A 115343-nucleotide genomic window follows, 5' to 3' on the forward strand; every position below is an offset into this window, starting at 1 on the left:
GAAAAATTGACCGAAAAGCATTACCCGTGTCAGAAGAAGTTGATATATCGGGTGAGTATGTAGCGCCTACAAGTGAGCTGGAAAGAATATTAGTTGAAATTTGGAGTGAAATATTAGACATACCTATTACCCAGATAAGCACTAATGCTAACTTTTTTGAACTTGGAGGCCATTCTTTATTAATTATGAAGTTGATCACGAATCTTAACAAACTAGGTTATGAGTGTCAGGCACAAGCTATATTCAAGGCTATAAATTTACAGGCAATGGGTCGGCATCTAGAGTCGTCTACAAAATCGCAGTGTGAGTTCATTGTTCCTGATTATGTAATACCTAAAAATGTGGCAAGAATTACATCAGATATGCTACCTTTGATTGAGCTTGAGCAAAATAAACTTGATGAAATAATGGAAAAAGTATCTGGTGGTATTGCAAATGTTCAAGACATTTATCCATTGGCGCCACTGCAAGAGGGTGTGTTATTTATTCATACGATGAATGAACAACATGACCCTTATATTAGTACTATGGCTTTTGAGCTTTCAAATGAACAATTAGTGAAAAAATTATGTGAAAATCTTAATTTTATGATAGAACGACACGATGTTTTGAGAACGGCCATCTTATGGCGTGGTCGTCAACAAGCGTTACAATTAGTTCAGCGACACGCTCAGTTACCTGTAATTAAATTAGATTTGCGTGGCCCAGATTTAAAAACTGCTTTTGAAAATTATGTTACACAAGGGCCTCATGGATTTGATTTGGAAACGGCACCTTTGATCCAACTCGCCATTACTGAGGCGGATGAGCAGGGACATTACTTTGCATTACTAAAGTTTCATCATTTGATCACCGATCATGTCTCACTCGATATCCTTATGTCAGAATTAAGCGCGTCAGATACTGCATCGTTACCGAAACCACTGCCTTATCGTGAATTTATTGCACGTTCAATACATCAGACCGCGAATCTAAATGTGGCAGAATTCTTTACTGAAACACTCGGGGATGTTGATACGCCTACCTTGCCTTTTGAACTTGCTAAAGTGCTCGGGGATGGGAATGACATTACGCAATACAGTACCGAATTAACAGAGTCACAATCGCAACAAATTCGTACCTTATCAAAGCAGCATCAATGCAGTCCAGCGGTACTCTTTCATCTAGTGTGGGCTAAAGTTCTGAGTACCTGTTGTGGTCGTGATGATGTGGTATTTGGCACTGTCATGTCGGGTCGTATGAATGGTATGCCTGGCATAGAGCGTATGATGGGAATGCTAATAAATACCTTGCCTTTAAGACTGAAACTACATGATATTAAAGTGTCTGAAGCCATGAACATGGTGAATAATGCGCTTCAGGCACTGCTGCCTTATGAGCAAGTCTCATTGGCTGAAGCACAAAGTCATAGTGGGATAGAGGGTAATACGCCGCTGTTTAGCGCAATACTAAATTACCGTCATACCGCGCAAGACAAAGTAGACAGTACATCAGAAGTAGAAGAAGGAAATGCGACTTTACTCAGTACACGAGAGCGCACGAACTACCCGTTTGAACTTTCGGTTAATGATCGGGGGGAGGGAGATAGCTTTACACTTGATTTTCAGATTGACCGCAGTGTTGCAGCAGAGCAAATAGCCGCTTATGTACACACAACATTGGAGAGTGTGGTATCAGCGCTATTAAATGATGGAAGTCATACAATAAACACCTTACAAGTGCTACCAAAGATGGAATTAGAGCAGCAATTAGAGCAGTATCAAGCAGTGGAAGCCACGTATCCAAAAGCAGCTTGTATACATGAAGTTTTTGAACAAAGAGTGATAGAAACACCGGATGCTATTGCGTTGGTATGCGAAGAGCAGAGATTGAGTTATCGCGAAGTTAATGCAAGCGCCAATCAACTAGCACATTACCTGAGAGAGGCATATCAAGTAGATGCGAATACCTTAGTTGGATTATGTCTAGGGCGTTCAGTAGATATGTTGGTCGGTACGTTAGCGATTTTAAAAGCCGGAGGGGCTTACGTGCCATTGGACTCAAATTATCCTCAGTCACGTTTAGCATACATGTTAGAAGACACAGAGGTCACAGTGGTGTTGACTGAGCAGAGATTAGCGGAAGTATTAGCCTTTAGTCAAGTGCCATTGGTGTGTGTTGATAGCCTAGATATGGAATTGAAAGAACACAGTTGTGAAAATCTACCCAGAGCGATAGGGCAAACATCAGAGTCACTGGCTTATGTGATTTATACATCAGGTTCAACAGGTAAACCAAAAGGAGTGATGACACCACATAGGGCGGTAAATCGTTTAGTTCATACACCAAATTTTATGGAGTTAGATAGTAATACCGTATTTTTACAATGCGCTAACATTGCCTTTGATGCAGCGACATTGGAAATATGGGGACCGTTATTAAATGGCGGACGTTGTGTCTTGTACCCAGACGACTTTATTACTATTGAGCGATTAAATACGGTGATAACAGAGCAAAATGTCACCGCATTGTGGCTGACATCGGGGTTATTTACCGAATGGAGTAAAGGATGCCAGCCGAGTTTAGGATTGAAATATGTATTAGCAGGGGGTGACGTATTGAATCCTCAAGCGGTACAAACAGTGCAAGAAGCGTTACCAAGGGTTCAGATTATTAATGGTTATGGGCCGACAGAAAACACCACATTTACTTGTTGTTATCCTATCCCACGAGGTAGGGACTTATCAAAGGGAGTACCAATAGGATTAGGAGTGCAAGGAGACACAGTACTAATCTTATCAGCGCAGGGTAGTTTAATCCCAGCAGGGGGCATTGGTGAATTGTGTGTTGGAGGAGATGGCTTAGCATTAGGGTATCTGAATCAGCCGGAGATGACAGATAGTCGCTTTATAAGGAACCCTTATAGTGACGATTTAGGTTGCAAAGGAAAGGTGTATAAGACAGGCGATTTGGTGCGTTATGGCAAGGATGGGTTAATAGAGTATGTTGGGCGTGTTGACGATCAAATAAAAATCCGTGGGTTTAGAGTTGAACCTGGAGAAGTACAGCGACAGCTAGAGATTTTAGATGGCGTTGCACGCTCTTTAGTTATAGTGACGTCACAGGAAGAGCTTGGTAAGAAGTTGATCGCTTATGTTGAGTTAAAAGAAAGTGTTGATGAAAAAGATGAGCATACGAAAGCATTGAGTTTAAGTTCTGCTTTATCGGCTAAACTTCCTAGCTATATGGTTCCCGTAACATTTGTTTTTGTCTGCCAATGGCCTTTAACAGTCAATGGTAAGGTGGATAAAAAGGCATTACCAATACCTAGTTTGAATAATGTAAAAAACGACTATCTTGCTCCAAATAGTGAGATTGAATGTGCTCTTGTCGAAATTGTCGCGCGATTGGTTGGTTTGCCTTTTGAAAAAATAAGCATGTCGGACAATTTTTTTGATTTAGGTGGTCATTCATTAATGCTTATGAGGTTGCTAAGTGAGATAAAAGATAAATGGTATGTTCAATTGAATATTAGTGAAATGTTTGACTGTCAATATTTATCTGAACTTGCAGAACTATTGCTTTTAAAAACAAAGTTATTAGAGGCGTTTGATACTACTGACGTGGAAGATAGTGAAGAAGTCATAGAAATTTAAAGTGGCTAAAAGTAGCCTTTATATAACTAATCCGGTTAAGAAGTTAACTAGAGGTTTTTGAAGGTAAACTTTCAGTTGTATGTTTTATTTTCAAATAAAATAGTGCCTGTTATATGGTTAATTCCTATAGGTATGTATATAAAGACATAAAGATCAAGCATGTGCTACCGAAATATTGTTATTAAAGACAAATTTCATTTTGTATAGGCTTGATCGTGAGTTATTCACTGAAATTTGACTCACTTTTATGTAACTTATTTGTTTAAAAAAATTCAATCTAATATAACAAGATTTCTTTAGTACAAGGATATCATTCAGTGTTGAAGTTAATTTTATAGTGGTCTTATTTAAGAAAATTTATTTTTACTACTACTTGATACTGAATTAACTGGATTGAAATAAGTGGGTACAATTTTTAACAATTACAAACTTTTTTGTCTAACAAAGCTATGCTAATATTTTTGTATATATTCAGTTAAGACGGAAGTTTTTAAAGGTTATTATTATATTTTTATATTCGTATTCAAATAGTTAAGATTAAAATGGAAATCAATGGAGTTTATTATGAACAATGGAATTAGTAAGGAGATTGTGATGAGTAAAAGTAATAAAAAAATTGGTATAGTGATAGCCCTAGCAGCCGCATTAAGTGGATGTGGTGAAACTTCTGATGAGCTTGATGACAAATTAACACATAATGCAAAAATAACATTTATTAATTCACTGAATTATATGGCTGATTTCTATCTTGATAAGAGGAGTATAAGCACAGGTTATAGTGGTCTATTTGATAATGATAATGCAGTATCTCGTGACGTACCATTTAATGAAGTTGGAATTACTTACGGCTATAGTTACAAAGTAATTAATAATATGATTAATTTAGGTGTTAGAGACAGCATAAATGGTAATAATGAAGAGCGGATAACCACTACCTTGAGTAACGGGGATAATCTATGGGTTATTGCGTGGAAAGATTCGAATGACAGTACACTTTCTGTTATTAGTAAAAAGAAGAGTAATAACGCGGATGTATTTAATGTTCGTTTGTTTGCTAATGGTAATTATAACGTTTCAGTAGCTAATAGTAATGTATTGACCACTGAAAAAGGAAAAGTAACCGAATACCTAAAAATAAGCGATTGTGCAGAAGGGCTTAAAGTCGCAGACAAAGCAATTGATTTGTGTTCGGGGGATTTCGGTGCATCTTATTTACTGGTTGTTGATGCTAACGGAAAATTGGTTATGGCTGAAGAATAACTCTCTAAAATAATTAAATTACAGTAGCTAATTTTTTAGTTACTGACCGATTACAACAGTTCAGTTACCATCATGACAGGACTGTTGTAATAAAATAAATATTTACAGGTTCTATATTGATTTATTTGCGCGTGAGGTAGTTGGTTGGGCGATGTCATTATCACCAGATACTAATTTAACCTAAGCGGTAACTAATACGTTGATATCTATGTTAGTTAAATTAAGATGTGGCTTATTTTCTTTCAAACAATAAGCCATCAATCCAGCCGCTATATTCAACATAAAACAGTTCATATTCCGGTGTGTCTCGATTGTAAAGCGCTTTAAAAGCATTGCTCAATCTCATAATGACATCGCTTTTGCCTTCATATTTTGCGAACCGTCGTAATGAGCTTTACCCCTTTATCGAGTAAACCAGCTTCTAAGGGTTTACTAAATACCCTTTATCACCACCCAACTTATCGTTTAGACGACTCGCTAATTCACGCACCGACATTACCTGTTGTCACTACATTATAAAATAGTTGTTAAAGTCTGAATATGGTTTTAATTTATATTGCAGTGGAAGTATATTTATCGTCTGTCTTGCTATTTGAAATAGATATATTTTCCGAATCTATGATTGTATTAGCTACAAGTGAAACATATTCAAGAACATCAGGAAGGTTTTGATTGATAAAGAAGTGATCTCCGGATAACTGAATTAGTTCTGACTTCTGTTCAGATAGTTCATCCCAAGCGGCAGCTTGTTTAAGTTCTATACCAAAATCGTTTTTTCCATGTAATATTGATATCGGGAATGGCATAAGATTTCTATTTGCTCGATAGTTATCAGCAATTTTGAAATCAGCCCTCAGTAAAGGTGTTAACAAATTCATAAGCTCTAGATTTTTCAATATTTCAGTTGGTGTACCATTAAGCTTTTCTAGTTCTTTAATAAATTCATCTTGAGGAAGATCATAAATCTGATTTTTATCACAAGGTAAATGAGGAGCTCTACTGCCTGATGCAATAAAATGTTCTGGTAAAGGTAATCTGGCAGACTTTAATTGACATGTCAGTTCATAAGCAACTCTACTCCCCAGACTATGACCAAATAAAATATAACGGGTACTAGTTATATATGAACTTTGCAGCATTAATTCATCAATGAGATCGCTCATATTATCATGAGGGGTTTCTCCCATTCTAGAACCTCGACCTGGAGGTTGAACAAAAACTAATTCTATTTCGTCGCTAAAATGCTTAAGCCAAGGCATATAAGTCGTTGAAGAGCCTCCGGCAAAAGGGAAACAAAAAATACGAAGTTTCGGAGATGCAATGCGAATAGGAATAATAAAAATATTATTAGACATAAGTAGCCTTAAGTTAAAGTCCTTTTTATTTAAAATAACTAAAAGCCAGATATTTGTAAACACTTAAGTTGATATTGATTCGGATCGGCTTCTTGCTCTAAATTGACAAGCGAGTGGGTAGTATAATCATATAAAAAGTCCTTACTTCTTAGCACAACTATGGCAGCGTTGAATCGCAGGGTCGATTAACAAACTTTCGCTGTTAATTTTTTCTTCGCAGTCGCAACAGTACCCATATTGACCAATCTCTATTTGACTTACTGCCGCTTCAAGTTTAGTCATGCGACTAATTAAAAGCGCGTACTCAGGCCCTAGTTTTTCTGCTGCACAGTCAAGCCATTCATTACTAGCTGTTTTATTTAAAACAAGCATTAAATTTTTATGTACGGGATAGGTTGATTTAGCAAGCATAGCTAGTATGTTGGATTTTACTTGCGCTATTTCATTGTTTAGCATTTTTTGATGATGCATTATCAGTACAACCTTTTAAATTAGCTTTACGTAATACTGATATTATCGAATAGGTTTACCTAAGCGTTTTGATTTGAATCAAGTTGCGGTGCTTTGGCGTATTTATTTAATACGCTTGCCACATCCTCTTTACTTTTTAAACGCCTGATTTCATCAAATAGATCGATGGCTTGTGGGTATTGGCGTTTTAGGTAACCAAGCCATTGTTTGGTACGAGATGCGAAATATTTTTCATCTTTTGCAGGGTCTTGATGAATAGCAGAGTGGATCAAATGATAAATAATATGTTCCCACTGAAGGCCATCGTATTGTTCGTTATTTACATGTGCTTTAATTTTTCTTGCCAAATCTGGGTGCGAAAGGGCGCCGCGGCCAAGCATCAGATCGCTACAACCACTTCGCTTTTGGCAAAGCATTGCGTCTTCAACCTGCCAAATTTCACCATTGGCAACAACGGCAATATTTTTATCATTGATTATTGGTGGAATTTTTTCCCAATAAGCAGGCGGATTGTAACCATCGCGTTTAGTACGAGCATGTATCGCAATGCTGTTTGCTCCGGCACTCACGACTGCATCAACAATTTCTTGGCTGTTGCTGTCGTCATCAAATCCTAAGCGAATTTTTGCACTGACTTCATGCTCATCATCTACTGCATCTCGGACCGCTTTAATAATGGTGTACATATGGTCGGGATCTTTGAGTAGCACAGCACCGCCTCGACTACGATTAACTGTTTTTGCAGGGCAACCAAAGTTAAGATCGACGCCATGAGACCCTAAAGTAATTGCCTTCACCGCATTTTCGGCTAGAGGGTTTGCTTCTTGGCCAAGTAATTGAATACGAACAGGTGTTCCAGCTCGGGTAAAACCATTATTATGTAGTTCAGGACAATAGCGGTGAAAAACTTTGTCAGGTAAGCAGGTTTCAACCACTCTTACAAACTCGGTAACACACAAATCGAATCCGCCAATGTCAGTGAGTAATTGACGCATTTTAAAATCAACAACACCTTCCATAGGCGCTAAAACAAGTTTCATAAGGTGATTAATTTTGAGAAAAACCGGACGCATAGTTTACCTGTAAATCACACATTGATAAATCTGTAATTACCAACCATATTTAATGTGGTGATTGCAAAAGTAAAAATTTTTGAAAAGAAATGAAAGTTTTTATTCTTGTGCGGGTCTACTTAAGCATACAAGCAATTTAAAAATACATTTTTATTGCTGAGATTTACAATCCTTGATTAAAGAGAGTCATAAAATGAATACAGTTAAAAAAAATACAATCGCGTTAACTTTAGGTGCAGTAGTTGTTGGCTCTGCAAGTTTTGTATCTGCTGATGTACAAGCTAACCCATTTGAGTTTCAACAACTGGTGACAGGCTACCAACTAGATGCTGCTGAAGGTAAGTGCGGTGAAGGTAAATGTGGCGGCGACGCAAAAGGTAAAAAAGAAGGCAAATGCGGCGAAGGTAAATGCGGTGGCGACGCTAAAAAAGCTAAAAAAGAAGGTAAGTGCGGCGAAGGTAAATGTGGTGGCGACGCAAAAGGTAAAAAAGAAGGCAAGTGCGGCGAAGGTAAATGTGGCGGCGACGCAAAAGGTAAAAAAGAAGGCAAATGCGGCGAAGGTAAATGCGGTGGCGACGCTAAAAAAACTAAAAAAGAAGGTAAGTGCGGCGAAGGTAAGTGTGGTGGCCGTTAATATCTTATTCTAAATAAGTTATCCTAAAAGGGCCTTAAGGCCCTTTTTTGTTAAGTTAGAGGTAGTTATGACACAAACTAAAAATACAGCACTTGGAATGGTGGGGCTTGGCCTTCGACGAGAAATGCTTGATGAACTGCTTGAACACGTACCTAAGCAAGTCAATTTTTTAGAAGTTGCGCCAGAGAATTGGCTAAAACTAGGCGGGCGCTTTAAAAAACAATTTAAAACATTAACTGATGCAAATAATTTCGTATGTCATGGATTGTCACTGTCTATTGGCTCACCCGAGCCACTGGATGTTGAATTTGTTAAATCTTTAAAAGTTTTTTTTAAAGAGCACAATATAAAAATTTTTAGTGAGCATTTAAGTTACTGCTCTGGAACGGGTCATATGTATGATTTAATGCCTATTCCGTTTACACAAGATGCAATAGCACATGTTGTCCCTCGTATAAAACAAGTACAAGATATACTTGAGCAACAAATTGCGATAGAAAATGTTTCTTACTATGGCGCTCCTGGGCAGCAATTATCAGAGCTTGAATTTACGAATACCATTCTAGAACAAGCTGACTGTAAGCTTTTACTCGACGTAAACAATATTTATGTGAATTCGATTAATCATGGCTATAACGCACAAGCGTTTTTAACGGGCTTACCTTCTGAACGTATTGCTTACGGACACGTTGCAGGGCATTACAATGAGGCCGATGACTTAATCGTTGATACACATGGCGCAGATGTGGTTGATCCTGTTTGGGAATTACTTGATAAAGCGTACGAAGTACATGGCGTATTTCCAACCTTGCTTGAACGTGATTTTAATATTCCTACTATGAATGTGTTGGTTAAAGAGTTAGATATAATTCATAAGCTGCAAGCTAAATACCTTAATTTAACTGTTTCAAAACAACGAGCTTAATATAAGCCTTTATAAATATTGAAAAGAGTGCCTGACTATGAGCTTTATTGAAGTACAAAACGAATTTATGGCGCATATTCGCGAACCTAAAAAAAATAACAAGCCCAGTGATATTGAAGATAGACGCATGGCTATTTATCGCGACCTGTTTTTTAATAATATTGAAGGCTTTGTTTCATCAGGTTTTCCAGTATTAAAAACCTTATATACCGATACACAATGGCAGGCCCTCGTACGCCAGTTTTTTAGTGAGTATGATTGTCACTCGCCGTACTTTTTAGATATAGCAGGGGAGTTTATAAATTACTTATCAAGTGATTATAAAATGAAAAAACACGACCCCGTGTTTATGCTAGAACTTGCACATTATGAATGGGTAGAGCTTGATGTATCTATCGCACACGAAGATGAGCAAGCGCTAAAATTACAAAAAACAGCAATAACCTCCTCTGCTTTATATTTATCGGGGCTGGCAAGGAATTTAAGTTATCAATTTCCAGTTCAAAATATCAGCAATCACTTTAAACCAGAAGCGCCATCAGCGCAGCCTAATTATTTTGTTGTATATAGAGATGAAGATGATGATGTACAATTTTTAGCAACAAATGCGATGACGGCTTTGTTACTGTCAATTATAGAGGCAAGTGATGGCGCGACATTTAACGACGTTTGCCAACAGGTATTAGCTCACGCACCACAATTTAATGCAGAACAAATTGCTCAAGGTGCATTAGTTACCCTCAATGCAATGGTTGAACGCGGTGTCATTGTGACAAAAAATCAAGATTAAGGTCTTTATTGATAATTTTACATCGTTTATTATGGCGGCCTTATTTGCCGTGCTTAATAAAAGGTTGTACCAATGTCAGATGATAAAGACTTTAAAGATCCGTTCAATGCTACTTATTTTCTAGCATTTTTAGCTGTATTTGCAGGGATTGGTTGTTTAAATGCAATTTTAGGTTGGATCACTAGCTTAACTTAAAATACATAGCGTTAATTAAGGCTGTTATTTACTGCAGCCTTGAACCACTTTTATTAATCTTTCCCTCTAAACTCTTAAAACCTCTTTTATAATAACGCCAAACTCGCAATTAAAGGTTAGTTAAGGTTATAATCACCTGCTTTGTAATATAAACCATTGAGCAGTTAAAATTATGACTCAAGTAACACCAGCAATTATCAAAAACAGCATCACTACAATTGCTGATTATCCAAAAGCGGGCATTATGTTTCGCGATGTAACCACTTTAATGGCTAATCCAGAAGCCTTTAAAGCCACTATTGACGCTTTTATCGCTGAATATAAAGATCAAGGTTTTACGAAAATAATTGGCACAGAATCACGAGGCTTTATTTTTGGTGCACCGTTATCTTACGCGCTAGGCATTCCTTTTATTCCTGTACGTAAACCAGGTAAATTACCACGTGAAGTTATTCGTCAAGACTACTTGCTAGAATACGGTGAAGATACGTTAGAGCTTCATGTCGATGCGATTGTACCTGGCGATAAAGTATTATTAGTGGATGACTTGTTAGCAACAGGTGGCACAATCGAAGCCACAGCTAAATTAGTTCAAAAACTAGGTGGCGAAGCGACAGATGCTGCATTTGTTGTATCACTACCAGAACTGGGTGGCGAGCAACGCATCAAAAAAATGGGTATTAAAATCCTAAAATTGGTTGAATTCGAAGGCGAGTAATCGATGAGTTATCAGGTTCTAGCGAGAAAATGGCGTCCTCAAACCTTTCATGAATTGGTTGGGCAGTCTCATGTTAAGCAAGCGCTTGTAAATGCGCTTACACAAAATAGACTGCATCACGCTTATTTATTCACTGGAACCCGCGGTGTAGGTAAAACCACCATTGCACGTATTTTTGCGAAAAGCTTAAATTGCGATGAAGGTATATCTGCAAATCCATGTGGCCAATGTAGCAGCTGCTTAGATATAGAAGCAGGGCGTTACATTGACTTACTCGAAATAGATGCAGCTTCTCGTACCAAAGTAGAAGACACCCGCGAAATACTTGATAACGTTCAATATGCGCCAACGCGTGGACGTTATAAAGTATACCTGATCGATGAAGTTCACATGCTCTCAAAGCACAGCTTTAATGCGCTTTTAAAAACGCTTGAAGAGCCACCAGAGCATGTGAAATTTTTATTAGCGACGACCGATCCACAAAAATTACCTGTCACTATTTTATCTCGCTGTTTGCAATTTAACTTAAATGCGTTATCGCAAAGTGAAATTAAAACACAGCTTGAACACGTACTTACTCAAGAACAGCTCAGCTATGATAATGATGCACTTAGTATTATTGCAAAAGCCGCTGACGGCAGTATGCGTGATGCACTGAGCTTAACCGATCAAGCGATTGCGCAAACAAATGGTGATATTAATAATCAAGCAGTACAAACAATGCTTGGTTTGATGGATACACATTACAGCCAAAGCTTATTAGCTGCATTACTTGCCCAAGATGGCACAGCTTTAATGAGCGAAATTGCACATGTCGCGAGCAGAAATCCAAATTATATTGCCTTACTTGATGATTTAATTGCGCTCACACATTTAACTCAACTCACTCAATTAGTGCCACAGGCAGCAGAGCTTGATGAAACGAATGCTGATTACATAACGCACGTTGCGCAGCACACAAGTCCACAACAAATACAAATTTTTTACCAATTACTTTTAAATGGTAAAAAAGATTTACAATGGGCACCAGAACCTCGTTTAGGTTTTGAAATGCTTATGCTGAGGTTGCTTGCATTTGAGCCAGTTGCTGCAAACAATCAAGCGCCAACGGCTGACCCAGTACAAAACAAACCAAGTAAAGCGAATGCGTTACGCGATATATTAAATAAAAATAAACCAGCGCAAAGTAATACACAGCCTGTTTTGCAAGATCAAAATACAGCCCTAGTCAGTAATACCGAACAACATAAAACGGTTGAACCTGAAAAACAGCCACAAGCGAACACCAAACTGGCTACTGGTAATGTAGTTGATAACCAGATACGAGTCTCAGATCCGAATAAGTCAGCGCCACTTCAAACTGATTCAATACATAGTGAACACGTAGATCAACAAGTGCCGGGCCATTCGACTGAAGTAATCACTGACGTTCAAACACAACGTCAAAGTGAAGATGAAGCGTACATGCAACACAGTGATGTAGAGCAAACGTTAGCGGCGCAGTTTGATGATGTAATGAGCAGTGCGGTTGATCAAGGGTTTAATCCACAAAACACGATCCCTGATAATCAACATAGTCATTTGCCAGAGCACTCAACAGATATTGAGCAAAACATTCCTGAGCCGCAATCAGACTTACAAAACCAGCAGCAACAAGCTGAGAATGCTTCGATTGTTGAACGTGAGGCAAAAGCGCAATCCGCTATTGCGCGCATATTGCGTGATCGTAATATATCAGGCTCAGGAAAGCTTTCTGGGACAAACTTAAATACGGCAAAGGCAAGTTCATCAAACGTATCTAACAGCACTGTTACTAGCAGTAATCATAATGTTGGTGAAGCATCAAAAGATAAAAATACAGTGGCTCAGACAAATGAGCAGTTAAATAACGCGGTATCAATAACGACTGACTCAGTATATGCACAGTCAGACAATCCGCCGCCTTGGGCTACTGATACAGCAGGTGAGAATGAAAAAAAGTCACAGCTCCTAGTAACAGGGAGCCACATACCGGCTGATAATCAAGGTGCTGCAAAGCCTGAAAAGATCGATTTTAAAACTAAGCATCAAACAATTACTGAAAACTTAGCACCAGAGCTGCTTGAGCAAATAAACCCTCAAAAGGCACCTGAAGTTGCAGCAGAAGAAGTAAGTATTCCAGTACCTGACGATTTTCATAGCCCAATTAGTGAAATTAGATTTGCGCATCAACAAGATGAGTGGGCCTATTTAATAAAACGTATGGGATTGGGTGGTCGAATGCGCCAATTTGCATTGCATTCAATCTTTACCAAGCAAGGTAATAGTTTACATATAGACGTTGATGAATCACAAAAGCATTTAGATACACCTATGCTTCGCCAACGACTAGATGCGGCACTGTCGAGTATTTATGAGCATAACGTGTCATTAAGTATTAATTTTGCTAAAGGGGTGATCGACTCTCCTTATCTTATCCAGCAAAAAATTGATGCAGGTCGTCATCAACAAGCAATCGATGTGATCACATCTGACGAAAACATAGTACAATTCCAGCAGGTATTTAGCGCCGAAATTGATGAAAATAGTATTCAGGCATTGTAATTACTTACAATCGCCCTTATGTTCATGTTAATTAATGTATTAAAAGAAAGAGAGAAAGCTATGTTTAAAGGTGGAATGGGCAACATGATGAAGCAGGCGCAGCAAATGCAAGATCGCATGCAAAAAGCCCAAGAAGAAATTGCCACACTAGAAGTTGTTGGTGAAGCTGGTGCTGGTCTAGTTAAAGTAACTATGCTTGGTAATCACAATGTTCGTCGTGTTCAGCTTGATGAGAGCTTAATGGAAGACGACAAAGACATGATTGAAGACTTACTTGCTGCTGCGTGTAATGATGCTGTCCGCCGTGTTGCAGAAGAAACACAAGAGCGCATGGGTAAAGTAACTGGCGGTATGCAATTACCACCAGGTATGAAAATGCCGTTTTAAGTAAATAATGCAACTTTCAGATAGTTTAAATCAGCTTATTGAGGCATTGCGCTGCCAACCAGGCATTGGCCCAAAGTCAGCGCAACGTATTGCTTTTCACTTGCTAGAGCGCGACCGAAAAGGGGGCACTCAGCTTGGTAATGCATTGACTAAAGCAATGACAGCCGTAGGGCATTGTCAGTCTTGTCGTACTTTTTGCGAACAAGCTCAATGCGATATTTGTTTAAGCACAAAGCGTCAAGACAGCGGGATATTATGCGTTGTTGAATCGCCTACGGATGTGCTTGCCATCGAGCAAACTGGCCAATATTTAGGTTTGTACTTTGTACTCATGGGTCATTTATCGCCTATAGATGGCATAGGTCCTAAAGAAATTGGCTTAGACGTTTTAGAGCAAAAACTTGCTCTGGGCGGTATTAATGAGGTGATTTTAGCGACTAATCCTACCGTTGAAGGTGAAACTACAGCGCATTATATTGCGCAGCTTTGTCATAAGTATAAAGTAGGTGCTTCGCGCATTGCTCATGGCATTCCTGTGGGAGGTGAACTTGATTTAGTGGACGGCAGAACGCTTATGCATGCTTTTAGCGGCAGGCGTGCTGTTACTCAAGACTAACTCAAAGTTACTATTTGAAACATATTATAAAAGCCTACATGATTAAATTATGTAGGCTTTTTTGTTTTTAAGGTAAGCTTAGAAGCAGTGTAATATGTTTTGAGCTATGTCTCTAATTAGTAAGGAATACAATGAAGAATAATCAATCCTATCAAAGCGGATTACTGAGTAGTAAGCGTTTTTTACCGCTTTTTATTACGCAGTTTTTCTCAGCGATAAACGATAATGTGTATAAGCAATCGGTGCTTATTTTATTGATATTTCAGGCCGCAACGCTTGCTGATGGGGCATTGTATTCAAATATTGCTGCGGGGCTATTTATTCTACCTTTCTTTTTATTTTCAGGGATGGCAGGACAGCTCGCAGAAAAAACAGAAAAGTCTAAGCTCATTAGAATCGTAAAGTTGTTTGAAATTCCTATTATGATTGTAGGTGCTGTCTCAATTTTAACGCAATACGTGTGGCTTATGTTAGCCACAGTATTTTTAATGGGTGTGCAAAGTACGTTTTTTGGGCCATTAAAATACTCTATTTTACCTCAGCACGTTGCACCTAGCGAATTAACAAAAGCGAATGCCTTGGTTGAGTCGGGCACGTTCGTAGCAATACTGATCGGTACAATTTTTGGCACCTACTACATTACTCAATCGCTAGGTCCTACGGCTATAAGTATTGCGGTATTAGTGCTGGCTGTTATGGGTTATGTAAGCAGTCGTTTTATACCCGTTAGTGAGGCGAACGAGCCGAACTTAAAATTTACCTATAATATATTTTCATCCACAAAAAACGTATTTACAGCACTTAATTCGCAAACAGAATCGGTTGGTAAGTCAGTGCTTGGGATCAGTTGGTTTTGGTTAATTGGCGCCATCATTTTAACGTCCCTACCAAATTATGTAAAACACGTAATGGGCGGCGATGAATTGGTGGTAACCAGTGCACTGGTTGTATTTTCATTGAGTATTGCTATTGGTTCATTACTGTGTGAAAAGTTATCTCGCTCTCGTATTGAGCTAGGCATTGTGCCCTTTGGCGCTATTTTAATTACCTTGTTTTTATATTTACTGAGCCAAGAGCCCGCTATCAGTACCTATACACCTCAACATACTGAATTATTAACGCTCGCACAGGTATTAAAAACAGGCGATATGGTGTGGCATTTCATATGGATGGCAGGCATAGGCATTGGCGCCGGTTTTTACACTGTACCGCTATATGCGCTTATTCAACAACGGACTGAAGAAGCGAGTCGATCACGAGTTATAGCGGCTAACAATGTATTAAATGCCTTGTTTATGGTGGGCAGTGCTGTTTTAAGTATTGTCACGTTGTCTGTTTTTCAGTGGAGTATTTCAGAGCTATTGCTGTTACTTGCGGGGCTAAATTTACTTATTTCTGTTTATATTTATACCAAAGTACCTGAATTCTTTTTACGCTTTGTTATTTATATTTTGGCCATTTGTATGTACCGCGTAAGAACAAAAGGCGAAGCTAACATTCCTAATGAAGGTGCCGCTGTTATTGTGTGCAACCACGTCAGTTTTGTTGATTGGATGTTTATTTTGGCAGCGTCACCAAGGCCTATTCGGTTTATGGTATTTGCGCCTATTTATTATTCGCCAGCTCTACATTGGTTATTTAAAATGGCTAAAGCTATTCCCATTGATAGTGAAAAAACGAACCCAGAGGCGTTTAAAAAAGCGTTTGATGAAGTGGCTTCTGCGCTTGAAAAAGGCGAGCTTGTTGGTATTTTCCCCGAAGGGAAGCTGACTAGTGACGGCTCAATCGATATTTTCCGTCGTGGAATAGAGCGTATTATTGCACGCTCTCCTGTGCCCGTTGTCCCTGTGCATTTAGGGGGCTTGTGGGGGAGTATGTTTAGCCGTAAAGCTAAGTGGCAATTACCGCGATTAAAATGGTCTTTGGTGTCGGTTGCAGTAGGTGGCCCGATTGCAGCTGACAAAGTAGTAGCAGACGATTTACGTGAGCATGTTTTAGCTTTGAAAGCGCTTCACTCTAAAGGTGTTGATTAATTTAATGACTAGCCCAATATTAGATACACCTTCAGAACCACATATTATTGTTGATGATTTTGTAGCGCCTAAATGCGCTGGGTTTATTGAAATATTATATCAAGATGACGATATTTTACTGATCAATAAACCCAGTGGGTTATTGAGTTTGTCGGGCAAAAATCCGCTTAATTGGGATTCAGTGCATTATCGTTTAGTGAATGGCCAAAAAGGGTTAACAGCCGCTTTTTCTGAGGCTAAGTTACCGCATCGTTTAGATTTGGGTACATCGGGCATTATGATTGTTGGATTAAACGCCGAAGCATCAAAGCATCTTAATAAACAGTTTCAGGCACGCACTATTCAAAAGCGTTATGTAGCGATGCTAGAGGGTAGCTTGGCTGTTAGTGAGGGACAAATAACTGCGCCAATAGCAAAAGATAGGCTGCTCTTTCCGCGAGTTAAAATTTGCCAAGCAACAGGTAAAACAGCAATAAGTGAATATAAAGTGCTTGAGAGACTAAAGCACCCGTGCAGAACCTTAGTGCAATTTACGCCTGTTACTGGACGTACCCATCAATTGAGAATACACAGCCAGTTTATAGGTCATCCTATTTTAGGCTGTGATTTATATAAAAGTGAGCAAAGTGAACACATGGCAGGGCGCTTACAATTACATGCCAGCGATTTATATTTTGAGCACCCAACAAGCGGTGAAAAAATACATATTAATTGTCCGCATCCGTTTTAAATAATTTTACTGTTCTTTGTTTTCGTTTTACCTTTTTTAAATTTTTCCCTTGAAGTTCTAACACCTCACCCCATATTAAGTGCATAACGCAGACACTTTGCAAATTGGAGATATATAAATGACTACAGCACAAAAAGAAACATTAGGCTTTCAAACAGAAGTAAAACAATTATTAAACTTAATGATTCACTCTCTTTATTCTAATAAAGAAATCTTTTTACGTGAGCTTGTGTCAAATTCATCAGACGCAGCAGACAAGTTACGCTTTTTAGCGCTATCTCAGGGCGATCTTTATCAAGGTGACGCTGATTTACGTGTGCGTATTAGCGCAAATAAAGAAGCAAATACAATTACCATTTCTGATAATGGTATTGGTATGACACGCGATGAAGTAATTAGCTCATTGGGTACAATTGCAAAGTCGGGTACTGCTGAGTTTTTCAAAAACTTAACAGGGGATCAAAGTAAAGATTCACAGCTGATTGGCCAATTTGGTGTTGGTTTTTACTCAGCATTTATAGTTGCCGATTTAGTAACTGTTCGTACACGTAAAGCGGGTGAAACAACGGCGTACGAGTGGGAATCTCAAGGTGAAGGCGAATACACACTTCAAGAAATTGAAAAAGAAGGCCGTGGTACCGACATTATTTTACATCTTCGTGATGAAGAAAAAGAATTTGCTGACGATTACCGCTTACGTGGCATTGTTACTAAATACTCAGACCATATTTCAACACCTGTACAAATGTTTAAAGCAGAAGTACCAGAGTCTGAAGGCGAAGACGGCGAAAAAATTCCAGCAGTACCAGGTGAGTGGGAAAGCATTAACCGTGCAACTGCATTGTGGACGCGTGATAAGTCAGAGCTTTCTGATGAAGAATACAAAGAGTTTTACAAGCACGTAAGCCACGACTGGGAAGATCCACTTAGTTGGGCGCATAATAAGGTAGAAGGTAAAACGGAATACACCAGCCTTTTATACATCCCTAAAAAAGCACCTTTCGATTTATGGAACCGTGAACGTCAAAGTGGCTTAAAGCTTTACGTACAACGTGTATTTGTAATGGATGATGCTGAGCAGTTTATGCCAAGCTACCTTCGCTTTGTAAAAGGTTTACTAGATTCAAACGATTTACCGCTAAACGTATCGCGTGAAATTCTACAAGACAACAAAGTAACGCAAGCTATTCGTAAAGGGTGTACATCGCGCATTATTAAAATGCTTGAGCGTATGGCTAAAAACAAAGCTGACGATTACCAAGTATTTTGGAATGAGTTTGGCCAAGTAATGAAAGAAGGCCCAGCTGAAGATGCGGCAAATAAAGAAGCCGTATGTAAGCTACTACGCTTTTCGTCTACGCATACTGATTCAGAAACGCAAGATGTGTCGCTTGAGCAATACGTTGAGCGCATGAACGAAGGCCAAGACAAAATTTACTATGTAGTAGCTGATACATTTACTTCTGCGAAAAATTCTCCTCATTTAGAGATTTTCCGCAAAAAAGGCATTGAAGTATTACTACTAAGTGACCGTGTTGACGAGTGGATGATGAGCCACTTAACTGAATTTGCTGATAAGCAATTACAGTCAATCACACGTGGTGATCTAGATTTAGGTAAGCTTGACGACGAAGAAACTAAAAAAGCACAAGAAGAGTCTGAAAAAGAGATGGCTGGGCTTGTTGAACGCATTAAAACAGCACTCGGTGACGACGTTAAAGAAGTGCGCTTTACGCACCGTCTAACAGATTCTCCAGCATGTGTTGTAAGCGACGACAACGACATGAGCTCACAAATGCAAAAGCTAATGGAGTCTGTGGGCCAAGCAGCACCAGAAGCAAAACCTGTGTTTGAGCTAAATCCAGATCACCAACTTGTTAAGCATTTAAATGACGAGCAAGACGAAGATAAGTTTGCACAGTGGTCACATGTTTTATTAGACCAAGCATTACTTGCAGAGCGCGGTACACTTAAAGATCCAACCGGATTTGTTACTCGCTTAAACAAACTGATGCTAGAACTAAGCAAGTAATCAGTTAACTATTTATTTAGTTAATAAAAGTATAAATTATATACTTTAAATAAAAGGGAACGTGTGTTCCCTTTTTTAATGCGCTGTAAATGCATCAACAACTCATCAATTAGTATAAGTTACTTGAGTATCGGCGGCGCTTGTGGAAGAATTCAGGCTTTAAAATAAATATCCATACTAGGGGACAATAATATGCGCATTATTCTTTTGGGCGCGCCGGGTGCAGGTAAAGGTACTCAAGCTCAGTTTTTAATGGACAAATACGGTATTCCACAAATCTCTACTGGCGATATGTTACGTGCAGCAATTAAAGAAGGCACACCATTAGGCTTAGAAGCAAAAAAAGTGATGGATGCTGGTCAACTAATTTCTGACGATATTATTATTGGTTTAGTAAAAGAGCGTATTACTAAAGCTGATTGTGAGAAAGGCTTTTTACTTGATGGCTTCCCACGCACAATTCCTCAAGCCGATGCAATGAAAGAAAATGGCGTAGTGGTTGATCACGTTATTGAATTTGACGTAGCTGATGAAGTGATTGTTGAACGTATGGGCGGACGTCGTGTTCACCCTGGTTCTGGTCGTGTTTACCACATTGTTTATAATCCACCAAAAGTGGAAGGTAAAGACAACGAAACTGGGGATGACTTAATTGTTCGTGCTGACGATACTGAAGAAACAGTACGTAAACGTTTAGGTATTTACCACGAACAAACGATGCCATTAGTTGATTATTACCAAGCAGAAGCGGCTGCTGGTAACACTCAATACCATAAACTAGATGGTACACAAGCTGTTGAAGCGGTTAGTTCACAACTTGGTGAGCTTTTAGGTTAGATTTAAAAGCATAATAAAAAACCGCCAATTGGCGGTTTTTTGTTTTAAAGCTATTTAGCATTGCTTAATCGGCATTACAGCGTTTTAAGTTTTTCGAGTACGCTATTGTACTCAGGTTCAGTTGAAAGACTGCTAACCAATTGTTTATAAATGATGTTATGACTTCTATCTAAAATAAGTACAGAGCGTGTTAATAACCCCATATCTTTGATAATCAATCCGTATTTTTGGCCGAAATCGCGCCAAACAGAATCAGATAGTGCTGTTATTTTATCTATGTTTTCTGTTTTACAAAATCGCTTTTGCGCAAAAGGTAAATCTGCACTAATAGTTAACATAGCAACGGCTGGAAATTGCGCGGCTACTTTTTCGTTAAAATGTCTTGTTTGCAGGCTACAAATGCCGGTATCAAGGCTTGGCACCACACTAATTAAAATAGCTTGGTCTTTATAATCGTCGAGTGTTACAGGGGTGAAATTTCCATCCACTACTTTAAAATTAGGTGCTGTGTCGCCAACAGATACACCTTTACCAAGTAATGTGACAGGTTTACCTTGGGCAGATACCTTTCCCGCATCTAGTTTGTTTTCTAATATAGGGGTTGCATTTGTGAAGGAGCTAAAAATACTAAGGATAAAAAATAATGCACGAAACATAGGTAATTCTCTTTTAAATTAACCAAATAAACTACAGTGTATTATACTGCTAATTGCTAACCAAGGAATTATATACTGGTAAAACATTTAAACTGAAATAAAATTAAAATGTTTTAATTGCAAGGTAATACCAAACTGCATAAATCTTTGATCAATTTAACGAATTAAATTGCACTGTAACGTCGTTAAAAATTTTTTATTTAGAACAACTAGATACAAAAATTTTTGCCTAGTTCTAGCGTAATTTTCTTAACGTTAAATAGACCCCATATATAAGCAGATTGGTATAATTAGTAGAAAAGAATTGGATATAAATTTAGCAGTTAAGAAATAGAGAGATTATATGTCAACATCGGTACTAATATGTGATGATTCAAAATTAGCAAGGCGTCAATTAGCACGATCTTTGCCAGATGATTGGGATATCAAAGTTGAGTTTGCGATTAATGGTGTTGACTGCATTAAGCAAATAGAATTAATTCAACCTGAAATCCTTTTTCTCGATTTAAATATGCCAGAAATGGATGGCTATGAAGTTTTAATAGCCATGAAAGAGCAAGGGCTTAATATATTAACCGTGGTCGTGTCTGGCGATATTCAGCCAAGCGCGCATCAACGAGTGATTGAGCTTGGTGCAATTGATTTCATTCAAAAGCCTTGCTCGGCAGAAAAGCTAGCCGAGATTATAGAGCATCATGGCATTAAAGATAAAGCCATGCGCGAACGCCTTTCTCATTCATTAGGAGAACAAGTAGACCCTGATGTTCGTGATATATATCAAGAGCTAACTAATGTTGCAATGGGTCAAGCGGGTGATTTACTTGCACGTCTTCTCAATGTATTCGTTAAGTTGCCTATTCCCAACGTTAATATATTAGAGGTAAGCGAGTTAGATATGGCGCTGCGCTCTATTGACAACAATGCCTCTACTTCGGGTGTTTGCCAAGGGTTTATAGGTGGTGGCGTATCCGGTGAAGCATTATTGTTATTAAATGACTCCAGCTTTAAAGAAATCGCCTCTTTAATGAATTACGATGGTGAACTTAACGACAAAGTTGAACTTGAGTTACTTATGGATATAAGTAATATCCTCATTGGGGCAATTTTAACAGGCCTTTCAAAACAACTCGATATGTCATTTAGCCAAGGGCACCCTATAGTTCTTGGTCAGCACCGAGATGTCTCTGAGTTGGTAAAAGCTAATAAGTCACGCTGGCAGCGCACACTTGCTATTGAGATTAGCTACGGCATAGAAAATCACGATATAAATTGTGATCTTATGCTGCTATTTACTGAAGATTCACTTAAAACTTTGAAGTTCAAAGTTGCTTACCTATTAGAAGACTAAGTTATGGCCGCTGATTTAGATATGAATGAGATCCATTGGTTAATGGATATGTTTAACACCGTTGATGTAGGCCTTGTGGTGCTCGATAGAGATTATAAGGTATGCGTATGGAATGGTTTTATGGAAAACCATTCAGGATTGTTACCAAGTGCGGTAAAGCACAAAGATTTATTTGATTTATTTCCAGCAATTGACGAAAAATGGTTTAGAAGTAAGTCAGAATCAGTATTTGTATTAAAAAATCGCTCATTTACTATTTGGGAGCAGCAGCCTTATATATTTCGCTTTAAAAATTATCGCCCAATAACAGGCAAAGCTGAATACATGTATCAAAATGCGACATTTATACCGCTGACCAATATAAGAGCAGAGGTGAGTCACATTTGTATTATTCTTTATGATGTTACGGATATTGCAGTAAATAAAAAAGAATTAGAAGATTTGAACAAAAAGCTTGAGCAAATGAGTCAAGTTGATAATTTAACACAGTTAACAAACCGAGGTCATTGGGAGGATTTGTTAAAGCAAGAATACCTGCGTACAAAACGCAACGAAGGCTGTAGCGCTTTATTGATGTTTGATATTGATCACTTTAAAAAAGTGAATGACAAATATGGACACAGTGGTGGGGATGAGGCTTTGCGCCATATTGCTAAGCTATTGCGCTCAGCACTGCGTGAAACGGATATAGCAGGGCGCTACGGTGGTGAAGAGTTTGTAGTAACCTTGCTTGATACAGATAAAGAAGGCTCAGTTGTATTTGCTGAACGTTTAAGGCAATTGATTGAATCATCTCCTGCTTTACATAAAAATCTCGAGATTAGGATGACGGTAAGTATTGGTTTGGCATGTTTTAATCATGAATTTAAGGATCATGAACGTTGGATTGAGGCGGCAGATAAAGCACTTTATTCTTCAAAAGAGGGTGGCCGTAATAGAGTAACTTCTTTCGATGATATAAAAAATGACCTCTAAGTGTCATTTTTTATATCAATTAATTGTTATTTCAATGAGGTGCTAAAATAAGTAAGTCAATTTTTAGTAAACGCCTTATTTTTTGCTGTTTTTGCTATAAGTTTTGCCTATTCTATTGAGCTGGTCAGTACGAGGAGTTTTTTATGATCCATTATATTCACTCTGTTGTGTGACGAGAGTCATCTATTGGGCATTGACTAATAGTTGATACTTCACCAGAGTATGACTCCTGTTCGAGTTTTACTTTAAAGCCCCACAGTCTGTAAAGGTGTTTTAGTACCTCCTCGTGTGAGTTTGCTAAAGGGACGCTGTTATGTGGGATGTAACGTAACGTAAGCGATCTATCGCCTCTAATATCAACATCATACACTTGAATGTTCGGCTCATGATTACTCAAATTATACTGCGCTGAGAGTGCTTCTCTAACGACTTGATAGCCATTGTCGTTATGTATTGCACCAACTTCTAAGTGTGGGTTATTTGCATGATCGACGATAGTAAATAATTTAAAATCGCGTATTAATTTGGGCGATAGGAATTGGCTAATAAAACTCTCATCCTTAAAGTTTTCCATTGCAAAGTGCAGGGTATCTAGCCAGTTACTACCTGCATACTCAGGAAACCAGCGTTTATCTTCTTCAGTTGGGTGTTCACATATTCTGCGAATATCAACCATCATATTAAAACCCAAAGCATATGGGTTAATGCCTGAATAATACTTGCTGTTATAAGGGGGCTGGTACACTACATTAGTATGGCTTTGTAAAAACTCTAACATGAATGAGTCAGTCAGCTTACCCTCATCATATAAATGATTAAGGATAGTATAGTGCCAAAATGTAGCCCAACCTTCGTTCATAACCTGAGTTTGTTTTTGCGGATAAAAGTATTGTGAAATTTTACGTACAATACGTATAATTTCACGTTGCCAAGAATCGAGTAATGGGGCGTTTTTTTCAATAAAATATAAAATATTTTCTTGTGGTTCTTCTGGAAAGTGGCGTGTTTTCTTTTTTGTTTCTTGTTGTTGTTCAGGAATGGTTCGCCATAACTCGTTTACCTGCGATTGTAGGTATTCTTCTCGTTCATGTTGACGTTTTTGTTCTTCAAATAGCGATATTTGTTGTGGGCGCTTATAGCGATCAACACCATAATTCATGAGTGCATGGCAAGAGTCCAATAAGGTTTCTACTTGAGTTATACCGTGTTTTTCCTCGCAGCGACTTATGTAATTTTTAGCGAATAAAAGATAGTCTATTATTGAGCTTGCATCAGTCCATGTTTTAAATAAATAATTACCTTTGAAAAATGAATTATGCCCATAACAGGCATGCGCCATTACAAGCGCTTGCATAGGAAGCGTATTTTCTTCCATTAAGTACGCAATACAAGGGTCTGAATTGATCACTATTTCGTAAGCGAGACCCATTTGTCCGCGCTTATAGTTTTGCTCTGTTTGTATGAATTTTTTACCATACGACCAGTGGCTATATCCTATAGGCATGCCAACGCTCGAGTAAGCATCCATCATTTGCTCGGCTGTGATCACTTCAATTTGATTAGGGTAAGTATCTAATTTGTAGTGGGCTGCAACGCGAGCTATCTCACCTTGGTACTCATTTAATAAATCAAAGGTCCAATCTGGGCCATCACTCATTCGTTTGTCGTTCATAGTGCACCTCGCTTTAGGCTATGCAGGGCCTTGCTGTTGACGACCTTTTTTGAATAGCTTTCTAAATATAGGATAAATGTCTTCTACTTCTTTAATATGCTGTATAGCGAAATTGCTATGGCTGTGTGTTATGTCTTCATATTCGCGCCATAAGCTTTGATGGGCACGTGTGGTAATTTCTATATAAGCAAAATACCGTACTGCATCTAAAAGTTTATTACGTAAAATCTGCCCACATTGCGGCGTATCGTCAGCCCAATTATCGCCATCAGAGGCCTGCGCTGCGTATACATTCCACTCATCCGCGTGGTAGCGCTTTTTAATTATTTCGTCCATTAACTTAAGGGCGCTTGAAACAATCGTACCGCCCGTTTCTTGAGAGTAGAAAAACTCCTGCTCATCTACTTCTTTTGCTTGTGTGTGATGGCGAATATAAACCACTTCAATGTCTTTGTAACTTCGTGTTAAAAATTGATAAAGCAAGATGTAAAAGCGTTTTGCCATATCTTTTGTCGCCTGATCCATTGAGCCAGACACATCCATAATACAAAACATCACTGCTTTGCTGGTGGGGTGAGGGCGTTTTTCATAATTACGAAAGCGTAAATCGTAATTATCAATAAACGGGACTGATTTAATTTGTACTTTTAATGTCTCAATTTCTTTTTTTAGTAAGGCGATTGCAGCTTTATCGCTGTGAGACTCAACAAGAAGCATAGCTAGTTGCGCTTCAAGCTCAACTAAGCGACGTTTTTTACCCGCACTCATGGCAACACGACGTGCAAGTGAGCCTTGTAGTGAACGAACTATATCGATATTACTTGGCATTCCATCGCTACAAAATCCAGCGCGATGGGTTTTCATTTGCACTAATTTATCGAGTTGATTTTCTTGCAAGTTAGGTAATTCTAGGTCTTCAAATAGCAAGTCAAGGTATTCATCTTTTGATATAGAGAACACAAACTCGTCTTGCCCTTCGCCTGTATCACTTGCTTCGCCTTCTCCAGCGCCGCCACCTTGTCCGCCTTTTGGGCGTTCAATTTTATCACCCGTAGAAAACTGATCGTTACCAGGGTGAATCTGCTCTCTATTTCCTCCTTTTCCCTGATGAAATGTGGGCTCGCTGATATCTCGCTGTGGAATAGAAATACTCTCACCAGAGCTAGAATCAGTAACGCTGCGTTTGTTTATAGCATCCGATACAGCTTCTTTAATTTGCTTTTTATAGCGCCTAATAAAGCGCTGACGATTAAGCGTGCTTTTATTTTTGCCGTTTAAACGCCTATCTATAAAGTGCGCCATAATGACCTCCTAAAAACTACGACTATGAAGGCTATTGCGACTTTCTAACCCGTAAATACCACTCAGATAGCAAGCGTACTTGTTTCTGTGTGTAGCCTTTTTCGACCATGCGATTAACAAAGTCTTCGTGTTTTTGCTGATCCTCAGCTGATGTTTTGGCGTTAAACGAAATAACAGGGAGTAAATCTTCGGTATTAGAAAACATTTTTTTCTCAATTACCGTACGTAGTTTTTCGTAGCTGGTCCATAGCGGATTCTTGCCATTATTATGGGCACGGGCACGCAGTACAAAATTAACTATCTCATTACGAAAATCTTTCGGGTTAGAAATGCCTGCTGGTTTTTCTATTTTTTCAAGTTCAGCGTTTAATGCCGAACGGTCGAATAATTGACCTGTATCAGGGTCTCGATACTCTTGATCTTGAATCCAAAAATCTGCATAAATAACATAGCGGTCAAAAATATTTTGGCCGTATTCAGAGTACGATTCTAAATAGGCGGTTTGTAGTTCTTTCCCTATAAACTCTACGTATTGCGGAATTAAATAGCCTTTTAAAAAGCTTAAATAACGTTCTTCAACTTCAGCTGAAAATTGCTCACGCTCTATTTGCTGTTCTAGTACGTAAAATAAGTGCACTGGATTTGCGGCGACCTCGGTGGTATCAAAATTAAATACACGAGATAAAATTTTAAATGCAAAACGGGTAGATAGTCCTGTCATACCTTCATCAACGCCGGCATAGTCACGGTATTCTTGATAGGATTTTGCTTTAGGATCGGTGTCTTTTAATGTTTCACCATCGTATACGCGCATTTTTGAATAGATACTGGAATTTTCAGGCTCTTTTAAGCGAGAGAGTGTTGTAAATTGTGCCAGCGTTTTAAGTGTACCAGGGGCACACGGCACATTGTATAGCTCACTGTGCTCAAGTAACTTGTCGTAAATTTTAATTTCTTCAGTTACACGTAAGCAATAAGGCACTTTAACAATATAAACACGGTCTAAAAATGCTTCGTTATTTTTATTGTTTTTAAAGGTTTGCCATTCAGATTCATTAGAGTGGGCGAGTATCATGCCGCTAAATGGCAGTGCACTAATACCCTCTGTTCCATTGTAGTTACCCTCTTGTGTAGCGGTAAGTAATGGATGTAGCACTTTAATCGGTGCTTTAAACATTTCTACAAACTCCATTAAGCCTTGGTTTGCAAGGCATAAAGAGCCAGAGTAGGCGTATGCATCGGGATCATTTTGGGCAAAATGCTCAAGCTGGCGAATATCTACCTTGCCTACGAGTGCAGAAATATCTTGATTGTTTTCATCTCCAGGCTCTGTTTTAGCGATTCCTATTTGGTTTAAAATCGAAGGGTAGCGTTTAATGACTTTAAATTGACTGATATCCCCGTTAAATTCTTGTAAGCGTTTACCTGCCCAAGGCGACATGATTGTTTTTAAATAGCGCGGTTTGATCCCATATTCTCGCTTAAACAGCTCTGCGTCTTCGATTGGATCAAACAATGAAAGAGGGTGATCGTTTACCGGAGATCCTTTAATTGAATAGATAGGCACTTGTTGCATCAAATATTTTAGTTTTTCAGCAATCGATGATTTACCACCGCCCACGGGGCCAAGTAAATAAAGCACTTGTTTGCATTCTTCTAACCCTTGGGCTGCATGCTTTAAATAAGACACTATTTGCTCAATAGCGTCTTCCATACCGTAAAAATCGGCAAATGCTGGGTAACGTGCAACTACTCTATTAGAAAATAATCGGCTTAGTCGTGCATCCGTTGCGGTGTCCACCATATTTGGTTCGCCAATTGCCATAAGCAGACGCTCTGGGGCGCTTGCATAGGCAGACTTATCTGTTTTACAAATCTCAAGGAATTCAGCGATACTGTACTCTTCTTCTTGTGCCGCTTCGTATCGTGCTTGGTAATGCTCAAAAATAGTCATAATAACCTCCGAAACCCGCTGTAAAAAGGTGCTTACTTTTTAAAGTCTAGTCACGAATTGGTACTTTTGTGCAATAAAATTAAAAATTTAACTCAGGAATGTTTGTTTTTTAGGCTGGGTAGCCCCTATGTGGTTATTCCCAGGAGTGATTAACTCTTTGTTGGCGACTAAGGTATAGATGAGGAGCGAGAGCAGTTACCTAAACCAAAAGGGTAACCTGTATTTGGCATTTATATATCGTTATTACCTGTTTATGGGAGAAAAGCACACACTACATAAGCTCTGCCTTGCCTAAATACCAAACAGTCTGCTGCAAATTTAACCTCGAAAGATAAACAGCCCTAGTTTGCATAATGAAAATAAAATGATTGCAACATGCACAAAATAATTTAGCTATATTTTTTTTGCTTTAAAATTCATGTGATTATAATCTGGAGTGAGGCTTGCATTAATATTTTCACTTAATAAATAAGGGCGAACTTATTATGAAATTAACCCAACTTACCACAGCATGCTTATCATTAATTCCCTGCGTTGTTTTTAGTCAATCATTTGATACATGCCCTAGTCAGGCTTTTTTGATGCAAGACTCTAAAGCGCAACTTTATGGTATAGATTTAGTTTCAGCCAAACCGACTGTTTTATCTTCACAATTAACCTTTGCAAATGAAGTCAATAATGAAAGTGTTAACGCAATTGGTTTTAACTATAAAGATCAGTATCTATATGGTTTTAGCAAGCAATCACCTAGTAGTATTGTGCAAATAGGTGATGATTTTGAAATGAAACGCTTGGATGTTAATGGCCTTCCAGCAACTAACTTTTACGTTGGCGATATTCAAGTAACAGGAGATGGAAGCAGCCAACGCGCATCGTATTTTGTGTACCACCCTAATTATGGGCTTTACTCTATTGACTTAAATGGGGATTTAGATGGCGCTATCACAGCCGAACTTCTACCTAACACTAATAATTGGAAGTTAAGTATATTTGATTTTGCATTTCATCCTACAAGTAACTTGCTCTACGCCGTTGAGTCTAACGGAGACTTACACGAAATAAATATTGCAGCAAATACAAGCAAGTTTATCACGCAAGTAGATATTGGCGACGATACGGGGGCATTTGGTGCTGCCTATTTTGACATTAACGGACAGTTTTATTTTAGTAATAATAAAAGTGGTAAAATTCATAAGGTTGATTTAAACGTTAGTCCGGTTGTGGGCTACACACCGATAGCAAATGTATTTACGTCAGGTCCTAAATCAAGCCAAAATGATGGTGCACGCTGCGCCATTGCAGAAGTAAAAGTGACAGACAGCTCAATTGATTTTGGTGATGCACCAGCACCTTACAACACAAGTTTGGAGCAAAGTGGTGCAAGGCATTTATTCGATCCTAACAGTACTGGCAGTGATTTAATTTATTTAGGTGATTCGGTTGATGGTGAAAATATAAATACGGATGCTGATTTAATTAATACCCCAATTGATGCCTCTGATGATGGCGTAAGCTTTGTAACAGCAATATCAGCAGGGCAAAGCAGCCAAATTATTGTTAACGCGTCAGCATCGAGCTTTTTATATGCATGGTTTGACTGGGACCAAAATGGCACTTTTAGCGAAGACGAAAGAGTGGTTACCAAATTAGCCTTGAATCAAGGTGATAACAGCATTTTAATCAGTGTCCCTAGCAACACAAAATCAGGCCAAACATGGGCGCGTTTTAGAGTTACAGATGGCACAGAAGCATCACTCATTACAGCCACGGGTGGCGTACTAGGCGGAGAAGTTGAAGATTACGAAATCACAACATTTGCAAGCGCAGTTTATCCTGGTGAGAACGATTGGGTAACACTTGCCTATGAGGATAAATGGCCGTATGCAGGTGATTATGATTTTAATGATGTAGTTATTAATTACAGAACGACCCAGCTAATAGAGGGCAGTAATGTGGTTGGCTACAAAATTGATGGTCAACTTATAGGCATAGGTGCTACTTATCATAATGGTTTTGCGGTGAGGTTAAAAGAAACAATAAATGGAGAATCACGTTCTATTTTAAGTAGTGAAGTTGATGAAGATGCCATTGTGTTTGTTATAGATGGTCAACTTCAAAGTGAAAGTTATTTAGAAGCAAATCGTAATGATGCGATATTAATTTTCATGCAAGATACATGGACTCATGTATCTAAACAAACTGGCTGTAGCTACTTTAGAACAGAAGATAACTGTGATACGAATGTTAAAGTTACATTTAGTATGACTATTCCATTAAAAGCTCCAAAAGCAAAAGCGGCTTCGCCAGGTTCACTTCTTGATCCCTTTATTTTTGCATCAGAGGGCTTTTATCATGGTGATTTTTTAATAGATAAAGAAGCTAGAAGCTGGGAAGTGCATGTAAAAAACCAAGCGCCAACTGAAGCATTCGATTCCTCACTATATAGTTTTGCTGGCTCTGACGATGTGAGCGATCAAGCTCGGGGTTTGTATTTTCTTAGCCAGAGCGGTTTACCTTGGGCAATGGAAGTAGGTATGCAATGGCTACATCCGTTAGAGGGGGTTGATATAACAGACGCTTATGAGAGTTTTGCTGAATTTGCTGAATCTTCTGGCAAACAAAAATCACAATGGTTTAACGATTATAGTATCAGTAATGTTGTTTTAAAAGGGGAACAATAATGAAAAAATCTATCATAATTTTAACACTATCAATGACTTTAACTGCATGTGGAGGAGGTGGTTCTGAGGAGACAAAAGCCCCTGCAACCGTCTCGGCACCTGCTCCTTCTTCAACAGAAGCCACTAAACCAACCGGTATAAATACTTTAAAAATTGATGAGCAGTTTAATCTCTCCACTAAATATTCACTAAATTTGGATGTTGAGCTTGGGTTTGGTGATGTAAGAGCATATTTAAATGTATGTCAAAAGAAAGCATCGGCACAGCGAGCAGATTATAATAATTGTATTTATAGAGGCCCACTTGCAAATAGTGCGCTTGAAACACAGCTTATCTTAAGCAGGCAAGATATTGATTTAGTCGCTGAGGTTTGGTTTTATGATAGCTCGACAGAGCCCCTTTCATATACGTGGCAATATGAACCAAACAAAGAACAACAGTTATTTACGATGAGGTAATCTATCAAGTCCTGTTGATCATTCGAGATTGAATCTACAGCAGTAGGTTTGGTATTTAACCTGAGCTCTGGTTAAGAAATTTACTAACGTATTGAATCATGGTGATATTTAAATTTATTTTCTCTAGCCAGAGATTTTCAGTGAAAACAAGGCGTATTTACGCGTTAATAGCTGCTCGAGATAGATTTATTATCCAGAGTTCATGTTATTTAGGCAGGGTAGCGTCTATTTATGTGGTGCGGTTATTCTCTATAAATAGGCGATAATACAGCATAAATACCAAACATTTGCTGCCCTTTGGATTTGTCCTAGATAGCACAAGTTTTAATCCGCAAAGATTAACAGACCCTGAAAAATTAATTAGGTCGATAAATTTATGTTTAGAGTCTTCACGCTCAATAATTCGCAAATTATTTTTTTTCGGATTATTTTTTTATTAGCCGCACTGTTTTTTATTACACTTGCGTTTAATCCATTAAATTATTTTTACGCAGAGGTACTTGTTTCTCTACGTATTCAATTATTAGCAGCAGCACTTATATGTGCTTTATTTTTGATTACGCTTAGATTATATAAAGTTGGAGTGGGGCTACTATTTATATGCATGCTAGGCCTTAGTCCAATGTTTCCTAGCTTATCTTATCAAACATCCAGTAATGAGCGGCTCCTGACGTTTAAGCAAATAAACTTAAATTATAATAATGAATACATAGACGCTCATTTATCAACCCTACTGCAACAAAAATGGGATGTGCTGATTTTACAAGAATTCAGTGACAATAACCGTGATTTGTTGAGTCGATTCTTAAGCACAACCGATATGTTTGGTTATGAAGAAATTGAAGGCATTCCTTACGGTATTGTTGTTCTATCACGTATACCTATGGTGTATAAACAGCAGATCAAATTAGATGCTGATAAATTAGGCTATATTAAATTAAAGTTTCTATTTGTTGATCACATTATAACGGTTTTCGTAGCACATCCTCCTTCACCGCGATCGAAACAACTATGGCAAAATAGAAATACCTTACTCGCAGCGCTAAACGAAGCGGCGCAAAATGAAGAGGGCCCGTGGATAATAGCTGGAGATTTAAATGTTGTGCCTTGGTCTCAATATTTCGATTGGGACAACGATAGAAGCTGTTTTGGAGAACGTAGCTATGTGAGTTTTATGCCTTTTGAGCGAGGTCGATTTAGGCTGATCGGATTGCCTATTGATCATTGTATTATAAGTGAGCAAATTAGCTTGCATGGAGTCGTCGTCAGTGAGTTTAAAGGTAGCGATCATAGAATGTTAAGTTATGATCTAAGTATTAATAATACCAATTTTATTAAAAATATGATCATTCTAGCGTATTAAATAACTCACTAACTACGTTAAAAATTATTTATATAGAACAACAATGTATCATGATTTTAGCCTTGTTATTGCGCTATTTTCTTATCGCTATAATAGATCACTAATTTATGCAATTGGTATAAAAAGACTCTGAGGTTTCACATAGAGCCTTTTTATTACTGATGGATAGTTTTCGCACATTAAACAGCTTATCAAGGTGATTTGATAGACTGTTTGATGTCGTGTAGTAAATGTTGAAAGTTACGTTTATGAGGAAATAACATAAAAGCAGCAGCTGTTAAGGAGAACGCTTTAAATTTAAGTCCGATTTCTCGGTAGTATTCACCGTAACACTCAAATATTCTTGCTTGGGCTTTGAGCCGCGTTTTAATACCAATATCATTTTTACAGCGAGAGATTATTTCTTTCATTGCATTTAGTCTGTTTTGTCTATTCGCGGTGATTGAACCTGCTCTCATTAAATACCCCATTGATATTTGTTGAGAAAAAGCAACGTCCCCAATCCTCGCTAGTTTTAACCAGCAGTCCCAATCACTTGCGCTGTTAAGTGAGTTATCAAATTTTCCAACGTAGTTAATGGCTGATTTTTTTACGACAACAGAAGAAGTACCTATTACATTGGCAAATATAAGTAAATCCATTGGTGATTGGAGGTTTTGATAACCGATATGATCGCTATCAATAAACTTTGAAAATTCGGGCCAATAGGAAAAACAGTCAATAATAGATGCATATTCTTCATCGACATGCATGTAATTAGTAAAACTTAAAACACAGCTAGAATTATTTTTCATATAACTAATTTGATCAAATAATTTATCGTCAGTCCAATAATCATCAGCATCTAAAAAAGCGATATATTCACCTTTAGCTTCTGCTATAGCTTTATTTCTAACACCGACCACTCCTGTATTTTTTTGTTTAATAACTCGAATATTAGACAATGTTTTTTTTGCATTATCGAGCCATTCTACACTGCCATCGGTCGAACCATCGTCGATAACGAGTATTTCACAGTTAATATTTTTTTGCCTAACAACACTTGATATCGCCTTTGCTAAATAGGGCTTACAGTTGTAATTAGGGATAATAACACTGACCTCAATATTCATTTTAATAACCTTATACTTTTCAAGATAACTAGGGTTACGCAAGATAAGAGCCAATGATTTAAGCGCCCTGCGGGGCTGTTTTTTGTTTAATGGTTTGCATATTGCGATATATCTTCGCAAATTGAATTTTAAATGCGTATTTGCGTTGTTTTATGCTGGGCATAGTTCTTGCGAAGTAACAGATAAGTCTATCTGGAGTTTTTAAAATGAAACATATTGGCATCGTTGTTCCTAGCTTCCACATTCCATCAGAAACGTTTGTTGTGACTGAAATTAATGCCCTCGTTAATGCAGGGCATAAGGTAAGTGTACTCACGTTTGAAAATTTAAATAAATGTATAAATTTAAATTGTAGTGTGCGAATTATTGTTATAAAAAAATCGACTCAATCGGCCATTAACGCTGCACTGCAAAGACCTTTAATAGCCTTGAAAAGCAGTCTTGTAGCGAGAAGGTTCACGTCTATTTCTGTTTTATCGTTGATGGGTTATGGATTGAATATTGCTGAGATTATTCTCAAGCATCAAATCTCTCACATTCATTGTCATTTTATGCATGCGCCATTGGCCTACTCAATTATTGCCAGCAAGCTTGCTGGGGTGAGTGTTTCTTCAATTGGTCATGGCCACGATGTATACGTAAACGATTCTGATTTAAAGCTTAAACTGTCGTTGTGTGATTTCTCTGTTGCGGTATGTGAAGACATGGCAATAAAACTGCGTAAATACAGCGCAGGTAAAATTCAATTACTTCATTGTGGAATCGACTTGAGTGTGTTTAATAATAAACCAAGCCGTTTGAGTGAGTCAGTTAAGCTTTTGTTTGTTGGCCGATTAATTGAAAAAAAGGGTCTGCAATTTTTATTACCAGCAATAAAAAAATTGACAAAAAAATACTCTATATCGCTTGATGTTGTCGGAGACGGACCTTTAATGAACGATCTCAAATATATGTGCGAACAACTTAGGATAGATAACGATGTCAAGTTTTTAGGATCAAAAAGCCCTGTATGGCTATCAAAAAATACCAGCCATTATTCTGCTTTAGTTGCGCCATTTTGTATCTCTGAAAATGGTGACCGCGATACGGGACCCGTTGTATTAAAAGAAGCTATGGCCAGCGGTATCCCTGTACTGACCACCGAATTAATGGGAGCAAAAGAAATTGTTAACGATGCCGTTGGGTTTAAATGCGAGCCTTCAAGTATTGAAGGGCTAGAAAAGATATTAGCCAAATTTTGTGAACTTACCCCGTATGAAAGACATGAAAAAGGGTTAAATGCAAAAGAAGTGGTTGCTAAAGATTTTAATGCTAATACGCAAGCTAAAAAACTATCTAACTGGGTACAAAACCTGTAGGAGTTATTATGAATGGAATGAAGCAAATCGCATATTTTGGTTTATCTACTTTATTTCTTAAAGTGTTAGGGTTTGCTTTATTACCTATTTCTACACGCATACTAAGCCAAGCTGAATTTGGCGAACTCAATTTTTTAGTGTCAATATCCGCTGTTATGTCGCTGCTTCTGTGTTTAGGATTACCTGAGTTATTATTTAAGCAACACATCAGTGACCCTCAAAGAAAAAGAGCACTATTTAGAGACGCCCTTATTTTATGCGGGTTTTTAAGTTGTGTATTTATTTTTATATTATTTTATTTTATCGAGCCCTTTAGTGCATTGCTGCCAGTGCCTTTAAATACAATTGATATAAAGCTGTTAGCGGTTAACTTGGCGCTGTCATCTGTACTTAGTGTTTTATTTTGTTACTTTAGATACTATGAAATGGCTAAGCAATTTTGTGTTCTAGCCATACTTCAAGGCGCTGGCCAAACATTATGTACGCTTATTTTACTCTATTTAGGCTACGGGGTGACGGGAGTTATGGTGTCGGGTGTGATATCGAGCACTCTAGTGTTACTTATTGCGTTATCTCTGGTGATTAATCAATTGGGTATTAGTTTTAAATACATTGCATGGAACATAACGCCTAAGAATTGTTTATTTCTGCTAAGCATTATTGTCTCCTCATTGTTTGTATATGCAAACAATGGCGCAGAAAATTGGTTTATAGCAGCAAGCGTGGGTAAAGAAAAGTTAGCTCAATATTATGTTGTATTACAGTTTGCGTTAATGACATCGTTTACTTTTGAGCCAATTAGAATGTGGTGGTTTTCACGCCGCTTTAATGAATTAACACAAAATCGTACCAAGTATATTTTTTTATGCAAACTCAGTTTAGACATTGGTATTTTATTGTGTGCGCTAATGATTATCGTCACACCTCATATTTTTAGTATTGTATTACCTCATAACTATCAATTAAATACTTGGCTGTTACCGAGCCTTATTGTTGTTGTTGTACTAAGGCACCACAGTGACCTATTAAATATTGGATGTTACACGCAGTTCAACGGGCTTTTTGTCACTGTGATTAACGCAATAAGTGCTTTAATCGCACTGTTATTATTAGGTTTTTTGGTACCAAAGTTTGGTGTGTCGGGAGCTGTAAGCGCTTTGGCGTGTGCCCAGTTAGTTAAAACGGGTCTGTTTGTGGCGATAAGCCAAAAGCTTGAATATTTAGCATTTAAGGTAAAAAGCTTTGTGCCAAGTTGGGTGTGTTTTTTACTTATTTATATCCTGAGTATTATTGATTTAGCACAGTACGTTTTATGGCAATTAGTGACGTTTGTTGGCTTTTTAATTGTCCTTTTTTACAAATATAAACCGCTAATAAGTAATGCGATTAAGCCATTTTTAAGGATCAGAGCGCATGATTAGTTGGTACAAGCAGCATTGTTTAATCATAAATGGCTTATTTATTACGGCATTAACACTTGTATTGTATACGCTATTTGGCCCTATTGCTGCGTTTGCATTATTACTACTGCCGTTTGCAGGCTTTTTAGCGGTAAAAATTAGCACCGTGTTCATCATTTTTTTTATTTTATTTAGCTATTTTAGATTACACGAGGCCTTTGTCTTTTTAATGCCTCTCAAAATCCCGAAAATGCTGGCATTGGCGTCATTGCTAGGGATTGCATGGCATTTATTTATATCAAAAACACTGAAGCCTCATTGGAGCTCAACACATTTAATTTTTGTTATTTGGTTTGCGTGGCTAACGGTGTGTGTGTTTAGCGCAACAAACAAAGGCTTAGCAATAGAATACTGGATAGGTGTACTAGTTAAGGTATTTATCATGGTGTTTGCTATTAGCTGGTGGCTAACACGGTTCTCTCACTTTAGCTTTGTTCGCTTGGGGATTATGATCTCTGGTGTGGCGGTAGCATTAGTTGCCTTAAATAATAAAATCAATGGCGTAGGTCTTGTAGAAGGGACGCGGGTGACTATTTCTCGAGAGTATCGATCGCAATTAGGTGATCCAAACGATTTGTCTTTAGTGCTCATGTTTCCTGTTTCTTTTTTGGCCGCTGAACTATTTGACTCTACAGCCAATAAATATCGCCGGCTCTTTGCTGCGATCGGCTTGATGTTAACTATTTCTGGCGTTATCGCTACGCAGAGCCGAGGTGGCTTATTAGGAATTGCAGCTATTTTAAGTTTCTTTTTATATCAAAAAGTAAAAAACCCTGTTGTTGTTGCTATGTTTGCAGGTGTTGGCATGTTAGCAATGATGGTTTTTGCTGGTATTGGCGATAGACAAAGTGGTGGAGCTGTTGAAAGTGGAGTTGATGAATCAGCAATGGGCCGACTATACGCATGGCACGCGGCAATAAATATGGCTATTTCAAATCCTCTTACGGGTGTTGGCGTTGATAATTTCTTTGTAAATTATTACTTTTACAGCCCACACTGGGATGGCAAGAATCATGCAGTACATAGCACATGGTTTCAGGTGTTAGGTGAAACAGGCTTTGTAGGAATATGCATATTTTTACTTTTAATTGCCAGCATTTACCGAAGCCTTTCGAGAGTTTATTGCATCAATGCACTTAACTACAATGATCAAGTGGCAGTTAATGCGAATGCGTTAAAGGCCGGTATTATAGGGTTTATGGTTGCAGGCACATTTTTAACGCAAGCATTTACTTGGCCGCTGTATATTATTTTGGCCCTCACTATTGCGCTCGAGAAGCTCACTATTCAAAGCAATAAGGAATAACAGTATGTTGGTACATGTCAAACGTTGGTTAAAAAACAGTCCACATCCTTTTGCAAAATCACTTTTTCATTTTGCAAAAAACCTTCGCAATCCACAAATGATGGTTATTCCTCTTCTTCATTCGTCGCTTTATCACCTGCATCAATTTGTAAAAGAGTTGTGTCACGAACTGTTAAGAATCATTTATTACACGCCACTGTTTAAAAGCCAAATAAAAGGCAGTAAAAAGCAGCTCTTTTTGTACTCAGGTATGCCACAAGTACTTGGACAGCTTAATATTGAGTGCAGCGATAACGTTAGAATGTCTGGTATTAGCACATTTTGCGGGCGAGTGGGTAACTTAACTACGCCAACACTCATTATTGGTAACAACGTGGATATTGGCTGGCAAAATGCCTTTTCGGTTGGCCAAAAAATCACATTAGAAGACGATGTAAGGTTAGCTGGGCGCGTTTTTTTAGCTGGGTTTCCAGGTCATCCCATTGACTGTGAACGAAGAGCACAAGGCGACAGTGACGACGAGTCTCAAATTGGCGATATTATCATTAAACGCGGTGCATGGTTAGGCACTGGCGTAACGGTACTTGCAGGCGTCACGATTGGTGAGGGAGCAATTATAGGAGCAGGCAGTGTGGTTACAAAAAATATTCCTGCTTTTACTATTGCTGCAGGAAACCCAGCCAAAGTAGTGAAGCATATAAAGGAGTCCTAATATGAAATTTATTGTTTTTGGTGAAGATTGGGCAAGCCATCCAAGCAGTACTCAGCATTTATTTTCAGAGTTGGCTAAAAATCATGAAATACACTGGATAAATTCAATTGGTATGCGCAAACCTCGTTTCAAACGCAACGATTTAGAGCGCGTATGGAGTAAGTTTAAGCAGCTTTTTAGTCAATCAAATCACACCGCAATCAAAACACCTAGCACTATGCAGGTATACAAACTACCAGTGTTACCGTGGCACGATAATACATTAGTAAAGCGTTATAATAGCTGGATTTTTTCCCGATACTTTAAAGGTATTCAAAATAACGAACCCATTATATATTGGTTGAGTGTCCCTACAGCACAGTACTTATTTACAAAAAAAGCGCACGATAAACTCATTTATTACTGCGGCGATGATTTTAACGCGCTTGCCGGCGTTGATGCGCATTTGGTTGCGCCATTTGAAAAAAGTTTAATTAATAAAGCCGATTTAATTTATGTCATTAGTCAATTTTTGATGAATAAGATGCCACACTACAAAACTAAAATGCTTAGCCATGGAGTTAGTTATGACCTCTTTACATCTCATACAGATATAGCCCTAGAAATAAACGCGTTGAATGGTCCTATTGTTGGTTTTTACGGCAGTATTAACGCATGGTTAGATATGACATTGTTAACAGCCCTCGCTGCACAAAGGCCTCACTATCAACTGGTATTGGTGGGTGATATTGTTGCCTGTACTTCTCAACTGCTACAGTTTAAAAACGTAACGCATGTTCCTGCGGTGGAGCATCAGCGTTTAGTCACTTTTTCAGCGCATTGGGATGTATCTATTTTACCGTTTGTAAATAATGCGCAAATTAGAGCATGTGATCCGCTTAAATTAAAAGAATATTTAGCGGTGGGAACGCCTATAGTCGCAACGCAATTTCCCGCTGTGATGCGTTACGAGTCAGAAATTTATATCGCAAAAACCCAAGCTGAATTTATTAGTAAAGTAGATGAAGTACTCTCACTTGATAAAACGCAATTAAATACACTTAAATTAGCGCAACGCCATATAGCTCAAGACCATAGTTGGCAATCAAAAGCGCTTGCTGTTGAGCACGATATCTCTACTTTAAACCACGGGTTATAATTAATGGTTGTTGAGTCTTAAGGATTAAACTTGTGATCCTCAAGGGAGTGATACCAATTTGCAATCGATTTTAGGGATTAAATCTGGCGCTAACTAGATTATTTAATTAAGCGAATTGGTGTGAACTGTAGCGCGTGTTTGGTATTTATTCTGAGAGCTCCCTATCTGTTGGAAATTATCACGCCCTAGATTCTGTCTTGCTTAAAAACCAAACAGTCTGCTACAAATTTAACGTATACCAATTCGCAATAATACTTATACCAATTTTATTAAAAACATGATCATTCTAGCGTATTAAATAACTCACTAACGACGTTAAAAATTATTTATATAGAACAACTATGTATCATAATTTTAGCCTTGTTATTGCGCTATTTTCTTATCGCTATAATAGATCACTAATTTAATGCAATGGTATTAATCATTTGAAGGTGCCAAACCTGACGTTAGCTACGTTAAAAGTTTCTCATTTAGAGCAACAATAGCAGGCCTATTGTAAGTAAATTCAACGTCGTTAGCGCTGAGAATAGCTGCTTGAGATAGATTTATTATTCAGAGTTCAGGTTCTTTAGCATAATATTGGCGCAGCCTGTGCAACTACCTTATTAGACGTCGCTATTTGTAGCTAAAATTCTTATTTTGCAAATAGTCGCTAAATTTCGCATAGCAATATGCAAATGTATAGGTAGGGTTTATGTTAGTAAGAGAGCAAATTAAACGATTACTTTATTTAACCTTGTATGCGGTGTATACAAGAGCAAAGCTATTTGTTTTACCGCTTTTGATTGTTCCTTTTGTGGTTATTTTATTAGCAGCTACGTCGCAAAAGCAATATACAAATCACGCCACTATTTTAATTGAAGAGTCAGCACTGCTTAATCCATATTTGGATGATTTATCTTTTTCTTTTGATTTATCAAATCGCATAGCGGCGCTTCGTACCTTGGTTATAAGTCGAAAAGTCCTTATAGCCGTCGCTAAAGAAACGCAATTAGTACCGGGCAATGCATCCCCTGCAGAGATAGAAAAGATCCATCAAAAACTTTCTAAAGCACTCTCTCTTTCATTAGTTGGGGACGAGCTTGTTCGCATTAACTTTACATGGCACGACCAAACAAAAATGAAGCTAGTGCTCGAAAAAGTTGTCGAAAAGTTCATTGAGCGTTTATTAGCACCAACAAGGACCTCATTGGATACATCAGAGCAGTTTTTCTATCAGCAATTGGTAAGCCTTCGTGATGAGTTAGAGTTATCGGAAGAGTCGTTAGCAATATTCAAAGCTAAAAATAGCAATACCTTACCAGCTGTTTTACATAGTAATCGCCAAACATTTGATAAATTGCTAAGTGATCAACAGCAAAAGTCTATTATCTTATCCGGTGCGCAAGCCAAGCTCAAAGCGCTTACAACAAAGATGGGTCAAGCGAATCCAATTTTAGGTCGGATTGAAGAAAAAATAATTACTGCCGAATCAGAACTGAGCTTTTTAAAAACACGCTATACCGAAAAGCACAGTAAAGTCATCTCTAAAAAACGCGAGCTACAAAGCATTAGAAACCGTCAACAGTTATTAATTGAAAATGGCAAAGAGCTTGATCCAACAAATATTGAGCAGCTATGGCAAATGGCTAATACCTTGCCCAGTGGCGGTGATGGTGAGAGCAGCGTATTGGTGTCGCAAATTCTTAATCTTGAAGATGCAAAAAACGCTGTTACACAGCATCAGCAAGAGTTTAACATGCTTGAACAGCAGGTTAGTACCGTAAGTGACCGACTTTTAGTAACCAGTGACATTGAAAAACAACTCAGAAAATTAGAGCGCGATTATGACGTTAAACAGTCTTTATATAAAGACATGCTGAGTCGTTATGAAATGGCCAAGGTAACTGGAAAGTTGGTTAAGTACGAAGGGCCAGATAAAGTCAAAACCATAGAGCGTGCCTACAGCCCAACGCAGCCAATCAACACATCACTCGCTATATCAATTATTGTCGGCATCATTTTAGGTCTATTTACAAGTAGCACGATTGTGTTTGTTGCGACTTTATTCGATAGCCATCTAAAAGATATTCAAACCATAGAAAAATTGTCTGCTCTTGAGGTCGTTACTATTTTACCCATTGTGAAGGATGCACCGGTGGACTTGGTTTTTAATTCATCAATGAACTCTATTGAACAGGGGAAATAACATGAACGTATTGCATTTGGTTCAACATTTTAAAATAGGTGGGCTTGAAAAAATGGCCGTAACACTCATGCAAAAAAGCCAATTTGCTGATTCTAGCGTGGTTGTATCGCTAGAAGGGACTTTAAGCGAAGCGATTAAAGATTGGCCACAACTGACATCGTTTGGACACAGATTGATGTGTTTAAATAAAGCTGAAAAGTTTGATTTAAATATAGTTAAAAAGCTCTCTGAGATCATTAAACAATACAATATAGACGTTATACATAGTCACCACATAGGGCCGATGCTTTATGCGAGCATGGCTTGTATTAAAAACCGCCAAGTTAGGCATGTTTCAACTATTCATGATGCGTGGTATTTAAAGAGCTTTAAGCAACGCTTAATAACTAAAGCATTAAATAGATTGACAAAAATACACTGGGTGGCCGATGCACAAGTTGTGGCTAAAGACTTTTTTAATGAAACGGCCATTAAAACAGATAAAACGATACTAAATGGTATCGATTTTAATCAGTTTATAGGTATTAACGAATCTGATGCTCGTCAGCAGCTGAATTTACCTCAAGATGTTAATTTAGTTGGATGTTCAGCACGACTAGAGCTAGGGAAAGGGCACTTTGCGTTGTTAAGGATCTTATCATCATTGCCAATATATACCGAACTGGCATTTGCGGGCACTGGTAGTTTGCACAGTAAACTGGTTGATTATGCGAGCACATTAGGAATTTTAGATCGGGTTCACTTTTTAGGTAATGTACAAAGCATGCAATTATTTTACTCTGCTATTAACGTTATGTGTCTTTACTCACAAAGAGAAGGCCTTCCGTTATCTATTTTAGAATCAATGGCATGTGGTAAAGCGATTGTCGCAACTGACGTGGGTGGTATTCGCGAAGTCTTAACAGATAAGCAAGGTATCTTGATCAAACCTGGAAATGAAATGGGACTTAAAACTGCAATTGTAAAAGCAATTAATATGAAACAAGGTGATTGTATAAGAGAGCATGTTTTTTCAATTGCTAATGCGAATAAAATGAGTGCAGAGTACGACCATTTTTATAATGGCTTATCATCGTAAGGAGAAAATAATGACTTATTTACTGACCACACTCGCGGTGTTAATTGCGCTTGTTTTATACCACCATATTGGTTATGTGGCACTTTTAAAATTATTCAGTCGAGATAATAACAAACGCCTTGTGTTTGCTAAAAATACGAAAGCAACCGCAAGCTTTGGTATTTTAATTTGTGCGTACAACGAACAAGCCTATATTAAAGAAAAATTGTATAACTTAGGCGCGATGCTTTACAACACGAAAATGTTCGCAATTCACGTTTATTTAGATGGTTGTACTGATAATACGTATGAAGAGGCTATGTTGGCTCAAGCACAGTTAGCTAAGCAAGATGTAGTGTGTCATTTACATTTCAACAAGCAAAACCAAGGTAAAGCGCACGCTATTAACGAGTTAATTAAACTAACAAAACCTAATTACGATGTGCTGGTGTTTACTGACGTAAGCGCATTACTGAGTATTGATGTATTAATGAACCTTGATGCTGATTTTAAAGATACGCGGCTTAATGTCATTACGGGTGTTTATATTTTAGATGAACACGCAACGACAGAGCAAAAACATTATTGGCAGTATCAAAATAGTATCAGGAGTATGGAGTCAGCACTCGGTGCTGTGATTGGTGTGCCAGGTGCTATGTTTGCCATTCGCTCTAAATATACTGATATATTAGAGCAAAGCATAATCAATGATGATTTTATTCTTTCCATGAATGCGTTAAAAAATGGCGGAAAAGCCGTTGTTAATAGCGAAATTAATATTTTAGAAAGAGAATGTGATGAGCAAAGTCATGATTATGCAAGACGAGTGAGACTAGGTGCCGGTAATTGGCAGCAAATTAAAATACTCTATAAACTATTAAACCCTCAATTGGGTTGGGTAAGTTTTAACTTTTTTTCACATAAAGTGTTGCGTGGTGTTATGCCAATCGTGCTTGCTTTAATTTATATTTTACTGTTCTCAATAGCGATTTTTTCAACGTTACTACTGCCTAAATTATTATGCGGCTTTATTACGTTTATACATGGTATTGAACTTACTAAAAAGGTATTTAAAATCAAAATGAAACTCCCAATTGTTGATAAAATAAATTACATTCTCAATGCCTACTTCTTAGCATTATGGGGCATTATTAAATTTGAACGCGGTGATTATAAACAGCATTGGCGCAGAGTACATCGTAGTAATACGCAGCAAAATGTAACCATTAAAGTGATTAAACGGGCAATTGACATCGTTGGCTCAGTGACTGGTTTACTTTTGTTGTCTCCGGTTATGCTAAGCGTTGCCGCTATGATAAAACTCACCTCACGAGGCCCTGTCTTATTCAATCAACTAAGAGTGGGGGAAAGTAATGATGATTTTGTTGCTCTTTTTGATGTTCTTAAATTTCGTTCAATGGTGGTTGATGCAGAGGCGCAAAGCGGTGCTGTTTGGGCAAGCAAAAATGACCCAAGAATAACCCCCATAGGCCGATTCATCCGTAAAACACGTTTAGATGAGTTACCACAATTATGGAACGTATTGGTCGGCGATATGTCGCTGATTGGGCCTCGACCAGAACGTCCAGTGTTTTATTCTAAGCTTGAAAAAGACATCCCTTATTTCTCTCAGCGTACTTACGGTATTAAGCCCGGTATATCTGGGCTGGCTCAAGTGATGAATGGCTACGATGAGAGTATTGATGATGCTAGGAACAAAATAGGCTGGGATTATGCCTATATGCTCAGCACCTCATCACCACGTAGTTGGTGTTATATGGAGTTAACCATCTTGTTTAAAACACTGGTTGTTATATTTACTGGTAAAGGACAATAATTATTTTTGCATAATGCAATCGTACTCCCAATACTCAATTGCATTATGCTTTGCTTTCCTCTTTTTTCTCTGTCTTTAGTTTAAATATGCTAATTATCAATTACTTAAAGTTGGTTCGTTTCTTGTAGTAGTTATATTGAATTTAACAATTTAATAGGTAACTGCCATGACAAATTTAGCCAATGCAAAAGAACATAAAATTGTATCAATCCCAAATGACTTTTCAGGTTTTACCGTAGATGGGTTTAAAGATGAATTCGAAGATCTCGTTGATATGGGTACTGATTTTATTGTCTTAGATTTTTCAAAAACTGAATTTATAGACTCTTCAGGTATAGGTGCTATTGTTTTTCTATATAAGAGAATAGAAAAAAAGAGCCACAAGTTATCTTTGCTTAACGTTACAGGTCAGCCGTTTAAACTAATGAACTTACTTCGAGTAGACAAAACGATTCCATTTATTGATTCAATTTAACGGTTTGAAGGAGAGGAATATGAAAGCACACATTTTTATCATCATAACTTTATTTTTAAGTGGGTGTGCTTCTTGGCCTGATGAAGGACAAGGAGGTTGGGCTGAAAAATACCAAAATTATCCATTAAGCGATGAGCAAAGTGATAACAACTTTGCACAACCGCAAGATGTAGTACGAAGTGAATTTGAACATCTAGTTTTAAAATTAGAGCTTCTAAAATCACAAGATATTAAGGCATGCATGCCTGCTCAACTTTTAAAGGCGCAAATTTACGAAAACCGTATTCGTAGACTTATTACGGCGAACATGTGGGAAGATGCAGAGCATGATTTACTTATTCATTATCATGGTCTTAATCAATTAACAAATCACTTTGATACAGTGCAAAAACTCACTAATTGTGCAGTTTCAGCAACGTCAAAACCCACCTTGTTTAGCGTTAAAAAACAGGTGTCTGATTTGCTAAACAGTGACAATCAATTTGCTTTTAAAGAGTTCGAAATTACGCCTAAATACGCAGTAAGGCTTGCACAAGCTGCTGATTTAACAAAGCAATTAAATAGTATTTCGATTTTGCTTGTGGGTCATACTGATTCTCTTGGCGAGATGAATAGTAACTACGAACTTGCTTTAAAAAGAGCGGAAACCGTTAAGCATTGGCTGGTGGTATATGGTGTCCCTATGCAAAGCATTACAACACTGACACAAGGCAGCTTAAAGCCTTACAGTGAGCAGACTCAAACCAACAGTGCACGCCACTCAGATAGACGTGTAGAGGCAATCGTACTCGACGCTAACAATAAGAATTTGCAAGACAACAAAGCGAAAGCGCTTGTTAGTTGGACCAAAATTATTAAAAGCAAACAGGAGTAAGTTATGAAATATTTATTGACGGTTGCTTTATTACTTTTTTCATTGAGTGCCTACGCTACCAATGATGATACTGACTCAGTAGTGCAGGTGGGAAACAAATTGTTTTTGTATATTCCAGGTGAAGCTGAATTTAATACCGCCTTTGAAGTCGATAAAAAAGGCCAAATTAATCTTCCCGAAATAGGCCAATTTAATGTGGCTGACAAAACCACTTCGCAAATTGAATTAGAATTGACGCCAGTACTTGCAGCGCTATTTGTTGCGATGGATGATTTTTATATAGAAATACGCAGCAGAGATATTCTTATTAATGTGCTGGGTTACGTAAATACTCCTTCGCAAGTTAGTATTCCAGATGATGGCAATATTCAAATGGTGATTGCTAAGGCGGACGGTTTAAAACCGGGTGCGCAATTAGACAGAATGCAAATAAGACGCGGTGATGAAGTTATTGAATTTGATTATAAAGCGTACTTAGATTCCGGTAATATTGGGCTATTACCTTTACTGAGAAGTAAAGATACGGTGTTTGTGCCTGTATCACCTTTGCTGGGCAATGTTCAAATTGATTTTGATGCACAAACGCTCAGTGCAACGGGTGATGCCAGCGACAGTAATGCGGTCACCATTTTAGGTGAAGTGCATAACCCTGGCAGTTTTTCATTCAAAGCAGAAATGACTATCTTAGATGCACTTATGCGCGCAGAAGGCGTTACTCGCTATGCTGATGTGACTAAAATTAGAGTCATTATAGATAAGTCCCCGGTTATTTTTGATCTAAAAGCTTACTTAGATAAACCAGCAAATAGCAATATGCAGCTACTGCAACCAGGCTCTACCGTGTATGTGCCTATTATGGTAGATGATGTAAATACAACTTCTCGCACCGTATATATTATGGGTGAAGTTCAAAAACCAGGCGCGTATGAAGCAGCCGACAGCACTAATTTTTTAGATATTTTAGCTAATGCGGGTGGCCCTACACGTTTTGCAGAAACACGCCATATAAAAATATTAACTCCAGAAGGCGAAAGTATTGTATTTGATTTGCAAGGTTACAGTGAAGGCACCGTTACAACCAAAGTTCCAGATTTAAACCCAGGCGATGTTATTTTTGTGCCAGAGAAGACAGACGTCAATGAAAAAAGTTGGCTTAAAATCCCCACTAAACGCGCTATAAAAATTATAGGTGCAATCCAGTCTCCAGGTCGTTATGAGTGGAGTGACGAAATGGACTTTACTGACTTACTTGCTCATGCTGGTGGACCAACAAAAGGTGCCAATATTAACGATATAAAAATATTGCGCAATGGCGACGTTACACAGCGCTTTGACCTTGAAAAATATACGATTACAGATGGAGATACGGCGTTACCAAATTTAGTTGCTGGTGATACGGTAATCGTCGAAGAACTACCCGTCGATCCGTCGGATAATAAATCTCAGTGGATACGTCAAGAATCGAGTAAATCTATTTATATCATGGGGCAGGTCGGTGCTCCAGGGCGTTATTCGTTTAACGAAAATATGCATTTTATTGATATTTTAGCCGCAGCAGATGGGCCAACAGGCGCGGCTGATATTCGGAACATTCGAATAACTCATCGTAATGGTAATCGCGCTAAAGTGAGTAAATTAGACTTGGCCATGTATTTCGAAACAGGCGACGAAACCTTGTTCCCTAATGTTTTACCTGGCGATACCATTTTTGTACCTGAAAAAAATAAAGACTGGCTGCGCACACCTAAAGAGCGAGTAGTACGTATTATGGGCGCTGTGCAAAAACCTGGTAGATATAATTTTGACGATACTATGTCTATTTTAGATGTACTAGCAGAAGCTGGCGGGCCTTCTAATTCGGCATTAATTGATAAGATAGTTGTGGTTAACCATTCATGTTGTAAAGAACAGTCTCGAGTATTTGATTTAGAAGCGTTTATTAAATCTCCAAACTCAGCAAATATTCCAGTATTAAGAGCTGGCGACACGCTATATATACCAGAAAAAGGCCAGGATTTATTAAGCCAATTTAAAGATAATTTCTTAGATGTTATTACTATACTTGCATTAGTGGTGGGCTTATGAAATTAATACCAAAGCAATATCATGAACTAGAAGTAATATGTAATACCATGATTGATCACAATGCGCGTTGCATTACTTTTATATCGCTATCTGGCTCGGAGGGGTCGTCTAGTGTTTGTGTAAGCGTAGCCAAACGATTACAAAGCCAACACAAGTCTGTGTTAATTATCGATTTGAATCCTATCAATACATTTTGTTTAGACGATAAACTACCTACAGTGTGCAATCCATGGCGATTTGATGATATTTCATGTCAGCTAGGGGTAACTAATTACGAAGGGATCAGTTTATTGGCAATACAAAACCTTGCAGCCATCGAGCCCGCAAAAAATAAGCATGTATTAAACGATGCCGTAGCCCGGTTAAAGCAAGAATATGACTATATTTTAATTGATATGTCACCCGCATTAAAACGTAATAGAAATAATGTGCCGCTGCACTCATTAAGTATTTGTAGCGAATTAACATTTGTTACAGTTGCGCTGGGTATTAATGATGAAGAGTCCCTGTGTAAAGGGATTCGTGAATTAAAACAAGCAGGGCATGGCAATATTAAAATTTTAATAAGCCAGCACAATTTTGCGCCACTGGGTGAGCGTATAGTCAAACTTTTAGAAAAGCATGCCGTTAAATGGCCTAAGTTATCTTCACGTATTAAGGCAAAAATTATTAAACAACGATGGCTATTTGGGCATCATTAAGGACGTTATGGATATATTATTTGAAAGACGTTTTGAATTACTATGGCCAACATTGAGCGAAATACGCCTAGTGCTCAAACATGTTTTAAGAGCCCTTAATGTAAAAAAAGATGAGGTCGATGCAGCAGGTTTAGTGGCAACAGAGTATTTAACTAATTTAATTAGACACAACCAAGGCTCTGAGCATCATATTTTACTGCGCATTAGTCAGTCTAGTAAAGAGAGTTATAGGCTCACCTTTATAGATGAACTAACCCCTTATAATCTTTTTAAAAATAATAATTCATCTTGGACAATAGACTCAGGTGCGTTAGTAGAAGGGGGCATGGGCGTTGAACTCATTCGTCATTATTTTAAAGATGCAGACTATGTAACTAAAGAAGGTAAAAACTTTTTTTCCTTCCCATTAAAACACATAGACAGACGCCCTACGGTTATTTATGTCGATGATGATGTAACGCAGCTTGCCTTAATGAGCGCGTACTTGAAAGAGCAATTTCAAGTGATTGCTTGTGAAAGTATTGAAGCCGGATGGCAAGCTATTTTAACTGCCGATGCGAGAATTTTATTACTCGATCATAAATTAAAAATTGGTACGTGTGAGCCTCTTTTAGAAAAACTCAATAAATCTAATTTAAAGTCGCAGCTCTCTGTGGTGATGCTAACTGGTGATGATAGCGAAGAAGTTATTCATAAAATCAACCGATTAGGTGTTGATGACTACTTAATTAAACCGGTTAAAAAAAATAAACTGCTGCAGAGTATTGAGCGTGTAACGCATCGCTTTGCCTATTTATCTTATCAAACAACGTTTGAGTCAACGCCATCTAAAATCCATCTACAAAACGATAAAACCGCTCATATTTTTGGTTCTATTAGTTTAGGCAATGGAGGTGACTTCTTTATGCCTATTAACGATGAATGCAGTGCATTTGTACTCGGTGATATGATGGGACATGGGCTGCAGGCACTCAAAGAAAGTTTTGCTATTAAAGGATTCATAAGTGGCTTTTTAGCCACAGGGCTCCCTTATCAAAATATGCTAGCAGCACTCAATAACGCGCTCTATAAGCAACAGCTTTGCAAATCTAGCTTAGTGACACTCGCAATTTGTTTTATAAATAATAATAAAATGTTTTGGTTAAATGCGGGACACCCGCCCCCCGTTGTTGTCCGTAAAACAGGAGAGCTCTGCCAACTCACAGGAACAGGGCCATTATTAGGCCTTGCTAAAGATCATAACTATACCCTTTATGAAACGGCGCTGGATGATGTAGAGCATATTTTACTTTATACCGATGGTTGGACTGAAAATCGTTTTACCGATAAAGATGAGATAAGTGAGTTGAACAAAATAATACCGAATGAGTATCAGTCCAAAGATGAGTTTGCTCATACATTATGGCAAAACTCACAAGTGACACTTTCAAAAGAAATTGATGATGCGTCACTGATTGTAATTAATTGAATTTGCTTTAATTAACATTCTATAGTTAAATCATTAGTAATATAAATTTGTGTTCTAAACATCGTCGACTTGCTAACAGGGAATGAACAATGCCACCAACAGTATTAATTGTTGAAGATACTCAATCTCTTGCAATGCTTTATCAATCTTACCTATTACCAACGGGTGTAAACACACTTGTGGCAAGTGATGGTGCTACGGCTATAGATATTATTAATAAAGTGCACCCCGATTTAATTGTGCTCGATGTTATGTTACCAGACATGAATGGGCTTGATATTTTAGCTACATTAGAACCCGACAACTGTCCTCAAGTTGTTGTGTTAACTGGTCACGCCACTAAAGAAATGGCGATCCAAGCAATAAAATTAGGGGCAAGCGACTTTTTAGAAAAACCAATTGAAGCCGATCGTTTTAGAATCACCGTTAATAATGCACTTAAGATTAAAAACCTTAAGCAAGCGGTTACTCAATATAAAAACAAATACGAAAATGGTAAATATTTTGATTTGATTGGTAGTTCAAAACAAATGCAATCTGTTTATCAGATCATAAGTTCTGCTTCTGTGAGTAAAGCGACAGTATTTATTACAGGTGAAAGCGGCACAGGAAAAGAGCTATGTGCTCGTGCTGTTCACCAAGCATCTAACCGCGCTAATCAACCTTTTGTAGCTCTAAACTGTGCCGCTATTCCTAAAGATTTAATTGAAAGTGAAATTTTTGGACACTTAAAAGGTGCTTTCACGGGAGCAATTGCTAATCGGGTAGGGGCTGCGGGGCAGGCTAATGGCGGTACATTATTTTTAGACGAACTTTGTGAAATGGATATAAATTTACAAAGTAAACTGCTTCGCTTTATACAGACAGGGAGTTATCAGCAAGTTGGCAGCGAAAAAGTAGTCAAAGTGGATGTCCGGTTTGTTTGTGCAACCAATAGAGATCCGCTTGTTGAAGTAGAAAACGGTCGATTTAGAGAAGATTTATACTACAGATTACATGTTATACCTATTGAATTACCGCCACTAAGAGAACGCGGTAAAGATATAATAGAAATAGCCGAGGCTTTATTTGTTAAAATAGCAAAAGATGAAAGCCATCCATACAAAGAAATATCAGAGGATGTAAAACAGCTATTAATACAATACAGTTGGCCTGGTAATGTAAGGCAATTGGAAAATGTGATACGTAATGTATTAGTGCTCAATCCTGAGCAATACATAGATATTGATATGATCCCTGCATTACCAGAAAACACAAAAAAAACGCCAGAGCGAGAAACGATTAATTCAACTACGCAGCTAATGGCGGATACGACCTTTGATTTGCCTAATACACAAAATAATATAAAAGCATTGTGGCTTGCTGAAAAAGAATACATCGAGCATGTTATAAAAATATGTTCATCAAATATACCAAAAGCGGCATCATTACTCGATGTTAGCCCCTCCACACTTTATCGAAAAATTAAAAGTTGGGAAGAAATTCAGTAACATCTTGACCTGTATAGGCTTGTTGAAGTAATAAAAATTGTTTCTTTCCAGAAAATCGTTCATCGAGCATGTTATAAGCATTATCTAGCATCTTTAATTTTTGAACGTTAGGTAAAAGTAGCAATTGTTCGATGCGTTTTTGGCAGTCATTAGCATCTCCTTCTGGCATTAAAAAGCCCGTTTTACTGTCCTCGATGATACTTGGTATAGCACCGACAGAGCTACTTATAATAAATTTTCTCTGGGACATAGCCTCAAGTAATGTCATGGGTAAACCTTCTTCTCTAGAGCAAATAAGCAACGCATCTATTTTCTCCCAGATAGCGCCACGATCAGTGAGTCCATGGTAAAGAAGATTGTTTAAAACGGGTATGTCACTTTGCAAAGGACCTTGTCCAAACACATGAAATTCAACGCCTTTATTTTGCTGCATGTTTTTCGCTAATTGAAAGAATATATCAGGGCCTTTTTCAAATGATAGCCGACCAACAAAGCCAATCCTCATTGGTTTATTTAAGTTATTAGGGGGAATGTATTTAGTGTGCTGTAAAGAAATAAAATTTTCCATTAGGTGTGCGTTTCGAAGTGTATCTTTTATTTTATTTGAGACCGCAAAGTTTGTAGAAAGAGCACAAAGCCATCGGTCTAATTTATTATAAAGTTTTACTTTACCAGTGCCGGCCTCACCAGCATGAAATGTGCTAATGCAGCGTTTATTTGTAACTTTGCAGGCTATACGGCCCAATATTCCCGCTTTATAGCCGTGGGTATGAATAACGGTTTGGTTGTTAAAACTGGATAATTTTTTGAGCAGGCTGTTAATATTTCCTTGCAAAAAATCATACGATATGTTTTCTTTGTCTAGCATGTCGTAAAAGCCTTGATTACAGTGATGTTTATAAAACAAAATAGAACACTCGATGTGGTTTCTGCTTAGTAATTTTGACAATTCAACTAGATGGGTTTCAATACCGCCAATCATAGAAGAGTCAACAAGTAAAACAACGTTATAATTCATAATTAACTCCAAAAGAAAGATATGATTGATAAAGCAATAATCGAACAGCTAAAAAAGGATGTTGGCAACGAATTAGCCGTTGAGCTATTAAAAACGTTTGTCAACGAATCAAAAAAAACAGTGGCTATCCTAATTAGCGAAAATGAGCGTAGTGAAATAGAAATGAGTGCTCATAGTCTTAAAAGCAGCTGTTACAGTTTCGGTGCATCAGATTTAGGTGATACGTGTAAACAGATTGAAGCGCTAGTTAAAGTAGAACATTCTCAAAAAGATCTAAACACCTTATTAAAAACAGCCGATGAGCAAAGTAAAGTTACCTTCAAAAAACTAGCAACGATTATTGAAAACATTCAAATTTGAGTATTAAGCTGAATTGGCATTTTAAGTAATGCCGAAAAAACATTTTCCAGCTCATTAATATCATGCAAATGTTCTTTGGATTGCATTATCTGTTTACCGTCATGTAAAATTTCCTCAATTGCGCTAGGGGGGATACTTAAATCGTAAATTTTTACCCCTAGCTGTGCTTGTAACCAGTCTATTCCTGCTGTGCGTGTATGTTTCATGACGCTATTTTCTGTTTGTGTATTTTCGATAAAAATACGACACGCAGATGTTTGTTCAATAGCGATTAATATTTCGTTTACTAAAAAAGCGGGCATAACGCTTGTAATAATACTGCCAGGACCAATTATTATTAAATCTGCCGCTAAAATAGCATCAACGCACCCAGGCGCTGCAGGCACATTTTTAGATAAATAGACTTCTTTAGGTAAAGTATTGAGTGCATCTATTGCACATTCTCCAAACACTTCTTCGCTATTATCAAGCTTAGCAACGAGATCGGTGGGGACTTCGGTCATTGGCAAAATGGTTTCAGAATTACCTAACATCGCATTAAAGTAAGCAATAGCCTGTGTGGGTGACTTTGTGATTTCTGTTAAGCCAAGTAGGGTTAAATTGCCTAAGCAATGTCCATCTAATGGGCCTTGAGTGAAACGATGCTCGTAAATTGAGCTAAGCGCAGAATCTTCTCCTGCAAGTTGTAAGCAACATCGTCTAATATCACCAAGCGCGATACAGTCTTGAGACGCCCTTATCTTTCCTGTACTTCCACCATTATCTGTTGTTGCAACGATTGCAGTTAAACTACTACACATTGGTTTAATAGCGCTTAAAACTTGCGCTAATCCATGGCCACCACCTATGCACACTATTTTCATTATTATGCCTTTGTGTTTTATTTAGTCTGCCTTTTAGTAAGCATGAAACATTCCAAAAAGATAAGTTGATTAACGTAATGATTTATAGTGATTTTTATCCTATATTAAATCAAGTACAGAAATATTAAGCTCGCTTTTTGCAAAACGCGATGCATTTTGATGAGGAAAACAGTTATGGGACATACCGAGCAGCTCTCTATGTCTGAGTTACAAACGTACTTAATGGATTTTGCACATTGTGAAGACGAGAGTGATGTATTCCAACTATTGGCCTCTTTATTACAAGACAAGCTGGAATTTGAAGACTGTATTGTTTTAAATAGATATAAAGATCGTTACTACGAGACAATTGCAGCGACAAATGCTGTATTTCATGCTGAGTCATGGCCTGAATGCCAGTTATTTTCAGAAGCACTCGAAAAAGGGTGTGTTCTTTCTAAATGTCCACTTCAAGAACTAGAATTCGCGCTTTTAAACTGTATTGATAAGGTGAGCCTTAAAAATTCGCTGGTAATAAGTATTGATTCTGTAGGAGGGCAGGGCTTATTTATATTCACTAATGTGGGCATTTCAAATTGTCATAATATTTTAAATACCGCCACAATGAAAATACTACTACAGCAAGTCTATTTTACGTTTATTAATCAAGTTAAATTACAAAAACAAACACTTAAATCACTGTCAATGATCAATAAGTTCACTACGTTATCGACTCTTTTTAAAGAGCTAGGGACCGAGTGGTTTTGGCGTTCAGACTCTTCAATGTTATTTAAAAGCGTTAATAATATTGAAACAGTTGGTAATATTTATACTGAAAAGTTTGTTGGTAATAGCATCGAGAGTTTGATTACTAAAAGTGAACAACTTAATGTTGATAAATGGCGTGATTTTAATCAAATAATCGAAAACCAAGAGGATTTCTATAATTTTGAATTTGAGGTGACCTCAGTCCAGGACTTTTGGGTATCTTTTAGTGGGAAACCTCAATTTGATGAACAAGGATATTTTGCAGGTTATTTGGGGCTTGCTAAAAACATAACAGTGTCGAAGGAGAGAGAAGCTGCTCTTCAAGCTGAAAAATTAAAAGCTGAAGACGCGAGTAAAACTAAATCAAAATTTTTGAGTGTGATGTCCCATGAGATAAGAACACCTATTCACGCTGTAATGGGCATGATAGAGCTACTACTTGATACTAAGCTGACTCCAGAGCAACAACAGCTAGTTAACTATGCAAACTCAAGTACCGAAATACTCTATGGTTTAATTACTGATGTACTCGATTTTTCTAAGATAGAATCTGGCACCGTGTCATTTATTAGTAAACCATTTAATATTAAGCTCTTAAGTGAAAATATAGTGGGTCAGCTTAATATTATTGAAAAGTCGGATGATATCCTTTTTACAACTAACATTGATGAGAATATTCCTAAATATGTTGTGGGTGATGAATACAGGTTAGGGCAAATACTTTTTAACGTGATTGGCAATGCATTTAAGTTTACTAAGCATGGCCAGATTACTTTGAATGTTAATCTTTTTAATGAGCAACTAATTTTTGACGTCAAAGATTCAGGTATTGGTATTGCAAAAAAAAATCTAGAACTAATATTTCAACCTTTTAGTCAAGTAAACGACAGTATTAACCGAAAGAGCGAAGGTGTGGGCTTAGGCTTAAGTATTTCAAAAAACTTACTTGAACTGATGGGCGGTGAAATAACCCTTGAGACTCAACTTGGGCTGGGAAGTAAATTTACTATTAGCATCCCGTTTAAAGAGGCTAAAGACAGCGAAAACACACATAGCGTAATACAAAAACAAGCGTCGTTATCGATTTTAGTTGCCGAAGACAATAAAACTAATCAAGTACTAATTAAAGCCTATTTAGAAAAACTAAACCATAAAGTAACGCTTGCTAATGAGGGACGCGAAGCAATTGAGTTATTCAAACGTAAAAAGTTTGACCTTGTGTTAATGGATATAATGATGCCTATCATGGATGGTTTATCTGCTGCAGAATATATTCGAGATGAATTGATTAGCGACATACCAATTTATGCCTTAACAGCAAATGCAGAGAAAGATAATAAAGCGTCTTGTTTTAAAGTAGGTATGAATAAAGTATTAACAAAGCCAATTAAATTTCAAGCGTTACAAGAGGCACTATCTGGTGTCTATCCAAGAGGATAAACTAAAAATTGATATATTCAAAGGAGCCTGCAATATTCTCTGTATAATATCTGAGCTATTTTAGAGCGCTTTAAACGAAGTCCTAAGGAGTTTTATAGAAGCCGCGCGTTTAATCTTGGATTGTTCTTATGTGTGCTCATCTGCAAAAAGTTGCTCAATTAGTTCAAGAATCATTGAAAATGGTCGGATCAACGATTGTATCTATTGAGAGTAATAACTGATTTAGAAACGAATTAATGAAAGCTATTCTTCACGAGCTAAATTTCAGTAATCCAGCGGCAATCACTGACCATTGGAACGGGCAATAAAGAGTAGGTAGTGCTTTTTCTTTGGATTTATTATTACTTTGAATTGGTACGACTGAGTGGGTTTTAATCACTGACCCTTGGACCGGGTGATCAAGAGTGGGTAGTGCTTTTCTTTGATTTTTTATTATTTTGAATTGGTACGACTGAGTGGATTCGAACCACTGACTCTTGGAGCGGGTGATCAAGAGTGGGTGATCAAGAGTGGGTAGTGCTTTTCTTTGATTTTTTATTATTTTGAATTGGTACGACCGAGTGGATTCGAACCACCGACCTCTACCATGTCAAGGTAGCGCTCTAACCAGCTGAGCTACGGTCGTACAATTTTTTTAGGATTCTTAAATGTTGGTACGACTGAGTGGATTCGAACCACTGACTCTTGGAGCGGGTGATCAAGAGTAGGTAGTGCTTTTTCCTTCAGATATACTTTTATTTAACTTAAATGTTGGTACGACTGAGTGGATTCGAACCACCGACCCCTACCATGTCAAGGTAGTGCTCTAACCAACTGAGCTACAGTCGTATTACTATTTAAGTAAGTTGCTAATTACTTAACAACGGCCGCTAATATATAGCGTGGCGGATGGTGAATCAAGCAAGTTTATCGTTTTTACGTTTATTTGCCGTTTTTTTATTCATATTGGACTGATTTCACACGTTTTATAAAATTTTTGCCACCAAACCACGTGATCTACTGCGGAGTTTTTTAATTGATTTAATAAATTATTAGGTGAATCATCTTTAAGTAAATTATTAATTTGCTTACTGGTTACGGTTTCTTCAAACCAAAGCTGGTTGTAAAGCGGTTGTAATACCTCAAGGTATCCGGTGAGTTGTGCTTGGTAGGGTTGAATGTGTGTTAAGTAATATTTTTGAAATACATTGCTCATTATTTTAGCTTCTTTTTTATTTTTACCTGTTGGGCAAATGTGGTCGAAGCTTATTGTTTTTATAAACTGAGTTGCGCTGTTATTAAGTACTATTTGTTGCCTAGCGGATTGAATAAGTGCTTGATTAAATCTGTATTTGTTAAGTTGCTCTAATGCATTAAATAAACTATCAGTTTTAATTTCACTAAATTGTTGAGATTTGATGTGTTTTTTTATAGCAACAAGCTGTGTAAGCGCCTCAACGGTGTCGCTAAATCCTGCTGGGTGTGTTGAAAGCTCATTAGATGTAAGTAACCAAGTCAGATTGAGCTCAGGTTCTTTAAATAACATGCTATTAAAGTAATTGATTAGATGTGTTTGTTTTTGATTTTTAGCATCATTTATTTTTTTATAAGTGGAGGTATTATCATCAAGCGTATTTAAGCAATTATCAGCGCTTTGAATAAAATTTATTTGATACTTTAATTGGCTCGCCGCCGTGGCTGTTTTTCCAAGTTGATTATTGTGCTCGCTTATAAGCACATTAAGTTCGCAGTGGGTAAGTCCTGCAAGTTCAACAATGCTTACGGTAATTTTATCCTCTCTGACGGTCGTCGGTTGTATGAGTTTAAGTTGTTCAAGCGGTGTTGCTGAAATCGAGGAGGTGTTGAGGGTACTGCTTAAGCGCGCAGTGTAGGTATTATTTATTGAGCTCGGTGCTTTGCTGCAATTTACAAGTACAAAAGCACTCACTAGCAGCAACATAACGGCTGGTAGTGAGCGTTTAATTGTTAATTTACTCAGTAATGAATGGTTCACGTTTAAAGCGCTTATTTACTGTGAGCATCAACAATACAGCGGCAACGGTTAGCCCGACTATTATTCCGACCCAAAAACCGTGTGGCCCCATTGCTGGCACTATTATATCTGTTCTTGCCAATACGTAACCTAAGCTAAAGCCGATTAACCAATACGATATAAAAGTGATATACGAAATAGGCGCTGTGTATTTTAAACCACGTAATATACCGTTTGCGGCTACTTGCAGAGCATCAGGTAGTTGATAAACACAGGCTAAAATCATGATAGAGGTAGCAAGGGCAATTACTTCGGGACTATCTGTGTACAACTGGCTAATTAAATCACGACCTGTAAATGTAATAAGTGCTAAAAACAGTGCGATAACAATTGCTAAAATATAGCTGGTCGACACGGCGACTCTTAATTGCTTTAAATGATTTTGACCATATAAATTACCAATACGAATACTAATAGCGATAGAAAGGCTTAGCGGCATCATAAACAATAATGTAGTTACACTGGCTGCTATTTGATGACCAGATACAGCTACAGCGCCTAAATGCGCTATAAATAGAGGGATACAAGCAAACAAGGTTACTTCAAAAAAGGTAGCTAATGAAATTGGAATACCTAATTTTGTAATAGTAGCAATGGTGGTTAAATTTGGTTTTTCAAATGGAGTAAGCAGGCTTTTAGCATCTACTTTTTTACTTAGTTGGCAGTAAGTGACTTGTGCTATAGCCATAACCGTTAAAACAATGGCTGTTGCAATACCACAACCTGCGCCGCCGTAGGCAGGTAAGCCAAATAACCCATTTATAAAAATATAATTTACCGGAATATTTACCGTTAAACCCAGCAAGCTTATGTAAAAAGCGGGTTTGGTCATACCCATGCCTTCGGTCATGTTTCTGTAAGTGGTAAAAATTAAAAAGCCGAACACACCCCATTTAACAAAATGAATGTAGTCAAAAGCAAGGCTTGCAATTGCAGGGCTGGTATCGAGCCTTAATATAATCATGTCGGCTAAATAAGTGATACCGAACCCCGCAGCACTTAATAGTAGGGTTAAATAAAGGGCTTGTTGAAAATAATGGCTAATACCTTTTTTGTCATTCGCGCCTGCACACTGGGCAATGATACCGGTGAGCGCTAATAAAATGCCTTGTAATGCAAGCAATAAAGGATTCCAAATACCTGTGGCGATAGACAGCGCCGCTAAATCTGTAGGACTTACTTGGCCGGCCATAATTGTGTCGACCACCGACATTAAAACAAGGGTAACTTGAGCTAAAAAAACAGGAAGAGCAAGAGAGAGTAAGCGCTTGGCTTCCCAATTACAAAAGGTCATAAAAACAGCTATTAAGTAAAACAGGCCGCAATTGTAATCTATTGTGTTTCAAATAAAAATCACAGTAGTGAATGATTTTATAAGTTGATACGTTAAACTATCACTTTGTAATAATTTAAAGTGATTTTATGTTTACAGGAATAGTGCAAACACAAGCAACAGTGGTTTCTAAAACGCAAACCGACGGCGTTTTACGGTTAGTTATATCGGTAAGCGATGAATACGTTAAGCATCTAGATTTAGGCGCAAGCATTGCTATAAATGGCTGTTGCTTAACTGTTGTGCAAGTTGAGCTAGGTAATCATGACGTGGTCGCGCAAGTACATTTTGATGTTATTGACGAAACGCTCAAGTTAACCAACCTAGGCTTGCTTGAGCTGGGAAGTTTAGTTAACTTCGAACGCTCAGTAACGTTTGGTACTGAGCTTGGTGGACATATTGTGTCTGGGCATATTCATTGTACGTCAAATATATCTCAAATAGTTAAGCTTGAGAACAACTGTAAAATTCAACTGAGTTTGCCAAAAGAGTGGCAAAAATATGTGTTGTATAAAGGTTTTGTATCTATAAATGGCGCAAGTTTAACGGTGGGTGAGGTTGACGAACAAGGCTTTTGGTTACACCTAATACCTGAAACACTCGCTATTACTAATATTGGTGCAGCGCAAGTGGGTGATAAGCTAAATATTGAAGTTGATCAGCAAACTTACACTATTGTAAATACGGTAGAAAACTACTTACGCCATCAGAGTTAGATTTATACTAGAATATTTGTTCGTCGTCGCTGTCTACATGTAACTCTAATTTATTATTAGCATGATCTATATGCATATTTAAATGAATTGGGTTACAGCAGGCAGCGCAATCTTCAATGTAGTCCTGATCGCCCATGCTTGCGTCTAGATCTAAATGAATGTGGTGTCCACAGTGTGGACAAGCGATTCGTTGTGATAAAAAGTTTTTCATAATCACTCCAATTACAGATAGCTTAAGCAGAGTTTGAAATTTATTTTATTCTAACCATGGCTTAATGACGTAAAACTGAACTCCTTAGAACCCTTTAAATATAGTCTGTTTGGCGTGTTATGACAGTTTATTTACACCTATTGCATAAGCTTTTCTATATGTTGTTTAGCTTCAGTAAGATAGTGACCAGCAAAAATATTGGCGTGATTTAAAATTGGATACAACTGGTAAACTAATTTACGTTTATGATAATTTTTTGAAAGAGGGTATTGCTGATCATAGGCGGCATAAAAATCGTCAGGTAGTGGAGCAAATAGCTCACTCATTGCAATATCGACTTCCCGATCACCATAATAACATGCAGGATTAAATAGGCTGGGCATTGTGCTTACAAAGCCCATATTACCTCGCCAAAAGTCACCATGCAGTAGCGATGGTGTTACATGATGACTATGAAGCTGCTCTTTTACAGTATTTATTAAGCGCTCGGGTTCAATAAAACGAATACCTTTTTCAGCGAGTAGCTGCAGTTGCCAGCCAATACGTTCTTCGGCATAAAACACATCCCATTTTTTATGCCATCTATTGGGTTGTACTGTGGTTGCTAAGTAATTATCAACATCAAAACCGAACATTGCTTGATCGTGTTTTTGGTGCATATAAGCGAGGTTTTTCCCCATATCATTCCATGTTGAGTGGGGCTGTTGATCAAGCTTTTGCCATTGCGTAACAATAAACGAGAACTCTATGTTTGCACCCGTTACAATACAGTCAGGAATTATAAAATGGCTATTTTGCGCGAGAAGCTTTAAACCAATAGATTCACTTTCTAATCGGTCAAGTTCACTTTTTAGCGCTATTTTCACTAAAAAATTATGCGTATCGTTGGTAAGATGAAATAGTTTGTCTGTATTGGTGCTTTGTAATTGGCGCTTATAGGTGTGTTTGAAGTCATCATTAATGGCAATACTGATGTGCTCGTTGACTGTTTTCCACATAACAATCGCTCGTCTTTTGAACAGATACTTAAACTATGGCAAAAAGGGATTAATTTAACAATCTAAACGTTGTAAAATTAATAGCTAACTGCATAAAAATTGCACTTAATTAAATGGAGTAAAAATGAACAAAAGTTTAATAACCAATTTGCTAGCGGGTTTATTTGTTGTTGCGGGTTTTATACTCGATCAAGCAATTGTGTTATCTGTTGGTTTATTTGCACTTTCGGGCGCGGTAACTAATTTATTAGCTATTCATATGTTGTTTGAAAAAGTCCCTTTTTTATATGGATCCGGCGTAATCGCGCTTAAGTTTGAAAGCTTTAAAAGTGCCATAAGAAACTTAATATTAACGGAGTTTTTTTCAGAGCAAAAAATTAATAATCTACTAAATAAAGCACAGCCAAATATCGACTTTGAACCCATAATCAGTCATGTTGATTTAAATCCGGCATTCGACAATTTGTTAGAGGTAATAGAGCAATCTCAGTTTGGGAGCATGCTTAGCATGTTTGGCGGTACTGCTGCAATAGAACCAATGCGTGAAAAGTTCATTGAAAAAATGCAACTATCGCTTGGTGAAATATCTCAAACTGACAACTTTAAAGCCCTTGTTACCCAAACGCTTTCGCAAGGTAATAGCGCAGAAGGTTTACACAATACAGTGCTTAAATTAGTGGATGAGCGATTAGATGAGCTAACCCCTAAAATGGTTAAAGAGATTATTCAAACCATGATCCGCGAGCACCTAGGCTGGCTTGTCGTGTGGGGCGGTGTGTTTGGTGGGTTATTTGGTTTAATCGCGGCCGTGATTTAAGCACAGGCTGAGCTATCAAATAATGCTATTAAAAGTATTTTATAGCTACAAATACCAATTTTGTTAAAAACATCATCATTCTATCGCATTAAATAGCGCCCTCACTGCGTTAAAAATTATTCGTGTAGAATAACTACACGTCATAATTCTCGCCTTATTATTGCGCTATTTTCTTAGCGCAGTAATAGATCACTAATTTAATGCAATTGGTATAACTTATTTTTTCAGACTGTTATTATCGCCCCCATAATTTAGTCGTGTTTTTTAGGAGTAACGGTGAGTAAAACGTTAGCCAGCTATTATCAACAAGCGTATGCCTGTGATCAGCAACATTTTAACCAGTGTTTTTATTGTGGCTGTGAAGCAACAGAGCGCGATCATTGTCCGCCCCTGCATATGCTGCAAAGCATTGTTGATTTAGGCGAGGAGGCTGATTTTATATCCATTCCTGCCTGTTATGAGTGTCATGCACTTTTACATAACGAAAGGTTAATGACCATTGACGAGCGCTTTACTAAAATGAAAAAAAAGCTTGCCACTAAATACGCTAAACCACTGCGTGTTTATAATATGTGGGAGGAAAGCGAGCTTGGCGACATGAGCGATGAGTTTGCCCATAGTATTCAAGCTGGTATGAAATTAGGCAAAGAAGCGGCAGAGCGTTTGGCTTTTACTGGTTTTAGCTATGCGACAGAAGATGCCAAGGTGGCAGTACGAGAAAAAACAAAAGAGTTTGATGTAGAAGGTATGATATTTACCGACTTTAAAGAAGCATTAAATTACTGCATCAATGATTTAAACGTACAGAAAAGTGATTTTTATAAGATCTTGGTTGAAGACTACCAAGGCGATTTTAATAAAGCACTGAGCCAGTATCGTCATCGCCATGACAAAGTCACGGCAGCTAAAGATGGTAATACACTTATTAAAGATTTTTCTAAATTGCACAAGCAAAATTCTGATTTTGTAACACGTACGGTTAAGCATTTTATTGCTAAAGATCCGTCGCTTACAACCGAAGGAGCGCTTGAAAAGCTGTATAACAATTATATAAAAAAATAATCACAGAAATTCACCTTAATTAACTGCGTTTTCACCTGTTTTTTTGGCTTTATGGTTTAGCTTTCGTTAAAGTAGCAAAAAAACAGGAGAATCAAACAACATGCAAAAATTTGCTCCCTCTTTATTAGCAGTTGGCTTAGCCGCTGCACTTGTAGGTTGCCAAGAAAACGGCCCGCAAGACGATAAAATAACAATCAATAAAAACCCTTATCCAAGTACTTATCAGCCAGTTGCTACATCAAGCACATTAATTACCAATGCAACCGTACTAACAGGTACTGGTGAGCGTTTAGATGATGCTGATGTATTGCTTGTTGGCGGTAAAGTACAACAAGTAGGTAAAGATTTAACTGCCACTGCTGATATTACAATTGATGCGCAAGGCAAGTGGGTAACACCAGGTATTATTGATGTACATTCACACTTAGGTGCATACCCAAGCCCGTCGGTTGAGTCGCATCAAGATGGTAATGAAATGACCAGTCCTAACACTGCTGAAGTGTGGGTTGAGCATTCTGTTTGGCCACAAGATCCAGGTTTTAATCGTGCACGCGAAGGCGGTATTACATCACTGCAAATTTTACCTGGCTCAGCTAATTTATTTGGTGGACGAGGGGTTACACTTAAAAACGTACCATCGCATACTATGCAAGGTATGAAATTTCCTGATGCGCCATATGGTTTAAAAATGGCGTGTGGCGAAAATCCAAAACGTGTTTATGGTCGTCAAGGCGTATTACCTTCAACGCGTATGGGTAACATGGCTGGCTATCGCATGGCGTGGGCTGAAGCGAGTGAGTATAAGCGCGCATGGGATAAATACGATGCCGATTATGAAGCCGGTTTAAATCCAGACGCTCCAATGCGTGATATTAAACACGATACCCTGCGCGGCGTGCTTGAAGGTGAAGTACGTATTCACAACCATTGTTATAAAGCTGAAGAAATGGCAATGATGATTGACCTATCAAAAGAGTTTAATTATCACGCAGGCACTTTTCATCACGGTATTGAAGCATATAAAATTGCTGACTTACTTGCCCAAAATGGCTCGTGTGCTGCACTTTGGCCAGACTGGTGGGGCTTTAAAATGGAAGCCTACGACATGGTTCAAGAGAATGTTGCCATTGTTGATGCGGTTAAGAACTCGTGTGCAGTTGTCCATTCAGATTCTGACACAACGATCCAGCGCTTAAACCAAGAGGCCGGCAAAGTTATGTTCCGTGCTAACGAAAACGGTTTTGATATTTCTGAGCAACACGCGATTAAATGGATCACGGCTAACGCTGCTAAGTCACTAGGTATAGATGACAAAACAGGATCGCTTGAAGCGGGTAAGCAAGGCGATGTTGTTATATGGAATCAAAGCCCGTTTAGTGTTTATGCTAAAGCTGAACAAGTGTTTGTTGATGGTGCAAAAGTTTACGATAGAAACGACAGCGCTTTTCAAGCAACAAGTGATTTTATGTTAGGTCAACAATAAGGAGCTCCCAGAATGAAAAATTTATCACGTTCGTTTTCGCTTTCTCTGGTTGCTGCCGGATTACTGGCATCAGGTGCTGTAAGCGCACAATCGTTAGCAATTATTAACGCAACATTGCACACGTCTACCGAGCAAGGTGTACTAAAGTCGGCAAGCATTGTTATGACGGATGGCAAAATCACCGCGATTAATCCAAGCGAAATTAACGCTGACACAATTATTGACGCAAAAGGTCAAATTGTAACGCCAGGCTTTATTGCAAGTGCAAATCAGCTAGGGCTTGTGGAAGTTGGCGCTGTTGCCGGTTCGCGCGATGCTGGCGATGACAAAGCTGATATTGACTTTGATGTGAGCCTTGCTTTCAATCCACATTCGAGCTTAATTCCTTATGCACGCAAAGGCGGTATTACACGCGATGTTATTACTCCGCATGGTGGTGATAGCATTTTTGCAGGTCTTGCAAGTGTGGTTGATTTAAGTGGCAGTTTTGATAGCAACATGCAAAAACAGGCTGCTTTAATTGTGTACTTAGGTGAACGAAGTAAAGGCTCTCGTGCATTTACATTACAGACGCTTATTAATAAATTAGATGAACACAAAACCAAGGCAAGCAAAAAAGCTAAAAAAGACGACGATAAGCCAAGTACGGAAGATAAAGTAATGGCTAAAGTCCTTAGCGGCAAAATGCCATTAGTTGTAGGCGTTTCTCGTGCAGCAGATATTGTTGAGCTTATTAAAGTAAAAGAGCAATTTGGTATTAATCTAGTACTTAATGGCGCACAAGATGCGGTTGTTGTTAAAGAGCGTGTTGCAAAAGCAAATATTCCAGTAATTATTAGCGCAATGGATAGCTTACCAGCAAGTTTTGATTCACTTCATGCTAGTTTATATAATGCAGGCATACTTGAAAAAGCAGGCGTTAAAGTATTATTAACGGTAGGTGGCGATGCAAGTCACAACATGTATCAATTACGTTTTGATGCGGGCAATGCCGTATCGTACGGTATGAGCCAACAAGGTGCGTTAAAAGCGGTTACATCAAACGTTGCTGATGTGTTTGGTATAAATGCAGGTAGCCTTGAAGTAGGTAAAGCCGCTGATGTAGTTATGTGGAGTAACGACCCGTTTGAACTGAGTAGCCACGTGAGCAAAATGTTTATTAATGGTGAAGAGATCTCTACACAATCTCGCCAAGATAAACTGCGTGACCGTTATACGACTGATTCTAAAATGCCACGTGCATACACTAAATAACTAATATATCTTAACTATTGAAAGGCCGCTATTTTATAAATAGCGGCCTTTTTGTTTGTAAAATTTAGACAAAAAAGCCGCTTACTTTTACAAGTAAGCGGCTTTTAAGTTTAAACCAATATTTATACTAATTTAGCAAGAATATCGTTAAATGTAGTGCTTGGACGCATTGCTTTAAAGGCCGCATCATCGTTAGGCTGGAAGTAACCACCTAAATCAACTGCAGGGCCTTGCGCATCGTTAAGCTCACTTACTATTTGCTCTTTGTTAGACTCAAGGTCGCTAGCAATTTGCGTAAACTGTGCTTTAAGTTCACTATCATCATTTTGCTTAGCAAGTTCTTGTGCCCAGAACAAAGATAGGAAGAAATGAGAACCACGGTTATCAATTTCTTTCACTTTACGTGAAGGAGACTTGTTTTCTGCTAAGAAAGTACCTGTTGCTTTATCTAGTGTATCAGCAAGCACTTGTGCCTTGTTGTTACCCGTAGTTACGCTTAGGTGCTCAAGTGATGCAGCAAGTGCTAAAAATTCACCTAAAGAATCCCAACGTAAGTGGTTTTCTTTTTCGAATTGTTGAACATGCTTAGGTGCAGAACCACCTGCGCCAGTTTCAAATAAGCCACCGCCGTTCATAAGTGGAACAATTGAAAGCATTTTAGCACTCGTACCCAACTCTAAAATTGGGAATAAATCGGTAAGGTAATCGCGTAACACGTTACCTGTTACAGAAATGGTGTCTTTACCTTCTTTAATACGCGCTAATGAGAACAATGTTGCTTCAAGCGGTGCTAAAATTTGAATCTCTAGGCCAGATGTATCGTGATCTGCTAGGTATTTATTTACTTTTTTGATTAGCTGCGAATCATGTGCACGATTTTCGTCTAACCAAAAAATAGCTGGAACGCCTGTTGCGCGTGCACGGTTCACTGCAAGCTTAACCCAATCTTGAATTGGTGCGTCTTTAACCTGACACATACGCCAGATATCGCCTTGCTCAACACTGTGTTCAAGTAATGTATTGCCATTTGCATCAACAACACGGATAGAACCGTTTGCTTTAGCTTCAAACGTTTTATCGTGTGAACCGTATTCTTCCGCTTTTTGAGCCATCAGGCCAACGTTTGGCACGCTACCCATTGTAGTTGGATCAAACGCGCCATTTTCTTTACAAAAATCAATAGTTGCTTGGTAAACACTAGAGTAACAACGATCTGGAATTACAAAGCTGGTGTCTTGTAATTTACCATCGTTATTCCACATTTGACCGCTTGAACGGATTGCAGCAGGCATAGAGGCATCAATGATCACGTCACTTGGTACGTGTAGGTTTGTAATACCACGATCGGAGTCAACCATAGCAATAGCAGGGCGGTTAGCGTAAACAGCTTGAATGTCTGCTTCAATTTCTTCGCGTTGAGCATCGTCTAATGTTTGAATTTTAGAATATACATCGCCTAAACCATTATTTACATCAACACCAAGCTCTTCAAAAAGCTCACCGTGTTTAGCAAATACATCTTTGTAGAATACTTTAACAGCGTGACCAAAGATGATTGGATCAGATACTTTCATCATTGTCGCTTTCATATGAAGCGAGAATAAAACACCTTTTTCTTTAGCAGCATCAATTTCAGCCGCTAAAAAAGCTTGAAGCTTAGAAGCACTGATACTTGATGCATCAATAACTTCGCCAGCTAAAAGAGGTGTGCTTTGTTTAAGTACAGTAACGTCGCCGTTCGTTGCAACATATTCAATACGCACATCTGTTGCAGCATCAACAGTCACTGATTGCTCAGAACCAAAAAAGTCACCGTCGCTCATGCTTGCAACGTAAGACTGAGAATCTTTGCTCCACGCACCCATTGAATGTGGGTTGTTACGTGCATATTCTTTTACAGAACCTGGCGCGCGACGATCTGAGTTACCTTCACGTAATACTGGGTTTACTGCACTGCCTTTAATTTTGTCGTAAGCAGCTTGAATTGCTTTTTCTTCATCATTTTTAGGTTCAACAGGGTATTCTGGAAGCGCGTAACCTTTTGCTTGAAGCTCTTTAATTACAGCGCGAAGCTGTGGTACAGATGCACTGATATTTGGTAATTTGATGATGTTCGCTTGTGGTGTTTTAGCTAGCTCGCCAAGTTCAGCAAGTGCATCACCAATGCGTTGTTCTTGTGTTAAATAATCAGGGAAGCTAGCAATTACACGACCTGCTAATGAAATGTCGCGAGTTTCAACTTCAACACCCGCCGCATTTGTATATGCTTGGATGATCGGTAGCAACGAATAAGTTGCTAGTGCCGGCGCTTCGTCCGTTTTTGTATAGATAATTTTTGATGTCATCATCATTCCTAGATAGTCGACCTTAAAGGCCTTATTCAACAATGCAAAGAAAGTCATTACTTTTTCAATACCACAATTATTAAACGTCTAATAAAAAGGGCATTTAAGTAATGAATAGTTTGTTAGGTGTTGGTACTCATAATTGCTTTTTTATAAAGCGAATAGTCACACCTGACCAACTGATACGATATTTATAGCTAAAAAAGCAATAAAAACAAATTAGCCTTTAGCATAAGCTGCGCTTTGTACTAAATGGCCTGCTTAATTGTTATGTTTATATGTTGTTTTGAGCCCCAAGAGTGTAACAAGCTTGAATAAAAAGGGCTAGGTCTTGAAACTGCGAGTATGTATATAAACAGATCTCAGTTAGAACATTGGGGTATATAAAATAAATTCAAGTAAAAGGGTTGAATTTACACAGAATGAGGCAATTAATAGAGGTAGAAGAAATGAGATGAGTGTGGGTAAGGGAATTAAGCGAGGATCTTAGATAGGTCACTCGCTTTAGTCGAAAGAATTACAGTTACACAATAATGTCGCCATCAGGGGCAATATTGGTAGCGTGTAAGCCCTTAGGGCCTTGTTCTAATTCGAAAGTTACATCTTGACCAGCTTTAAGTGTTTTATAACCGTCCATTACAATTGTTGAATAATGGGCGAAAATATCATTCTCACAGCCGTCTTCTACGATGAAACCAAAACCTTTAGCGTTGTTAAACCATTTAACTTTACCGCAAGCCATACTTCTACATCCTTCAATAAGTTGACTAATTTAGTTAATCTAAATTGTATAATTTGCTAGACTGATTAAGGTTTAATCAATCTAAGGTTGACTGTAGTTTATTTAGACAGTCAGTCAAGTTTTTTGAGTTATTTATTTAACATTTAATTTATTTTTTATTCAAGTTTGCTTGAGTTACAAAGACAAGACTATATTTACTTATGAGTGGAATGAAAGATTCAGGTGTAATAGACACCGTTCGCGATAGTGAAAAGCAAAAGCTACAGCCACCGCGAAAATACAAAGTTGTTTTAAATAACGACGACTACACGCCGATGGACTTTGTGATAGAAGTTTTAACGACGTTTTTTAATATGGATAGCGATAGAGCAACTGACGTGATGCTTCAAGTTCACGAAAAAGGTAAAGGCATTTGTGGTGTTTATAGCGCCGATGTGGCCCACACCAAAGCCGAACAAGTTAACCGCTATGCGCGTGATAACGAGCATCCACTGCTTTGTAGTTGTGAGCAGGAATAAATACCAATTTTATTAAAAGCATGACCATTTTAGCGGATTAAATAACTTATTAACTTCGTTAAAAATTATACATATAGAACAATTATATTTGTAATTTTTGCCTTATTACTAAGCTATTTCCTTAGCGCTATAACAGGCCACTAATTTAATGCAATTGGTATAAATACCGATTAGGGTGATCAATCATCCGATTGTTGTGGTATAAATTATTATCTCAGTAAGGGGTTGCCAATGCTAAACAAAGACTTAGAACTTACTTTAAATGCCGCGTTTCGTGAAGCGCGCACTCGTCGTCATGAGTTTATGACCGTAGAGCACCTTTTACTTGCGCTATTAGACAATCCTTCAGCGGGAGAGGCTTTAAATGCGTGTGGTGTTCATATTTCAGGGCTAAAAACCGAATTACTTGAATTTATCGATGAAACAACACCTGTCATTCCTGATTTAGAAGAAGAGCGTGAAACCCAGCCTACGCTTGGTTTTCAGCGTGTACTACAGCGTGCAGTATTTCATGTGCAATCGTCAGGTAAAAACGAAGTCACAGGCGTAAACGTACTGGTTGCTATTTTTTCTGAACAGGAAAGCCAAGCGGTTTATTTACTCAAAAAGAATGACGTATCGCGTTTAGACATTGTTAACTTTATTTCGCATGGTATTTCTAAAGCGGATGATGAGTTAGGTGATGACACCGATGATATTCATGAAGAAGTACAAGAAGTTCAAAACGAAGAAGCAAGCAAGCTAGATAGCTTTACGACCAACTTAAACGCCCAAGCGCGCGATGGTAATATTGACCCTCTCATTGGGCGCGATAGCGAAGTAGAGCGCACGGTACAAGTATTGTGCCGTCGCAAAAAGAACAACCCATTACTGGTTGGTGAAGCCGGTGTTGGTAAAACAGCCATTGCTGAAGGCTTGGCGTATCGCATTGTCAATAAGCAAGTACCTGAAGTGATTGCTGATGCTGTTGTGTATTCATTGGATATGGGCGCATTACTTGCGGGCACTAAATACCGTGGCGATTTTGAAAAACGCTTTAAAAGTCTACTAAAAGAGCTGCAAGCGCAACCAGGCTCTATTTTGTTTATTGATGAAATCCATACCATTATTGGTGCAGGCGCAGCATCGGGCGGCGTTATGGATGCCTCCAATTTACTTAAACCGCTACTCTCTAGTGGTAAATTACGTTGTATGGGTTCGACAACGTATAACGAGTACAAAAATATTTTTGAGAAAGACCGCGCGTTAGTACGCCGCTTTCAAAAAATTGATGTACTTGAACCAAGTGTTGCCGATACCACTAAAATCCTTAATGGTTTAAAAGAGCGTTACGAAGAGCACCATGGTATTCGTTATACTCAAAAAGCGTTAAAAGCGGCTGCTGAATTAAGCGCAAAATACATTAATGAACGCCATTTGCCTGATAAAGCCATTGACGTTATTGATGAAGCGGGTGCCAGTCAGCGGCTGCAGCCTAGTTCTAAACGCAAAAAAACCATTGGTGTGGCAGACATTGAGCTTATTATTTCTAAAATGGCACGTATTCCACCGCAAAGTGTATCGTCTACAGACAAAGAAACGCTTAAAAATCTAGACCGTAACCTTAAAATGCTGGTGTTTGGTCAAGATCAATCTATTGATGCGCTTACATCTGCTATCCGTTTATCTCGTTCTGGCTTATCGAGTGAAGAAAAACCCGTAGGTTCGTTCTTATTTGCAGGGCCCACTGGAGTAGGTAAAACAGAAGTCACTAAGCAATTGGCTAAGTGTATGGGTGTTGAGTTTATCCGTTTTGATATGTCGGAATATGTTGAACGCCACGCAATAAGCCGTTTAATTGGTGCACCACCAGGTTACGTTGGTTTTGAGCAAGGTGGTTTATTAACTGAAGCCGTTATTAAAAACCCGCATGCAGTTGTTCTTCTTGATGAGATTGAAAAAGCGCATCCTGATATTTACAACATCCTGCTACAGGTAATGGATCACGGTACATTAACCGATAATAACGGTCGTAAGGCTGACTTTAGAAACGTCGTGGTGGTAATGACGACCAATGCGGGCGTGCAAGAAACCACGCGTAAGTCGATTGGCTTTAGTGAGCAAGATCATACTCACGATGCAATGGGCGAAATTAATAAAGTATTCTCGCCAGAATTTAGAAATCGCTTAGATAATATTATTTGGTTTAACCACCTTGAACGTGATGTTATTTTACTTGTTGTAGATAAATTCATTGTGGAGCTTCAAGCGCAGCTTGATAAAAAATCGGTTAACCTTGAGCTTACTTCTAAAGCACGAGAATGGCTGGCAGATAAAGGCTACGACAAAGCAATGGGTGCACGTCCAATGGCACGTGTTATTCAAGAAGAGCTTAAAAAGCAATTAGCTAACGAAATACTCTTTGGTGAACTTGTTGATGGCGGTACGGTAAAAATATCGGTTAAAGATAAGAAAATTCGCTTTGATTATGAAAGCAATTTAACACCGGCTTAGTCACACCCTTTTTGCTCTGTTAAAATTAGTTCAAAAATAAAATGGCCCACTAAACTAATAGTGGGCCATTTTTTATCGCTATATTTTTACGAGCAACAAAAAACCCAGCACAAAGCTGGGTTTTTTGTTTATTAAATGTAATTGCTGGTTAGTATCCATCAATTACATTTAATAAACGCTTAAAGCTAGTTAAATACTAGCCAAAAACTAAATCTCGTTTACGCACTTACTTAGCGAGCACGGAATACGATACGGCCTTTCGATAAATCGTAAGGCGTCATTTCTACCGTTACTTTATCGCCGGTTAAAATACGGATATAGTTTTTGCGCATTTTGCCTGAAATGTGAGCCACAACTACGTGACCATTTTCTAGCTCAACTCGGAACATTGTATTTGGTAAAGTATCAAGGACAGTCCCTTGCATTTCGATTACGTCTTCTTTCGCCATGTTTAGCGTAACACCTCTTTAATAGTTAAACGATGCAGATTTTGCCCAAAATACGCCAATAAGTAAAGGCGCAGGGGCTATATTTGCAAATTAAATAGCCAGCCACTCATCATTTACCTGTTTTTGCGCGGGTAAAAACTGGGTTTTGTACTTCATTTTATCGCATTCATCAATTTGATAACCTAAATATACATATTGCTTATTTTGCTTTTTCGCAAATTTTAACTGTTGTAATATCATTACTGAGCCTAAGCTATAGTGATCAAAGTCAGGGTCAAAAAAGGTGTAGATTGCAGAAATAGCCTTTTGCATACAATCAGTTACGGCTACAGCGACGAGTTCGTCTTGATGCCATAACTCGATAAATGTTATGTCTAACCAGTTGCAAAACAAAAAACTTTGAAACTGCGCTTTTTCAGGCGGATACATACTTCCATCCTGATGACGGAGGCTTATGTACTTACTGTACAGTGGGTAGTATTCTTTTTTTTCTATGCTGGAATATTTTATCTCAAACTGCGTTTTTGCTTTGTTTAGTTTACGTTTTTGTGATTTTGAAGGCATAAACTCTTGAGCTAATATTCGTACTGAGCTGCATTCACTGCACACAGGACAGTGTGGGCGGTATATTTGGTTACCGCTGCGACGAAAACCTAGGCCCAATAACAACTCAAACTTATCAGCGCTATAGCAACTGGGATCCAGAATAACGAGAAGTTGTTCTTGGCGGTTGGGTAAATAACTGCAGTCAAACTCTTGGCTTAAACCCACGCGTGCTGGAAGCTGTTCATTCATAGATTGCGTTAAGCTCCTGTGGTTGCCACATAATTGGATTAAGAGTATAGGTGCGTGCTGCTTTGAGTTTAGTCAAAAATTTTGAACGAGGGACTACTTTTGCACCTAAAGTCATTAAATAAGGGTTTTCTAGTTGGCAGTCAATAAAATGTGCATTATGGCGTTTAAGCCAATTTACAAGTGCCCACATAGCAAGCTTGGAGCAATTGGTTTGATGATGAAACATTGACTCACCACAAAATACACCATTTTGCATAATGCCGTATAAGCCACCTGCAAGCTCACCGTTGCTCCAAACCTCTAAGCTATGAGCAATGCCCGCATTATGGGCATTGGTGTACGCATCAAGCATGTCAGAGGTGATCCAAGTGCCATCGGTATCAAGGCGTTGATCGCGACATGCTTCTATCACCTCTTCAAAGGCATTATTAATGGTTACTTTTACAGGGTGCTTTTTTAAATGCTTACGCAGACTTTTACTTATATGAAAATCATCGAGCTCAAAAATACCGCGCTCGCTGGGTGACCACCACATAATAGGCTCGTCTTCACTAAACCAAGGGAATATTCCACTTTTGTACGCGTTACTCAGGCGTGGCAAACTCAAATCTCCGCCAATTGCTAACAAGCCGTCGGGAGATGTTAATGCATATTCCGGATTGGGGAATGCTATATCGGTTTCGCTTAATTGGTATAGCTGGTTTCTCATACAGTGCTTATTTTATAATTGTTCATAAAAGTGTAACTATATTTTAGACATAAAAAAAGGGCTGAATGACAGCCCTCAATTATTATTTTATTTACTTATAAGTTATCTAAGAATCGCTCAGCATCAAGGGCTGCCATACAGCCTGTGCCCGCAGATGTGATTGCTTGACGGTAAATGTGGTCAGACACATCACCTGCAGCAAAAACGCCCTCTACACTTGTTTGCGTTGCGTTGCCGTGAAGACCAGACTCTACAACTAAGTAGCCATCTTTCATTTCTAGTTGACCCACAAACATATCAGTATTTGGTTTGTGACCAATCGCGATAAATACGCCGGCTAAATCGAGCTCTTCAGTTGCATCAGAGTGGGCATCTTTAATACGAACACCTGTTACGCCCATTTGATCGCCTAATACTTCGTCAAGCGTGCGGTTGTAGTGCATTACAACGTTACCGTTCTTTGCTTTTTCAGCAAGACGGTCAGCAAGTATTTTTTCACTGCGGAAACTGTCGCGGCGGTGAATAACATGAACTTCATCAGCAATGTTCGATAAGTAAAGCGCTTCTTCAACCGCTGTATTACCACCACCAACAACCGCTACTTTTTGCCCTTTATAGAAAAAGCCATCACAAGTAGCACACGCCGAAACACCACGGCCTTGGAAGTTAGTCTCAGACTCTAGGCCTAAGTATTTAGCAGACGCACCTGTTGCAATAATTAATGCATCACATGTGTAAGTACCTTGGTCGCCAGTTAGTGTGAAAGGGCGCTTAGATACATCTACTTTATTAATGTGATCAAACACAATTTCAGTTTCAAAGCGTTCAGCGTGTTCTTTCATGCGATCCATCAATGCAGGCCCTGTTAAGCCGTGTGCATCGCCTGGCCAGTTTTCAACTTCAGTGGTGGTTGTTAATTGACCGCCTTGTTGAATGCCGGTAATTAAAACAGGGTTTAAATTTGCACGTGCTGCGTATACTGCGGCAGTATAACCAGCTGGGCCAGAGCCTAAAATTAGTAGCTTACAATGTTTTGCTTCAGTCATTATTTTTCCTAAACGTTTGATACGGTATTTAATATGCTTTTAATGCGCTTGATTCTAAGAAAAACAAGGCAGAAGTAAACAAAATCCGCGATTATTTTTTTTCGTAAATCGAAAAGCTGTGCAATATTGTGTACTGGTAATTGTTACTTTGAGAACGAATAAAGCAAAGTAGCTCAATAAATAGACTAACAAGCAACAAAACAACGTTAATTCATGACCACTTTGATTTTTTTTGTTATGTTTTACCTAATTTTATTTGTCACTGATAGATCATGTGACCCAAGTGAATAGGCAACTATGTTATTTTGGCAGGAAAAACCCGCATTCGGGTTGACTTCAAAAGACGTTAACGTCTTAACCAATGCGCAAGATTACCGTACGCAATTACTACGTTTAATTAGCAATGCAAAAAAACGTATCTACATCACTGCGTTGTATTTACAAGATGATGAAGCAGGTCGCGAAATTTTAGATGCTTTGCACCGTGTGTCATTAGCAAACCCTGCACTTGAAATAAAAGTGTTGGTGGATTTTCATCGTGCGCAACGTGGCCTTATTGGCGCTGAAAAATCAGACGGTAACGCAAGTTTATATTGCGACTATTTAGAAAAATTTAATTCAAATGTGCAAGTTTATGGCGTACCTGTAAAAGCCAAAGAGTTATTTGGCGTATTGCATTTAAAAGGTTTTGTGATTGACGATACCTTACTTTACAGCGGCGCAAGTTTAAACAACGTGTACTTGCAGTACAACGATCGCTACAGACTCGATCGCTACTTTTTAATAACGCAGAGAGAGCTGTGCAACTCTATAATTGCGTTTATTGAAACAAATTTACTAAGCTCAATAGCTGTGCCACGAATAGATACACGCCCACTTAAGCGTTTAAACGACTTTAAGTTAGAGCAAAAGCAATTAATGCGTGATTTAAAAGTTGCGAGTTACAGCGTAGCAGAGCAGCAAAATAAGCAAGCATTAGGCATTCGTTTATTTTTAGGGCTTGGTCGTCGTAATAACGAGTTAAACCGTGTAATAAAAGCGTTATTTGACACCACTGAACAAGAACTTGTGTTGTATACGCCATACTTTAATTTTCCGGCGCCGCTGATGCGTTCGTTGCGTCGATTATTAAAGCAAGGTAAGCAGGTTACTATTATTGTGGGCGATAAAACAGCAAACGACTTTTATATGCCGCCAAGCGAGCCGTTTAGTAAAATAGGGGCATTACCTTATTTATACGAAACCATTTTGCATAAATTTGTAAAAACGCAAAAGCGCCATATCGATAACGGTAATTTAAACGTGTATTTGTGGAAAGATGAAAGTAATTCGTTCCATTTAAAAGGTATTTGTTCAGATAGAACAAAACATTTACTAAGTGGGCATAACCTTAATCCACGCGCATGGGGTCTTGATATCGAAAACGGTATTTTAATAGAAGATCCAGAGCAAACAATTATGCAGGCCATTGATAACGAAAAGCAGGAAATTTTACAACACTGCCGTCGTTTAACAGGCCCAGATGATTTAGAAACAATGGATGATTACCCGCAACCAGTTAAAAAACTACTTGGTCAAGCTAAGCGCGTAAAAGTAGATTTTATAATTAAGCGTTTTATCTAAACCTGCCTGTACAAGATTCAAAATCTAGACAAAAAAAAGCAGCTTAATAGCTGCTTTTTATTGTTTAGGGTTAGGCTGTTAAAGCCTAACTAGAAAACGCTAAATTAGGCGTTTTCTACCGCTGTGCGTGGATCAACATATTCCATGTTGAATGCTTGTGCCACTTCTTTATAAGTTACTTGGCCTTTAATTACGTTTAAGCCTTTTAAGAAGTGAGCGTCATCTAGTAGCGCCTTTTTATAACCTTTGTTTGCAAGATTAATGATGAAAGGCAATGTTGCATTGTTAAGTGCAAACGTAGATGTGCGTGGAACAGCACCTGGCATATTAGCAACACAGTAGTGAACAACTTCATCAACGATGAAAGTAGGATCAGCATGCGTCGTTGCTTTAGAAGTCGCAATACAGCCACCTTGGTCGATTGCAACGTCAACAATTGCAGAACCAGGTTTCATTGCTTTAATGTGCGCAGCAGTGACTAGTTTAGGTGCAGCTGCACCTGGGATAAGTACGCCACCTATTACTAAATCAGCTTCTAGTACGTGTTTTTCTAGTGCATCAGCAGTTGAGTAAATAGCTTTAACTTTATTACCAAATTGCGCATCTAGTGCACGTAATACGTCGATGTTACGATCAAGAACGACCACTTCAGCACCAAGGCCAACAGCCATTTGAGCTGCGCTACGACCAACCATGCCGCCGCCAATGATAACAACTTTAGCCGCTTCAACCCCTGGTACGCCACCTAATAGCATGCCACGACCGTGGTTAGATTTTTCTAGTGCTTGTGCACCAGCTTGAATAGACATACGACCAGCTACTTCGCTCATAGGAGCAAGAAGCGGTAAGCCACCGCGAGAGTCAGTTACAGTTTCGTATGCGATACAAATAGCTTTGCTTTTAACAAGGTCTTCAGTTTGTGGAAGATCAGGCGCAAGATGTAAGTAAGTGAAAAGAATTTGGTCTTCACGAAGCATTGCACGTTCAACAGCTTGTGGCTCTTTTACTTTTACAATCATGTCTGCTTTAGCAAAAACATCAGCCGCAGTTGCTAAAATTTCAGCACCGGCTTGCGTGTAATCTTCGTTAGTAAAACCAATGCCCATACCTGCATCAGTTTCTACAATCACTTGGTGGCCGTGATTTACTAATTCACGAACACTAGCAGGGACCATACCTACACGGTATTCATGGTTTTTTATTTCTTTAGGTACACCAATAATCATAACATTTGCCTTATTAAGAACGGATTAACATTTTTCACTATTATATTCATGACAAGCCCGTGTGTCTCACCTTTTTTAAAGTCAAATCTAGTGTTATTATCTAAATAAATAAAATAAACAGTATAAAAAACTAATGAGTGCTATGCATCAGTTATTAGATAGAATTGACCGTAAAATTTTGATGGAACTACAACATGATGGGCGCCTGTCAAATGTTGAACTGGCCAGACGAGTTGGCCTAAGCGCCACGCCCTGTCTAGAGCGAGTGAAAAAGCTAGAGCGAGAAGGCTACATACTTGGCTACAAAGCAGTGGTCGATCCAGCTAAGCTTGGACAAGGTTTGTCGGTGTATGTAGAAGTAACGATTACCAAAACCTCTCCCGACGTATTTGACGAGTTCAGTGCAGCAGTTAAAAAGCACGAAGAGATCATAGAGTGTCATTTGGTGTCGGGTAACTTCGACTTTTTACTTAAAACGCGCGTTAACGATATGTCTGAGTATCGAGGGGTTTTAGGTGACATATTATTAAAACTACCCAACGTAAGTGAAAGTCGTACTTATGTAGTTATGGAAGAAGTAAAAGGCGAAGAAGGTGTAATTATTCGCCCGTATATTGCTTAACAGTATTTATAATAGGCTGACATTTGCTTTTATCTGCCTAAATTATAAAAACGTGTTCATAATCAGGCCATCAAGGCTAGGGCCTGTTGACCTTTCAGGATTAAAATTTGTTCAATCTAGGGGCGATTTAATCACGGCGCGAGGTTTGTAACCTAGTGGGCTAAGTAAAAACCGAGCAACAAAGAGTTAATTGCCCCTAGGTAGAACCCTTCGGGCAGCGCATGTTTGGCATTTATGCTGCGTTATCGCCTATTTATGGGGAATAACCACACACCATAGGCTCTGCCTTGCCTAAATACCAAACAGTCAGCTGCAAATTTAACCTCGAAAGATAAACAGGCCCTAAGATAAAGTGCAACAAATTGCATTTCCTGCTAAGGTATTTGACTGCTAAGAGAGTGTAAATAGAATAATAAAGAGGGATAGGAAACTATGCGCCTAAACGGTGTGCAAAGACTATTAGAAACAGGGCTGATAATCAGTACCTTTACAGCAATATTTATTTTATGTGCGTTGATCAGTTTTGATCCCGCCGATGCGGCGTGGTCGCAAACAAGCTTTAGCGAAGTAAGAAACATTACGGGTGCTGCGGGTGCATGGATTGCGGATGTATTACTACTCACATTTGGTTGGTTGGCTTACTTAGTGCCTGCTGCAATTCAAATATTTGGTTATTTGTTATTTAAGCAACCACATCGCATTTTGCAGCTTGACTACACCACCTTAGCACTGCGTGTAATAGGATTTGCTTTATTTATTACCTCGGCCACCGCTATTAGCAGCATTAATTTTGATGATATTTATAACTTTTCATCGGGCGGAGTAGTGGGTGATGTGATTGAATCAGCAATGATGCCTGCATTTAATTTCACTGGGACATCCATTTTACTACTGTGCTTCTTTTTTGCCGGACTTACCTTGTTAACAGGTGTGTCGTGGGTTGATTTTGTAGACTATTTAGGTGAATTAATCGTTCGATTTTATCGTTTTAGTGCTAGCTACGCACAAGGCTGGATGCATCGAGAGCGTATTGCGGGTAATATTGATAATGATCAAATGGATGCACAGTTTGATGACGATATTGAAGAACAAATAGAAATCCCTGAAAAAAATAGTAAAGCAGATAAACAAAAAGCAATTAACAAACCACAAACGCCATTTAGTGAGCCACCAATGAGTGACGACTTTATGCCGTTTGATGAACTCGATGACATACTTGATCAAGAAATAGGCTTTAGTGCCATTGATGACGAACCAATGGATACGGAAGCTGCATTAAACGCACTTGACCAAAGTCAAGTTGTAGAACCTGAAAAGCCAGTTACAACGGTTGTATCGCCAGCAAGACCAATGCCTAAGCCAAAAGCAGCCTATCAGCCACCACCAACAGCAAAAGAAAAATTTGAGCAGTTACTAACGCAAGAGCCACCACCAGGGCCATTACCGTCGCTGGATTTGCTCGACAGACCTGATAAAGCTAAAAATCCGATATCGCAAGAAGAGCTAGATACTGTATCGCGTTTGGTAGAAACAAAACTCCTCGATTTTAACGTCCAAGCAACGGTTGTAGCCGTATATCCAGGCCCAGTTGTTACGCGTTTCGAACTTGATTTAGCGCCAGGTATCAAGGTGTCTAAAATTACAGGTTTAGCAAAGGATTTAGCCCGTTCGCTTTCAGCAATTAGCGTACGTGTTGTCGAAGTTATTCCGGGCAAAACCTATGTGGGTATAGAGCTGCCTAACAAACATCGTGAAATAGTTCGTTTGTCCGAAGTAATAAATGCGCCTAAATTTGAGCAAAACCCATCGCCACTGACTATGGTGCTAGGTAAAGACATTGCCGGTCAGCCTGTATGTGCTGATCTGGGTAAAATGCCACATTTATTGGTTGCGGGTACTACCGGTTCAGGCAAATCAGTGGGCGTTAATGTGATGATAGTAAGCTTACTGTATAAATCGGGTCCTGACGATGTACGTATGATTATGATTGACCCTAAAATGCTTGAGCTATCAGTATACGAAGGCATTCCGCATTTATTGTGTGAAGTAGTCACCGATATGAAAGAAGCGGCTAACGCACTGCGTTGGTGTGTGGGCGAGATGGAACGTCGTTATAAATTAATGTCAGCATTGGGTGTGCGTAACTTAAAAGGCTACAATCAAAAAGTGCTTGAAGCCAATGAAGCGGGCTACCCAATTCTTGACCCATTATTTAAAGACACCGACGGCATGAAAGAAGGCCCAGATGAGCTAGGTAAGTTACCAAGCATTGTGGTAGTAATAGACGAATTTGCCGACATGATGATGATTGTAGGTAAAAAAGTAGAAGAGCTAATTGCACGTATTGCTCAAAAAGCACGTGCGGCAGGGATTCACTTAGTGCTTGCTACGCAGCGCCCGTCGGTTGATGTAATTACCGGCTTAATTAAAGCAAATATACCAACGCGTATGGCCTTTCAGGTATCGAGTAAAATAGATTCGCGTACAATACTTGATCAACAAGGCGCAGAAAACTTACTAGGTATGGGTGACATGCTTTATTTACCGCCAGGCACGAGCGTACCAGAGCGTGTGCATGGCGCGTTTGTAGACGACCATGAAGTACACGCTGTAGTAAACGATTGGAAAGCGCGTGCTAAACCAAATTATATTGACGAAATACTCAATGGCGATGCCAATGAAGATATTTTATTACCAGGCGAAGCGAGCGAAAACGCTGATGAAGAATCAGATCCGTTATACGACGAAGCTGTGTCGTTTGTAATTGAAACCGGCAAAGTATCGGTATCGTCAGTGCAACGTAAATTGCGTGTAGGTTATAATCGCGCCGCACGTTTAGTAGAACAAATGGAAACATCGGGTATCGTGAGTTCACCAGGCCATAACGGCGCTCGCGATGTATTAGTACCTAATGGAGCAAATTCATGAAAAAATTTAACGCCTTATTATTAGTGTTAGGCAGCGTAATTACTGCACCAAGCTTTGCTGACGACAGCCAAGCACTACAAGACCAACTTGCCACGTTAAAAAGCTTTAAAGCGCAGTTTGCACAAAAAGTAACAGATAAAGAAGGCCAAGCAGTTATGCAAGGCGAGGGCACAATAGCCCTTCAACAACCTATGATGATCCGCTGGCAGCAAACAAACCCAGACGATACTTTATTTGTATCAAACGGCGATAAAACATATTACTTCGACAGCTTTGCTGAGCAAGTAACGATAATGAAAACCAGCAGCCTAATCGACTCAACGCCGTTTGTATTGCTTACCTCAAAAGACCCAGCACAATGGGAAAAATACAGCGTACTTGCAACAAATACAGGTTTTAGCGTAACGCCAAATAAAGGCGTAGAAAGCCAAGTAGAACAACTTGATATAGCGTTTGCAGGTAACGAGCAAGGCCTTGCTAAACTAGTCGTTACCGACAACTCAGGGCAGCTATCGTCATTTACGTTTAACAATGCACAAGTTAATACGCAGCTTGATAAAAGCACTTTTGAATTTACGCCTCCTGAAGGTGTTGAAATAGACGATCAGAGTAACGGTGAGTAATTTAGGTTTTAACTTTGGGCCCGATGTACGCCCACTTGCCGCGCGTATGCGCCCTACAACGCTTGATGAGTACATTGGTCAGCATCACTTATTAAGCGCTGATAAACCACTGCATCAAGCCATTGTCGCAGGGCGATGCCATAGTTTAATTTTATGGGGCCCGCCGGGTGTTGGCAAAACAACACTCGCGCAAATAATTGCCAACCACGCTGATGCCTCACTTATTCAAATGTCGGCGGTAACCGCAGGCGTTAAAGATATTCGCGACAGCGTAACGCAAGCGCGCGAAAACTTAGAAAGCCGTGGCCAACGCACCCTTATGTTTGTTGACGAAGTTCACCGCTTTAATAAATCCCAACAAGATGCTTTTTTACCGCATATAGAAGATGGCACCTTTATATTTGTAGGTGCAACCACCGAAAACCCATCGTTTGCCCTTAACAACGCTATATTGTCGCGTGCACGCGTGTATGTTTTAAAATCGCTTGCCGATAGCGATTTATACACTGTAATAGAACGCGCACTTAAACAAGACGAGCAGCTAAACCAAAAAAACATAGTTATTGCCGATAACGCTAAACAGGCACTTTGCCAAGCAAGTGGCGGCGATGCGCGTAAAGTACTTAATTTACTTGAACAAGCAGTTGATTTAACAACTGAGCAAAACGGTCAATACAACGTAGACGAGCACGTACTTAGCCAAGTATTACCCACGCATTTAGCTAAATACGACAAAGGCGGCGATGAGTTTTACGATTTAATATCAGCCTTTCATAAATCCGTACGTGGCAGCTCCCCAGACGGCGCGCTGTATTGGTATTGCCGAATTTTAGCTGGTGGTGGCGACCCTTTGTATGTAGCGAGGCGTTTACTTGCCATTGCTACAGAAGACATTGGTAACGCCGATCCTCGCGCGATGCAAGTTGCCCTAAATGCGTGGGATATATTTCAGCGAGTAGGGCCAAGCGAAGGTGAGCGCGCTATTGCACAAGCCACATTGTATTTAGCCAGTGCACCTAAAAGTAATGCAGTGTATATGGCGTTTAATCAAGCCAAAGCTGATGCTCAAAATGAGCCAAGCTACCCAGTGCCAGAGCACCTACGCAATGCACCAACCAACTTAATGAAAGACTTAGGTTACGGCGCTGAGTATCGCTATGCGCATAATGAAGAAGGCGCATTTGCCGCAGGTGAAAAATATTTACCACCAGAAATGGACGGTAAAGAATATTACTTACCGAGCGAGCGCGGACTTGAGCAAAAAATTAAACAAAAACTCGATTACCTAAAAGAGCGCGATGCGCAAAGCCCACTTAAACGATACGAAAATGATTAAACTTTATCTGATGATCGCCCTTGGCGGAGCCTCAGGTGCGTGTTTAAGGTTTTTTATTAGCGAAAGCATGCTAAAACTCCTCGGTAGGGGATTCCCTTTTGGCACGTTGACGGTTAATATTCTGGGTTCATTGTTAATGGGCATTTTGTACGGTTTGATAGATAAAGAAATTATCACCGCAAGCCCCGCCAAAACCCTTATAGGAATTGGCTTTTTAGGTGCATTAACCACCTTTTCAACATTCTCAATGGACTCGTTGTTGTTATTACAACAAGGTCACTTTATTAAAATGGCCCTCAATATCATCTTAAACGTGATGGTGTGTATTTTTATGGCTTGGCTGGGCCTTCAGCTAGTAATGCAAAAAGGTTAAAAAACTAACATGTTAGATTCTAAATTTTTACGTCAAGACATCGAACAAACTGCAGCACGTTTAGCAGCGCGCGGTTACGAACTCGATGTCGCGACGGTAACGGCACTTGAAGAAAAACGCAAAACATTACAAGTAAAAACGCAAGAACTTCAAAGTCAACGTAATGCAAGCGCAAAAGCAATTGGTCAAGCCAAAGCAAAAGGCGAAGACGCGCAGCCACTCCTTGATGCAGTGGCTAACTTAGGCAGTGAGCTAGACGCCGCTAAAACAGAGCAAGATGAAGTATTAGCCGCGATTAACGACATTGCTTTAGCAATTCCAAATTTGCCAGACGAGTCAGTACCTGCCGGTAAAGACGAAGACGACAACGTTGAAATTTTAACGTGGGGCACACCTAAAAAATTCGATTTTGAAGTTAAAGATCACGTAGATGTAGGTCAAGACTTAAACGGCTTAGATTTTGAAATGGGCGTTAAAATTAGTGGCGCACGCTTTACCGTAATGCGCGGCCAAGTAGCGCGCATGCACCGTGCACTAACGCAATTTATGTTAGATACACACGCAGACAAAAACGGCTACACAGAAATGTATGTACCGTACCTAGTAAATAGCGCCAGCCTTTATGGCACAAGCCAATTACCTAAATTTGCAGGCGATTTGTTCCACACCTTAGGTCTTGTGAACGACGATGGCGAACAACAAGCCGGCTTTAGCTTAATTCCTACTGCTGAAGTACCGCTTACAAACAGCGCACGCGACGAAATTTATGACGAAAGCGATTTACCAATTCGTTTAGTAGCCCACACGCCATGTTTTAGAAGTGAAGCTGGCAGCTATGGTCGCGATACACGTGGCCTAATTCGTCAGCACCAATTTGATAAAGTTGAACTAGTACAACTTGTAAAACCAGAAGACTCAATGGCAACGCTTGAAGAGTTAACAGGTCACGCAGAGCAAATACTACAAGCACTTGACCTACCATACCGAAAAGTAATTTTATGTATGGGCGACATGGGCTTTGGCTCAGCTAAAACATACGACTTAGAAGTATGGTTACCTGCACAAGACACATACCGCGAAATTTCATCATGTTCAAACATGGCAGACTTTCAGGCGCGTAGAATGCAAGCACGTTTTCGCCGTGAAGGTGTTAAAAAGCCAGAGTTACTACATACACTAAATGGTTCAGGCTTAGCCGTTGGCCGTACACTCGTAGCCATACTAGAAAACTACCAACAAGCTGATGGTACTGTAGTCGTACCAGAAGTATTACGCCCATACATGGGTGGACTTGAAGTAATTGGTAAACAATAAAAATCAAGTTTAAGTTAAGCAAGCTTTAAGCTTGTAAATCTTAAGACAAAAGCCGCTGTTTGTAATAAACAGCGGCTTTTTTGTGGTAGGTTAAAGGTAATAAAGTTCAGCTAATATGTAGGATGTGCTTTAGCGCGTTATAGTTCTTTGGCAAAAATATGCGCCAGTCCTTTTTATAAGTTCCTTGCGCTACATTTTACGAGTTTACTAAATGATTTAAACATAACTTCACTTGAGTATCTCCCATAGAGCCGGAGCTTATTGCATACTATTTAAGCGGGTATAGGCAGAATCCAAAACAGATATGCTTCAATAGTGTTCTTTGTATAGCTGGTAACAATAGCGATTGCTATACATATAATCTTTAATCGTGGTTAGGAAGAGAGATTTCATAAATAATATTCAACATTTTAAATGTGCTGTATGTATAGACAGTGTTTATGTTTTGTCCAATAACATTATTAAAAGTCGTTTTGGTGTATTTTAACAGCGAACATTTTATAATATACGTAATTACTTGTTTATATTGTAGTTTCTAGTAGAGTTGTTTAGCCATGTGATATATGCCGTTAGGCATTTTTAAAGCTTAGAATAAGTATTAAATTATAGAGAAATAATGAAAAATTATATAGTAGGGGTAGTGCTCTTATCATTACCTGTTTATACAAAGGCAGAAATGTCGATAGTCTCGGAAGTATTGTTTGGTAAGGCTAAAAATGAGCTTTATGCATTTCAAGATTTTGATTTAGGAGATAGTCGCTCATCATCACCAGATTCTGATTCTTTTGCGTTAAGGTTGGGTCTAGAGCTTACGGATTATATAGCAGTTGAAATAGCTAAGCATGATCATGGTGAATCAATTAGTGAGTATACTATTTCAATTCCTCCTCAATTTAATGGCGGTTATGATCACTCTTATGATGTTAGATTACCAATAGATGTTGAATCAATAAAGCTTGGCTTTAAAGGTAAGACTGAGTTGTTTGAAGATTTTATTGTTAATGTAAGAGTAGGTATTGCCCATTGGAAATATAAAGATGTAATTCCGGCACAGCTTGTTCCTACTGATGTTACTAATGGTGGTGGCAGTGGTAATGATATTTATACTTCATTAGGTTTAGAATATAAATTAACGCAAAACTTATATGTAGGCTTAGAATATTCATGGTTGGGCATTAATGAAACTAAAGAATATGACTATACGGGAGTAGTCAAATATCAACATGATATAAAGGACCTTTCTGTTATCGTTGGTTGGGAATTTTAAATGCCTAACAAGCCTCTGAAATGAGATTCACCAAGGCATGCATGCCATTCGCTGCGCAAATTGCCCGTTAGAACAAAATAAACTGACACCCACCCTAATTTTTGCAGTATGGCGAACTAAGTACTAGGCTTTCATCAGTGCTAATAGCACAATATTATTTGTACAATTAGAGTGGCTGTCTGGTTTAATTTTGTGGTTTAACTTTGGTTTAACTTTGGTTTAACTTTGGTTTAACTGATGGTTTAACTGATGGTTTAACTGATGGTTTAACTGATGGTTTAACTGATGGTTTAACTGATGGTTTAACTGATGGTTTAACTGATGGTTTAACTATTTCTGCGTCCTTTGTGCGCTTTTTATTAACGAGAGGGTAACGCTAATTGTGTTGATTGAAAAAGTCGAGCAGTGGTTTTTTTCGTGTACAATTGGAGAGGTTGTATAGCTTAATTTATCGCAATAGAGAAAAAGTATAGTTATCCATTAAGCAGGAAATACCTGTACCTTTATTTTCATGCGATGCATATAGCTATTAATTTTTGTGGTAGGGCTATTCGGCGATTAGAGTGTGATAAGGCTCTAATCACCGAAAATAAATTATGGTCTTATGTCGAACTCATTACGAGAAGGAAATTCAAATTGAGCAGCGTATTTTAAGGCTGGTCGCTTTCCTTGCTCTAAGCTATTGTAGCCTGAAGAGTCGATTTCAAGGCCTCTATAAACAGCCATATGGAGATGTGCGTCTATAGTACCTGAATTACCTATTTGGCCTATATGCTGACCAGTAGCAACACTAGTCTCATCAGTATAATAACTAAGATGAGCATATCGTGCTGCAACCTTATACTGTGAGTTATAAATCACAATGTTGTAGCCATATCCACTAGAATATCCAGCAAAAATAACTTTACCGCTAAAACCTGCAAATAGGTGTTCCCCTTTGTCTGAGTTACCACCCCCTCTATTAATATCACGAGCATGTATATCACCATCTGTATGAAGTGAACTCTCGGGGGTAACTTTCCAGCGGTAGTTTTCGGTGTATGAGTAATTATGGCGTTCTTGAGCATGCGTTACGGGGCAGAGTTTGAGTACAGTGCGAGTACTATATAAATAAGGTTTACAGTCAATTGGATAGTATCTGACAATAGCTTCATAGCTTACAGGGTTGTCAGAACTGTATTTAAAAAGTACTTTGAATTGTTCATTTTGGTTGGTTTTGGCCAAATTAACAGAACATTCCTCTTGAGAACCATTATATTGAGTGATTGATGGTGCATTCCAAGGTGCACACCGATTCGCCAAGTTGGAAGATGAGTTAAGCGGTACTGGGTTATCTCCATAATTTACATACATGTCAATATCTACATCGCGATCATGAGAGAGTGACAGCCGCATAAGCTCAGAGCCAGATAGTGTAAATTTATGTTCGGTTGTATTGTTATCAAATTGCAATCGGTGTTTCCCTTCGCTTAGAACTGCTGTGTATTCGTTGGCGTAGCTGCTATTAGTAATCACAATGATGGCTGCCAAGGCGCTGCTGGTTAGTAATCTCATTTTATATCCTTTAGTAATATGAATTGTGTTCGATCACTAACTTACTCATTTAAAAAGTTATTTGAATAAAAAAAATGTGTCGGATACAATTTGAGTACAAAAAGGATACGTTTTGGTAACTTTTATGAGTGGTTATAAAAATAATTTAAAAGAAAAAGTTGATTTAGTCTTAGTACAAAGAAAAATAAGTCAGAAAGAATTAATTTTTGAATGTAGCTGCAGTCGCTCACATTTTAATAAAGTAGTTAATGGTGAAAGAAAAGCAGGTACAGCTTTACAAAAGCGAATGGTTAAGGCTCTTTGTTTAACAGACAATGAAACGACGTTTTTTTTTAATTATGATGATCCTATTTTATGTGAAACTGATCGGGAGGAGTCGAACACTTACCTTAATATTGCTTTTAAAAATATCCAACATAGGCTTGAGCGGCCCAAAAGAAAAAATGTAGTGCTTAGTATAGCTGTTATTTTTTCGTTACTTTTTGTTGCGCTGTTATATAAGGGGACTTTTAATAGTGAGGTGCACCAACCAGCTAAGACCAACAATATGTTAAAAAATGATTGGTCGACGTTTGTAAAAGATATCAGTATTCCTGATGGCACAACATTAAAAGTAAATAGCCACCATGTTAAAACATGGCGCTTAAAAAATTCTGGAAAACATGTTTGGCGAGGCCGCTATTTAAAACGTTTGACTCCGCATTCAAATTTACTTTGTTCATCTGCGAGTATGGTGCCAATAGGGGAAACTTCACCAGGTGAAGTTGTAGATATTAGTATTAAATTTAAAACTCCTCATATCCCCGGTTCTTGCCGTTTAGATTTTAAAATGACGGATAAATTAGGTCAGCTATATTTCCCTAATTTGCATAGTGTTTACTTACTAGTGAATGTAGCCATGTGAATATTTTAAGGAGCTAAGTTTTAAAGTGAATAAAATCAAACTGAATATTCATTTTAATTGAAAAAATACCCGTCCGCTTAATAGGCAGTCCATTCAATATAGGTAACAAGGGGAGTCTAAGCATGATTGAAACGTTAAAGGTAAAATTACTCGATGGTATGCACGCTTATAATGAATGGGAATGTGCTTTAGAAATCCCTATTGATTATAGCTTGGATGAATTACATCAGGCAATTTTATCTGTTGTAGGCTTTGATGATGATCATATGTATGAGTTTTGTATTGGTAGCTCTTATTATTCTAGAAGCGCGCAGCGTATAGTATACAATGACGATAAGGTAACCCAAGAAACAGTTGCTAGCATATTTCCTCAAGCTAAGGGTAAAAAGCTCTATTATATGTTTGATTACGGTGATAGCTGGTTGTTTCAAATAAGTAAAAGCAGAAAAAAACGCTTTAGTGAAAAGCCTGATATATTTTATCCTAGAGTGGTGCTCGAAAGTGGTATAAAACCGAAGCAATATCCTGATTGGGATGAATGATTTTATCTAATTGGGTAGCTGTAGAGCACAGTGGTCAACTAGTTTTGACCACTGCTTGGATTAATTAGTGTGCCTTTTGTTTAACTCATTTGATATTAGTCCATGATTATAACTATGTGCCCTTAGCTAATATTAATAGCGCCAATTACCTTGGCGTGACTAACATTAGCTTTGCCTCTTTACCGTCGGTTAATATCGCAATATTACCCTCAGTGGTAACAAACACATCTCTTAATCGACCTGCGGCCTCGGGAAATACGTGAGACTGCGTAAATTCACCATTGGCTAGGTTAACACTGTACAGCTTTTGATCGACCAAAGTAGTGATCAGTACATGCTTTTGTAATGAAGGAAAAGCTGCGTGTTTAGATCCGTAATACGCCATGCCTGATGGCGCTATTGATGGCGTCCAATTAACACTTGGTTTTTGCATGCCTTTATATTCGGTAAAGGGTGAAATACGCGCTTGCGAGTAATCTTTGCCATAGGTGATTACCGGCCAGCCGTAATTGGTGCCAGCGGATAAGTAATTTAGCTCGTCACCGCCTGCGGGGCCGTGCTCGTGGCTAACAATTTGCTGCGTATCGTAATCATAAACTAGGCCTTGCGGGTTACGGTGGCCAAGTGAGTAAACAGCATGGGCGTTTGGGTTTTCGTGATTAATAAATGGGTTATCTGTTGGAGTGCTGCCATCTAAGTTTATGCGTAATATTTTACCAAGCTGGCTGGTAATAACTTGTGCTTGCTCTCTAAAATCAAACCCATCACCATTTGAAAATAGCAAGGTATTGTCGGGTAGGACTAGGGCACGGCCAGCATAGTGTTGCGGTGTGTTTTTATCAGTCGCGACTTTATAAGTAACGTTAGGCTTTGAAAAGTCAGTTCCATCAAACGTGGCTTTGGCAATAACAAGTCGGTTTGCGCTTGCATCACCTTGGGCATAGGTAAAAATAATTTCTTTGGAGTCGTTATAATCTGGCGATAAGACAATGTCGAGTAAACCCCCTTGGCCCGCAACGTATAAACCTGTTAGATTTAATTTTACTCTTGATTGTGCGTCGTTTTTAACTATAACGACGTGGCCATCACGTTCTGTAATTAACCATGTGCCGTTTGGTAGTTCAACCATGCTCCACGGAGACTGTAATTGCGTAGCCAGTGTTTTTGTACGGTATTGCTCTTTTGGTAATGCGGCTTGTGCATTAACAGAAAATGCTAAAAGCGAAAGCAGAGTAAAAAAAGAGATACATTGTTTACTGGGCAAGCCTTTGCTAGCATGACTGGTATAAGAGAAAAGCTTTATTTTAAGTTGAGATAACCATGTCGTTTTTAACACGTATATTGCCTTCATTTTTAGTTTCTTGGTTACTTACATTCACACTTGCTAGCTTGTTTCATAGTCAATACGTTGTCAATCAATTAGTTAATGTGGGTGTTGTGGTAGACTTTAGTGATCGCGTTAATTTAACGCTTGATGATTGGTTAGGCTTATTACCCACCTACGGCGCTATTATTGCCATTGCACTTGTTATCGCTTTTTTCGCCGCAGGATTGCTGTATAAAAAGGTTAAAAAACAACAAACTCAGCTATTTGTTATTGCGGGTATTGTCGCTTTTGCTGTTGTTTTAGTTGCCATTGAGTCAATTATGAATATTCATATTATAGCGGGCGCGAGAGGTTGGGGATTTTATGCGCAACTGCTTGCGGGTGCGGTAGGGGGTTATGTTTATTCACAGCTAATAAAGGAAACAGTTAGTAAAACTGGCCTTAACAAGTGTTAGTTTAGAGGAAATAAGTAAGACTTTTATTACGACTTTGCACTGCCTAAATGTTAATTACTCTTTGTAGCGCCGTATAAAAACTCTTCGCCGCAGTCCATCCATAAATCGTATTTGGCCATGACTTTGGTAAACATGGGGGCGTGTAAAAACTCGTTTAACCATTCGCGCACATGCGTGTATTCGCTTTGTAAGTACCAGTGTTTATCTACGCGGGCAAACTGTCTAATAAACGGTAGCAGGGCATAATCGGCTAGACTTTTTTCATTGCCCATTAAGTATTTATGCATGGTTAGTTTTGCTTCAAACTGTTTAATATACTCTTCGCAGGCTTTTTGGTAATAAATTTGTGCCATGTCTTTTGTGCGAGCATAAAATTTGTACTTTTCGAGCACCGGTTTAAATTGCGTGTCGTTTAACTTAACTAACTCAAGCATGCGCGCAAGTGCTAATGGATCGTGAGCGTGTAGTAAATTATGCGGATCGTTGTGTTTAAGCGCCCAGAGCATAATATCGATGCTTTCATCTACAACTTGATTATTCGGCAGTAATAAAACAGGCACAGTGCCTTTTGGCGATATTTGCAAAAGATGCGGTGGCTTATTTTTCGTTTTTATAGCACGCAGTAAAACCTGTTGCTCTGCCATTAAAATACCCATTCGTGCACGCATTGCGTATGGGCAGTGTTGTAGTGAATATAATAATGGCAATGTCATGTCAGTTACCTTAGCTGTTTAGGCCTTCAACATATTGTTGGCGGGTTTGTACTTTTACCAAGCTATTTAGGTATTCAACCGCTTGTGTTTGGCCGTTAACTAAGTCTTGGAAGTGCGCAAGTAACACGGCTTTATCGAGCTTTTCTTTATCGCCTGAGCCAATATCGGTTAAATCAATCATAAACTCGTCAAATTTGTCGGCAAAGTCACTCACTATATCCATGTTTAAAAATTGCTCATGGTTGTAAATACTTGGGTAGCCGCCTTTTTGTTTATCAATAGCAAAGCTAATGCCTTTTACATTGGTAACGGTGGTTTCTTTTTTACAGCTCAACATACAGCTTGCGTCAATACGTGGTTTTTTACAGCCTACCGTTTGCTGGAAAAAACACTGTCGGCTAGTCATCATTAGTATTGGATGATAAATGCTGTACATCATTTTAAAGTTGTTAGGGCGTTTAATATTACGCATTTGTGGTTTGTTTATTTCGTTTGAAATAAACGCGCCTTGTGCATTTAAATCTTCTTGTAGTGTTAGTAACGCATAAGAGTTTGTGGTGTTTAATAACGGGCCGGCAATCCAGTCAATACCCATTTTCACCGCTTTAAATGCCACGCCTGTATTGTTACTAATAATAAGCTTAGGTTTTACAACTTCGAGTAAACGTACCGCTTCTTCAAAATCTTTACCAATTAATACCGCCGGAAACCACGGAATTAACTGAGGGTGCTCTAAAAATACATTAATGTATTTATCGTTATCGGTTCTAAAGCTTTCAGGTAATTTAAAGTAAACATCGCCGTCAGTTAAATCACATAGGTGAACGTCTTTTATATCCGATATTAAAATAGAGAGTGTTGTTTTGTTTTTATCGACTTTTTCGTGATTAACTAGTTTAGGTAGTTCAACAGGGGCGAGTACGTTTTTGCCTTCGTTTAACAAAAACGCGACTTGCTTTTTAATACGGGCAAGCTCTTTAAACGGAATGCTTAAGTTGTCGCCTAAGTTTGAGTAATCCATGTTTTTAATGTCAAAATTGGCATTACTAAAGGTTTTAAAGCGTTTATCAATAGCGGCAATATCAACAACCGATTTATCGGCGGTGTGCATAGGCATTTGCGATTGAACTTCAAAACGTAGAGGTTGCAGAGCACTTTCATCTGCTAGAGTGTTGTCGTGTTTATCGTTTATTATCAGTGTTACTGTAAATGGCTGGTTTAATTGGCCTGTAAACTCAAAGCGTAGCTCTCGTTTTGAAATATCTAAAAACTCAATCTTCTTTTTAACCAATGTATCAATGTCATTTTTTTCTGCGGCGAGCTCTTGTTGTGCATCGTAAATTTGCACAACCGAAATCGCGTTGTTTTTTTCGTTAGCGTGATCAAAGCTATGATCCCGTGGGTTATCGGTAAACATGTTTTTAGTCATGTCACCTTGCAAAAACTTATTAGTAAAATTACGGTTAAATACTTTGTATAAGCTTGAATCGTCTTCAATGAGGTTACCGGTTTGTACAAAGGTATCTATTTGTTTGCGCCAGCTATCAATCACCGTATGTACGTAGTTAGCGCCTTTAATACGGCCTTCTACTTTTAACGAATCAACACCTGCGGCTACCAGCTCAGGTAAATCAAAATAGGCTGAATTGTCTTTTAAGTTTAACGGGTGTTTGTTACCCATCGCCGTTGGCTCGTATTCATCACGACACGCTTGCGAGCAACGACCACGATTGCCCGAGTTACCCACACTTACTGAGCTTGAATAACATTGCCCTGAAAACGCAATACATAAGGCGCCGTGAACAAATACTTCGGTTAATACATCGCATTTGTGTGCTACGTCGGTCAGTATTTTTATTTCAGTTAAGTTAAGCTCGCGCGATAAGTTTACACGCGTAGCGCCAATGCGCGCTAAAAATTCAACCTGTGATTCGTTATGGGTAGTTAACTGAGTCGATGCGTGAATATGCAAAGTAGGAAAGTGCTTTTTAACAATATTGAACAATCCTAAATCTTGCACAATAATGCCATCGAGCGTTGTATTTACTAGCTGATTTAATAGCTTAAATAGCGCACCCATTTCGTGCTCTAATATCACTACGTTTAGCGTTAAAAATATTTCACAGCCGTATTCATGGGCTAAGCGAAGTGCGCCGTTAAGCTCATCAAACGAAAGATTAGACGCTCGGTTACGTGCATTAAAAGTATCTAATCCACAATAAACCGCATTAGCACCGGCTACAATGGCGGCTTTTACCGCGTTTACATCACCGCCTGGGGCTAATAGTTCAATCTTTCTACTCATGACAACTTCACTTCGCTCATATTTAATTGCCGCGAATTTTATCTGGTTAGTAGCATGAATGCTATTTATTGAGGGATATAATGAATACAAAAATGAAAGAGTGTATAAAATTTTAATCAAGCTGGCTGACCTATTATATAAACATGTAATAAAATGATAGTTTATAGAGCAAGCTAGACTTCCAACTTTACTTAGGCAATAGATATCAGCAATCAAGATCTAAAACAGTTAGATACAGATTTTAATATTCAAGAATCTGTAATTATTAACACCCAACTTAAAATAGCCACATTTAATCTGTTTAACTATCTTGAGCCGCCCAATGCATACTATGAATTTGAGAAAATTTACACTACGCAGCAGTGGGTCAAAAAGCAGCGCTGGATAGTTGATTATTTAACGCAATATCAACCCGATGTAATTGGCTTTCAGGAAGTGTTTAGTATTGACTCGTTAAAAGAGTTAGTAGGCGAGCAAGGTTATAATTACTTTGCAGTAGTTGATACGCCAGAGGTGATTGACGACTTTATTTATAAACGCCCCGTAGTGGCGATTGCGGCTAAATACCCCATAGTTGAAGTGGCAGCGGTTGAGCACGATAGTGAGCTTGCAAGTATGCTTGGCCTTAATAGTGAGTTTACTTTTAGTCGCAAAGTACTAAGAGCTACCGTTACTTTGCCGCACATAGGCAATACTGATTGTTATGTGGTGCATTTTAAATCTAAGCGCCCAATGATTAATGTTGATGAGCACAATAAAGAGCTAACGCCTGAAAAGAACATAATCGAAATTTTAAAGGCGAATGTAGCGGGCGGATGGGGCTCAACTATTCAGCGTGGCAGTGAAGCTACATTGCTAATGATACAAATGATTACTCGCCGTGAAGCTACGCAGCAACCCATGCTATTAATGGGGGACTTTAATAATGAACTTGCGGATGGCGTGTTAAGTCATTTACTCACAAAGACATTACGCTTTGCTCCTGCTTTTGATGCTAAAACCTACCTTGCTAAATATTGTTTAAATGATTCATGGGATTTATTTGTAAAGTCGCAGCTAAGCAATGGTGAGCTGCTTAGTGATGAAATAATAACAAACGATGTACAAATCGATTGTAATAGCAATAACAGCGAGATTGTTGATTCAACGGATAAAAGCCAAGAAAAAAATACAAAAATAACAAATCCAGCACCGTTAAGAGCGCCTACACATTACTATGGTGCTAGCAGCTCTGTGCTGGATTACATTTTATTGTCGTGTGAGTTTGATGCCAGTTACGATGATAGCTTTTTTGAAGTAAGTGATTACAGTACGTATGACAGGCATTTAATAAATCCCGAGTATGAGCGTGATGATTTAACTACCGACCACGGTGTGGTGTTGATCACACTAAAGTTAAGGTCGTAAAGGCTATTTTTATTATGAAGAAATTAACTACAATTACATTCTTGGTATTTTTTATGTTTAATTCTTTTGCAGCTGAATTTCCTACCAGTGCACGGTCTGAAAAAGCCATATCAATGGTTGAATCCACATTAAAAGAGCAACTTTCTAATAAAGGGCTTAGATACGGGGCTCCTATATTTATTCGAATATTTAAAGATCCTGGCATTCTTGAAGTCTGGGTAGAGTCAGATGATGACACATTTATACACTTCAAAAACTATGAAGTTTGTACTTTTTCAGGTGATCTTGGCCCTAAATTAAAAGAAGGCGACAATCAAAGCCCGGAAGGGTTTTATTATGTTAATGCTGGCCGGCTCAACCCTTGGAGCAGTTATCACTTATCGTTTAATTTGGGCTTTCCAAATAAGTATGACCGGGCACACAACCGAACTGGCAGTGCACTGATGGTGCATGGCAACTGTGTTTCCATTGGCTGTTATGCAATGACTGATGAATATATAAATGAAATTTACGCATTAGCTGCTGCAGCGCTAAAATCGGGGCAGCCTTTTTTTAGGGTTCATTCATTTCCGTTTAAGCTTGATGATGAGGTTTTATCAAAGTATAGAGCAAATCAATGGTATTCTTTTTGGCTTAACCTTAAAGAGGGTTATGATTATTTTAACACTCACAAGCAGCCGCCAAATGTTGAGGTTTCTAGCAGGAAATATACCTTCGAAAAGAAATAATCGCTAAAGTTAATGCTGATCGTGTACTCGCATTACTATTTTAAACCGCCTAAAATTTGTACATGTTTTAACTGTAAAAATTTAACAGTGCCCATCCTTTATTATCCAGTGGATATTTATTGATCTACATCACTTTTAGATGTGGTGATAGTGATAGATTATAAGTTGTGAACTCGACATTTAAAATTCATTAAAATGATCTACTATCGTGAAACAACAAAGTCGAGTCACCCCTAAATTACAATTAACCCAGACAGTGATAGTTAACTCCAAAGATAGTGCAGTATCAGCTTAATCTTATGGAATAGGGCAATACTGGCTACATTTACCTACTTTTATATACATGGAGTTTTACCGCATGACAGTTAAATCGACACTCAAATCACTCAGTACAATCGCTGTTATGATCATATTGGGTGGGGGTGGTTGGTATGCTTGGCAAACTCAGCAATCTGCACTGCTATCTGAACAATTGCCAGAGAGCGTAGCCTACGGGAATGGCCGCATTGAAGCGACCGAATATGATATTGCAACAAAATTGCCGGGTCGCTTGATTGAGGTATTAGCACAAGAAGGTGACATGGTTGAAGCCGGTCAAACTTTGGCCGTTATTGACACTGATGATTTAAATGCGCAATTACGTGAAGCTAATGCGGGGTTACGTGTTGCTACTGAGTCGCGTAAGTACGCTTTGGCAATTGTAGAGCAGCACAAAAGCGAACTTAACTTTGCAGAAACTGAATTACATCGCTCAGTCACACTGCTAAAGCAAGGTCACATCTCAAAAGAAGTGGTTGATCAACAACGAACAAGCGCTGCAACAGCGCAAGCGGCTTTAAAAGCGGCGAATGTAAAAGTGGTGCAGTCGAGCGCCGAAATTGAAGCAGCGCAAGCGCGTATTGAGCGATTACAAAGTAATATTGCCGATAGCACCCTTAAAGCGCCTATTAGTGGCCGAATATTATATAGATTAGCAGAGCCAGGTGAAGTGCTTGGCAGCGGTGGCAAGGTTTTTTCGCTGCTTGATTTAACCGATGTATACATGAGTATTTATTTGCCAACAGCGCAAGCAGGCAGAGTAACAATAGGCTCGGAGGCACGCATTGTAATAGATGCTATTGCACAATATACGCTACCCGCTAAGGTTACTTTTGTATCAGCGCAAGCCCAGTTCACACCTAAATCGGTAGAAACACGTAACGAACGTGACAAACTGATGTTTAGAGTAAAAGTGAAACTTGATGCAAAATTATTAAACGACCATATCAAACAAGTTAAAACAGGGGTGCCCGGCCTTGCTTATGTTTTATTAGCACCGGAAAAAAATTGGCCTATGCAATTACAGGTGAGAGTACCTGAATAATGGCTAATGCTAAAACCAAAAAATCGTTGAGTGTGGTAAAGCTGACACAGGTTACGCATCGCTATGGCGATAACTTAGCACTGGATAACATTAATATTGAATTACCAGCAGGTAATATGGTGGGCTTTATCGGCCCCGATGGGGTGGGTAAATCGAGCTTACTTGCACTTATTGCTGGCGCTCGCGCGATTCAAGAAGGTGATGTGGGGGTGCTGGACGGTGACATGCGTGATAATGGCTTTCGAACTTCGGTTTCACCACGTATAGCCTACATGCCACAAGGTTTAGGCAAAAACTTATACCCAACACTCTCTGTTTTTGAAAATATTGATTTTTTTGGTCGCCTTTTTGGTCAAGATAAAAAAGAGCGTCAGCATCGAATTAAAAACTTACTAAAAAGCACCGGACTCACCGAATTTGCCGCTCGCCCTGCAGAAAAACTCTCAGGCGGAATGAAACAAAAACTCGGTTTATGCTGTGCGTTAATTCATGATCCAGAACTATTGATTTTGGATGAGCCAACAACGGGAGTTGATCCGCTGTCTCGCCGTCAATTTTGGCAATTAATTAACCGTATTCGCGCTCAGCACAGTGGTATGAGTGTACTTGTTGCGACCGCTTACATGGAAGAGGCTGATGATTTTGATTGGCTGATAGCCATGGATGATGGAAAAGTTATAGGCACGGGTAGTCCAGAGGCTATAAAGATACAAACGGGGCAAAAATCCCTTGATGAAGCGTTTATATCATTATTACCTGCAGAAAAGCGTCATGATCATCATGTACTTGTTGTTCCTCCTCATCAGCAAAATCTAGAAACAGCTGAAGCTGCCATCCAAGCAACAGGCCTTACTAAAACCTATGGCGATTTTACGGCGGTTAATAATATAAATTTACGAATCGAACAAGGCGAAATTTTTGGCTTTTTGGGGTCAAATGGTTGTGGTAAAACCACAACCATGAAAATGCTAACAGGCCTGCAACCGGCCACCAGTGGCGAAGCGAAGTTATTTGGTCAAGTTGTTGATGCTAAAAATATAGAAACCCGCAAGCGCGTTGGTTTTATGTCACAAGCATTTTCACTCTATAATGAGCTGAGTGTTGAGCAAAATATGGTGTTGCATGCCCGTTTATTTCATTTGCCAGCAGAGCAAATAGCACCGCGCGTTAATGAATTAATTATACGCTTTAACCTTAAAAAATATCGTGATGATTTTCCTGCCGATTTACCTTTAGGAATTCGCCAGCGTTTATCGCTTGCGGTTGCGGTAGTGCACAATCCTGAAATGCTAATACTTGATGAACCTACCTCGGGCGTAGACCCCATAGCGCGTGACGATTTTTGGGAACTACTTATAGAGTTATCGCGGGAGCAGGGAGTAACTATTTTTATTTCGACCCACTTTATGGACGAAGCTGCACGCTGCGATAGAATTTCGTTGATGCATGCAGGAAAAATACTTGCCAGTGATACACCCGCTGCACTTTGTAAAGCGCGCAGTGCAGATACGCTCGAAGATGCCTTTATTGCTTATTTAGAAGAGGCGGTGCTTGAGTCTCAAGCGAGCTCTGCTTTGCCAACAACGATGGCTGAAGAGCCAGAGCTGTTACCTGAAAGTGAACCTAAAACTGCGCCAATTGGTAAACAAAAAGCGAATACCGCTTTTAGCTTTTTACGCTTATTTGGCTATGCCTATCGTGAAACTTTGGAGTTATGGCGCGATCCTATTCGTTTAACCTTTGCGTTGTTAGGCTCAATTATTTTAATGTTTATTTTAGGGTATGGGATCACCTTTGATGTTGAAGATTTGAGCTTTGCAGTGATGGATCAAGATCAAACCCCGGAGAGTCGCGATTACGTTCGAAACATTACCGGATCGCGCTACTTTATACAAAAAACCGATATTAAAAGCCCTTCACAGATGGATAAGCGGATGCGCAGTGGTGAGCTAAGTGTGGCGATTGAAATACCGCCCAATTTTGGTCAGCAATTAAAGCGTGGGCGTAAACCCGAAATTGTAGTGTGGATTGATGGCTCTATGCCGTTTAGGGCTGAAACTATTAATGGTTATATGAGCGGTACTTACTACAACTATTTAACTGATCTATCACTGCGTACGTATGGAGTTGTGCCTAATTTGCTTCCGGCTAATATTGAATCACGCTATCGCTACAATCAAGATTTTAAAAGCATTGAGGCAATGGTGCCTGCTGTTATCCCGCTTTTGTTAGTGTTTATACCTGCAATATTAATGGCGCTGGGTGTGGTACGTGAAAAAGAGTTAGGTTCAATCACTAATTTGTATGTTACTCCGGTTACGCGGCTTGAGTTTATTATTGGCAAACAACTGCCTTATATTTTAGTTAGTATGGTGAGTTTTTTTGGTTTAATTGCCCTTGCTGTGACTGTGTTTGGTGTTGCGTTAAAAGGCAGTTTTTGGGCGCTCAGTGTGGCTGCATTATTATATGTAACAGCAACGACGGGCGTAGGGTTATTAATTTCGGCTTTCACTAAAACGCAAATATCGGCGTTAGCCGCATCCACAGTAGTTGTATTGATGATTGCGGTTAACTTTTGTGGGTTGATTGACCCCGTTTCATCGTTAGAAGGTTTGGCCGCAATAATAGGCAAACTGTTCCCAACCACGTATTTTTTAGAAGCATGTCGTGGTGTATTTAATAAAGCACTTAATTTTTCCGATTTATCAGCGCAACTTTTGCCTTTACTTGCTTTTATACCCGTACTGACGTTAGCCAGTGTATTTTTACTTCCAAAGCAGGATAAATAGTCATGCAACGCCATAGTAATATTCTTCATTTAGGCATCAAAGAGCTGCGTAGCTTATGGCGCGATAAAGTGTTGCTGTTGTTTGTATTTTTTGCTTTTACGGGATTGATTTATGTGGTGTCTTCGGCAACGTCAATAGAGTTAAATAATGCGCCTATTGCGGTTGTTGATGACGACCAATCGCAATTATCTAAACGTATTATTAATGCCTTTTACGGGCCTTACTTTAAAACGCCTGATGTGATTGCATTAAGTGAAGTTGACCCTTCGCTTGATAGCGGCAGCTATACCTTTGTATTAAATATCCCGCCGCACTTTGAGCGCGATGTACTCGATGGTAAACAGCCTACACTGCAAGTAAATATAGACGCCACCCGTATGTCGCAAGCGTTTATTGGCGATAATTATATTAAAACAATTATCAGTGCTGAAATTAATGAATTTGTGCAAGGCTATCGCGCGGTATACACGCTACCTATTAAACAATCGGCGCACATAATGTTTAATCCCAATATGACCAGTGTATGGTTTGGCAGTGTGATGGAATTAATGAACGTGATCACCATGATTTCGATTATTTTAACGGGTGCTGCGGTGATCCGCGAGCGTGAGCACGGTACGCTTGAGCATTTATTAGTGATGCCATTAACGCCTTTTGAAATTGTCATAGCTAAAATTTGGGCCAATGGTTTAGTTATTTTATTACTAACCACTTTTTCACTCTTCATCGTAATTGAAGGTTTTTTACAAGTGCCTATTCATGGCTCAGCAGCGTTGTTTTTATTGGGCGCCGCCATTCACTTATTTGCGACCACGTCATTGGGTATATTATTGGGAACGCAGGTGCGTACCATGCCGCAATTAGGCTTATTGATGATATTGATTTTACTGCCATTACAAATGTTATCGGGCGGTGTTACGCCCCGTGAAAGCATGCCAGATATAGTACAAAACATTATGCTACTTGCACCGACGACTCATTTTGTAAAATTTGCTCAAGCCATTTTATACAGAGGGGCGGGGTGGGATGTAGTTTGGTCTTACTTTTTAGCTTTACTTGCAATTGGCAGTGTATTTTTTATATTTGCATTAACACGTTTTCGTAACTCAGTAGCGCAAGGTTAGTGATTATACCAATTTTATTAAAACATAATCATTCTAGCGTATTAAATAACTCGCCAACTGCGTTGAATTTACTTGCAATAGACCCGCTATTGACGCGTAAATTCGCCTTGTTTCCACTGAAAATCTCTGGCTAGAGAAAATAAATTTAAATATCACCATGATTCAATGCATTAGTAAATCTCTTAACCAGAGTTTAGGTTAATTTAATGCAATTGGTATTAATACCAAACTGCATAAATCTTTGATCAATTTAACGAATTAAATTGCACTATAGCGTCGTTAAAAATTTTTTATTTAGAACAACTAGATACAAAAATTTTCGCCTAGTTCTAGCGTAATTTTCTTAACGTTAAATAGGCCCCATATATAAGCAGATTGGTATAAATTAATGTTTAGCGATGTGGGCGGTGTATCGGATAAATGAATGTGTGAGTCATAAAAAAGCCACTAACTTATACAATTAGTGGCTTTTTTAGTTAGCGCTGAAAATAGCGGCTTAAGATAAATTTAATATCCAAAATTCAGGTTAGTTCTGTCTAGGATTAATTACTAAAGGTGACAATGTGATGGTTGCATTGCTACTTGCCCCTTTATATTCTTGATAGTCTTTGTTCTCAAAAAGAGTATAAAAAACGTCAACATAGTCATCATTATTGGTAAACCACTCGTCTGGCATTGCTTTTAATAGCTCATTTGTCAGTTTAGGGATGATGGCAAAACCCTGTGCTTGCAAGTCAGGAATGTTGGACATAACTTGCTCTGTGATTTCTAATAATTTTGATGCTAGCGTTTTATAATTAGTGTTGTCATCTTGCTCCATTAAAAGCATATCGACTGCTTGCCAACGGTAACGTTGCCAATGAATTACAACTTGATTAGGGTTGTATGTCGTTTCGTCATGATCAAGATAAGGTAAATCCACTATATCTAATATCGGCTTATCTCTAGATGGATCGATACCTGTAACAATGGCATACACCTCAGCTTTGCCTGAGATCCATGGTTCTTTATCATCGGCTAAATGTATTTTTTTCAATACACTGGTTTGCATTGGCTTTTCGTTATTTAATAGGTTTATTTGCCCAAATGCGCCATCATTTAACTTCCCAGGAGATAGAATACTGCGCATAACAGCAATACCTGCACTTTGTACTTTTTGCTGATCTAATTCCACCACAAATACAGGCTGGTTTGGTAGTTCATCAACAGCGAGATAATGAATCTGACCAAATTGGTCAAACGCTTCAATTTCAGTCCACAGTTTATCGTCACCTTGTGGTGCAAACGCGAATAAAGGACTTTGGCCTTGTTGCCAATCAGCGAGCATAGTATCACTTGCTAAACGAACTTGTAATAAACTGCCCGTGCTCTGTGGTAAGCCTTTTAGTTGTTGTAAGGCACTGTTTGCTTCACCAATATTCTGCTGCTTTTGCATCCCCAAAGACGAAAGTTGGTCGGCATTTAGGATAAGGTTATATTGATTTAGCGTTTGTTTAAGATCCGAATTTAGTAAGTTGTAGTTAAGTGCTACATCTTTGGCAAAATTACGCTTAATTGTTGTCACGTCTTTATATTTTGCTAACTTAGACAAGTCTTCAATTTCATTTATATTAGCTTGCGCTGAAAAAGCGGGTGCTGATACAACATTTAATAAAGCCAAAGCAGCTAGGTATTTTGTTATTCTATTTGTCATATGTATTCTACCGTTCAGTTATCAGTACCTATATAAAACACCGATTAGAATAAATACTCAAGTAAATATTTTAAAATACGTAATTAGTATTGGTATTGGTTTTTTATCTCTAACTAGTTAAAAAGGGTTGATAAAAAGTAATCTAAAACATGTAGCTAGCACTTGCAATGTATTGAATTACTCGTAGTCTTAAAGCTTAAAACACTGAGTAAACTTTATAAAAACAGAGTATGTATTACATATTTTTTATAATGTAATAATTTATTTACTTTAATATCATATAGTTATTTTTGGTATCAAATGTGCTAAACATTAATGCCTGTTTATCTTTTGAGGTTGAATTTGCAGCATGCGTTTGGTTTTTAGGCAAGGCAGAGTCTATGTTGTGTGGTATTCCCCATAAATAGGCGATAACGCAGCATAAATGCCAAATGCGCTGCCCTTTGGTTCGTCCTAGGGGCGATTAACTCTTTGTTGCCTACATGTATGTAGGCAAGGGGCGTGAGCAGGACGCGGAAGCTTTGCTCGGTTTTTAGTTATTCTTATAGGGATGTAAGCCATTAGAGTAACGCAGGAGCAGTTACCGAGCCCGCTAGGTTACAAACCTCGTGCCGCGATTGAATCGCCCCTAGGTAGAACAAATTTAATCCACAAAGGTTAACTGGCCCTAGTAATATAATAAAACAAGGAATTTGAAAATGACTGAAGTTACGCTTTCTGCCTATTTGGCATTTTACCTTTACTTAATTATGCTCGTGGTGCAATGGGCGGTGGCTACATTTAGTAAAGCTAAAGAGCCTCATGCTGTCCCTGGTAAAATAAAGGGCGATCTATCGCACGACAGCTTTATATTTAGAGCGCACCGCACATTTCATAATACGCTCGAAAACAGTGCGCTATTTATAGGCACCGTATTATTTGCATTTGTGATTAATTATCAAAGCCCACTTTTTGCAATGTGTGTTTGGGTGTATTTAATAGCGCGTATAATTCACATGGTGTTGTACTACACAATTGCAACAGAGAAAAACCCAAGCCCGCGTAGTTACTTCTTTTTAATTGGTGTGATTGCAAATGTGGTTATGTTAGTAATGATAGGATTAAGATTAGTTGCCTAGGTTATACAAATAGAGCCTATAAATTATATTTGTTATAACGTTATAACGTTAAAAAAGCGAAGAAGCTATGTAGCATCTTCGCTTTTTTATTTTAAACGGTTTTAGCTAGTTTACTATTTTGACCTAAATCGGGTTAAGATATTTACCATCGGATTGAGAAATAATAATGTTTAAACTTCTTCACTCTATGTTAATAGTTGCATTACTAATTATTCCATCGTAGGTTACTGAAATAACAGCAGTATTATTAGTACTTGATTTACTCGTTAGCCTATATAAAGCCTCTTTTGTTCCGGCATTAATTAACTTACCTTCCACTATACTACTACCATTAAGGTTCCAATCAGCAAATTCGGTAACATTTAGGCTTGCTGGTGTAGTGGTATAATTTGCTGTTAATACGAGGTCGATTGTTTTTAATGGCTCTAATGTTAGTGTGCTTTCGCCATCATTAATTTGGATTGTGTTAAGAGTTGCATCTCCCTTAACTTCTAACGTTGCTATTTTTTGCTTCCCACCACATTGACCAATAAGCTTGGTTGAACCTGGCTTTAAAGCAAAAATAACACCTTTGTTATTCTTATCTGTTGTTATTCCTACATAGTCGTCTGTATTTAGCTGTGACCAAGAAATACTATTATCTATATTAAACGTTGAATCTGTATTACTGAGATTAGCTTGTGCTTTAAGTTGCATGCGATCGCCCACATTTAATGTGATCGTATCTGTCGCAACATCATCAACTAAAAGATTTATGCTTTCTAGATTTTTTGGATCTGAAGTGACGTTTAATTGAGCTGTAACTGTGCCTATACTTGCGGTGATCTGCGTTTTTTCAATACTAGGTGCTGAGGTAAATAAAGTTCCATCTGAGTCAATGGTTGCAGTAGTACTATTATCAACGGAAAAACTCATATCTTTAATAGTATTTAATGAAATATATCCATCCGTGTAGCTAACATCACCATTAATTTTTGCATCAATACAGGTGTTTATATTACCGGTTTGTGAGGATGCTTGCTTTAATTTAATGCTAGCAACTGCTGCATTGCTTATCGATATCTCTCCATTACCAGAAATATCATTAATAGTAGTGCCTGTAATTTTAACTAGACCTTGATCAGCTGAAGAGTTCGCTATTGCAGTCACTAAACCACTATCACTCACGGTTGCAATGTCGCTATCGCTTGAGCTCCAAGTTAATTCTTTAGTGACATCTCTTTTTTTACCTTTGCTATCAATACCTGTTGCGCTAAGTTGATGTTTATCGCCCACTCTTAAGCGTGTTTGAGCATTTTCAATAGTGACTGATTCTATAATAGTTCCTTCACTGCGAAGCTTTTCGAGGGTAACAGCTTTGACAAGGTCGTCGGATTTGTCATCTGAGCCACAACCAATAATGCTTGTTAATAAAATTGCAACAACGGATAATTTCGGGAAAGTGTTTATTTTTGTCATTTTGGAAAAATACCTTTGTATAATAAATTAATGACTAAAATTGGTATGTAAAACCAAGAGAGATAGCTGTAATTTTAATATCATCTTTGTTGTATAAAGATTGATAACCCAATCTGATTTGGGTGTTGTCTATGTAAGGAATATCTTGATGTACCGCCAGTCCCCACGCAAAACCTTTATATTGAAAGTTGTCACTAATTGTCATTTCAGGACCCGCAGTTACAATATCTGTTATTGCATACCCCAAAGAAACATCTAAGCCAAAACCATTTACAACATCTGATTGCATAACAAAAAATAGCGCGGCGCTTTTCTCTATATCAAACTCAATACTATAAATATTATCAGTGTCATTAGCAGCTAAATATTGGGCTTCAAAAGCCATGTTGTTGTTACTAACACCTAAACGTAGTGCGGTTGCTTTGGGTTTTGCATCTTCGCTGGCAATCGTGATTTCAGGTAAAACGTAATCTACACCGATATAAACGGTGTCAGCAAAACACTGTGAAGACGCGCAAAGGAAAAGTAGAGGAAGTATTTTTTCCATAAAGAGGCTCACTATCCATAAATTATTATAAGGCAGGGATGGTATATAATCGACTAAAATTAATCAAGAAAATGTCCGTGTTTTATGTTTAAAAAGGTACAATTAACCACTTTATTAACACTTTGATAAATGAATAATTAGGAGCTATTTTTGTTTCGTTTTTAAAATATTAACAACAAAAAAAGCGAAGACCTTAAAAGGCACCTTCGCTTGTTTTGTTACAGTTAAATTCAGTAACTCACAGATTAATACCAATTGCATTAAATTAGTGATCTATTATAGCGATAAGAAAATAGCGCAATAACAAGGCTAAAATTATGATACATAGTTGTTCTATATAAATAATTTTAACGTAGTGAGTGAGTTATTTAATACGCTAGAATGATCATGTTTTTAATAAAATTGGTATAATTAATCTATACCTATAAACCCGCCTGTTTGGTGCGTCCAAAGGGCTGCGTAAATGCCACCTTTAGCAATGAGCTCTTCATGAGTACCTTGCTCAACTACGCCGCCGTCATCAAGTACAATTAATCTATCCATTTGTGCAATGGTTGATAACCTGTGTGCTATAGCGATTACTGTTTTACCTGTCATTAAGTCATCAAGGCTTGCTTGAATTGCTGCTTCTACTTCTGAGTCGAGTGCGCTGGTGGCTTCATCAAGTATGAGTATAGGTGCGTTTTTAAGTAATACGCGGGCAATAGCAATACGTTGACGTTGGCCGCCCGATAGGGTGACACCGCGTTCGCCTACTTGTGCATCAAACCCTTTATTATCTTTACTATCAACCAAGTCGTTTATAAACTCGAGTGCTTTAGCTTGCTTGGTAGCGTTTATCATCTCAGCTTGCGTTGCATCGGGACGTCCATACAAAATGTTATCTTTTACTGAACGGTGCAGCAGGGAAGTGTCTTGCGTGACCATGGCGATATAACGGCGAAGACTTTCTTGGCTTACGTCTGTGATATTTTGACCATCAATTTTTATGCTGCCAGAGTCGGTATCATAAAAACGCAATAATAAGTTAACAAGCGTTGATTTACCTGCGCCAGAGCGACCCACCAATCCAATTTTTTCGCCGGGTTTAATCGTTAAATTTAGCCCGTTCATAACGGGGCTGCGAGTAGTCTCGTTTGCGGCTTTACCGTAATTAAAGTGTACGTTATTAAACTCAATTGCCCCTTGGCTTACGTTCAGTGTATTGGCGTTTGGTTTGTCGGCCACTTCGATAGGGTTTGAGAGTGTTTTCATACCATCGGCTACGGTGCCAATGTTTTCAAACAGACTGCTTATTTCCCACATGATCCATTGCGCCATGCCGTTTAATCGAAGCGCTAGACTTACTGCAACCGCAATTGCCCCCGCGCTAATTGCGCTAAGCGACCATAAATAAAGTGATACAGCAGCAACTGAGAATACTAATAGGTAATTTAGGGTTTGAATAACGAAGTTCAAGCTAGTTACCAAGCGCATTTGTTTGTACACAGGCTGCAAAAACACATCCATGCTTTGTTTTGCGTATTGCTCTTCTCGCTGGGTATACGAAAACAATTTGATCGTAGAAATATTGGTGTAGCTATCAACAATACGCCCCGTCATTTCTGAACGAGCATCGGCTTGTGAGCTAGCAATTTTTTTAAGGCGCGGAACAAAATATAGCTGCACGCAAATGTATAAAGCCAACCAAACCAGTAAAGGGATCATTAAGCGCCAATCAGCTTCGGCAACTAAAAATACCATCGAGCCAAAATAAACCACGATGTACATTAGTACATCTAGTAGTTTAGTCACTGTTTCGCGAACGGCTAAAGAGGTTTGCAGTACTTTAGTGGCTATTCGTCCAGCAAATTCATTTTGATAAAAACTCACGCTTTGACGCAGTAAATAACGATGCGCTAACCAGCGTATCGACATAGGGTAATTACCTAACAAGGCTTGGTGCAAAATAGCGGAATGAAAAAATACAACGACAGGCAGCACAACTAATAGCATTACAGCCATTTTAACAAGTTCTGACTTTTGTTCGACAAACAAAGTCTCGGGTGTGTAGGCCGTTAACCAATCAACTAGTTGCCCCATGTAGCTAAATAAAGACACCTCTAGGATAGCGAGCATGGCGGCGCTTATTGACATCAGCACCAGCGATAGTTCCATTCCTTTGGTGTAGTGACGACAAAAAGCAAATAAAGTAGAAGGCGGCTGAGTAGGTTGGTGCTCAGGAAATGCTTTGGTCATTTTTTCAAATAATCGATACATTTTAAAAACTTAAATGGCAAATAATGGTGAGTATCATAGCATTTAAGTATTTTAAAATGCAGCCTTGTAAAGGCTTAATATTAAGATAAGCGTGCAGCCAAATAATACAGATATTACCATCATCCTTATTTGAGTATCGAAAAGATATTAAATTTGATAGCAGATCTAAAATAGGCGAATATTAGCGAGTGTTTACTTCCCAGAAATAGACATTAAGGCAGTTAGCATTGAAAATAGCTGCTGAGATAGACTCATTATTCAAAATTGGCTTAATTATAAGGAGGTGATATGTACACAGGTTCATGTTTATGTGGTGAAATTACAGTAGAGCTAACGGGCCCTATTACGAGTATTATCCATTGTCACTGTTCACTTTGCAGAAAAAACAGCGGTACTGCTTTTGCGACTAACGGCTTTATAAATGCCAACGAATTTACAATTTCAACAGGCAGTAATTTACTAAGCGAATATTCTTTTAAAGCAGGGCGTACGCGTTATTTTTGTAAATGTTGCGGTTCACCAATTTATAGTGCTAATGCAGATGACAAAAGTCGATATAGAATTCGTTTGGGTCTAATAGATTCAGCGATTACTGAAAAGCCTTTATCTCATAATTTTGTAACTTCTAAGGCAAATTGGGAGCAACTAGAAACGAGCTTACCTTGTTACGATACATTTGAACCTGGTCGCTAGTCGTTACTCTATTTCTATATGATATATAGTATTTATTGCGTTATGTAGTTTTGGAGCAATGACTTGCATTACTTTTGATGCGTGTATGGCTTCAATACTAATATACTTCAACGACTTGTGGCTAAGTATTAGTACAATATTGCTGTATTCATTAAATTCGATGAGTGCGATGCACTCAAAATACTGACGCAGTAAAACTAAAATATTTTTTAAATCTTGGCCTGTTTGAGGGTTTAAATTAATCACTGCTTGGCCATTTTCATCTATACAGCGATTAATTGATTGCCAAAATGAATGACTTTGAATAAACGTTTGGTGGTACTCTCCACTAAAAATATCAATATAGATAATGTCGTATTTTTGATTGCATAGACTTATAAACTGCTCAGCACATTGTAAATGAACAGTGTGATCGTTGGGTAATTGAAAAAACTGCTTTGCAATGCTCACTATTGCTGGGTTTATTTCTACACTTTCAAACAGATTAATGGGGCTTAAGTAAGGAGTATTAGACTCAATATGTTTGAGTGTACGTTCTAACCCAGCTGTGCCTAGCCCTAAATTTAGAATACGCAGGTTATTAATCGGTATTAATAAAAATAACAGCATGCTTTGATATATAGCCACACATACTTTTTCAGGGCTCACTTTATTCATTACACCTTGAATAATTACGTCAGACTGTGGGTTGTTGTTAAGCGTGAGCCATAGATGTTCATTATTTTGATAAACGCAAGTTGAACCAAATTCATTTTCGACATGATAGGTTAGATTACTTGATGTGGTATCGATTTTTAATTGGCGCATAACAGTATGTAGTAGATTAAACTCGCTCAGTAGTGTGCCATGAATAGGGTGAGGTTTTCACTTAATTTTTACCTAACCTGAGCTCTACGGCCTGTTTATCTTTCGAGGTTGAATTTGCAGCAGACTGTTTGGTATTTAGGCAAGGCAGAGCCTATGTCATGTGGTATTCCCCATAAATAGGCGATAACGCAGCATAAATGCCAAACATGCGCTGTCCTTGGGTTCTGCCTAGGGGCGATTAACTCTTTGTTGCTCGGTTTTGATTTAGCCCACTAGGTTACAAACCTCACGCCGCGATTAAATCGCCCCTAGATTGAACACATTTTAATCCTGAAAGGTCAACAGATGTATGGACTCCCACTTCCCTCAGGAGTAACGTAATAAGCGATAAAACTTTTACCAAGGAGCCCATACATGTTTGATTGTAATGTAATCACAATTGATTTAGCAAAAAATTTATTTCAGGTTTGTAAAACAGATAAGAATGGACATGTTATTTATAACAAAGCAATCACGAGAGCTAAACTTAAAGAATTGTTAATTAAAGAGAAGCAATCTTTAGTTGCTATGGGATCGTGTGGCGGAACACATTATTGGGCACGCTTTGCGAAACAGGCTGGTCATCAAGTAAAAGCGATTAATGCACGACAGGTAAAAGCATTCCGTCAAGGGCAAAAGACAGATGCGAATGATGCGCTGGCTATTTCTGTTGCGGCTCGCCTGCCTCATATTAAAGGAAGTCGTTTACTTTCAGCCCATGAGCAATGCCTGCAAGGCATTGAATGTATGCGTGATTTATTGGTCAAACAAAAAGTAAGTTTAAGTAATCAACTCAGAGGCTTACTTTTGGAGTTAGGGTATCCAATAGCTCAAGGCGATACCCCGTTAATTCACGCTATACCTGAGATACTAGAAGAGGCAGAAAATAGTTTAACAGCCTCATTTCGTTTTTCAATTCACCTCCTTTTTAAACGCTTTAAGGAGACAATTGAAGAAGCAAAGCTGATTGAAAAACAATTGCATGAAATAATTAAAGAAGATAAAACATGTAACCGCTTACAAGCCTTAGAGGGAGTCGGTCCAGTCTGTGCAATTTTGATAAAAATAGCGCTAGGTAATGCAACACATTTCAAAAGTGGTCGAGAAGCCGCCGCATGTTTTGGTCTAACACCAGTACAACATAGCAGTGGGGGTAAAGAAAAAATAGGCGCGATATCTAAAGTGATAGGAAATAAGAAGCTGCGAAGTGCTTTGTTTAAAGGTGCATTAGCGGTTGTTTCCCAACTAGAAAAAAGAGAAAGTCGCAGTGAAAAAGATGTATGGTTGAAAGCATTAACCGCGCGTCGAGGAAAGAAAGTAGCAGCCATTGCTTTAGCGAATAAAACGATAAGAACGGCTTTTGCAATGCAAAAGCATGATAAAGAATACCAGCCACAATTACTTGCGGCTTAAAATTTGTCAATAAGAGCGCTTAAAATAGGTAAGACCAACCTTCAATAGACTGTTAGGGCCTGAAGTTTCATAAACTGCTCAACAGAAAAGTCATGAAGGTGCGAATACATAAGAGGCCAGAGGTAGCCCCTCAATTTGAGCCCGTATATAAGCTAGCATCTAAATTTATTTTAACTTTTTCTTTTTGACATTGACGGAGAGTCCATATAAGGCCCTAGTTAAGAGATTTACTAACGTATTGAATCATGGTGATATTTAAATTTATTTTCTCTAGTCAGAGATTTTCAGTGAAAACAAGGCGAATTTACGCGTCAATAGCGGGTCTATTGCAAGTAAATTCAACGCAGTTAGCGCTGAAAATGGCTGCTCGAGATAGATTTATTATCCTAAGTTCAGGTTATACCTTGATCATATCCTCAGTAACTACATCAGCATCACTTTATCGTTTTTTAGTGTACTAAATACATTAAGACACTCTCAATCCTGCACCTTAGCGTAGCTATGTTCACATTTATCTCAAATGTATTGAAGTACAAACGTGCTTGAGTGATGGTGTATGCTCAAATAATTCGGAGTCATATTTATGCTTAGCACAGGTATTAAAATTACGAGTAAAATTTTGCAGCACAGCACGTTAGCTGTTGTATGTTCTTTTAGTCTGATGGTAAATGCGTCAGAGCTTAAATTTGAGGATCAACAAAAGCTTCATGATATAGCAAACAACGTATCTGCTAGTCGCATTGGTCATGATATTCAAACACTGGTGAATTTTGGTACTCGTCATACACTTTCAGATACTAAATCTGATACTCGAGGTATTGGTGCGGCTAGACGTTGGATAAAAAAAGAATTTGAAAAAATATCAGCACAATGTGGCGGTTGTCTTGAAGTTATTGAAGTAAAAGATACTATTTCGGGTGAAAAACGCATTCCGAATCCTGTTGAAGTTGTAAACATAGTCGCTATTCAACGCGGTATTAGCGAGCCAAACCGTATGGTGATGATGTCGGGAGACATAGATTCACGTGTTAGTAACGTTATGGATTTTACCAGTGACTCGCCTGGTGCTAACGATAACGCTTCTGGTGTAGCGGGCGTTATAGAAGCGGCTCGTGTTTTAAGTAAGTACAAATTTAATGGTTCGGTAGTTTACGCAGCACTTTCGGGCGAAGAGCAAGGTTTGTTTGGCGGTAAAATATTAACGGCTTATGCACAAAAGCATAACTGGCAAGTTCATGGCGTTTTAAACAACGATATGATTGGTAATATTACCGGTATTAATGGCGTAACCGATAACACGACGGCCCGTATATTCTCTGAAGGAACACGTGTTGTAGAAACTAAAAAGCAAGCTAACACTCGCCGTTTTACGGGGGGGGAAGTTGATTCTGCGAGTCGTAATCTAGCGCGCTACATAGATACTATTGCTGATAAATACATCCCAAATTTAAACACGATACTCGTTTATCGATTAGATAGATTTGGCCGTGGTGGGCATCATCGTCCATTTAACGATGCAGGGTTTGCGGCGGTGCGTATTATGGAAACTAACGAACACTACGACCGTCAGCATCAAGATTTGCGAACTGAAGATGGTATTGAGTATGGCGATACAATTGAAGGCGTTGATTTTGATTACACCGCAAAGTTAACATCACTCAATGCTGTTGCTATGGCCTCAATGGCATGGGCACCTGCACCGCCAAAAGAGGTTGAAATAAAGGGAGCCGTGACAGCGAATACGTCATTTTCTTGGCAAGAAACCAGTGATGAAAATATTGCCGGTTATAAAATTTATTGGCGTTATACCAGCGAGCCGCAATGGCAGTTTAGTAAATATGTTGGCAAGGTTTCAAAGTACACACTTAAAAACGTAGTGATTGATAATTATTACTTTGGAGTTGCGTCTGTAAATAAACAAGGGATTGAGTCGCCAGTGGTGTTTCCCGGTGATGTAGGATCGTTTGATCACAATATAAAATAGTAGCTTGGTTGAAAATACAGCAAACAGTAGGGTCAGTGGTGCAAATTGCGTTTTTTATGCTTGCACCTTAAATGCTAAGCCCTTAGAGTATAAAAAAAGAAGTTAAGGTTATTAAAAATGCAACAACAAGAAAAAAAACAGTTAACAAATGAAGAGCAAGCTTTTACAGATCAACAACGTGTGGTTTGGCAACGTGAATGTTTTCAAAGCGCGCAAAAGCATTTAGCAGAAAAAGGCATTATGCCGAAATCTGTAGTTGATAAAGATAGTCGCTTCTTAGCCCCTTTGTGCGCATTGTGGAAGTTTAAAGCACAAAACGGTAAAGCATATTGGGTAGTTACAGGGCGTTTACCAACAGATCATGCTGAAGTGAGTGTTGCAAATAATGCGCGAGATGCTATGCGTTATTTTTCAATGCAATGGCAATTAAAAGCAGATCAAATAATGAGTGTCGGCACACGCGATAAAACGCAAATTGATTTTGCTAATCTACTGATAAACCGTGCACATGGTTTATATGAGATATATGAAAAAGAGCAGCTTTGGGCTAATGAGCAAAAGTCATCGTAAAGTTAGATAATAAATAAATTTTAAACACCAACTTTCTATCCTTGCGCCCCTGAGTAGTTCATTAAAAGGCAATTAAATTGCCTTTTAATGAACGAGCGTAAATGGTTTTGTTACAAAATTTGATACATCGCATTGCATTCTCAGCCTCGGTATACCTGCTTCCATAAATACATTACCTTGCTTTATAAAACCATTTTGGTTAAAAAGTGGTACCTCGTTTAAAATGCAATTAATACAAATAGTATGTATATTTTGGTGTTCAGCAATTTTAACAATAAAATTTAGAAGCGACTGGTATACATCTCGGTTACGGTGCTCAGGAAGTACAGCTATACGGCTAATAAGACCATCGCTACATAACCTTCCAGTTGCTATACCTCTGTCATATTCGTCGGTCACAAGTACATGTTGAGCAATTTGGTCTAGGCTATCGAATTCTACTTTTTTGGGGATATGTAACTCGTACACAAAAACGCGTTCCCTTATATGCTGTAACAAATTCTTATGTATGTTCCAATCTACTTCGTTAACTTGATAGCCCATAGCAAACTCCTATTAGAGCAATTAACCCTGTTCGATATTAAACAAAACTCCTTCATTAACCAGTATAGTAAATGTTTGCATAAAAACTAGGCTTGGGTTTGTTAAATTTAATGCTGAACTTTTAAACTCAGTGTTATCGGTAAGTAGTTCTACCGCTGCTAAGTCAGTTAATGGCATGGCGTAATTTTCACCATTGACACTTAGTAGTAATTCATCATCTAATAGTTGATAAATAGCACGCGTGCCACCTAAGCGCTCAAACACAGCTTCTTCATCACTTAAATCATCGCTTATTTGCTCTGATGTAAATGGTGGTTCTAT

Annotated in this window: 95 protein-coding genes, 2 tRNA genes and 1 pseudogene (1 of these 98 running past the window's edge); 63 read left to right on the plus strand and 35 right to left on the minus strand. The window is 38.5% G+C overall.

The genetic code is table 11. The annotated features are described in order from the left end of the window. Positions 1-3635: non-ribosomal peptide synthetase (locus PALI_RS05600; protein ID WP_193155192.1), on the plus strand; the 3635-nt coding region annotated here is incomplete at its 5' end. Between the two features lie 594 nt (positions 3636-4229). Next, positions 4230-4895 carry a hypothetical protein gene (locus tag PALI_RS05605; protein WP_077537672.1) on the plus strand — a complete coding sequence of 222 codons (666 nt, stop codon included), beginning with the start codon at positions 4230-4232 and terminating at the stop codon, positions 4893-4895. Between the two features lie 180 nt (positions 4896-5075). On the opposite strand, the pseudogene PALI_RS20390 reads toward PALI_RS05605, so the two are convergent. The 4 genes and pseudogenes from PALI_RS20390 to PALI_RS05620 all read right to left on the minus strand — a co-directional run. Next, positions 5076-5385 (minus strand): annotated as a pseudogene (locus PALI_RS20390) (transposase); the annotation flags it as partial. Between the two features lie 61 nt (positions 5386-5446). Then, positions 5447-6250: a thioesterase II family protein gene (locus tag PALI_RS05610; RefSeq protein ID WP_193155194.1), complete on the minus strand. Its 804-nt coding sequence runs from the start codon at positions 6248-6250 to the stop codon at positions 5447-5449. Between the two features lie 141 nt (positions 6251-6391). Continuing rightward, the gene (locus PALI_RS05615; protein WP_077537674.1) at positions 6392-6721 is read right to left on the minus strand and encodes a TraR/DksA C4-type zinc finger protein; all 330 of its coding nucleotides are present in this window, start codon (positions 6719-6721) and stop codon (positions 6392-6394) included. Positions 6722-6780: 59 nt separating this feature from the next. After that, entirely contained in the window at positions 6781-7761 is a 981-nt protein-coding gene (locus tag PALI_RS05620) for a tRNA-dihydrouridine synthase (protein WP_138584808.1), read from the minus strand. Between the two features lie 226 nt (positions 7762-7987). Here PALI_RS05620 and PALI_RS05625 point away from each other — a divergent pair, with 226 nt between their 5' ends. From PALI_RS05625 to adk, 12 genes are all read left to right on the plus strand, one after another. Then, entirely contained in the window at positions 7988-8428 is a 441-nt protein-coding gene (locus tag PALI_RS05625; protein WP_077537675.1) for an HvfA family oxazolone/thioamide-modified RiPP metallophore, read from the plus strand. A gap of 67 nt (positions 8429-8495) precedes the next feature. Beyond that, the gene (locus PALI_RS05630) at positions 8496-9353 is read left to right on the plus strand and encodes an HvfB family MNIO-type RiPP peptide maturase (protein WP_226894501.1); all 858 of its coding nucleotides are present in this window, start codon (positions 8496-8498) and stop codon (positions 9351-9353) included. A gap of 37 nt (positions 9354-9390) precedes the next feature. Beyond that, positions 9391-10143 (plus strand): HvfC family RiPP maturation protein, encoded by a 753-nt coding sequence (locus PALI_RS05635; protein ID WP_182702141.1) that lies wholly within the window; start codon positions 9391-9393, stop codon positions 10141-10143. Between the two features lie 72 nt (positions 10144-10215). After that, the gene (locus PALI_RS20235) at positions 10216-10338 is read left to right on the plus strand and encodes a hypothetical protein (RefSeq protein ID WP_002962301.1); all 123 of its coding nucleotides are present in this window, start codon (positions 10216-10218) and stop codon (positions 10336-10338) included. Positions 10339-10510: 172 nt separating this feature from the next. Continuing rightward, the gene (gene apt / locus PALI_RS05640; protein ID WP_077537678.1) at positions 10511-11056 is read left to right on the plus strand and encodes an adenine phosphoribosyltransferase; all 546 of its coding nucleotides are present in this window, start codon (positions 10511-10513) and stop codon (positions 11054-11056) included. A gap of 3 nt (positions 11057-11059) precedes the next feature. Beyond that, positions 11060-13639: a DNA polymerase III subunit gamma/tau gene (dnaX, locus tag PALI_RS05645; RefSeq protein ID WP_193155196.1), complete on the plus strand. Its 2580-nt coding sequence runs from the start codon at positions 11060-11062 to the stop codon at positions 13637-13639. Positions 13640-13699: 60 nt separating this feature from the next. Then, positions 13700-14026: a YbaB/EbfC family nucleoid-associated protein gene (locus PALI_RS05650; protein ID WP_077539006.1), complete on the plus strand. Its 327-nt coding sequence runs from the start codon at positions 13700-13702 to the stop codon at positions 14024-14026. A gap of 7 nt (positions 14027-14033) precedes the next feature. Next, positions 14034-14642 (plus strand): recombination mediator RecR, encoded by a 609-nt coding sequence (gene recR, locus PALI_RS05655; RefSeq protein ID WP_193155197.1) that lies wholly within the window; start codon positions 14034-14036, stop codon positions 14640-14642. A 131-nt stretch (positions 14643-14773) separates the two neighbouring features. Then, the gene (locus PALI_RS05660; protein ID WP_193155199.1) at positions 14774-16675 is read left to right on the plus strand and encodes an MFS transporter; all 1902 of its coding nucleotides are present in this window, start codon (positions 14774-14776) and stop codon (positions 16673-16675) included. Between the two features lie 4 nt (positions 16676-16679). After that, a complete protein-coding gene (locus PALI_RS05665) occupies positions 16680-17405 on the plus strand; it encodes an RluA family pseudouridine synthase (RefSeq protein WP_193155200.1) in 726 nt (241 codons plus the stop codon). A gap of 118 nt (positions 17406-17523) precedes the next feature. Beyond that, the gene (gene htpG, locus PALI_RS05670; RefSeq protein WP_193155202.1) at positions 17524-19437 is read left to right on the plus strand and encodes a molecular chaperone HtpG; all 1914 of its coding nucleotides are present in this window, start codon (positions 17524-17526) and stop codon (positions 19435-19437) included. 192 nt (positions 19438-19629) lie between these two features. After that, positions 19630-20274: an adenylate kinase gene (gene adk, locus PALI_RS05675; protein WP_007584076.1), complete on the plus strand. Its 645-nt coding sequence runs from the start codon at positions 19630-19632 to the stop codon at positions 20272-20274. Between the two features lie 74 nt (positions 20275-20348). Here adk and tpx read toward each other — a convergent pair whose 3' ends face one another. After that, complete coding sequence (gene tpx, locus PALI_RS05680; RefSeq protein ID WP_193155204.1) at positions 20349-20930, minus strand: thiol peroxidase; 582 nt, start codon at positions 20928-20930, stop codon at positions 20349-20351. A 343-nt stretch (positions 20931-21273) separates the two neighbouring features. Here tpx and PALI_RS05685 point away from each other — a divergent pair, with 343 nt between their 5' ends. Then, positions 21274-22278: a response regulator gene (locus PALI_RS05685; RefSeq protein ID WP_077537690.1), complete on the plus strand. Its 1005-nt coding sequence runs from the start codon at positions 21274-21276 to the stop codon at positions 22276-22278. 3 nt (positions 22279-22281) lie between these two features. After that, positions 22282-23253, plus strand: coding sequence for a sensor domain-containing diguanylate cyclase (locus PALI_RS05690; RefSeq protein ID WP_138584175.1), 972 nt, complete (start codon positions 22282-22284; stop codon positions 23251-23253). A 157-nt stretch (positions 23254-23410) separates the two neighbouring features. Here the strand turns inward: PALI_RS05690 and PALI_RS05695 are convergent, their stop codons facing one another. The 3 genes from PALI_RS05695 to PALI_RS05705 are packed head-to-tail and all read right to left on the minus strand — an operon-like array spanning position 23411 to position 28181. Further along, positions 23411-24925: a SpoVR family protein gene (locus PALI_RS05695; protein ID WP_193155205.1), complete on the minus strand. Its 1515-nt coding sequence runs from the start codon at positions 24923-24925 to the stop codon at positions 23411-23413. Between the two features lie 18 nt (positions 24926-24943). Then, positions 24944-26227, minus strand: a complete 1284-nt coding sequence (locus PALI_RS05700; protein WP_138584177.1) for a YeaH/YhbH family protein — start codon at positions 26225-26227, stop codon at positions 24944-24946. 31 nt (positions 26228-26258) lie between these two features. Continuing rightward, positions 26259-28181 (minus strand): PrkA family serine protein kinase, encoded by a 1923-nt coding sequence (locus PALI_RS05705; protein ID WP_077537694.1) that lies wholly within the window; start codon positions 28179-28181, stop codon positions 26259-26261. A gap of 485 nt (positions 28182-28666) precedes the next feature. On the opposite strand from PALI_RS05705, the gene PALI_RS05710 reads away from it, so the two are divergent. From PALI_RS05710 to PALI_RS05720, 3 genes are all read left to right on the plus strand, one after another. Further along, positions 28667-30862: an LruC domain-containing protein gene (locus PALI_RS05710; protein WP_193155206.1), complete on the plus strand. Its 2196-nt coding sequence runs from the start codon at positions 28667-28669 to the stop codon at positions 30860-30862. Then, positions 30862-31320, plus strand: a complete 459-nt coding sequence (locus PALI_RS05715) for a hypothetical protein (RefSeq protein WP_193155207.1) — start codon at positions 30862-30864, stop codon at positions 31318-31320. The genes PALI_RS05710 and PALI_RS05715 overlap by 1 nt, the downstream gene beginning before the upstream one ends. Before the next feature lie 622 nt (positions 31321-31942). Then, positions 31943-32683, plus strand: a complete 741-nt coding sequence (locus tag PALI_RS05720) for an endonuclease/exonuclease/phosphatase family protein (RefSeq protein WP_226894502.1) — start codon at positions 31943-31945, stop codon at positions 32681-32683. Positions 32684-32874: 191 nt separating this feature from the next. On the opposite strand, the gene PALI_RS05725 is transcribed toward PALI_RS05720, so the two are convergent. Next, a complete protein-coding gene (locus PALI_RS05725; RefSeq protein ID WP_182702154.1) occupies positions 32875-33795 on the minus strand; it encodes a glycosyltransferase family 2 protein in 921 nt (306 codons plus the stop codon). A 206-nt stretch (positions 33796-34001) separates the two neighbouring features. On the opposite strand from PALI_RS05725, the gene PALI_RS05730 reads away from it, so the two are divergent. From PALI_RS05730 to PALI_RS05795, 14 genes are all read left to right on the plus strand, one after another. Beyond that, positions 34002-35153, plus strand: coding sequence for a glycosyltransferase (locus PALI_RS05730; RefSeq protein ID WP_193155209.1), 1152 nt, complete (start codon positions 34002-34004; stop codon positions 35151-35153). 8 nt (positions 35154-35161) lie between these two features. Next, entirely contained in the window at positions 35162-36574 is a 1413-nt protein-coding gene (locus tag PALI_RS05735; protein WP_193155210.1) for a lipopolysaccharide biosynthesis protein, read from the plus strand. Beyond that, entirely contained in the window at positions 36567-37919 is a 1353-nt protein-coding gene (locus PALI_RS05740; protein ID WP_193155211.1) for an O-antigen ligase family protein, read from the plus strand. Before PALI_RS05735 ends, PALI_RS05740 begins: the two co-directional genes overlap by 8 nt. Positions 37920-37923: 4 nt before the next feature. Next, on the plus strand, positions 37924-38631 hold the full coding sequence (locus PALI_RS05745; protein WP_193155212.1) for an acyltransferase: 708 nt from the start codon (positions 37924-37926) through the stop codon (positions 38629-38631). A 1-nt stretch (position 38632) separates the two neighbouring features. Further along, on the plus strand, positions 38633-39769 hold the full coding sequence (locus PALI_RS05750) for a glycosyltransferase family protein (protein ID WP_193155213.1): 1137 nt from the start codon (positions 38633-38635) through the stop codon (positions 39767-39769). Positions 39770-40463: 694 nt separating this feature from the next. Next, the gene (locus PALI_RS05755; protein WP_193155214.1) at positions 40464-41957 is read left to right on the plus strand and encodes a GumC family protein; all 1494 of its coding nucleotides are present in this window, start codon (positions 40464-40466) and stop codon (positions 41955-41957) included. 1 nt (position 41958) lies between these two features. Further along, entirely contained in the window at positions 41959-43035 is a 1077-nt protein-coding gene (locus tag PALI_RS05760) for a glycosyltransferase (protein WP_193155215.1), read from the plus strand. 10 nt (positions 43036-43045) lie between these two features. Beyond that, a complete protein-coding gene (locus tag PALI_RS05765; RefSeq protein WP_193155216.1) occupies positions 43046-44851 on the plus strand; it encodes a sugar transferase in 1806 nt (601 codons plus the stop codon). A gap of 166 nt (positions 44852-45017) precedes the next feature. Next, positions 45018-45326 carry an STAS domain-containing protein gene (locus PALI_RS05770; protein WP_077537708.1) on the plus strand — a complete coding sequence of 103 codons (309 nt, stop codon included), beginning with the start codon at positions 45018-45020 and terminating at the stop codon, positions 45324-45326. Between the two features lie 19 nt (positions 45327-45345). After that, entirely contained in the window at positions 45346-46200 is an 855-nt protein-coding gene (locus PALI_RS05775) for an OmpA family protein (RefSeq protein ID WP_182702163.1), read from the plus strand. 3 nt (positions 46201-46203) lie between these two features. Further along, positions 46204-48285, plus strand: a complete 2082-nt coding sequence (locus PALI_RS05780) for an SLBB domain-containing protein (RefSeq protein ID WP_138584598.1) — start codon at positions 46204-46206, stop codon at positions 48283-48285. Then, the gene (locus PALI_RS05785) at positions 48282-48986 is read left to right on the plus strand and encodes a ParA family protein (protein WP_193155217.1); all 705 of its coding nucleotides are present in this window, start codon (positions 48282-48284) and stop codon (positions 48984-48986) included. Before PALI_RS05780 ends, PALI_RS05785 begins: the two co-directional genes overlap by 4 nt. Positions 48987-48993: 7 nt before the next feature. After that, a complete protein-coding gene (locus PALI_RS05790; protein WP_193155218.1) occupies positions 48994-50454 on the plus strand; it encodes a SpoIIE family protein phosphatase in 1461 nt (486 codons plus the stop codon). A gap of 89 nt (positions 50455-50543) precedes the next feature. Next, positions 50544-51944: a sigma-54-dependent transcriptional regulator gene (locus PALI_RS05795; protein WP_193155219.1), complete on the plus strand. Its 1401-nt coding sequence runs from the start codon at positions 50544-50546 to the stop codon at positions 51942-51944. Here PALI_RS05795 and PALI_RS05800 read toward each other — a convergent pair. Further along, entirely contained in the window at positions 51919-52962 is a 1044-nt protein-coding gene (locus PALI_RS05800; RefSeq protein WP_193155220.1) for a glycosyltransferase, read from the minus strand. The genes PALI_RS05795 and PALI_RS05800 overlap by 26 nt on opposite strands. 21 nt (positions 52963-52983) lie before the next feature. Between PALI_RS05800 and PALI_RS05805 the strand changes: the two genes are divergently transcribed. After that, positions 52984-53322 (plus strand): Hpt domain-containing protein, encoded by a 339-nt coding sequence (locus tag PALI_RS05805; RefSeq protein WP_193155221.1) that lies wholly within the window; start codon positions 52984-52986, stop codon positions 53320-53322. Here PALI_RS05805 and PALI_RS05810 read toward each other — a convergent pair. Beyond that, the gene (locus PALI_RS05810) at positions 53313-54185 is read right to left on the minus strand and encodes a gluconeogenesis factor YvcK family protein (protein ID WP_193155222.1); all 873 of its coding nucleotides are present in this window, start codon (positions 54183-54185) and stop codon (positions 53313-53315) included. The genes PALI_RS05805 and PALI_RS05810 overlap by 10 nt on opposite strands. 174 nt (positions 54186-54359) lie before the next feature. On the opposite strand from PALI_RS05810, the gene PALI_RS05815 reads away from it, so the two are divergent. After that, positions 54360-56372 (plus strand): ATP-binding protein, encoded by a 2013-nt coding sequence (locus tag PALI_RS05815; protein ID WP_193155223.1) that lies wholly within the window; start codon positions 54360-54362, stop codon positions 56370-56372. A 548-nt stretch (positions 56373-56920) separates the two neighbouring features. Here the strand turns inward: PALI_RS05815 and PALI_RS05820 are convergent. The 4 genes from PALI_RS05820 to PALI_RS05835 all read right to left on the minus strand — a co-directional run bounded on the left by PALI_RS05820 (position 56921) and on the right by PALI_RS05835 (position 59698). Further along, positions 56921-56997 (minus strand) — tRNA-Val (locus tag PALI_RS05820). Between the two features lie 126 nt (positions 56998-57123). Continuing rightward, a tRNA-Val gene (locus tag PALI_RS05825) sits at positions 57124-57200 on the minus strand. 112 nt (positions 57201-57312) lie between these two features. Beyond that, positions 57313-58365, minus strand: a complete 1053-nt coding sequence (locus PALI_RS05830) for a DUF3080 family protein (RefSeq protein WP_193155224.1) — start codon at positions 58363-58365, stop codon at positions 57313-57315. After that, the gene (locus tag PALI_RS05835) at positions 58343-59698 is read right to left on the minus strand and encodes an MATE family efflux transporter (RefSeq protein WP_193155225.1); all 1356 of its coding nucleotides are present in this window, start codon (positions 59696-59698) and stop codon (positions 58343-58345) included. Before PALI_RS05835 ends, PALI_RS05830 begins: the two co-directional genes overlap by 23 nt. A 128-nt stretch (positions 59699-59826) precedes the next feature. Here PALI_RS05835 and PALI_RS05840 point away from each other — a divergent pair, with 128 nt between their 5' ends. After that, complete coding sequence (locus PALI_RS05840; protein WP_193155226.1) at positions 59827-60453, plus strand: riboflavin synthase subunit alpha; 627 nt, start codon at positions 59827-59829, stop codon at positions 60451-60453. Positions 60454-60460: 7 nt separating this feature from the next. Here PALI_RS05840 and PALI_RS05845 read toward each other — a convergent pair whose 3' ends face one another. Further along, on the minus strand, positions 60461-60664 hold the full coding sequence (locus PALI_RS05845; RefSeq protein WP_077537721.1) for a CPXCG motif-containing cysteine-rich protein: 204 nt from the start codon (positions 60662-60664) through the stop codon (positions 60461-60463). Between the two features lie 137 nt (positions 60665-60801). After that, positions 60802-61662, minus strand: coding sequence for a fructosamine kinase family protein (locus PALI_RS05850; protein WP_193155227.1), 861 nt, complete (start codon positions 61660-61662; stop codon positions 60802-60804). 124 nt (positions 61663-61786) lie between these two features. Between PALI_RS05850 and PALI_RS05855 the strand changes: the two genes are divergently transcribed. The 4 genes from PALI_RS05855 (at position 61787) to PALI_RS05870 (ending at position 66278) form a co-directional block, all read left to right on the plus strand. Further along, a complete protein-coding gene (locus PALI_RS05855; protein ID WP_193155228.1) occupies positions 61787-62479 on the plus strand; it encodes a DUF445 domain-containing protein in 693 nt (230 codons plus the stop codon). A gap of 276 nt (positions 62480-62755) precedes the next feature. Beyond that, positions 62756-63541 carry a hypothetical protein gene (locus PALI_RS05860; RefSeq protein WP_193155229.1) on the plus strand — a complete coding sequence of 262 codons (786 nt, stop codon included), beginning with the start codon at positions 62756-62758 and terminating at the stop codon, positions 63539-63541. A 100-nt stretch (positions 63542-63641) separates the two neighbouring features. Continuing rightward, positions 63642-65024, plus strand: coding sequence for an amidohydrolase (locus PALI_RS05865; RefSeq protein ID WP_077537725.1), 1383 nt, complete (start codon positions 63642-63644; stop codon positions 65022-65024). A gap of 12 nt (positions 65025-65036) precedes the next feature. After that, complete coding sequence (locus PALI_RS05870; protein WP_193155230.1) at positions 65037-66278, plus strand: amidohydrolase family protein; 1242 nt, start codon at positions 65037-65039, stop codon at positions 66276-66278. Positions 66279-66400: 122 nt separating this feature from the next. Here PALI_RS05870 and PALI_RS05875 read toward each other — a convergent pair whose 3' ends face one another. Both PALI_RS05875 and cspD read right to left on the minus strand, forming a co-directional pair. Then, positions 66401-68623, minus strand: coding sequence for an NADP-dependent isocitrate dehydrogenase (locus PALI_RS05875; RefSeq protein ID WP_193155889.1), 2223 nt, complete (start codon positions 68621-68623; stop codon positions 66401-66403). A gap of 523 nt (positions 68624-69146) precedes the next feature. Continuing rightward, positions 69147-69365: a cold shock domain-containing protein CspD gene (cspD, locus tag PALI_RS05880; protein ID WP_077537728.1), complete on the minus strand. Its 219-nt coding sequence runs from the start codon at positions 69363-69365 to the stop codon at positions 69147-69149. 209 nt (positions 69366-69574) lie between these two features. Here cspD and clpS point away from each other — a divergent pair, with 209 nt between their 5' ends. Together clpS and clpA are read left to right on the plus strand one after the other, a co-directional pair. Then, positions 69575-69883, plus strand: coding sequence for an ATP-dependent Clp protease adapter ClpS (clpS, locus tag PALI_RS05885; protein WP_007585109.1), 309 nt, complete (start codon positions 69575-69577; stop codon positions 69881-69883). Positions 69884-70114: 231 nt separating this feature from the next. Further along, positions 70115-72376 carry an ATP-dependent Clp protease ATP-binding subunit ClpA gene (gene clpA / locus PALI_RS05890; protein ID WP_077537729.1) on the plus strand — a complete coding sequence of 754 codons (2262 nt, stop codon included), beginning with the start codon at positions 70115-70117 and terminating at the stop codon, positions 72374-72376. A 230-nt stretch (positions 72377-72606) separates the two neighbouring features. Here clpA and infA read toward each other — a convergent pair whose 3' ends face one another. The 4 genes from infA to trxB form a co-directional block, all read right to left on the minus strand. Continuing rightward, the gene (infA, locus tag PALI_RS05895; protein ID WP_002962494.1) at positions 72607-72825 is read right to left on the minus strand and encodes a translation initiation factor IF-1; all 219 of its coding nucleotides are present in this window, start codon (positions 72823-72825) and stop codon (positions 72607-72609) included. 90 nt (positions 72826-72915) lie between these two features. Next, positions 72916-73620 carry an arginyltransferase gene (locus PALI_RS05900; RefSeq protein WP_182702560.1) on the minus strand — a complete coding sequence of 235 codons (705 nt, stop codon included), beginning with the start codon at positions 73618-73620 and terminating at the stop codon, positions 72916-72918. Next, positions 73613-74329 carry a leucyl/phenylalanyl-tRNA--protein transferase gene (aat, locus tag PALI_RS05905; RefSeq protein ID WP_138584587.1) on the minus strand — a complete coding sequence of 239 codons (717 nt, stop codon included), beginning with the start codon at positions 74327-74329 and terminating at the stop codon, positions 73613-73615. Before aat ends, PALI_RS05900 begins: the two co-directional genes overlap by 8 nt. Positions 74330-74424: 95 nt before the next feature. Then, a complete protein-coding gene (trxB, locus tag PALI_RS05910) occupies positions 74425-75375 on the minus strand; it encodes a thioredoxin-disulfide reductase (protein ID WP_077537732.1) in 951 nt (316 codons plus the stop codon). Positions 75376-75672: 297 nt separating this feature from the next. Between trxB and pssA the strand changes: the two genes are divergently transcribed. After that, positions 75673-76998 (plus strand): CDP-diacylglycerol--serine O-phosphatidyltransferase, encoded by a 1326-nt coding sequence (gene pssA, locus PALI_RS05915; RefSeq protein ID WP_077537733.1) that lies wholly within the window; start codon positions 75673-75675, stop codon positions 76996-76998. Positions 76999-77102: 104 nt separating this feature from the next. Here the strand turns inward: pssA and ald are convergent, their stop codons facing one another. Then, positions 77103-78224, minus strand: coding sequence for an alanine dehydrogenase (gene ald, locus PALI_RS05920; RefSeq protein WP_077537734.1), 1122 nt, complete (start codon positions 78222-78224; stop codon positions 77103-77105). 142 nt (positions 78225-78366) lie between these two features. Between ald and lrp the strand changes: the two genes are divergently transcribed. From lrp to PALI_RS05955, 7 genes are all read left to right on the plus strand, one after another. Further along, positions 78367-78846, plus strand: coding sequence for a leucine-responsive transcriptional regulator Lrp (gene lrp, locus PALI_RS05925; RefSeq protein ID WP_033014887.1), 480 nt, complete (start codon positions 78367-78369; stop codon positions 78844-78846). A gap of 432 nt (positions 78847-79278) precedes the next feature. Then, the gene (locus PALI_RS05930) at positions 79279-81774 is read left to right on the plus strand and encodes a DNA translocase FtsK (RefSeq protein ID WP_193155231.1); all 2496 of its coding nucleotides are present in this window, start codon (positions 79279-79281) and stop codon (positions 81772-81774) included. Beyond that, entirely contained in the window at positions 81771-82397 is a 627-nt protein-coding gene (gene lolA, locus PALI_RS05935; RefSeq protein ID WP_193155232.1) for an outer membrane lipoprotein chaperone LolA, read from the plus strand. The genes PALI_RS05930 and lolA overlap by 4 nt, the downstream gene beginning before the upstream one ends. Next, a complete protein-coding gene (locus PALI_RS05940) occupies positions 82390-83733 on the plus strand; it encodes a replication-associated recombination protein A (RefSeq protein WP_193155233.1) in 1344 nt (447 codons plus the stop codon). The genes lolA and PALI_RS05940 overlap by 8 nt, the downstream gene beginning before the upstream one ends. Beyond that, the gene (gene crcB, locus PALI_RS05945) at positions 83726-84106 is read left to right on the plus strand and encodes a fluoride efflux transporter CrcB (RefSeq protein ID WP_138584440.1); all 381 of its coding nucleotides are present in this window, start codon (positions 83726-83728) and stop codon (positions 84104-84106) included. The genes PALI_RS05940 and crcB overlap by 8 nt, the downstream gene beginning before the upstream one ends. Positions 84107-84115: 9 nt before the next feature. Then, a complete protein-coding gene (gene serS / locus PALI_RS05950; RefSeq protein ID WP_096793228.1) occupies positions 84116-85420 on the plus strand; it encodes a serine--tRNA ligase in 1305 nt (434 codons plus the stop codon). A 616-nt stretch (positions 85421-86036) separates the two neighbouring features. Next, on the plus strand, positions 86037-86687 hold the full coding sequence (locus PALI_RS05955; RefSeq protein WP_193155234.1) for a hypothetical protein: 651 nt from the start codon (positions 86037-86039) through the stop codon (positions 86685-86687). Between the two features lie 594 nt (positions 86688-87281). Here the strand turns inward: PALI_RS05955 and PALI_RS05965 are convergent. Then, complete coding sequence (locus tag PALI_RS05965; protein ID WP_193155235.1) at positions 87282-88241, minus strand: M23 family metallopeptidase; 960 nt, start codon at positions 88239-88241, stop codon at positions 87282-87284. A 124-nt stretch (positions 88242-88365) separates the two neighbouring features. On the opposite strand from PALI_RS05965, the gene PALI_RS20035 reads away from it, so the two are divergent. Beyond that, complete coding sequence (locus tag PALI_RS20035; protein WP_226894503.1) at positions 88366-89145, plus strand: NBR1-Ig-like domain-containing protein; 780 nt, start codon at positions 88366-88368, stop codon at positions 89143-89145. Positions 89146-89267: 122 nt separating this feature from the next. Beyond that, the gene (locus tag PALI_RS05975) at positions 89268-89687 is read left to right on the plus strand and encodes an IS1096 element passenger TnpR family protein (protein WP_193155236.1); all 420 of its coding nucleotides are present in this window, start codon (positions 89268-89270) and stop codon (positions 89685-89687) included. A 145-nt stretch (positions 89688-89832) separates the two neighbouring features. Here PALI_RS05975 and PALI_RS05980 read toward each other — a convergent pair whose 3' ends face one another. Next, a complete protein-coding gene (locus PALI_RS05980; protein ID WP_193155237.1) occupies positions 89833-91023 on the minus strand; it encodes a PQQ-dependent sugar dehydrogenase in 1191 nt (396 codons plus the stop codon). Here PALI_RS05980 and PALI_RS05985 point away from each other — a divergent pair. After that, the gene (locus tag PALI_RS05985) at positions 91008-91469 is read left to right on the plus strand and encodes a hypothetical protein (protein ID WP_077537746.1); all 462 of its coding nucleotides are present in this window, start codon (positions 91008-91010) and stop codon (positions 91467-91469) included. The genes PALI_RS05980 and PALI_RS05985 overlap by 16 nt on opposite strands. A gap of 50 nt (positions 91470-91519) precedes the next feature. Here PALI_RS05985 and PALI_RS05990 read toward each other — a convergent pair whose 3' ends face one another. Then, complete coding sequence (locus tag PALI_RS05990; RefSeq protein WP_193155238.1) at positions 91520-92182, minus strand: glutathione S-transferase; 663 nt, start codon at positions 92180-92182, stop codon at positions 91520-91522. A 10-nt stretch (positions 92183-92192) separates the two neighbouring features. Continuing rightward, the gene (locus PALI_RS05995) at positions 92193-94487 is read right to left on the minus strand and encodes a peptidase U32 family protein (RefSeq protein WP_193155239.1); all 2295 of its coding nucleotides are present in this window, start codon (positions 94485-94487) and stop codon (positions 92193-92195) included. A 297-nt stretch (positions 94488-94784) separates the two neighbouring features. Between PALI_RS05995 and PALI_RS06000 the strand changes: the two genes are divergently transcribed. The 5 genes from PALI_RS06000 to PALI_RS06020 all read left to right on the plus strand — a co-directional run bounded on the left by PALI_RS06000 (position 94785) and on the right by PALI_RS06020 (position 101898). Then, entirely contained in the window at positions 94785-95894 is a 1110-nt protein-coding gene (locus PALI_RS06000; RefSeq protein WP_193155891.1) for an endonuclease/exonuclease/phosphatase family protein, read from the plus strand. Positions 95895-95908: 14 nt separating this feature from the next. Beyond that, entirely contained in the window at positions 95909-96622 is a 714-nt protein-coding gene (locus PALI_RS06005; protein ID WP_193155240.1) for a L,D-transpeptidase family protein, read from the plus strand. A gap of 358 nt (positions 96623-96980) precedes the next feature. After that, positions 96981-97985 carry an HlyD family secretion protein gene (locus PALI_RS06010; RefSeq protein WP_077539009.1) on the plus strand — a complete coding sequence of 335 codons (1005 nt, stop codon included), beginning with the start codon at positions 96981-96983 and terminating at the stop codon, positions 97983-97985. After that, on the plus strand, positions 97985-100774 hold the full coding sequence (gene rbbA / locus PALI_RS06015) for a ribosome-associated ATPase/putative transporter RbbA (protein WP_193155241.1): 2790 nt from the start codon (positions 97985-97987) through the stop codon (positions 100772-100774). Before PALI_RS06010 ends, rbbA begins: the two co-directional genes overlap by 1 nt. Positions 100775-100776: 2 nt before the next feature. After that, entirely contained in the window at positions 100777-101898 is a 1122-nt protein-coding gene (locus tag PALI_RS06020; RefSeq protein WP_193155242.1) for an ABC transporter permease, read from the plus strand. A 526-nt stretch (positions 101899-102424) separates the two neighbouring features. On the opposite strand, the gene PALI_RS06025 is transcribed toward PALI_RS06020, so the two are convergent. Next, on the minus strand, positions 102425-103591 hold the full coding sequence (locus PALI_RS06025) for a DUF3103 family protein (protein WP_193155243.1): 1167 nt from the start codon (positions 103589-103591) through the stop codon (positions 102425-102427). 698 nt (positions 103592-104289) lie between these two features. Here PALI_RS06025 and PALI_RS06030 point away from each other — a divergent pair. Further along, complete coding sequence (locus PALI_RS06030) at positions 104290-104709, plus strand: MAPEG family protein (RefSeq protein WP_193155244.1); 420 nt, start codon at positions 104290-104292, stop codon at positions 104707-104709. A 180-nt stretch (positions 104710-104889) separates the two neighbouring features. Here PALI_RS06030 and PALI_RS06035 read toward each other — a convergent pair whose 3' ends face one another. The 3 genes from PALI_RS06035 to PALI_RS06045 form a co-directional block, all read right to left on the minus strand. Next, on the minus strand, positions 104890-106167 hold the full coding sequence (locus PALI_RS06035) for an Ig-like domain-containing protein (protein WP_193155245.1): 1278 nt from the start codon (positions 106165-106167) through the stop codon (positions 104890-104892). Between the two features lie 34 nt (positions 106168-106201). Continuing rightward, positions 106202-106714, minus strand: a complete 513-nt coding sequence (locus PALI_RS06040) for an outer membrane beta-barrel protein (RefSeq protein ID WP_182702744.1) — start codon at positions 106712-106714, stop codon at positions 106202-106204. A gap of 411 nt (positions 106715-107125) precedes the next feature. Further along, positions 107126-108973: an ABC transporter ATP-binding protein gene (locus PALI_RS06045; protein ID WP_193155246.1), complete on the minus strand. Its 1848-nt coding sequence runs from the start codon at positions 108971-108973 to the stop codon at positions 107126-107128. Between the two features lie 288 nt (positions 108974-109261). Here PALI_RS06045 and PALI_RS06050 point away from each other — a divergent pair, with 288 nt between their 5' ends. After that, on the plus strand, positions 109262-109666 hold the full coding sequence (locus PALI_RS06050) for a GFA family protein (protein WP_193155247.1): 405 nt from the start codon (positions 109262-109264) through the stop codon (positions 109664-109666). Positions 109667-109669: 3 nt separating this feature from the next. Here the strand turns inward: PALI_RS06050 and PALI_RS06055 are convergent, their stop codons facing one another. Beyond that, entirely contained in the window at positions 109670-110473 is an 804-nt protein-coding gene (locus PALI_RS06055) for a spermidine synthase (RefSeq protein WP_193155248.1), read from the minus strand. A gap of 414 nt (positions 110474-110887) precedes the next feature. On the opposite strand from PALI_RS06055, the gene PALI_RS06060 reads away from it, so the two are divergent. The 3 genes from PALI_RS06060 to PALI_RS06070 all read left to right on the plus strand — a co-directional run bounded on the left by PALI_RS06060 (position 110888) and on the right by PALI_RS06070 (position 114479). Continuing rightward, a complete protein-coding gene (locus PALI_RS06060; protein WP_193154364.1) occupies positions 110888-111925 on the plus strand; it encodes an IS110 family RNA-guided transposase in 1038 nt (345 codons plus the stop codon). Between the two features lie 661 nt (positions 111926-112586). Next, positions 112587-113909, plus strand: a complete 1323-nt coding sequence (locus tag PALI_RS06065) for a M28 family metallopeptidase (RefSeq protein WP_404935932.1) — start codon at positions 112587-112589, stop codon at positions 113907-113909. A 117-nt stretch (positions 113910-114026) separates the two neighbouring features. Then, positions 114027-114479 (plus strand): DUF4826 family protein, encoded by a 453-nt coding sequence (locus tag PALI_RS06070; protein ID WP_193155250.1) that lies wholly within the window; start codon positions 114027-114029, stop codon positions 114477-114479. Positions 114480-114563: 84 nt separating this feature from the next. Here the strand turns inward: PALI_RS06070 and PALI_RS06075 are convergent, their stop codons facing one another. Then, complete coding sequence (locus PALI_RS06075; protein ID WP_193155251.1) at positions 114564-115022, minus strand: GNAT family N-acetyltransferase; 459 nt, start codon at positions 115020-115022, stop codon at positions 114564-114566. 21 nt (positions 115023-115043) lie between these two features. After that, positions 115044-115343, minus strand: the end of a protein-coding gene (locus tag PALI_RS06080) for a cupin domain-containing protein (protein WP_193155252.1). Its footprint extends 858 nt past the window's final position; only the last 300 of its 1158 coding nucleotides appear in the window; its start codon lies off the right edge, out of view; it ends in the stop codon at positions 115044-115046.

Origin of the sequence: Pseudoalteromonas aliena SW19, assembly GCF_014905615.1 — a bacterium.
GTDB lineage: Bacteria > Pseudomonadota > Gammaproteobacteria > Enterobacterales > Alteromonadaceae > Pseudoalteromonas > Pseudoalteromonas aliena.

Excerpts from the sequence above, each read along its gene's own strand:
- PALI_RS05720 (WP_226894502.1), top strand. The coding sequence starts at position 31,943 with ATGTTTCCTAGCTTATCTTATCAAACATCCAGTAATGAGCGGCTCCTG.
- PALI_RS06005 (WP_193155240.1), top strand. The coding sequence starts at position 95,909 with ATGAAGAAATTAACTACAATTACATTCTTGGTATTTTTTATGTTTAAT.
- PALI_RS05690 (WP_138584175.1), top strand. The coding sequence starts at position 22,282 with ATGGCCGCTGATTTAGATATGAATGAGATCCATTGGTTAATGGATATG.
- PALI_RS05875 (WP_193155889.1), bottom strand. The coding sequence starts at position 68,623 with ATGACATCAAAAATTATCTATACAAAAACGGACGAAGCGCCGGCACTA.
- PALI_RS06030 (WP_193155244.1), top strand. The coding sequence starts at position 104,290 with ATGACTGAAGTTACGCTTTCTGCCTATTTGGCATTTTACCTTTACTTA.
- PALI_RS06010 (WP_077539009.1), top strand. The coding sequence starts at position 96,981 with ATGACAGTTAAATCGACACTCAAATCACTCAGTACAATCGCTGTTATG.
- PALI_RS05750 (WP_193155213.1), top strand. The coding sequence starts at position 38,633 with ATGAAATTTATTGTTTTTGGTGAAGATTGGGCAAGCCATCCAAGCAGT.
- PALI_RS06045 (WP_193155246.1), bottom strand. The coding sequence starts at position 108,973 with ATGTATCGATTATTTGAAAAAATGACCAAAGCATTTCCTGAGCACCAA.
- PALI_RS05780 (WP_138584598.1), top strand. The coding sequence starts at position 46,204 with ATGAAATATTTATTGACGGTTGCTTTATTACTTTTTTCATTGAGTGCC.
- PALI_RS06055 (WP_193155248.1), bottom strand. The coding sequence starts at position 110,473 with ATGCGCCAATTAAAAATCGATACCACATCAAGTAATCTAACCTATCAT.
- PALI_RS05805 (WP_193155221.1), top strand. The coding sequence starts at position 52,984 with ATGATTGATAAAGCAATAATCGAACAGCTAAAAAAGGATGTTGGCAAC.
- clpA (WP_077537729.1), top strand. The coding sequence starts at position 70,115 with ATGCTAAACAAAGACTTAGAACTTACTTTAAATGCCGCGTTTCGTGAA.
- tpx (WP_193155204.1), bottom strand. The coding sequence starts at position 20,930 with ATGTTTCGTGCATTATTTTTTATCCTTAGTATTTTTAGCTCCTTCACA.
- pssA (WP_077537733.1), top strand. The coding sequence starts at position 75,673 with ATGTTATTTTGGCAGGAAAAACCCGCATTCGGGTTGACTTCAAAAGAC.
- PALI_RS05755 (WP_193155214.1), top strand. The coding sequence starts at position 40,464 with ATGTTAGTAAGAGAGCAAATTAAACGATTACTTTATTTAACCTTGTAT.
- PALI_RS05630 (WP_226894501.1), top strand. The coding sequence starts at position 8,496 with ATGACACAAACTAAAAATACAGCACTTGGAATGGTGGGGCTTGGCCTT.
- PALI_RS05810 (WP_193155222.1), bottom strand. The coding sequence starts at position 54,185 with ATGAAAATAGTGTGCATAGGTGGTGGCCATGGATTAGCGCAAGTTTTA.
- PALI_RS05740 (WP_193155211.1), top strand. The coding sequence starts at position 36,567 with ATGATTAGTTGGTACAAGCAGCATTGTTTAATCATAAATGGCTTATTT.
- PALI_RS05855 (WP_193155228.1), top strand. The coding sequence starts at position 61,787 with ATGAACAAAAGTTTAATAACCAATTTGCTAGCGGGTTTATTTGTTGTT.
- PALI_RS06020 (WP_193155242.1), top strand. The coding sequence starts at position 100,777 with ATGCAACGCCATAGTAATATTCTTCATTTAGGCATCAAAGAGCTGCGT.
- cspD (WP_077537728.1), bottom strand. The coding sequence starts at position 69,365 with ATGGCTTGCGGTAAAGTTAAATGGTTTAACAACGCTAAAGGTTTTGGT.
- PALI_RS05705 (WP_077537694.1), bottom strand. The coding sequence starts at position 28,181 with ATGACTATTTTTGAGCATTACCAAGCACGATACGAAGCGGCACAAGAA.
- PALI_RS06025 (WP_193155243.1), bottom strand. The coding sequence starts at position 103,591 with ATGACAAATAGAATAACAAAATACCTAGCTGCTTTGGCTTTATTAAAT.
- PALI_RS05870 (WP_193155230.1), top strand. The coding sequence starts at position 65,037 with ATGAAAAATTTATCACGTTCGTTTTCGCTTTCTCTGGTTGCTGCCGGA.
- PALI_RS05665 (WP_193155200.1), top strand. The coding sequence starts at position 16,680 with ATGACTAGCCCAATATTAGATACACCTTCAGAACCACATATTATTGTT.
- PALI_RS05975 (WP_193155236.1), top strand. The coding sequence starts at position 89,268 with ATGATTGAAACGTTAAAGGTAAAATTACTCGATGGTATGCACGCTTAT.
- PALI_RS05845 (WP_077537721.1), bottom strand. The coding sequence starts at position 60,664 with ATGAAAAACTTTTTATCACAACGAATCGCTTGTCCACACTGTGGACAC.
- PALI_RS05745 (WP_193155212.1), top strand. The coding sequence starts at position 37,924 with ATGTTGGTACATGTCAAACGTTGGTTAAAAAACAGTCCACATCCTTTT.
- aat (WP_138584587.1), bottom strand. The coding sequence starts at position 74,329 with ATGAGAAACCAGCTATACCAATTAAGCGAAACCGATATAGCATTCCCC.
- PALI_RS20035 (WP_226894503.1), top strand. The coding sequence starts at position 88,366 with ATGAGTGGTTATAAAAATAATTTAAAAGAAAAAGTTGATTTAGTCTTA.
- infA (WP_002962494.1), bottom strand. The coding sequence starts at position 72,825 with ATGGCGAAAGAAGACGTAATCGAAATGCAAGGGACTGTCCTTGATACT.
- PALI_RS05610 (WP_193155194.1), bottom strand. The coding sequence starts at position 6,250 with ATGTCTAATAATATTTTTATTATTCCTATTCGCATTGCATCTCCGAAA.
- PALI_RS05985 (WP_077537746.1), top strand. The coding sequence starts at position 91,008 with ATGTCGTTTTTAACACGTATATTGCCTTCATTTTTAGTTTCTTGGTTA.
- adk (WP_007584076.1), top strand. The coding sequence starts at position 19,630 with ATGCGCATTATTCTTTTGGGCGCGCCGGGTGCAGGTAAAGGTACTCAA.
- crcB (WP_138584440.1), top strand. The coding sequence starts at position 83,726 with ATGATTAAACTTTATCTGATGATCGCCCTTGGCGGAGCCTCAGGTGCG.
- PALI_RS06070 (WP_193155250.1), top strand. The coding sequence starts at position 114,027 with ATGCAACAACAAGAAAAAAAACAGTTAACAAATGAAGAGCAAGCTTTT.
- PALI_RS05850 (WP_193155227.1), bottom strand. The coding sequence starts at position 61,662 with ATGTGGAAAACAGTCAACGAGCACATCAGTATTGCCATTAATGATGAC.
- PALI_RS05765 (WP_193155216.1), top strand. The coding sequence starts at position 43,046 with ATGACTTATTTACTGACCACACTCGCGGTGTTAATTGCGCTTGTTTTA.
- PALI_RS05800 (WP_193155220.1), bottom strand. The coding sequence starts at position 52,962 with ATGAATTATAACGTTGTTTTACTTGTTGACTCTTCTATGATTGGCGGT.
- PALI_RS05795 (WP_193155219.1), top strand. The coding sequence starts at position 50,544 with ATGCCACCAACAGTATTAATTGTTGAAGATACTCAATCTCTTGCAATG.
- PALI_RS05955 (WP_193155234.1), top strand. The coding sequence starts at position 86,037 with ATGAAAAATTATATAGTAGGGGTAGTGCTCTTATCATTACCTGTTTAT.
- PALI_RS05620 (WP_138584808.1), bottom strand. The coding sequence starts at position 7,761 with ATGAAACTTGTTTTAGCGCCTATGGAAGGTGTTGTTGATTTTAAAATG.
- PALI_RS06065 (WP_404935932.1), top strand. The coding sequence starts at position 112,587 with ATGGTAAATGCGTCAGAGCTTAAATTTGAGGATCAACAAAAGCTTCAT.
- PALI_RS05625 (WP_077537675.1), top strand. The coding sequence starts at position 7,988 with ATGAATACAGTTAAAAAAAATACAATCGCGTTAACTTTAGGTGCAGTA.
- lolA (WP_193155232.1), top strand. The coding sequence starts at position 81,771 with ATGAAAAAATTTAACGCCTTATTATTAGTGTTAGGCAGCGTAATTACT.
- PALI_RS05660 (WP_193155199.1), top strand. The coding sequence starts at position 14,774 with ATGAAGAATAATCAATCCTATCAAAGCGGATTACTGAGTAGTAAGCGT.
- PALI_RS06040 (WP_182702744.1), bottom strand. The coding sequence starts at position 106,714 with ATGGAAAAAATACTTCCTCTACTTTTCCTTTGCGCGTCTTCACAGTGT.
- PALI_RS05605 (WP_077537672.1), top strand. The coding sequence starts at position 4,230 with ATGAGTAAAAGTAATAAAAAAATTGGTATAGTGATAGCCCTAGCAGCC.
- PALI_RS05650 (WP_077539006.1), top strand. The coding sequence starts at position 13,700 with ATGTTTAAAGGTGGAATGGGCAACATGATGAAGCAGGCGCAGCAAATG.
- serS (WP_096793228.1), top strand. The coding sequence starts at position 84,116 with ATGTTAGATTCTAAATTTTTACGTCAAGACATCGAACAAACTGCAGCA.
- PALI_RS05840 (WP_193155226.1), top strand. The coding sequence starts at position 59,827 with ATGTTTACAGGAATAGTGCAAACACAAGCAACAGTGGTTTCTAAAACG.
- dnaX (WP_193155196.1), top strand. The coding sequence starts at position 11,060 with ATGAGTTATCAGGTTCTAGCGAGAAAATGGCGTCCTCAAACCTTTCAT.
- PALI_RS05710 (WP_193155206.1), top strand. The coding sequence starts at position 28,667 with ATGAAATTAACCCAACTTACCACAGCATGCTTATCATTAATTCCCTGC.
- trxB (WP_077537732.1), bottom strand. The coding sequence starts at position 75,375 with ATGACTGAAGCAAAACATTGTAAGCTACTAATTTTAGGCTCTGGCCCA.
- PALI_RS06060 (WP_193154364.1), top strand. The coding sequence starts at position 110,888 with ATGTTTGATTGTAATGTAATCACAATTGATTTAGCAAAAAATTTATTT.
- PALI_RS06035 (WP_193155245.1), bottom strand. The coding sequence starts at position 106,167 with ATGACAAAAATAAACACTTTCCCGAAATTATCCGTTGTTGCAATTTTA.
- PALI_RS05715 (WP_193155207.1), top strand. The coding sequence starts at position 30,862 with ATGAAAAAATCTATCATAATTTTAACACTATCAATGACTTTAACTGCA.
- PALI_RS05930 (WP_193155231.1), top strand. The coding sequence starts at position 79,279 with ATGCGCCTAAACGGTGTGCAAAGACTATTAGAAACAGGGCTGATAATC.
- PALI_RS05615 (WP_077537674.1), bottom strand. The coding sequence starts at position 6,721 with ATGCATCATCAAAAAATGCTAAACAATGAAATAGCGCAAGTAAAATCC.
- PALI_RS05990 (WP_193155238.1), bottom strand. The coding sequence starts at position 92,182 with ATGACATTGCCATTATTATATTCACTACAACACTGCCCATACGCAATG.
- PALI_RS06075 (WP_193155251.1), bottom strand. The coding sequence starts at position 115,022 with ATGGGCTATCAAGTTAACGAAGTAGATTGGAACATACATAAGAATTTG.
- PALI_RS05635 (WP_182702141.1), top strand. The coding sequence starts at position 9,391 with ATGAGCTTTATTGAAGTACAAAACGAATTTATGGCGCATATTCGCGAA.
- PALI_RS05995 (WP_193155239.1), bottom strand. The coding sequence starts at position 94,487 with ATGAGTAGAAAGATTGAACTATTAGCCCCAGGCGGTGATGTAAACGCG.
- htpG (WP_193155202.1), top strand. The coding sequence starts at position 17,524 with ATGACTACAGCACAAAAAGAAACATTAGGCTTTCAAACAGAAGTAAAA.
- PALI_RS05965 (WP_193155235.1), bottom strand. The coding sequence starts at position 88,241 with ATGAGATTACTAACCAGCAGCGCCTTGGCAGCCATCATTGTGATTACT.
- PALI_RS05785 (WP_193155217.1), top strand. The coding sequence starts at position 48,282 with ATGAAATTAATACCAAAGCAATATCATGAACTAGAAGTAATATGTAAT.
- PALI_RS05775 (WP_182702163.1), top strand. The coding sequence starts at position 45,346 with ATGAAAGCACACATTTTTATCATCATAACTTTATTTTTAAGTGGGTGT.
- PALI_RS06050 (WP_193155247.1), top strand. The coding sequence starts at position 109,262 with ATGTACACAGGTTCATGTTTATGTGGTGAAATTACAGTAGAGCTAACG.
- PALI_RS05900 (WP_182702560.1), bottom strand. The coding sequence starts at position 73,620 with ATGAATGAACAGCTTCCAGCACGCGTGGGTTTAAGCCAAGAGTTTGAC.
- rbbA (WP_193155241.1), top strand. The coding sequence starts at position 97,985 with ATGGCTAATGCTAAAACCAAAAAATCGTTGAGTGTGGTAAAGCTGACA.
- PALI_RS05685 (WP_077537690.1), top strand. The coding sequence starts at position 21,274 with ATGTCAACATCGGTACTAATATGTGATGATTCAAAATTAGCAAGGCGT.
- PALI_RS05725 (WP_182702154.1), bottom strand. The coding sequence starts at position 33,795 with ATGAATATTGAGGTCAGTGTTATTATCCCTAATTACAACTGTAAGCCC.
- recR (WP_193155197.1), top strand. The coding sequence starts at position 14,034 with ATGCAACTTTCAGATAGTTTAAATCAGCTTATTGAGGCATTGCGCTGC.
- PALI_RS05865 (WP_077537725.1), top strand. The coding sequence starts at position 63,642 with ATGCAAAAATTTGCTCCCTCTTTATTAGCAGTTGGCTTAGCCGCTGCA.
- lrp (WP_033014887.1), top strand. The coding sequence starts at position 78,367 with ATGCATCAGTTATTAGATAGAATTGACCGTAAAATTTTGATGGAACTA.
- PALI_RS05815 (WP_193155223.1), top strand. The coding sequence starts at position 54,360 with ATGGGACATACCGAGCAGCTCTCTATGTCTGAGTTACAAACGTACTTA.
- PALI_RS05770 (WP_077537708.1), top strand. The coding sequence starts at position 45,018 with ATGACAAATTTAGCCAATGCAAAAGAACATAAAATTGTATCAATCCCA.
- PALI_RS05700 (WP_138584177.1), bottom strand. The coding sequence starts at position 26,227 with ATGGCGCACTTTATAGATAGGCGTTTAAACGGCAAAAATAAAAGCACG.
- PALI_RS05790 (WP_193155218.1), top strand. The coding sequence starts at position 48,994 with ATGGATATATTATTTGAAAGACGTTTTGAATTACTATGGCCAACATTG.
- PALI_RS05760 (WP_193155215.1), top strand. The coding sequence starts at position 41,959 with ATGAACGTATTGCATTTGGTTCAACATTTTAAAATAGGTGGGCTTGAA.
- PALI_RS05735 (WP_193155210.1), top strand. The coding sequence starts at position 35,162 with ATGAATGGAATGAAGCAAATCGCATATTTTGGTTTATCTACTTTATTT.
- PALI_RS20235 (WP_002962301.1), top strand. The coding sequence starts at position 10,216 with ATGTCAGATGATAAAGACTTTAAAGATCCGTTCAATGCTACTTATTTT.
- apt (WP_077537678.1), top strand. The coding sequence starts at position 10,511 with ATGACTCAAGTAACACCAGCAATTATCAAAAACAGCATCACTACAATT.
- clpS (WP_007585109.1), top strand. The coding sequence starts at position 69,575 with ATGAAAGATTCAGGTGTAATAGACACCGTTCGCGATAGTGAAAAGCAA.
- PALI_RS05695 (WP_193155205.1), bottom strand. The coding sequence starts at position 24,925 with ATGAACGACAAACGAATGAGTGATGGCCCAGATTGGACCTTTGATTTA.
- PALI_RS05730 (WP_193155209.1), top strand. The coding sequence starts at position 34,002 with ATGAAACATATTGGCATCGTTGTTCCTAGCTTCCACATTCCATCAGAA.
- ald (WP_077537734.1), bottom strand. The coding sequence starts at position 78,224 with ATGATTATTGGTGTACCTAAAGAAATAAAAAACCATGAATACCGTGTA.
- PALI_RS05835 (WP_193155225.1), bottom strand. The coding sequence starts at position 59,698 with ATGACCTTTTGTAATTGGGAAGCCAAGCGCTTACTCTCTCTTGCTCTT.